Source organism: Mesorhizobium sp. M1322, assembly GCF_040318085.1.
Lineage (GTDB): Bacteria > Pseudomonadota > Alphaproteobacteria > Rhizobiales > Rhizobiaceae > Mesorhizobium.
The window spans coordinates 53,426-135,965 of sequence record NZ_JAMYLP010000004.1 but is presented as its reverse complement, the minus strand read 5'-3'; the positions used below and the strand labels follow the sequence as shown (position 1 = coordinate 135,965).

Below are 82,540 nucleotides of genomic sequence, written 5' to 3'. Positions count from 1 at the left end.
TGTCCTCGAATGGCATCTCGAACCCCCAGCGCAAAGCGCGCCAAACTGTTCGCGATGTCCTCGCACACCTGTTCGCGATGTCCCCGGTCCAAACACCCCCAAGTGGGAGGGTTAAGAGCCGCATCTCAAACCGCAGCGGTAACGATGATCTCGACCAGATATTCCGGCCCGGCAAGCTTGGCCTCGCCGGTGGCGCGGGCCGGGGTATGGCCCTGCGGCACCCACTTGTCCCACTCCGCGTTCATCTCTGCAAAGGTGCTCATGTCGGCCAGCCAAATGATCGCCTGCAGGATCTTGGTCTTGTCCGTTCCGGCCTTGGCCAGCAATTCGTCGATAGCCGCCAGAATGTCCCTGGTCTGGGCGCCGACGTTTCCGCCCGGCTCGCCCACCTGACCGGCCAGATAGACGGTGTTGCCGTGGATGACGATCTGGCTCATGCGCGGGCCAACATCGATGCGACGAATGCTCATGGGATGTTTCCTTCTATTGTCGGTTGCGCCTCTTTAGAGTCGCCGTCTGCCGGGGGCAAGGTCGACTGAGTGAATCCTCTTGAGCCAGCAGGGCATAGGCGAAAATAGGCACACGGCAAATTGCTCCGATCGCCGCAATTCCGCCCGATTGGCTTGTTGACTAATGTAATAACATCACATACCAATCTGCCGCCGCCGTACCAGTCGTGCCCCCACGGATCGTCACATGACCAAAACCTGCCTGACCTTCCGCGATCTGACGCTGGGCTACAATAGCCATCCGGCGATCCATCATCTTGACGGCACGATCCGCCGGGGGTCACTGACCGCCGTCGTCGGCGCCAATGGCTCGGGCAAGTCGACCCTGATGAAGGGTATCGTCGGCGTGTTGAAGCCGATGGCCGGCACGGTTGTCCGGGCGCCCTGCGTGCGCGCCGCATATCTGCCGCAGCAATCGGAGCTCGACCGCTCCTTTCCCGCCCGGGTCGTCGATCTGGTTTCGCTCGGACTGTGGCCACGGCGGGGGCTGCTCGGCCGCTACACCAGGGAGGATCGCGATTCGGTCAGCCAGGCGCTGATGGCCGTCGGCCTCGGCGGCTTCGAGAAGCGCCCGATCGACACGCTGTCGGGCGGCCAGCTGCAGCGCACGCTGTTTGCCCGCGTTCTGCTGCAGGATGCCGACCTCATCCTGCTGGACGAGCCATTCAATGCCGTCGATACCAAGACGGTCGGCGATCTGATCGCGATGATCAAGCGCTGGCATGGCGAGGAGCGAACCATCATGGTCGTCGTCCACGATCTGGAGCTGGTACGGCAGAATTTCCCCGAAACGCTGTTGCTGGCGCGCCAGCCGATCGCCTGGGGCGAGACCAAGGAAACGCTGCGGCCGGAAAACCTGTTGCGCGCGCGCCGCTTCCACGAAGCCTGGGAGGAGAACGCGCCCTGGTGCGAGCCCGACAACCATAAGCACGGCGATCCTGCGCACGATCATGGGCACGACCATCATCACGGCTCCGGGCCGAGGGCGGCGTGATGGACACGCTCTACGGTCTTTTCATCGCTCCGTTCGCCGATTTCGCCTTCATGCAGCGGGCGCTTGCCGGGTCGCTGATGCTGTCGCTCGGCGCCTGCCCCGTCGGCGTCTTCCTGATGCTGCGGCGCATGAGCCTTTCCGGTGACGCCATGGCCCACGCCATCCTGCCGGGTGCTGCCGCCGGTTTCCTGTTCTATGGGCTGGAGATCCTGCCGATGACCATCGGCGGGTTGATTGCCGGCATTATCGTCGCACTTGGCGCCGGCGCCGTCTCGCGTTTCACCATCCAGCGCGAGGACGCCTCGATGGCGGCCTTCTACCTGATTTCGCTGGCCATCGGCGTGCTGATGGTGTCGATCCGCGGCTCCAGCGTCGATCTCATGCATGTGCTGTTCGGCACCGTGCTGGCGCTCAACAATGAGGCGCTGACGCTGATCGGCGGCATCGTGCTGGTTACGCTGGTCAGCCTCGCCATTTTCTGGCGAGCGCTGGTCGCCGAATGTCTCGACCCGCTGTTCCTGCGTTCGGTCAGCCGGCTGGGCAGCCCGGTGCATTTCATCTTCCTCGGCCTCGTCGTGCTCAACCTCGTCGGCGGCTTCCAGGCGCTCGGCACGCTGCTTTCCGTGGGGCTGATGATGCTGCCTGCCGCCGCCGCCCGCTTCTGGACCATGCGCGTCGAGCCGATGTGCGTGCTGGCGGTGCTGATTGGCTTTGCCTCTTGCGTCGCGGGGCTGCTCTTGTCCTACCACGTGTCGCTGCCTTCCGGTCCGGCCATCATCCTGTCCGCCGGCGTCGTCTATTTTGCCTCGATCCTGTTCGGCACGCGCGGCGTCCTGCGCGCCCGTATCGTCCATCACCGCCACAGAACCGCCTGATCCCAAAAAGGAGACCTTTCCATGCTGAAGTCGATCCGCGCCGCCTTGGCGATGAGCGTTATAACATTAACTGCCTTTGGCGCATCTTCGGCCTTCGCAGCGCCATTGAAAGTGGCCGCCAGCTTCACCATCATCGCCGATTTCGCCAAAAATGTCGGCGGCGACCGCATCAATCTGGTCACCATCGTCGGGCCGGATGGCGATGCCCATGTCTACGAGCCGAGCCCGGCGGACGCGGTGGCAATGGCGGGTGCGGATGTGGTGCTGGTCAACGGCCTGCATTTCGAAGGCTTTCTGCAGCGCCTGGTCGACGCCAGCGCCACCAAGGCGACAATCGCCGTTCTGACCAAGGGCGTCACGCCGATCAACTTCAAAGCCGAATTCGCCGATGCCGACGCCGCTGAAGGCGAAGACACCGATCCGCATGCCTTCCAGTCGATCGCCAATGCGAAAATCTATGTTAAGAACATCGCCGACGCCTTCTGCACCGCCGACGCTGAGGGTTGCGACAGCTACAAGGCCAATGCCGCCGCATACACCGCGAAGCTCGATGCGGTCGAAGGCGAAGTGAAAGCGGCAATCCAGTCCATCCCGGAAGAGAAGCGTGTGGTCATCACCTCCCATGACGCCTTCGGCTATTTCGAGAAGGCCTATGGCCTCACCTTCCTGGCCCCCGAAGGGGTCTCGACGGAGTCGGAGCCGTCCGCTGCCGACGTCGCCAAGCTGGTCAGCCAGGTGAAGCAGGACAAGGCGGCGGCGGTTTTCATCGAAAACATCACCAACGCCCGGCTGATCGAGCAGATCGCCAGCGAGACGGGCATCGCGGTGGGCGGCACGCTCTATTCGGATGCGCTGTCGCAATTCGACGGTCCGGCCTCGACCTATATCGACTTGATGCACAACAACATCGCCCAGATCAAAGGCGCGATCCTCGGAAGCTGAGCGGTCGACGCCGTCCGCTCAGTCGGGCTTGCGCACGTGGGGCAACAAAATGCTACAGCGTCCTTTGTGGATCCAAGGACGCGGGGTGCTGTAGGTAGCCCGGCTGGATTTCCCGCATGAGAATGTCTATCTGCGCAGCGGGATTTCTTTTTGCACGGATTGCCGCCCAGGCCTGGGAGTGGCAAGACTCCGCCCCTGGCCAGCAGGTATCGAACATTGCGAGGACGCCATCATGGAATATCGTCAGATCACCGAGGACTACTCGGTCGCGGGTCAGATCCAGCCCGATGAGGTCGCCGCCATCAAGGCCGCCGGCTTCAAGAGCGTCATCTGCAACCGGCCGGATGACGAGCAGCCCGGCCAGCCATCAGCGGACAGTGTCAAGGCAGCGGTCGAAGCTGCCGGACTCGCTTTCCGCTACATCCCGGTCATCAGCGGCCAGATCACGGCCGAGAATGTCGAGGACCAGGCCGAGGCGCTCGATGAACTCGAAGGCCCGGTCTTCGCCTATTGCCGTTCCGGCGCCCGCTGCACCAACCTTTACGGGCTGATCCAGCAATCGAAGGGCTAAATCGGTAGCGCGCCGGTTTCCTTCAGCGTTTCCAGCACGATCGCCGTCTTCACATGCTGCACGGATTCGTGCGGCAGCAGCACGCCGTTGACGAACTCCGACAATGACTTCAGGTCCGGCGTCACCACCTTCAGGATGTAGTCCATTTCGCCGGTCAGCGCGTGCGCTTCCTGTACTTGCGGCAGTCGCGCCACCAATTCGCCGAAGCGCTGTGCATTGTCGCGGTTGTGGGTGGCGAGCGTCACCGAGATGACATTGACCAGCGAGAAGCCGAGCTTATCGCGGTCGAGCACAGCCCGATAGCCCCTGATGTAACCGTCCTCTTCCAGCCTCTGGCGCCGGCGCGAACATTGCGACGCCGACAGGTTCACCCGTTCCGAAAGATCGTTGTTGGTCAGCCGTGCGTCGCCCTGCAACAGAGCCATTATCTTGCGGTCAAACTGATCAACGCGCGCATCATCCATGGATTCCTCTCCATACGTGCACAGTTCGCGCATCACTCGAGCATTTAAAGCGTGTGAATGCAAGCACCATGCGCCCGTTCCGCGCTATGATTACCCGGAAATGGCCTTTTCCGGCCACAGAGCTTTTTGGAGGACAACACCATGGGCCCCTTCCCACACGACGCACCGCCCGCAAAGATCAGCAAGGCCAATCCCGCCGGCACCGACGGCTTCGAGTTCGTCGAGTTCGCGCATCCCGAACCGGAAAAGCTCGCCGAGCTTTTTACCCGCATGGGCTATGTGCCGGTAGCCAAGCACCGCACCAAGGACATCACCGTCTGGCGGCAGGGTGACATCAACTATGTCGTCAATGCCGAGCCCGGCTCGCATGCGATGAAGTTCGTCGACAGGCACGGCCCCTGCGCGGCCTCGATGGCCTGGCGGGTGGTCGACGCCAAGCACGCGTTCGACCATGCCGTCGCCAAGGGTGCCACATCCTATGAGGGCGTCGACAAGGCGCTCGACGTACCGGCGATATCAGGCATTGGCGGCTCGCTGCTTTATTTCATCGAAACCTACGGCGAGAAGGGCTCGGCCTACGATGCCGAGTTCGACTGGCTGGGCGCGCGCGACCCGAAGCCGGAAGGCGTCGGCTTCTATTATCTCGACCACCTCACCCATAATGTCTATCGCGGCAACATGGACAAATGGTGGGATTTCTATCGCGATCTGTTCGGCTTCAAGCAGATCCATTTCTTCGACATCGACGGCAAGATCACCGGCCTGGTCAGCCGCGCCATCACTTCGCCCTGCGGCAAGATCCGTATCCCGCTCAACGAGTCCAAGGACGAGACCAGCCAGATCGCCGAATATCTGAAAAAGTATAATGGCGAAGGCATCCAGCACATCGCCGTTGGCACGGATGAGATCTACGGCGCCACCGACAGGCTGGCCGCCAACGGGCTGAAGTTCATGCCCGGCCCGCCCGAAACCTATTATGAGATGTCTCATGCCCGCGTGCACGGCCATGACGAGCCGATCGAGCGGATGAAAAAGCACGGCATATTGATTGATGGCGAAGGCGTGGTCGACGGCGGCACGACCAAGATCCTGCTGCAGATCTTTTCAAAAACCGTGATCGGCCCGATCTTCTTCGAATTTATCCAGAGGAAGGGCGACGAAGGTTTTGGCGAGGGCAATTTCCGCGCGCTGTTCGAATCGATCGAGCAGGACCAGATCAAGCGCGGCGTGCTGAAGGTGCAGGCGGCGGAGTAAGGCGGCAGGACTTCTTGCGATTCGGTCAGTAGTAGCTCAGACTCTGGCCATGAACATACCGATCGCAGAGGCCAAGGCAAGACTGTCGGAACTCGTCAGGCGCGCGGAAGCCGGCGAAGAGATTGTGATTATCCGTCGTGGCAAAGTCGCGGCGCGGCTCGTGCCGCCGGCCATGTCGGAGTTCCTGCCTCGCACCGGCGCCATGAAGGGCGCAATCCAGATCGCCGACGATTTTGACGAACTCGGCCCCGAATGGGACGAGTATGCGAAATGACGGCCGTCACAGGCAACGTTTATTTGGCTAGGCCGGCGGCTTTGCGCAGAATGTCGTTGATGCGGCTCTGCCAACCGGGACCGCCCGCACGAAAGCGGGCGACTACGTCACTATCGAGCCGGAGTGTCACCTGCTTCTTCGGATTGTCGAGCGCCGGCCGCCCGCGCGAGCGGCGAATGCTTTCGGCGAGGTCCGGAAAAACTTCAGCAAAGGGACGAGCGTTTTTGAAATCCTCCTCAGTCCATTCGGGGTTGTCCGAAACGGCGTCCCAATCTTCCTTGGTAAAACCCTTGCCTGGCTGAAATTCGCTGTCAGGCTTCGTAGTATTCAGCTTAGGTTTTGCCATCGAACAATCTCCTTTCCGCCTGGTTGGCCGGCCGCATCGAAATTATAGAAATGCCCTCGGTGCCCAGCCGGGCAAAAACCACAGCGACAACGCCACCGACTACGGCACCAATCGCCATGACGCGGCCGGCTCTGGCCGTCCGGATCGTCGAGGCAAGGAAGAACTCTTCATCCAGCGCTGCGAAATCCAATCCGTGTTTCTCTATGTTGGCCAACCGCTTCGGTTCGTCCCAAACGATCCTCATCAGAATTTATGTATCTACAATAATTATTTCAATAATTTTCGTAACTACAATAATTATTTACCACCATCCAGATTCAGCCGCTCGACCTCCGCCTGCCTGAGCCTCAGATCATAGTCGAGAAAGAACTCGTCGAGCTGCGGCGGCTTCACCGACGTGCCGGACAGCATGGCGTGCACCTGGCCGCGATGATGGATGTCGTGGATGAAGAGGTGGGCGAGCAGATCGCCGATGCGCTCCGGTATTTTTCCGTCCTCGCGCCGGTCGGTGATGACGCGGCGGTCGAGATCATCCACCGACAAATGATCGCAAAAGGCGATCAGCCGCCGGTCGGCCGCAACCTGGGCGGGAAACAGCGCTTGTGGTTCATCGAACGGCACGAAATCGTCATGGGCCGCGGCGCCAACGCCGCCCTGTTCTAGAAAATCGAGATAGAGATAGTCGACCGCCAGGATGTGGTTGAGCGTTGCCTTGATCGACGGGAAGAAGCTGGTGCGCTCGGCTTCGAATTCACCGGGCTTAAGCTGCAACACGGCGCGATAGAGCCGGTCGTTCGACCAGAGATTGTTGGCTGCCATGCGGCGGAAATGGTTCAGCAAGTCCATGGACTTCACTCCGCTGACTGGACCAAAGACACGCCCGCCCACAGAAGCGCAAATCCGGCGAGAACGATCAGCAGAAGCCGATTCATGCGCCGCCGGATGGCTTGCGTTTCCTGATCCCGCGCGACGTTGATGTTGGTGACCGTGTGGAACATCATTGCGTTGCGCGGAAAGCCGCTGCGGTTGGTAAGGCCGGGCGAACGCGCCTCGATGCGATAGCTCAGCCGGAACGCCTGGATGAAGATCGCCAGCATGAGAAGAGCCCAGACAACGCAAAGAAGATAGACCGTCCCGCCTGTCATTCTCTTATGCCCCGTATTTCTCGACCTTCTGCTCGATCGCACCAAAAATCGAATGTCCGGTCCGGTCCTTCATCTCGATGCGCACCGTATCGCCAAAGCGCAGGAACGGAGTTGCGGGTTCGCCGGTTTCGATGGTCTCGATCATACGCAACTCGGCAATGCAGGAATAGCCGGCGCCGCCTGCCGAGACAGGCTTGCCAGGGCCGCCGTCGAGCTTGTTGGAGACCGTGCCCGAACCGAAGATGCTGCCGGCGGCCAGCGGCCGGGTTTTCGCGGCATGTGCAATCAGCGCCGGAAAATCGAAGGTCATGTCGATGCCGGCGTTTGCCCGGCCAAACGGCTTGCCGTTGAGATCGACCAGCAGGGGCAGTTTGACCTTGCCGCCATCCCAGGCTTCGCCGAGACCGTCCGGCGTCACCGAGACGGGCGAAAAAGCCGAGGACGGCTTTGATTGGAAGAAGCCGAAGCCCTTGGCAAGCTCTGGCGCGGTAAGGGAGCGCAGCGTGACGTCATTGACCAGCATGACCAGCCGGATCGCGGCTCTTGCCTCATCGAGGCTTGCCCCCATCGGGACATCGTCGACAATGACGGCGACCTCCGCTTCTATGTCGATACCGAAAGCCTCGTCGGTCGCCCGGATCGGATCACGCGGCGCGATGAAACTGTCCGAACCACCCTGATAGATCAGCGGATCGGTCCAGAAGCTTGCCGGCATTTCGGCGCCGCGCGCCTTCCGCACCAGTTCGACATGGTTCACATAGGCCGAGCCATCGGCCCATTGGTAGGCGCGCGGCAGCGGCGAATGGGCGTCATGCTCGTGAAAACGCGCTGACGGCACCGCATTGTTCTCCAGCGATTCCGCCATGGCGGCCAGATGCGGCGCGATCCGGCTCCAGCCGTCGAGCGCCGCCTGCAGCGTTGGCACCAGAAACGAGGCATCGGTGAACCGCGTCAGGTCGCGCGAGACGACGACCAGCTTTCCGTCGCGCGTCCCGTCCTTCAATGTGGCAAGCTTCATGCGGTTTCCTCTCCTGATGCGGCTTTGGTGCCGCTTAATCCCACAACAAGGCCGTCGTGGGCGATCGTCAAGTCGCCGGCCCATGTTTTCCTGACGGCGGCAATCCAGTCGGCCTCGCCGATCTCGGGATCGTCGGCCGGAATGAGGTGGTTGAGCACCAGTCGCCTGACCCCGGCGTCGGTGGCGATGCGCCCCGCCTGCCCGGCAAAACTGTGGCTGGCGAGCAGATGTTCCCTCAGCCGCGCGCCATTGCCGGTTTTCGCAACCAGCCGCTCGATGCCTTCTTCCAGCATGGCTTCATGGACGAGGATGTCGGCACCTTTGGCAAAATCGGCCAATGGCGGAAAGAATGCCGTATCGGCCGAGAACACGACCCTTTGTCCGGCATGCTCGAAGCGCAGCGCAAAGCAGTCGGTCACCGGCGGATGGTCGACTCGCAGCGCCGCAACCTTAAGGCCACGTTCCTTCATCACCCCGCCTTCGCCGAACTCGATGATCGAAACCATATCTTCGATATCAGGCCGGCCTTCGTCGGCGATGCGGACCTCGATGTCGAATTCCATCGCCTGACAAAAGCGCTGCCAGTAATGGCCGGTGCCGGGCGGGCCGAACACGGTGACCGGTGTCGCCAGACCCGCCGTCCAGGCGGTGTGGATCAGCGGTCCCAACTCCAGCACATGGTCGGAATGCAGATGCGTGATGAAGATCAGGTCGAGTTCCTTCAGGCTGAAGCCAGCATCGGCCAGCCCGCGCGTCACGCCTAGCCCGCAATCGACCACGACGGTGCGGCCGCCGATCTCCAACAGCGACGAACTCGGCCACGGCCCGCCGGGCCGGAGTGCCGGGCCGCCTTTGGAGCCCAGCAGCACCAGCCGATCCCGCGTTGGATCAGCGCTCAAGACCAGTCGCCCTCGGGCGTGCCGTTGAAGCGCTTTTTCAGATCGGCCCAGCAGTCGATGTAATTCTCTTGCCGGGTCTCAACCTCGGCGGCGTAGCGGGTCAGCATCTGCGGGAATCGCGTCTCGAACATGAAGGCCATGGTGTTGTCCAGCTTGACCGGTTTCAGCTCAGCGCGCGAGGCCTTTTCGAAGCCAGGGGCATCAGGCCCGTGGGCCAGCATCAGATTGTGCAGGCTGATGCCGCCCGGTACGAAGCCCTCCTCCTTGGCGTCGTACTGGCCGTGGATCAGGCCCATGAACTCGCTCATGATGTTGCGGTGGTACCAAGGCGGGCGGAACGTGTTTTCGGCCACCAGCCAGCGCGGCGGGAAGATGACGAAGTCGATGTTGGCGGTGCCCTCCTCGCCGCTCGGCGCGGTCAGCACCGTGAAGATCGACGGATCGGGATGGTCGAACAGGATCGCACCAACCGGCGAAAACGTGGCTAGATCATATTTGTAGGGCGAATAATTGCCGTGCCACGCCACCACGTCCAGCGGCGAATGATCGAGTTCAGTGACGTGCAACTGGCCGCACCATTTCACGATCAGCCGGCAAGGCGTCTCCTTCTCCTCGAACCAGGCGCAAGGCGTCTTGAAATCGCGCGGATTGGCCAGGCAATTGGCGCCGATCGGGCCACGATCCGGCAAGGTCAGCTTGGCGCCGTAATTCTCGCAGACATAGCCGCGCACTGTTTCATCGACCAGTTCGACCTTGAAAACGAGGCCGCGCGGCAGCACCGCGATCTCGCCGGGTCGCAATTCGATGACGCCCATTTCGGTGACGAAGCGCAGGCTGCCGACCTGCGGCACGACCAGCAGCTCGCCGTCGGCGTTGAAGAAATGGTCGTCGACCATCGAGCGGTTGGCGACATAGACATGCGCCGCCATGCCGGTCTGCCCGAGCACGTCGCCGGCGGTGGTGATCGAGCGCATGCCGGCAATGAAGTCGGTCGGCTCCTTCGGCATCGGCACCGGATTCCAGCGATACTGGCCGAGCGCCAGCTCGTGATCGCCGATATTCGGCGCGCTCTTCCACAGCGGATAGGTCGCTGGTTTGAAGCGGCCGGTGTGCCTGACGCTCGGCCTGATGCGATAGAGCCAGGAGCGCTCATTGGTGCCGCGTGGCGCGGTGAAGGGCGAGCCGGAGAGCTGCTCGGCATAGAGACCGTAGGCCGGCCGCTGTGGCGAATTCCGCCCTTGCGGCAGCGAGCCAGGCAAGGTTTCGGTTTCGAAGTCGTTGCCGAACCCCGGCATGTAGGAAAAAGCCATGGTTTCCTCCCGGATTCACACTGCCAGAGCGTCTTTTGTGCGCCCACGAGGACGCGCGGCGCTCTGGATTGACTAAACTGGTTTCATTTGTAACCATTGAAAATGTAACCATCAACTACTTAAAGATGCGGCGGCTACGAAAATGACGACCAAGCGCGAGACCTCAGAGGAACTGGAAATTCTCGAACTCGAAAGCTTCCTGCCCTACCGGCTCTACCGGCTCGCCGATGCCGTCAGCCGCGAATTCTCCAGGATTTACAAAGATCGCCACGGCCTGACGCGGCCCGAATGGCGCACGCTGGCCGGCCTCGGCCAGCACGGCAGCATGACCGCAACAGCGCTCGGTGAGCAGTCCGCCATGCACAAGACCAAGGTTTCGCGCGCCGTTGCCGAACTCGAACGGCGTCGCTGGCTCACGCGAAAACCGGATGAAAATGACCGCCGCATCGAGCACCTGACGCTGACTGGAGCGGGCCTCGCCGCCTATCGCGAGATGGTGCCGCTGGCAAAGGCGTTCGAGCGGGAATTGCTGGCAAAACTCAGCGCTGGCGAGCGCACTGCGATCACAAATGGATTGGGTGCACTCAAGGAGGCTCTGGGCAAGGATTAGGCGCTTACCAGTCCATCACCACCTTGCCCGAATTGCCGCTGCGCATCGCGTCGAACCCGGTCTGGAAGTCGTCGATGCCAATGCGGTGGGTGATCAGGCCGCTGACGTCGAGCGGGCCCTGCACCAGCGCGATCATCTTGTACCAGGTCTCGAACATCTCGCGGCCGTAGATGCCCTTGAGATGCAGCATCTTGAAGATGACCTTGTTCCAGTCGATCTCGAAGCCGGTCGGCGCGATGCCTAAAATGGCGATCTTGCCGCCGTTGTTCATGGCGTCGATCATGTCGCGGAAGGCGGGTGCGGCGCCCGACATTTCGAGGCCGACGTCAAAACCTTCGGTCATGCCGAGCGCCGGCATGATATCGCGCAGCTTTTCCTTCGACGCGTCGACCACATGCTGGACGCCGAGCTTTTTCGCCAGTGCCAGCCGCACCGGGTTGATGTCGGTGATGACCACTTTTCGCGCGCCGACGCACTGCGCCACCAGCGCACCCATGATACCGATCGGCCCGGCGCCGGTGACCAGCACGTCCTCGCCGACGAGATCGAAGGACAATGCGGTGTGGACGGCATTGCCTAAGGGATCGAAGATTGCGGCGATCTCGTCGGGCACGTCGTCGGGGATCGGCACGACATTGTGCTGCGGGATCGCCAGATATTCGCCGAAGGCGCCCGGCCGGTTGACGCCAACGCCGAGCGTGTTGCGGCACAGGTGCCCCCTGCCCGCCCGGCAGTTGCGGCAGTGGCCGCAGACGATGTGGCCTTCGCCCGAAACACGCTGGCCGATCTTGTACTCGGTCACCGCCGCGCCAAAGTCGGCGACCGTGCCGACGAATTCATGGCCGGTCACCATCGGCACCGGCACGGTTTTCTGCGCCCACTGGTCCCAATTGTAAATGTGGACGTCGGTACCGCAGATCGCGGTCTTCTTGATCTTGATCAGAACGTCGTTCGGGCCGATTTCCGGCACCGGCACCTCTTCCATCCAGATGCCCGGCTCGGCCTTGGCCTTGACCAGCGCCTTCATCATGTTCGACATTCTTTTGTCCCTTGAAACTCTTGATCCGGAATCGCTTTTCGGTTTCGGCCGTTCAGGAAATCACGCCGAGTTCGCGCCCGACCGCACCGAACGCCTCGACCGCACGGTCGATGTCGGCGCTGGAATGGGCGGCCGACATTTGCGTGCGGATGCGCGCCTGGCCTTTCGGCACCACCGGAAACGAGAAGCCGATGACATAGATGCCGCGCTTCAGCATGCGCGCCGCCATCTCCTGCGCCAGCGTCGCATCGCCCAGCATGACCGGGATGATCGGATGATCGGCGCCGGCAAGCGTAAAGCCGAGCTTACCCATTTCAGACCGGAAGTGCGCCGCATTGGCATAGAGACGCTGACGCAGCGAATCGCCATTGCCGATCAGTTCGAAAACCCGGATCGAGGCGCCGGCGATCGCCGGCATCAACGTGTTGGAAAACAGATAAGGACGCGAGCGCTGGCGCAACCACTCAACCACCTGGCTCTTGGCCGATGTGTAGCCGCCCGACGCGCCGCCCAATGCCTTGCCGAGCGTGCCGGTGATAATGTCCACCCTGCCCTCGACGCCACAATGCTCGGCCGAGCCGCGGCCGTTCCTGCCAACGAAGCCGACTGCATGGCTGTCATCTACCATCACCATTGCATCGTACTTCTCGGCGAGATCGCAGACGCCCTTCAGATTGGCGATGATGCCGTCCATGGAAAATACACCATCAGTAGCGATCAGCCGAAAACGGCAATCCCTTGCCTCCTTCAGCCGCGCCTCCAGGTCGGCCATATCGTTGTTGGCATAGCGGAAGCGCTTCGCCTTCGACAGCCGCACGCCGTCGATGATCGAAGCGTGGTTCAGCGCGTCGGAGATGACCGCATCCTCCTCGCCGAGCAGCGTCTCGAACAGGCCGCCATTGGCATCGAAGCAGGAGCCGTAGAGGATCGTATCCTCCATGCCGAGGAAGCCGGAAATCGTCGCCTCGAGCTGCTTGTGCTCTTCCTGTGTGCCGCAGATGAAACGCACCGACGCCATGCCGTACCCGTAGCGGTCAAGCGCCTGCTTGGCCGCATCGCGCAATTCGGCGCTGTCGGCGAGCCCGAGATAGTTGTTGGCACAGAAATTCAGCACCTTTTCGCCGCCCACCTCGATCTCGGCCGACTGCGTCGAGGTGATCACCCGCTCGGATTTGTAAAGGCCGGCCGATTTCAGCCCTTGAAGCTCGCTGTCGATATGGGAGAGGAATGCCGCGCTCATGATCAGGCCCTGTTGAGATTTGAATGGACTGTCGCCCCTCGCGGGCGAAAAATCCACCGCAAAAGCGACCGCTTCAGTGCCGCGACGGCCAGTGGCCAGAATGCCGCCCCAGAATGAGGCCAAATGGCGGATATTCAAATGCAGTTGCGGCACGAAAGAACGCGATAACCATTTCGCGAGCTTTCCACCGCTGCCGCTATCGCAGCTCTGTCGACTTCCGGAGCTGTTAACACTTTCAAGCCAATGGTTCTCACACCTAACAATCTGTCGGCGAGAGGGACCGCCCCAGAAAATGTCGCAGCAACCGGCGCAATCCATTTCGGGCAGGCTCATACTGTTGATCAAGGCCGGCTATTGGCTGGCGCTGCTGATCATTGCAGCCATGGTGATGGCCTCCTTCATCCTTCTCCAGCAGATGATGGCTGCCCAGCGGCACGACGGTACGCTGCTCGATATTGTCGGCATGCAAAAGACGCTGTCGCAACGCATTGTCTTCCTTGCAAACGCTGCAGGTGCTGCTTCGCGCAACCAACAACCGGCTCTGGTCACCGCATTCAAACAGGCCACGGCGGAGTTCGAGAGGAACTACGACCTTCTGCTCGAGCGGATCGTCGCCGACCCGGCGTCACCGGCAAGGTTCGATCCAAAGTCAGTCGAGAGCGTGCTTTTCGCCAAGCCGTTTCATCTCGATTACTTCTCGGTCGGGCTTATCGCCAACGGCCAACGTCTGATCTCGGCGTTTGAATCACGACTCGGTATGGCCGATAATGGCGGCTACAAGGGCGGCGGCGAACGCGTTAACCTCGACGCTTCCATCGCCAATGCGACCCTGTCGGGCTATGCGGCACTCGGCCAGCGCATCAGCGCCCATGCCGATGCGCGATCGGAAACACTTCTCGATCTCCATCGAACGCTGTTCTACACCACCATCGGCGTCATCGTGCTGGTGGCACTTTTCATCTTCAGGCCGATGTCGAACGTCATTCTGCGCAAGACGCATGAACTCATCGATGCCCGCAATTCCATGGCCTTCATCGCCGTGCATGACGGCCTTACCGGCCTGCACAACCGCACCTTCCTGACCGACCATTTCGATACGCTGATCAAGGGGGCACAGCGCCGGCGAGAGCGGCTTGCGGCGGTCCACCTCGACCTCGACCGGTTCAAGCAGATCAACGACACGCTTGGCCACGCCGCCGGCGACTATGTGCTGGTGGTGACGGCGCAGCGCATGCGCGATTCGTGCCGGGCGTCGGATCTCTGCGTGCGTCTCGGCAGCGATGAGTTCGTAATGATCCTCAATGGTGCCGGCGGCACCGAGGACATCAACATGGTCGCCAGGCGCGTCCTGACGCAGATCAATGAACCGATCGTCTTTCAGGGCACGACCATTCTTCCAGGCGCCAGCGCCGGTGTCGCCGTCTATCCGATCGACGCCGACAATGCGCAAGATCTGCTCGTCCATGCCGATCTCGCGCTCCACTCCGCCAAGAAGCAGAGTGGCGGCAGCATCTCATTCTTCTCCGAGGAGTTGCGGCATGAACTCGATCTCCGCAAGCAACTCGAGCATGACATTAGGATCGCGATCGCGGAGAAGGCGTTCCAGGTTTATTTCCAGCCACAGGTTTCGTTGTCGAACGGCACGATCGGCGGCATCGAGGCGCTGGTTCGCTGGGAACATGCCGAACGCGGCATGATCGCCCCGGGCGAGTTCATTCCGGTTGCCGAAAAATGCGGACTCATGCCTGCGATCGGCCGCATTGTCATCGCCAAGGCAATCAGCGAGGCGGCCGAGTGGAACCGCGCCCGTGTCGCCTTTGGACGGCTCGCCGTCAACGTGTCCGGCTCCGAATTGCGTGAGCCCGATTTCGACGCCTTCCTCTTCGGCGTGCTGGAAAAAACTGGCCTGCCGCCACAAAAACTGTCACTGGAAATCGTCGAATCCGTCATTCTCGACGACGAGAAGACCGGCATCGCGGCAAAGCTGCGGCACATTCGCGCCGCCGGTGTTCATCTCGAACTCGATGATTTCGGCACCGGCTACGCGTCGCTCAGCCACGTCAACCCGAACGAGATCGACCGGCTTAAGATCGATCGCCGCTTCGTCCAGAATATCAATGAGAACGACGACAACACCAAGATCGTGCGGGCCATCACCGAACTCGCCCGCGGCCTCGGCATCTCGATCGTCGCCGAGGGCGCCGAAACCGAGGCCGAGCTCGATTCGCTGATGGCGATCGGCTGTGACCAGGTGCAGGGCTATTCCATCGCCTTCCCGATGCCGCAGGACACGGCACGCGAATGGCTGGTCGCGCGGGCGCCGAAGAAAGCCAGGCTAACGCTGCTGCGGGGAAGCCGGGCGTAAGGCGCCAGCCTTGACACGCCTCTTCGGAAATGGCGGGCTGACGGGTGAGTCCGGCTAAGGCCGATCTGCCGCTGACTGCCGCAATGGCGGCAAGTTCTTCAGCGGGTTGAGCATCGGCACCCCGAGCGGTGCAAAATGACGCTCGTTGTCGGTCAGTATCGTCAAACCGTGGACCTCGGCCGTCGCGGCGATCGCTATGTCTTCGAACCCTGGCCGATGCGCCCTTGCCCGATCAAGGATGGACCCGGCGGCATGTGCGGCGCGCAAATCGAAGGGAAGAACTCTTTGTCCATAAAGGTGCTCGACCGCTTGCCACCAATTGCGTAGCAAAGCCGCCTTTGTCGTCGCACCCTCGCGCTCGGCCTTGGCTATCCCTGCAGCGATTTCGGATACAGTGACAACGGACAGGAACAGGTGTCCGCTGGCTTTGTCGAGCCATGTTGCCAGCGCTGCCCGATCCGCCTTCTTGGCCGGAGCGATTGCCGAGATGATGTTGGTATCCAGCAGAAACATCAGGACCAATCGACTGCGTTACAACGCAACCTTGCGAACCTGTTTGCGAAAACGGGGAGGAATATCGCCTTTGTCACCGGGAAAAGCCGCTAGTAATTGTCCGAAGCTAGGCACTCGCGACAGCCGTTCGTAGTCTTCGAACGACAGGATCACGGCCTGCTTGCGCCCGCGACGCGTGATGACGGCAGGTTCTCCCGCGACGGCCTGATCGACCACCGCCGAAAGCGTAGCCTTGGCATCCTTCAACTGAATTTCGCGCATGCTGTTACCCCAGTTTATGACCACTGTGGTCATAAATAGCATCGCGAGCCCACTGAAACAATACGTCCGACAGTTGGGATCAATCAGGCAGCTTGCCGGCACTGACGCGGCGACGGAAACCCAGCTGCGCGCGAAGATGACACGAGGCGAACGCATCGCTGCTGGTCATCACCGTACTTTGTATGGCTACCGCCAGGCTTTTCTGAGCGGGGCCCGCCGCAATTGACAAGATCGTACGATTTCCGGCCGCAAGCCGGCGGCGTGCGCGGCGCGCAGATCGGACCAACGTGCCTGGTGGCTCTCCGTGCGGAGGCTGGGCTGCGCGCCACCAATCAACAGTCCTCAGATCCGCAATCCGAACCGGATGCCGTCATAGATTGCGGCGTGGATGTTGCGCGAGGCGACCGCATCGCCGATGCGGAAGAGCACGAAACCACCTTGCGGATTGCGCGCCGGAAAAATGTCGCCACCACCGACCAGCCGCTCGTAATCGACCGCGCCGCCGTTCTTCGACAGCGGTTTCAGTGCGAGATAGAGATCATCGAGCGGCAGCGTGCCGTGCTCGACCACCACCTGATCGACCCGCCGCTCGCCGCGCCAGCCGTCGGCGAAGTCTGAGCCGAGCTCCGCAACCAGTTGATTGCCCTCGCGCCGCACCGAACGCAGCCGCGTGTTGATGGTTATGGTGACGCCCTTCTCCTGAAAGGCGCGCATATAGGGCACGTGGTTCATGCCGCCCATTTCCGGGGCGAAGAAGCGTTCGGGCGAAACCAGCTCCAGCTTTGCACTGCTATTGGCGATCAGCTCGGCGGCACCCATGCCCTGATGGCCGCCATTGTCGTCGTAGAGCAGCACGTTCTCGGCCGGCTTGATGCTGCCGGCCATGATATCCCAGCTCGAAGTGACGAGATTGTCGCCCGCCGCCAACGGCGGGTTCTGCGGCAGGCCGCCGGTGGCGACCACCACCACGTCGGGCGACAGCGCCAGAACATCGTCCTTCTCCGCCCAAGTGTCGTAGCGGATCTCGACGCCGAGCCGGTCGAGTTCGGCCAGCCGCCAGTCGATGATGCCGATCAGCTCCTTGCGGCGTGGGTTTTGCGTCGCCAGCCGCACCTGGCCGCCGGCTTGGCTCGATGCTTCCAGCACCGTCACCTGGTGCCCGCGCTCGGCAGCGACACGCGCCGCCTCCAGCCCGCCGGCACCGGCGCCGATGACGACCACCTTCCGCTTTGGTCCCTCGGTTCTCGGGATGATGTGCGGGATATCAGCCTCCCGGCCGGTTGCCGCGTTGTGGATGCACAGCGCCTCGCCGCCCTCATAGATGCGGTCGAGGCAGTAAGTGGCGCCGACGCAAGGGCGGATTTCGTGCTCGCGGCCCTCCATCACCTTCCGAATAATGTGCGGATCGGCGATGTGGGCGCGGGTCATGCCGACCATGTCGAGTTTGCCGGTGGCGATGGCGTGACGCGCGGTGGCAACGTCGGAAATACGCGCCGCATGGAAGGTCGGGAATTTCGTCGCCGCCCTCACCTCGCCGGCGAAGTCGAGATGCGGCGACGACCGCATGCCGGTCACCGGGATGACCTTGGTCAGTGCGGCATCGGTTTCGATCGAGCCGCGGATGATGTTGAGGAAGTCGACCTTGCCGGAGCCGGCCAGTCGCCTGGCGATCTCGACACCTTCCTGTTTCGAAAGGCCCTTCTCAAAATCCTCGTCGGCGACCATGCGGACGCCGACGACAAACTTTTCGCCAACCGCCGCCCGCACGGCGTCGAGCACCATACCGGTGAAGCGCAAGCGGTTGTCGAGCGAGCCGCCGAAATCGTCGTCGCGCTGGTTGGTGGCCGGCGACCAGAAGCCGTCCATCAGGTGGCCATAGGCCTCGAACTCGATCCCATCGAGGCAGGCGGCCTGGCAGCGCTGCGCGGCGGCGGCGTAGTCGGCGACGATGCGCTCGATATCCCAGTCCTCGATGGTCTTGGGGAAGGCGCGGTGCGCCGGCTCGCGCACCGGCGAGGCGGATAGCACCGGCAGCCAGTCGGCCTTGTTCCAGCCGGTGCGGCGGCCGAGATGGGTGATCTGGATCATCACCTTGCAGTCATGCTCGTGGCAGGCATCGGCGAGCTCGGTGAGCCAGGGCACGATGTGGTCGTCATAGACATGCAGATTGCCAAAGGCGGCAGGGCTGTCGCGCGAGACGATCGCCGAGCCGGCGGTCATGGTCAGCGCCATGCCGCCCTTGGCTTTTTCGGCGTGGTAGAGCCGGTAGCGCTCTTTCGGCATGCCGTCCTCGGAATAGGCCGGCTCATGGCTGGTCGACATGACCCGGTTCTTCAGCGTCAAATGTTTGAGCTGATAGGGCTGGAGAAGCGGATCGTTGGTGGTCATCGTCTTCCTGCTGTTTCAAATTGTGCTAAAGAGCGGCAAATTTTTGTTTTCGCGCATGTCGTATCCCAAAACCGCTGCGCACCCTCGGGTCAGGCCCGTGGACAGGCTTTTGGGCGACATGCAGTAAGGAACCCGCCCATGACCGATACGAAAAACCTTACCCAGCTCGGCACCAACGTCGAGGCGCCACAGAGCCCTGAAGCGGCAGTCCTGGAAACCGTGCCGTTTTCGCGCGGCGACGGGCCGCCGGCCATCGTTCGCTTCACCTGCCCGGAGTTCACCTCGCTCTGCCCGGTAACCGGCCAGCCGGATTTCGCCCATATCGTCATCGACTATGCACCCGATACGCTGCTGGTGGAATCGAAGTCGCTCAAGCTGTTCATGACCTCGTTTCGCAACCATGGCGCCTTTCATGAAGAGTGCACCGTCATGATCGGCCGCCGCATCATCGCCGCGACCAAACCACTGTGGTTGCGCATTGGCGGCTATTGGTATCCGCGCGGCGGCATTCCGATCGACGTGTTCTGGCAGACCGGCGCGCCGCCTGAAGGCGCGTGGCTGCCCGACACCGGCGTCGCACCCTATCGCGGGCGCGGCTGAGCCTGAGTTTCTACGGAACGTATGTTGCATCAGTTGAGCGGCAGCCGGCGGTAGCGGCCGGGATTGTTCGGGTCGCTGAAATGGCCCATCGGCCCGTGTTCAGCGAAGTGCCCGGCCCAGCGCTTCATTGCAGTGGGGTCGAGTTCGACGCCCAGCCCGTTGCCCTCCGGCACACGCACCGTGTTGCCGGTCTGCCGGAACGGACCGTCCTTGATGACGTCTCCGATCTGCCAGCGAAACAGCGACTGCGATGCTTCGGTGATCCACGGCGTCGCAGCGACGACATGCAGATAGGCCGATGTCATGATGCCGAGATCGTTCGAATAGCACCAGAACCCCTTGCCCATCGCCTCGCAGGCGGCAATGAACTTCAGGGTTTTCGACAATCCGCCAAGTGCTGCGAAATTGCAGACGAAGTAATCCGGCGCACCGAGCGCGACCGCTCGTCTGAGATCCGGGATGTGCGTGGAAAACGGAATGCGCGAATGCTGGCGCAGCGCCGCCATCTCCTCGAAGGTCGCGACCGGATCCTCGTAGTTGCGGATGTTGAACGGCTCGATCTCGCGCAGCACCCACCGCGCCGTGGTCAGCGACCACTGCATGTTGGAATCGAGTTTGATCTGCGCCTTATCACCAAGCGCCTCGCGCAGCATGCGCACGGTCCTGATCTCGAGCTCGGGATCGCCCATGATCAGCTTGCCTTCGAAGATGGTCGAGCCATGCTCCTCGCGCATCTTTAGGCAGTACTCGACGATCGCTTCGGACGTCATCTCGCCACCCGCTCCGCCCCGCGCGGCGCGAAACGAAAAATATTCCGAAAACGGAATGTCCTTGCGCACGGCGCCGCCAAGGATTTTGTAGAGCGGCATGCCGAAGACCTTGCCTCTGATGTCCCACAGCGCCAGTTCGACGGCGCCAAAGGCCACCGAAGCGGCATTCTCGCCGGTGTTGGCGGTGATCTGCCAAGGCGGCACGCAGCGCGCCTCGCAATCGGCGATGTCGAGCGGATCGGCGCCGATCAGCGCCGGCGCGATCTCGGCCTTGATCACCTCGCCGAAATGCCACCACGGCGCCTCGCCCAGTCCGACCACGCCTTCGTCCGTTTCGACCTCGATGATCGACTTCGAGGCGCCGCCGTAGAGACCAGCCGTCCACCAGAACGGGGCGTCTAGCGGAACGTTGACATGGGTGACGCGGATATTGGTGATCTTCATCGGTTCGCTTTCACTCGCACTGGTACTGACTGAGCGCCCATTCGCCGGTCACCGACAGAAGATCCGTGATCTTCCAATCGTCATCGATCTTCTTGAGTTTCCATTCCAGCCGGTGCGGATTGCCGGCAAGGACAAAGGCGACGACCACCTTGGCCTCGTCGCCCTTGACCGCTTCGATAGTCTTTAGGCTCTTGTCGATCTCGGCCCTATCGTACGCCGCATTGTCCAGCGCCATGTTGGGATCGAGACACTCGCCCTGCCCCGATTTCCGCAGCGCATCGCTTTTGTCGAGCACCGACTTCGCCGGATCGGCGAAGTGGCTGCGCTGGGCCGGATCGAGCTCGAGCCCTGCATGCTCGTAGAACGGTTTCACCACCGCCGTCGGCGAGCCCGGCTGCGCCGGCGCTGCCGGGGCCCCATCAGTCGGCAGGGACGCGGCCGGCGCATTTGCGGGCGGCGCGCCGATCAGGTCCTGAGCAGCGGTGCTGCTCAAACCCGCCGCCAGCAGGCACACAGTCGCCAGGGCCAGGGGCGCGGGCCATGGCATCACTCCGGAGTCTGGCCGGCGAGGCATTCGAGCGCACTCAGCGTCCAGCCGCTGGTCTTCGAGGTGATGTCGGCGACCTTCCATTTGCCGTCAACTTTCTTCAGCGACCAGACCATTTCGCGTTTGGAACCATCGCCTTCCGGGAAAAGGTTGAACGTCACTGTCACACTGGCACTGTCGCCATCCACCGCTTCAGACAGCTTCAGCGTCTTGGCGACGGTCTTCTCGTCATAGTCCTGCGCGTCGAGACCCGGGGCGAAGTCGATGCAAGGCACTTCGTCCGGCTTGTTCTTCTGTGCCTGGTCGTTGAGGTCGAACAGCTTGGTCACCGGCTCGGTGAAACGGTCGCGGTATTTCGCGTCGGCCTCGAACTTGACCTCGGGCATGTAGAAGAACTTCACCGCATTGGATGCCGGCCCGGCCAAGGCGGCCGCAGGCGCTGCGATCGAGAGAACGGCGGCCAGCACAGTCAGTCTCATCCGATAATCTCCAGGCTTTCGTGGTGGGAACCGTCATACCACGAATCCTGCATTCCGGCTTTTTTGCAGCCCATGAAATCCGCCCCATGAAATCCCACTTGGGCGTTAACTCAGGCGCCCTTGGGCGCTAGCTCAAGCGTCCAGCCAGACATTCTGGAGGTCCATCTCGAAAGTCTGGTGGACGGCGTAATTCTTCACCTTTTTGTTCATGTGGCTATACAGCTTCTGCCAGAACGGCTGCACGATGACGCCCGAATCCTGCAAGATCTGCTCGACATCCTTCATCACCTCGCGGCGCTTCTCCACGTCGATGAGCGACAGAGCCTGCTTGAGCTTGGCATCGAAATCGGGATTCGAATACGCCGTTTCATTCCAGGCCTCGCCGGTGCGATAGCCGAGCGCCAACACCTGAACGCCGAGCGGGCGCATGTACCAGATGGTCATGGAATAGGGGTATTTCGTCCAGTCGTTCCAGAAGGTCGATCCCGGCAGCACCGTGCGCTTCACCTTGATCCCGGCATCGCGCAGCTGGCCGGCAATCGCATCGCCGGTGTTCTTTTGCCAGTCGTCCTCAACGGTGATCAGTTCATGCTCGAAATCGGCCTGTCCGGCCTCGGCCATCAGCGTCTTGGCGCCCGCCGCGTCGCGTGTCTTCTTTGGCAGCGGGTAGTATTCCGGATGAATCGGGCTGACGTGGTGGTTTTCACCTGGGGTGCCGCGCCCGGCGTAGCCAAGTTCGAGCACCGCATTGTTGTCGACGGCCATTTGCAGCGCGTTGCGCACTCGCTGGTCATCATAAGGCTTGTGCGTGATGTTGGTCCGGGCAACGAGCGTGGTCGCTGTCGCGACCTCCGATTTCACCAGATCCATCTGGTCGAGGATGTCGATGAAGTCGGCGGGTGTCTCGAAATTGACGTCGATCTCGCCGGATTCGAAGGCATTCACCGAGGCGTTGAAGTCAGTGCCGTAGTCGATGAATTCGACGCTGTCGAGCGGCGCTTCACCGCCCCACCACTTGCCATTCTCGCGTCGCTTGACGATTGCGTTCTGGCCGACCGAATAAGACACAAGTTCGAAAGGCCCAGTGCCGATCGGCTTGGCGATCGGATCGGCGCCGTCGGCATCGAATTTGCGGTGGACGACGAGCGCCGGATAGTCAGTGAAATTCGGGATCAGCGAGATGTCAGGTTCGTTCAGCTTCAGCTTGACCGTGTTGTCGTCGACCTTGGTGATCGCGCCCTCCTTGGCCTTGCCGGTTTTTGCGTCGATCAGCGCACCGACGCGCGCGGCCATCGAATTGCCGGAGGCTTCCTTCTCGCACCAACGCGTCAGATTGTAGACGACATCATCGGCGTTGAAAGCATCGCCGTTGTTCCAGGTGACGCCCTTTCGCAGATGCAGCACATATTCGGTGGCGTCATCGTTGACGTCCCAGCTTTCGAGCAGGACCGGCTCGAATGTGAACTGGCGGGTGTAACGGACAAGCGGCTCGAGCCAGCAGCGCGAAATATTCGCAAGTTCCACCCAGTCGTAAGTGCGCGGATCCTTCTGCGCCTTCACCGACATCGATACGCGCAGCGTTCCGCCTTTCTTCGGCTCTTCGGCGAAAGCCTGTTCCGGCATCGCAAGACCGATCATACCGTAGGCAAGGGCAGTCGATGCCCCGAACGTGCTTGCCAGCGCCAGAAATTCGCGCCGGTCCATCCGGCCTGAGCGGGCCTCCTTAGCCATCGCCTCGATCGCATTCGGCACGCGATCACCGTTGCTTCTGAAGAGTGCCATTTTTTCCTCCCTTATGGTTTCGTCGGGTCTTCGCCCTTCGCATCAACTAACGCTGTCAGGCAGCTTCCCCTCGCGGCGCGCGATGAAGTCTGTCAGGCCGTCGGCGATGCCCTCATCGAGCTTCGGCTCCTCATAATCCGCGAGCATGTTGCGCGCTTTCTCGCGGCCGCGCGTGTCGTGGTCCTTTGCCCCTTCAGCCTTCCACTGTTCATACGAATTGAAGTCCATGATGCTGGGCATGAAGAAGGCGGACTCGAAATGTTCAAGCGTGTGCTGGGTGCCGAGGAAGTGTCCCTGCGGCCCCACCTCGCGGATCGCCGCCATCGCTTCCTTGAAATCGTCGAACGGGAGGCCGCCAGCATATTTGTACCAGCCAACAAGCTGTTCGCAGTCCGTAGCAAATTTTGAATAGCCGCAGGTCAGGCCGGCCTCGAGCCATCCGGCGGAGTGCCAGATGTAGTTGGCGCCGGCAAGGATGGCGGCATGCATCAGCATGTTCGCCTCGTAGCCCGCCTGGGCATCGTTCAGCTTCGACCCGACATGGAAGCCCGACGTGCGCCATGGCAGCCGGTATTTCCGCGCCAGTGCCCCCATCAGATACATCATCTGGGCGGCCTCTGGCGTGCCGCCCATGGGTGCTCCGGTCTTCATGTCGACCGTGACCATGAACTGTCCGTAGATCTGCGGCGAACCCGGACGCAGCAACTGCGTGAACGCGACGCCGGCCAGCGCTTCCGCATTGACCTGCGCGACCGCGCCGACGGCAGAGGCCGAAGTCGAGGCGCCGCACAGCGCGAACGGCGCCAGGATCAGTGGCTGGTTGTGGCGCGCATAGACCTTCATCGCGTCCAGCATGGTGGCGTCCCAGACGAGCGGCGAATTGCAGTTGGTGATCGCCACCAGCACCGAATTGTCGCGGACATAGTCCTCGCCGAAGACGATGCCCGCCATCGCCATCGTGTCTTCGGCGCGATCCTTTGATGTTACGATGCCCATGAAAGGCTTGTCGGAATGCTTCAGCGCCGAATGCATGATGTGGAGGTGACGCTTCGGCACCGCAATTTCCATCGGCTCGCAGATGATCGAGCTCGACGAGTGCAGCGCTGGCGCCATGTAGGCGAGCTTATGGAAATTTTGAAGGTCGCCGAGCGTGCCATAGCGCCTGACGTTGTCGAGGTCGCGCACATAAGGCGCGCCATACATCGGCACGAAGATGGAGTTGTTTCCGCCGACGCGCACCGAACGCTGCGGATTCCTCGCATTGAGCGTGAACTCCGACGGGACCTTCGATACGAGCTCCATCAGGAGGGCGCGGTCGATCCGGACTCTTGTGTCTGAGACGTCGGCTCCCGCGGCCTTCCACAATGCAATGGCCTCGTCGTCACGGAACTCGCATCCCACTTCTTCCAGGATGCTGAGCGACTCCTGATGGATCAGTTCCACCGCCTCGTCCGGGACCATCTGATACACCGGAATCTTACGGACCAGCGTCGGAAACGACGCCATGGGAGTTCCCCGCAGCGCCTTGCGGCCCAGGCGGCCGCCACCTCGGCGGCTGGCGTGTTCGGTGACTTCGGCGGCCGGTGCGTTCATGGCAATTCTATCCTCCCAATGACGACCAGCCTAGCGAGAGGAAATTCGGCTGTGACGCTGGAAAATCCTGATCACTTGTATAAGCTCAGCTTATGCGAAGCTTGCGCCATCTGCTACCGTCGGCCGGCAGCCTGATCGTTTTCGAGGCGGCCGGCCGGCTGTCGAGCTTTACCGCTGCGGGGCGAGAGCTCGGCATGACGCAGGCTGCCGTGTCCTATGCGATCCGCGGGCTTGAAGAGCAGCTCGGCGCGAAACTCTTCCAGCGCCGCCATCGGCAGGTCAGCCTTACCGAAGCCGGCGATCGCTTCCACGCCGACGTCTCGCTCGGCCTGTCGCACATCCGCAGGTCAGCGGAGAACCTGCGCCTGCAGGCGACTGGCGGCCATGTGACGCTCGCCGCGTCGACGGCCTTCGCCTCGTTCTGGATGATGCCGCGCCTGCAGCAGTTTCGCGACGAACTGCCGGGCATCGACCTGCGCATCCAGACCGCCGACCGCGATCTCGACATCATCGCCGAAGATATCCCGCTCGGCGTCCGCGGCGGCGAACCCAGGGAGTGGCCGGACTATCATTCGCTGCGGCTCGCCGACGAGGAAATATTCCCGGTCGCGGGCGCGAGCTATGTGGCGCGTTTCGGACTGCCGGAAACCGTCGAGGCTCTGCCATCACACCGGCTCATCCATCTCGAAGAGCCGTTTCGCGAGGCCGCGAGCTGGGACGAGTGGTTCCACTCGGCCGGGGTCAACATCACCGATGCCGGACGCGGCTTGCGCATCAATGACTATGCGCTGGTGATCCAGGCGGTCATGGAAGGGCAAGGCATTGCGCTCGGCTGGGGTCACCTCGCCGCGCGCCTGCTTGCCTCAGGACTGCTGGTGCGCGTCACCGACCACACGATGACGACCGGCAAGGGCTTTCATATCATCTGGTCGAGAAACCGGGAGCTCAGCGACAATGCTCGCAAGGTGCGGGACTGGCTGGCCGCGCAGGCGTGAGGTTGTTTGGCAGTTGCTCTCCCAATTGACGCCGGCGGGACAGCGCCCTGGACAGCGCCCCCTCTGGCCTGCCGGCCATCTCTCCACGAGGGGGGAGATCGGACGTCCCTTTGGGCATTCGCCAATCTCCAGCGGCGTATAAGTGATCGAGGCGCCGAAACCGCCAATCTCCCCACGTGGGGGAGATGCCAAGTTTTTGCCAAGAGGGCAGGACAGAGGGGGGCGCGAAGGATCGCTGCGATCGGTCTAACTGCCTTTCGGCCATCAATGCATTTCAGCCCCTCCCACCGCCCTCGAATCCACCTATAGTACCCCCATGCCCATTCGCCAGCTTTCCGAAACGATGATCAACCAGATCGCCGCCGGCGAAGTCATCGAGCGTCCGGCAAGCGTGGTCAAGGAACTGGTCGAGAACGCACTCGATGCCGGCGCTGCCAGGATAGAGATCGTCATCGCCGGCGGCGGGCTGAACCTGATACGCGTCACTGACGACGGCTGCGGCATCCCGGAGAATGAACTGGCGCTGGCGATCGCGCGCCACTGCACCTCGAAGCTCGCCGACAACATCCACGACATCCGCTCGCTCGGCTTTCGCGGCGAGGCGCTGCCGTCGATCGGCTCGGTGGCGCGGCTGTCGATCCGCTCGCGCACGGCCAACGGCGAGAGCGCCGCCGAGATCGGCATCGAGGGCGGCCGCGTGTCCGCCGTAAAGCCGGCGGCCGCCAATCGCGGCACCACGGTCGAGGTGCGCGACCTGTTCTTCGCCACGCCGGCGCGGCTCAAATTCATGAAGGGCGAGCGCGCCGAAAGCTCGGCGACCAGCGACGTGATCAAGCGCATCGCCATCGCTTCCCGGCCGTACGCTTCACGCTGGCCGGTTCCGACCGCTCGACGCTGGAACTGCCGGCGACCGACGACAGTCCGGAAGGCCGGCTGCGCCGCGTCGCGCAAGTGATGGGCGCGGACTTTCCGGAGAATGCCATTGCTATCGATGCCGTGCGCGACGGCGTGCATCTCGCCGGCCACGTCTCGATCCCGTCCTTCAGCCGCGCCAACGCGCTGCAGCAATACGCCTATGTCAACGGCCGGCCGGTGCGCGACAAGCTGATCGCCGGCGCTATCCGTGGCGCCTTCGCCGACGTGCTGCCGCGCGATCGCCATGCGGTGACAGTGCTGTTCCTGACGCTCGACCCGGCCATCGTCGACGTCAATGTCCATCCAGCCAAGGCCGATGTCCGCTTCCGCGATCCGGGACTGGTGCGCGGGCTGATCGTCGGCGCCATCCGCGAAGCGCTCGCCAATGCCGGCATCCGTGCCGCCACATCAGGGGCGGCCGGCATGATGGCGGCATTCCGGCCGGGCGCAGCGTCCTATGCGCATGCTGGGCCGGCCAACGGCCATCGCAGCTATGAAGCGGCTTACCGGGCCTCTGGCTTCGCCGGTTTCGATCCTTCCCGCTCGCCGCAGAGGCCGCTGGACATGGGCTTGGAAGGCGGGGGATTTGAACACCCTAAACCAGGAAACGGCGGCTTCGGCGAAAACGATCAGGCGGTGTTCGACGCCGGACCGCTTCACAGCGCCGACGCGCGTGCCGGACAGACTGAGACGGCGGAGACGCTGCTTGGCATGGTGCTGGGTGCCGCACGCGCGCAAGTACACGAGAACTACATCGTCGCGCAGACCAGGGATTCGCTTGTCATCGTCGACCAGCATGCGGCGCATGAGCGGCTGGTCTACGAGGCCCTGAAGAACGCGCTGCATGCGCGCGCCGTGCCGTCGCAGATGCTGCTGTTGCCCGAGATCGTCGACCTGCCGGAAGAGGATGCCGAGCGGCTCGCCCTTCATTCCGAAACACTGGCCCGCTTCGGCCTAGCCATCGAGCGTTTCGGCCCGGGTGCGGTCGCGGTACGCGAGACGCCGTCGATGCTGGGCGAAACCAATGTCCAGCAATTGGTGCGCGACCTTGCCGACGAGATCGCCGACAACGACACGGTCGACACGCTGAAAGGGCGGCTGGACAGAATAGCCGCGACCATGGCCTGCCACGGCTCGGTGCGTTCCGGCCGCCTGCTCAAGCCAGAGGAGATGAACGCGCTGCTGCGCCAGATGGAAGCAACGCCGGGCTCCGGCACCTGCAACCACGGCCGCCCGACCTATATCGAGCTCAAACTCGCCGACATCGAAAGACTGTTCGGCAGGCGTTAGCTTGGGATGCAAAAAGAGCCGCTCTTCAGCGGCTCTTCTGAGTCAAGGGACCGCTGAGTCAAGAGACCGCCCCAAAGCTTTGATTCACCTCTTCAAATTCACCACGATCACGCCGCCAAGCGCCAACGCGCCGCCGAGAACACCGAGCAGCGTCGGCACCTCGCCCAGCCAGAAGAAGCCGATCAGCGTCGCCACCGGCGAAACCAGATAGAGGAAGTTCGAGGCACGGGCTGCAGGCAGACGGGAAAGTGCTGTTGCCCAAGCGGCGTAGGCGATGAGGCTGGGCACGATACCGAGAAAGATCACGGCGCCGAGGCCGGCGCTATCGGCAACCGCCGCCTGCGCCAGGCCGCTCGGCAGGAAAGGCAGCAGGCAGAGCGCGCCGAGCACCATGTTCGAAGCCGAAATGGTCAGCGGATGATGGCGGGCAAACAGCGGCTTTTGCACGATGGTGTTGACGGCCGAGCACAGCGCCGAGCCAAGGACCAACAGCGCGCCATTGTTGAAATGCAACCCTTGCCCCTCGCCCATGGCGATGATGCCGATACCGGCGAAGGACAGGAGTGTGCCGACCCAGGCCAGGCCAGAGAAGCGTTCGCCGAGCAGCGCCATCGCCATGATCGCGGTGAAGATCGGGCTGACGTTGATGATGAAGCCGGCGGCACCAGCCGAAACGGTTAGTTCGCCGAAATTGAGCATTGCCGTGTACAGCGCAACGAAGACGGCGCCGCCGAAGGCAAAGCGCCAGAATTCATCGAGCCGGGGCAGCGCCGGCCGCTTGACTGCGAGGAAGATCGCCGCCGGCACCGCCGCGATGGCGAAGCGCAGCGCGCCGAGTTCCAGCGGTCCGAAAGCCACGAGGCCGGCGCGGATCGCCGGGAAGGCCGAAGCCCAACCGACCACCGTCAGCGCCACCGCTATGATTGCAGTGGTGTCGATCCGCTGTGTCGTATTCAACGTGCCGGTACAGGCGCTCATTTCATTGTTCTCGCGTTTCATGTCCTCAAACAAACAAAACGCCTTTCCTGGCCGATTGACAAACGCCCAAATCGAGGATCACCTGTGACTATGGATCACAGCTCTGATGCGATGCTGCCGCTTGAAACCCTGCGCGCCTTCGACGCCGCGGCGCGGACGGGCAGTTTTTCGGCCGCTGCCGAAAAGCTCAACATCACCCATGGCGCCGTCAGCCGGCAGATTGCCAAGCTCGAGGACTGGCTCGGGCTAAAAGTGTTCGATCGCGGCGCGCGTGGGGTGTCGCTGACGATCGAAGGCAACCGCCTGCATCTGCGCACCACTGAGGCCTTCGCGCTGATATCCAGCAATTCGGACCGCTGGATCGAGCCGCGCGGCACCGCCGTGGTGCGGCTGACCTCGATCCCCTCAGTCAGCGGGCTGTGGCTGATGCCGCGCATGGCGGCGCTGGAAAACAATCCGTCCAAGCTGCGCATCGTGCTCGATGTCGATATCCGCCAGGCGGACCTTGCCGATGAGGGCATCGATCTGTCGATCCGCTGCGGCCGCGGTCACATTCCCGGCCGCGTCTCGGTTCAGCTGTTCGAGGAACATGTGTTTCCGGTCGCCTCGCCGGACCTCGCCCGCGAGATCGACCGTGGCGACCCTGCCCGGCTGCTCAAATTTCCGCTGATCAATGATTCGGATGCTTCGGCCTGGCGCGCCTGGTTTGCCGGGCACGACATAGACTATCGCCCGCGTCCGCAGGACCGCCGCTTCGAGGACTACAATCTGGTGCTCGACGCCGCAGCCCATAGCCTCGGCATCGCGCTGGCGCGGCCGCCGATGATCGAGCATCAACTGAAGTCAGGCCGCATTGTCGCGGTGGACGACCGGAGCGTCCTCAGCCCGATATCCTATTGGCTCGACCGGCCTCTAGGGCGACCGCGCGCCGCCGCCGCCGAGCTTGCCCGGCGCATCGCTGCCCAGGCCGGGCTGGCGGCGGAAAAGATCGAGGAGTTCATCGAAGCCGAGCAGTAGGATGACGGACATCCACTTTGCCGGCTTGCTCGGCTGGTTGTCATCCGAAACGAAGCCGACTGAACCGAATCTTGTCTCGCTCCAAGCTTGACCTTGCCGGCAATTTGTGGCGATGACATCGTCATGAACCTTGGCTCCATGTCATGATGAACCGTTTCGAAGGCCCCGGCGGCAAGGAAGCCCGTATCCGCTACCTGGACGGCGACTTCCAGGTGACCAGCCCTGGCGCCTTCGTGCGCTGCGCGGTCACCGGCGAAAGCATCCCGCTCGATGAGCTCAAATATTGGAGCGTCGCCAGGCAGGAACCCTATGTGAGTGCCGCGGCCTCGCTGCGCCGCGAGATCGAGGCACATCCCGAACTGCGCAGTCGGCGCTAGCTTCCGCATCGGCTGCAAAGTCAGCCCTGCAGCTTGCGCTGCCGCCAGGCATCCAGCGTCTCGTCGATGATGCGTTCGGGCACGTGGCCGGGATCGAACACGGTGTCGATCTCCAGCACATCGAGCTGTCCGAGGAAATCGGCGGACGCGGCATCGTGGCGCAGCCGGGCGGCGTCCTTGGCGGTGGTGATGAGGCCAAGTCCGGCACCTCGCGCTGTCGTTGCCAGTTCGGCAAGCTCGTCCTCGCCGTAGAAATGATGGTCCGGAAACGACCGGGTCAGCGCAACCTCGCCGCCGGCCTCGCGGACCGTGTCGAAGAATTTGTCGGGATGGCCGATGCCGGCAAAGGCGAGAAATCGCTTGCCGGCCAGCCCCGCCTTGCTGCTTGGCCGTGTACGCGCCTCGAAGATCGGCCGGCCGGCACGCGCCGCCTGGCGGACGACCGCATCGGCAGCAAGGCCCTCGCCCATCTTCAGCAGCGCGCTGGTGAAAACCAGTTGGTCAACGATATCAGCCCTGAGCGGACCGCCAGGAATGACGTGGCCGTTGCCGACGCCGTAGCGTGCATCGACGACGACCAGCGCATAGTCGATATGGATGCGCGCGCTCTGGAAACCGTCATCCATGATCAGGAAATCGCAGCCATGCTTTTTCAGCAGAAGGCGCGCGCCGGCGGCACGGTCCGGCGTCACTGCGACCGGCGCGTGCTCGGCCAAAAGCAGCGGCTCGTCGCCGACATGCTTGGCGGCGTCGTGATGCGGATCGACGACATGCGGCTGCGCGAAGGAGCCGCCATGGCCGCGCGACAGGAAACCGGGATTGAGCTGCATGCGCCTGGCGTGCGGGGCGAGGGCGAGCGCCACCGGCGTCTTGGCTGTGCCGCCGACAGTGTAGTTGCCGACGCACAGCACCGGCGCCTCGACACTTTCGCGCGCTGCTGACCGCATGCGGCGGCCGGCAATGAGCGCATAGATCGCGGACAGCGGCGCCAGCGCCAGCGCCCGCCAGTCCGGTTCTTCCCACCAGAAGGGGGGCGCTTCGCTGGCCATTTTAGCGGCCGTTGGCGCCCTTGAGGCGCGACTTGACGACCAACGGCTGAATGTAGGGTTCGAGCGACTTCAACGTGAGCGCCAGCGCGCCGCGCATCTCGTCGACGGTCGCCGCGCCGGCCGCCATCATCTCATGGCGAGCCACCTCGTTGCTCAACAGGAAATTGACGGCGCCGGCCAGCATGTCGCGGTCGCGCACCAGCTTGGCGCCGCCGCTGTCGAGCAGGCGCTGATAGGTCTCGCGAAAATTCTGGACATTGCGGCCGGCCAGCACCGCCGTGTCGAGCATGGCCGGCTCCAGCGGGTTCTGGCCGCCCTCGGAGGTAAGCGAACGACCAACGAAGGCGATCTCTGTCAGCCTGAGATAAAGCCCCATCTCGCCCATCGTGTCGCCGAGCAGAATGTCGGTATCGGCGGTGGTCCGGTCGCCCTTGCTGCGGCGAGCGACTTTCAGGCCCATGCCAGAAATCTGCGCGGCAAGCGCGTCGGCGCGATCGGGATGGCGCGGGACGACGATCGTCAAAAGACCGTGGTGACGCTTGTGCAGCATCGCGTGAACCTCGGCAGCGACCACTTCCTCGCCGTCATGGGTCGAGATCGCCGCCCAGGTCGGGCGGGCGCCGATCTGGCGCTTCAGCGTGTACAGCGCCCTTTCATCGGCCGGCGGCGGCGTGGTGTCGACCTTGAGATTGCCGGATACGGTGACCGGCCGGGCGCCGAGCGAGAGGAAGCGCTCGCCGTCGACATCCGACTGGGCGACGACATGGGCGAGATTCTCGAACAGCGCCTCGGCGATGTTGGCGCGCTTCTTCCAGGATTTGTACGAACGGTCCGACAGCCTGCCATTGACCAGCACCTGCGGCACACGGCGTGCGCCGAGCTCCAGGATGGTCATCGGCCAGATCTCCGATTCGGCGATGATCGCCAGATCCGGCCGCCAATGGTCGAGGAAGCGGCTGACCGCCGGCTTGAGGTCGAGCGGCACATATTGGTGGATGATGCGGTCACCGAGCCGCTCGTCGGCAACCTGAGCGGAGGTGACAGTCCCCGTCGTCAGCACAATGTTGACGCCGTAGTCGAGGATGCTCTCGACCAACGGCACGACCGCGATTGTCTCGCCGACGCTCGCCGCATGGATCCAGATCACCGGCCCTTCGGGCCGCTCGCGCCCGGCGATGCCATAGCGCTCGCGCCGGCGAATTCGGTCCTCCTTGCCCCTGGAGGTGCGCCAGGCGACATAGGGCCCGATCAGCGGGTAGGCGGCTGCGCCTGCGAAACGATACGCCGTCAGGAAAGTGCGCGCCCAGCGCTCGCTCATTTTGAGCCATCCACGAGGCGGTAAGCCTCGGCGGTCGCGGCGTTGAGCGCGGCCGTGACCTCCTGGCGCTTGCGTCCCATTTCGGTCTCATCCGCATTGGCCGGAACGAACACCGGCGCTCCGACGATGATCGAGGAGCGGCCGAACGGCAGATTGATCGTGGTCTTGTCCCAGCTGCGCTCCAGCACCTTACGGCGGCTGGTGGCGATCGCGACAGGCAGGATCGGTCGGCCCGAAAGCCGTGCCAGGAGAACGATGCCAAGCCCCGCGTCGCGCGGCGTTCCATGGGGAATGTCAGCGATCATGGCAACGTTCTTGCCGGTGGCGAGTGACTTTTTCAGGGCAATCAATGCTTTGGCACCGCCCTTATCGCGACGCTTCGAGCTTTCGCGTCCGCCCGAGCCGCGCACCGCCTCGATGCCGAATTTTTCGAGCATCAGTGCGTTGAGCTCGGCATCGGCACTACGCGACACCATGGCGACCAGCGGCCGTCCGCTGGGATAGTAGGCCGGTGTCAGAAGATGCTGGCCGTGCCACAGCGCGATTATGATGGGTTCGAACTGCGAGTAGGCGCCGCCCGACATCTGCGCCGATCCGTCGACGACACAATTTGTCAGGCGGACAAGGCGAACGAACTGCGCAAACACGCTGGCGATGGCGTTCTTGGCGAATCGCGATTGCGCCAGCGGTTCGCGTATTTTGCGCCAGATTGTCTTCGAGCTGCCACCGCGGCGCCCTCTTACCGCGGACCTCGTGGCCGGCCCTTTCACGGCGTCATGATCCATCAATCTCAACCGGCAGGCTTGTTGTCGGGGTCGAGCAACCGGTGCAGGTGAACGACGAAATAACGCATGTGGGCATTGTCCACGCTGGCTTGGGCCTTGGCTTTCCACGCCGTTTGCGCGGATTGATAATCGGGATAGATGCCGACTATGTCGAGCGCGTCGAGATCACGGAATTCTGTCCCGCCCAGCGTCTTCAGTTCGCCGCCGAACACCAGGTGCAAAAGCTGCTTCTTTCCGTCTTCCGCGGTCATGTCGGTCCTTCACATATCGTGAGTTTATGACAGGTCTAGACCAAAGCCGCCGACTTTGGAACCATTGATGATATGTTCAGCCGTCCAGCCCTGCCACGACGCCGGAGAGCACGGCGAGCAGTTCGCCGCTGCCGGCAACCAGCGCGCCGTGGTGGATCACTTCGCCGGCATAGCGCGGCGCGCGGCCCTTCTGGTCGAGCAATGCGCCGCCGGCTTCGCGCAGGATGAGATCCGCCGCGGCGATGTCCCAGTCATGTGCGTTGGGTTTGACGAAGGTCGCGTCGAGCCTGCCATTGGCGACCATCGCCAGCCGGTAGGCGAGCGAGGGAATATAGGGCACGCGGCTCAGCCGGCCCTGCCATTCCGCCGGCATCAGGGCGATCAACGGCTTCGGGCCGCCAATTTCGACCATTGCTGCCGGGCGGCGCACGGCGATGCGACGGCCATTCAGGAACGCCCCCTCACCCGGCAGCGCCCAATAGGTCTGCTCCGTGGCTGGACATTCGAGCACGCCGGCAAGCGTGCGGCCGTCCTCGACCACCGCGACGCTGACGCACCAGGAGCGAAGGCCTTCGAGGAAGCCGCGCGTGCCGTCGATCGGATCGACGACGAAGGTGCGGCGGGCGGCAAGCCTTGCCGGATCGTCGGCCGTCTCCTCCGACAGCCAGCCATAGTCCGGCCGCGCTGCAAGCAAGGTTTCGCGCAGATAGGCGTCGGCGGCGTGATCGGCCTCGCTTACCGGCGAGGTGCCGCCCTTCATCCACACTTGCGGATTGTTGCCGAAATAGCGCATGGCGATGGCGCCCGCCTCGCGGGCGGCGTCGCGCAGCAGCGGCAGATCCTCGCGAGCCCGGGCGGAGGTGACCTGGTCAAGCTCCGGCAAGGGTCATGCCTTCGATCAGAAGCGTTGGTGCGGCGGTGCCGAAATTGCGATCGAGATCGCTCGCCGGAACCATGTTGAGGAACATGGTCTTCAGGTTCGAGGCGATGGTCACTTCCGCAACCGGATAGGCGAGCTCGCCATTCTCGATCCAGAAGCCGGAAGCGCCGCGGCTGTACTCGCCAGTCACCATATCGACGCCCTGGCCGAACACTTCGGTGACGTAAAAGCCTGATTTGAGCGACTTGATGAGGTCTTCGGGCGTCCGCTCGCCCGGCTCGATAGCGAGGTTGGTTGATGACGGCGAGACGGAGGAGCCGTTGCGCGAGCCGCGCCCGTTGGTGGTCAGCCCCAATTCCCGCGCGACCGAGGTCGACAGGAACCAGTGGTTCAAAACGCCCTTCTCAACCATGAGCAGCTTTTCGCCCTCGATGCCTTCGCCGTCGAACGGGCGCGATGCCTGGCCACGGAGCCGGAGCGGCTCGTCGGTGACGGTGATCGCCGCGGCCGCTACCTGCTTGCCCATCATATCGCGCAGAAAGCTGGTCTTGCGCGCGACGGACGCGCCGTTGATGGCGCCGGCGAGATGGCCGGCGATGCCGCGGGCGACGCGCGGATCGAACACCACGTCGACCGGCCCGGTCGCAGCCTTGCGCGCGCCGATGCGCCGCGCGGCGCGTTCGCCGGCCTTGCGGCCGATGTCTTCGGGTGCGGCCAGGTCGGAGAAATGCTGGCGCGAGGAGAATTCATAATCGCGCTCCATGCCGGTGCCCTCGCCGGCAATGACGCTGGTCGAGCGCGAAAAGCGGGACGCGACGTAGTGGCCGACAAAGCCGTGCGAGGTGGCGAGCACCAGCCCGCCAAGCCCGGCGCTGGCGCCGCTGCCGGCCGAATTGGTAACGCCCTTGACGGCAAGGGCCGCCGCTTCCGCGGCCAGCGCTGCTTCCTTCAACTGGTCGGCCGAAACTTCCGTCGCGTCGAACAGATCGAGGTCGCGCGGCTTCCTGACCAGCAGGGCCGGATCGGCGAGTCCCTGATAGGGATCTTCCGGCGAGACTTTCGCCATCGCCACGGCGCGCTCGGCTAGCGCTTTCGGGTCCGACGCCGCCGTCGCCGAGACGCTCGCCACCCGTTTACCGACGAAGACGCGCAGCGAGACATCCTCGCTCTCGGACGCCTCGGTGCCCTCGACCTTGCCAAGCCGCACCGACACGCCGGTCGAACGGCCGCGCACCGCAACCGCGTCGGCGGCGTCTGCGCCGGCCCGTTTGGCAGCCTCGACCAAGGCCGCAACCCGGTCGGTCAATTTCGCTGAGTCGAGCGTATCGGTCATGCGCATAGTCCTGTTTTCCCGCCTGACATAAGGGGCGGCCGCTGCGCACCATCTATTGTTCCGATGTGGCTTGTGCAATGGCAGAAGTGGCAAGCAGGATAGATCGGCCAGCAGACATCGGCTTAGGCAGCACGATCGAAGCGGTGCCTCAAAGGGCTGCTTCGCGCCAGGTTCGGACCTGGCCGATAGCCGTGCTCCGATCACATACCGACGTTCGATTGCGGTAACGCCTATGTCCTTTTCCACTCATGATCGGCACCTGCCCGAAACCATTAAATTTAGCAATTTCTTGTGTTTCCTTGGAACTTTGTAGCTTGCGTTCCATTTTCAACGGCATGCGAGACTCTGTGATCCAAAGCATCAGGACTGCGGTGAACGTGTCGCCGCCGCGGTACTCGCTGGTCCTTCCCATATTCAATGAAGAGCAGGTGCTGCCTCGACTGATCGAGCGGATCAGCTCCCTGATCTGCCGGTTGGATGGAGAGGCTGAGGCGATCTTCGTCGATGACGGAAGCCTTGATGGAAGCGTCGAATACCTTCGGAACGTGGTCGCCGTCGAGCCGCGCTTCCGACTGATCGAGCTTTCCCGCAATTTCGGCCACCAGGTCGCGATCACGGCCGGCATGGACGCTGCTGCGGGTGATGCCGTCATCGTCATGGATGCCGACCTGCAAGACCCGCCGGAGGTGGTTCTCGATCTGGTGGCGAAGTGGAAGGAAGGCTTCGAGATCGTCTATGCCCGCCGTGTCAAGCGTGAGGGCGAATCCTGGTTCAAGCGCTTGACGGCGAGCCTCTTCTACCGCCTGCTGGAGAAGATGACATCGGTCGACATCCCGCGCGACGTCGGCGATTTTCGCCTGGTCGGGCGCAAGGCTCTGGACACCTTCAAGCAAATGCCCGAACACGACCGCTTCGTCAGGGGCATGTTCGCCTGGATGGGGTTCAAGCAGACAGCGGTGCCTTTCGAACGTCCCGCGCGGGCCCTCGGCCAGACCAAATACCCATTCTGGAAGATGATGCACCTTGCCGTTCACGGCATCGTCAGCTTCTCCGAGAAGCCGCTGCGCATGGCGTTGTGGGGCGGATTGGCTATCTCCGCGCTTGCGGTGGTGTTCGGTGCTTACGCCATCTTCGCCTGGATTTTTGAAACCGGCGTCATTGCCGGCTGGACATCCACCGTGGTGATCGTGTCGCTTCTTTGCGGCATCAATCTTTTCATGACCGGCGTGGTCGGGCTCTATGTCGGCGGTATCCACGCCGAGGTGAAACGCCGTCCGCTTTACGTGATCGATCGGGTCGCCGGCTTCGACAGGGCCATGCGTGCCGCCACTACCGGTGAGAGCCGTCGACCGTTTCGAAAACCCAGGAACGGAGCGTCGGCTGATGGCCGAACTCTTCGACAGCTATAAATCAAATTATGGCGAGGCGGTCGCAGGATCCATCCGGTTTTCCGGACTCAGGCACGACTTCTTTCTGATCGCCAAGGCCGACCTGCTGCGGCGTCTCGTCGTTGAGCGAGGGCTTCGACAGGGCGGGGCTAATGTGCGGGCGCTGGATGTCGGCTGCGGTGTCGGATCGCTCCACCCGTATCTCGAAAACGTCTTCGAGAGCCTGGATGGCTGCGACGTCTCGGAGGAATCGATCCTGCGCGCCGGCCAGGACAATCCACGTGTGAGCTACAGAGCCTGCACCACGCCGAGCCTGCCTTATGAGGACGAGGCGTTCGATCTGGCATTCGCCAGTTGCGTCGTCCATCACGTTCCGCCCGCCTCCTGGTGCGATTTCTTCCGGGAAATGCGGCGCGTCGTGCGGCCGGGCGGCGTCGCCTGCATCATCGAGCACAATCCCTATAATCCGCTGACGCGTCTTGCGGTGTTCCGGTGTCCGTTCGATCAGGATGCGGTCTTGCTCAACGCTGCCAAAGCAAGGTCTCTTTTTCAGGAGACGGGCTTCAGGGATATCCGATCCGAGCACTTCCTGCTGCTGCCGTCGGCCAGGCCCTTTGCCAGAAGGCTCGAGCGCCTGCTCGCGCGCCTACCGCTCGGAGCCCAGTATGCGTGCAGTGCGCATGTCTGAGGACCGTTCGACCGCCGGCGCCGGGCTGAAGCTGCTGGCGCGCTTCGGGTTGGTCGGCATCGCCGCGACGATCCTGTACGCCGTCTTGGCTATCGCTTTGGTCAAATCGGAATGGATCGGCTTCTCGCCTGTCCAAGCGTCGCTTGCGGCTTACGCCGCGGCCGCCGTGTTTTCGTATCTCGCCCACAAATCAATAACCTTCATGTCGAACGGATCGCATCGATCGGAAGCTGCGCGTTTTCTCCTGCTGACGTCGATAGGTTTCGCCGTGGCTTACGCGGCGCCGGCGCTTTTGACGGCGAAACTCGGCCTGCCGCCCATCATTGCCACTCTGGTTACATGCCTGCTTATTCCGGCGGTCAATCTGCTCATGCTCGACCGATGGGTTTTTGCGCAGCGTAGACTCGGCCAGCAAGGCGACCGCTCTACCTAAGCGCGTCGCGTTTGAATGGATTCAGGCGACGCGCCTAAGTTCTTGTTTTTATGCATGTCGTTATCGCAAAACCGCTGCGCACTTTTGCGCGACATGCATTAATCCATCTCAATGGCATCCAGCCGGAACGACACCAGCTTGATGGAGCGCTTATAGATGTTGCTGGCGGCCGGAGTTGGCGGAATGCCGTCGAGATAGTCGAAGGCAATTTCGAGTGTATCGGCCTTGCCGAGCGCCGCCGGTGGAATGACGAACGAGACCATTCGTGGTTCTTTGCCGGACAGCGTCACCGCATGCGCCCGAACACCGTTCACCGAGATCACCACCCTCTGCGTGATCTGTGGAGGACGAATGACGGCGGCCATTTGCAGCGTGGCTGTCAGTTCGTTGCGCATCGGCGGTATCTTCACGCGAAGCCGCGAGGTCTCGCCTAGGGAATGGGTGCCGTCGGCAACGGGTCCCGACCAGCCGCAGACCTTTATACTGGCTGCCTGTTTGGCGCCGTCGTTCCGGAACGATACCGTCTGGCCAAATGTGTAGCTGCCAACGGCATCGCGATTGAGGCAGGTCGTCGTCCGATCGATGTAATAGGCGCGATAGTCGGCGTTGACGTTTGGATTGAGAGCAAGCGCAAGGATGAGGATCTCGGACCCGGCCAGAACCGCCGCGAGCGCGTAGCCGCCGAGTGAGGCGGCGCGTCTGTAAGGCCCCAGAGTGTCAGACCAGGGCAAGGTAGCCTCCGATCCACGCCACCGTCGTGAAATAACAGGCGCCGAGGAAGACAACCAAAGCTGTGAGCCAAATAAGCCTTGACGCCGACAACAGGACGGCGAGCATCATTGTCAGAGGCGCAAGCCCAATGACGTATCTGACCATCGAGGCCAGGTTGGTGATCAGTGGCAGGATGATGCAGAGCGCGCAGAAGAGTGCCGCGCCATATTGCTTGCGAGCAGCCAGAACGGCCGACAGCGCCAATCCGCTGATCGCGGCCAGCGCGCTCCATTGCGGCGCCGTGGGCAGCCATCCAGTGATCGGAACGGCGGAGAGCCCGTCCCATAAAAAGACGAGTGGGTTGCCGGCCACCCGTCCAAACGCGCGCTGGATGTGCAAGAACGCAAAGCCGTCTCCGACGGTGAGGTACAGGAACAGGATGTAAGCGAACAAACCGGCGGGCGAGATGAAGATAGCGACCAGCAGGTCCGGTCGGCCAAGTACCCAGCGCGGGAAAGACAGCGTCGATCCACCCTGCTCGCGGTGCTCCCTGAACATTTGAATGACGGTCGCAAATACGACGAAAACCCCGACCAGCCGCGTCGCCGACAGGAGCGCGGATGAAACGCCCGCGGCGAGATAGCTGGAGCGTTTGAGCGCCAGAAAAACGCAGGAGGTCAGGAGCACGAAAAGCGGTTCACTCAGGAAGGTCGTGAAGTGAAACGAGAATGGGCCGCTGAGCAGAAACGCGCAATACAGCACATAGGCGCGCATGTTCTTCTCGAGCAGCGGCCACGCCACCAGACAGGCGGCGTAGCTGCAAACAATGGAGGTGATGGTGGCGACCAGTATCGTCTGGAAAGGGAAAACAGACCGGGTCGCCGCCACCAGAATCGGGTAGAGTGGGAAGAAGCCCCAGCGACCGACATTGCTGTGGTGTGGAATGGGAAAGCGCTCATAACCCTGTTCGCTGATGTCAATATACCAGGCGCAATCCCAGCGGCAGAGCGCGCGGGCATAAGCGGCGAAACCTGGTTCCTCGGATACAGAAGCGAATGCTGCATAGCGAATGGCCAGTCCGCTGATCACGAACAGCAATGGCACCGCCACGACGGTCAGGACCATGGCGCGAGCGTCAACGCTCGCACGCGCGACATTTTCGAGCGCCAAACTCTGCCTCCACCCATTCGAGTGGCTGGCGCCACTCTCCCCTCTAAACTAGCGCCGCCGGGGCAAATTCAAGACATCCCTCTCGGCGGCGGCATCATGTCGTCCCCCGGATCACGAGTCTCTCAGCCAGACAAGCATCTCGCCGGGATCGCGGTTGTCCCAGGCAAAATAGGGCACGGCGGTGACTTTTGCTTCCTCAACCGCCGGCGGTTGGGTGTGGTACAGTCCGTCTTCCCAGTTTTCAAAGGCCTCTTTTTTGGCGACGGCCGAGAGCGTGACGACGCCGCCCAAAAGGTTGGGCTCCTCACGCGCCTCGATGTCTGCCGTGCGTGGCAAGGCGATGCGGTGCAACTGGCCGGCATTGTCGGTCTCCTCGACGCAATAGATCAGCGGACCGCGGGCAAGCGCGACGCGGCCGATGTCCTGCCGCACCTCCGGGTTGGCGTAGAGGCGGTCGACAGCCATTTCGAGATCGAGCTCGACCTGGTCGCTCTTGCGCCATTCGCGGCGGATCGCGGCATAGCCGTCGCTGGTTACATCATCCAGATCGACCGCCTCCCCGTTCACCTTGAGCGCCGCGTTGCGGCACCAGGCCGGCAGGCGCAGGTGCAAGGTGAACTCGGTCGGCGCCTCCGGTTCGACGCCGATCGAGACTGCCCCGTCCCACGGATAGTTGCTGGCCTGGGTCAGTTCTATGTGCCGGCCCGCGATATCGAAACGAGCCGTGCTGTTTCCATAGAGATGGACGGCCAGTGCATCGTCGGACAGACTGTAAAAATAGCTGCCGATCGAGGCGACCATGCGGCCGATGTTGGGTGGGCAGCACGGGCAGCGATGCCATTTCCAGCGATTGTGCTTCCCCCGGCTTTCCAGCGGATTTTCGTAGAAGAACAGCGAGCCGTCGAGCGACAGGCCCGAAATGGAGCCGTTGTAGAGCGCCCGCTCCATCATGTCGGCATAGCGCGCATTGGGGCCCATGCCGAGCATGCGGCTTGCCCAGAACACCAGGCCGACCGACGCGCAGGTCTCGGCATAGGCGGTTTCATTGGGCAGATCGTAGTCTGATGTAAAACCCTCATTGTGCGACGACGGCCCGATGCCGCCGGTAACGTAGAGGTTCTTGGTCGTGAGATCGTCCCACAGCCGGTCGAGCGCCACCCGCAGCGTGTCGTCGCCATATTCGGTCGCGACGTCGGCCATGCCGGAAAAGAGATACATCGCACGCACGGCATGGCCGACGACCTTGTCCTGTTCGCGCACCGGCTTGTGCGACTGGCTGTATTCGTAGGTCTTGAAATGATAGGCCTTAGGATCCGCACCGCGGGCACGCGCCTCCTCGTCGAAATAATGCGGCTCAAGGCCGCGCTGGTCGATGAAGTATTTGGCGAGGTCCATATACTTTTGCTCGCCGGTGACCCGCGCGAGCTTGACCAGTGCCAGCTCGATCTCCTCGTGGCCGCAATAGCCCTTCCTCTTGCCGGGCTCGGGACCGAACGTCTCGGCGATGTGGTCGGCATAGCGGCACATGATGTCGAGCAGCTTGCGTTTTCCCGTGGCCTGGTAATAGGCGACCGCGCCTTCGATCAGATGGCCGGCGCAATATAGCTCATGGCAATCGCGCAGATTGGTCCAGCGTAGGCCGGGCTGGATGCGCTGGTACCAGCTCGACAGATAGCCGTCGGGCTGCTGCAGCTTGCCGTACATGTCGATGACGGCGTCGATCTTCTTCTCCAGCGCGTCATTGCGGCGGCGATACAGCGAATAGGCGGCGGTCTCGATGGTCTTGCCCCAATCGCTGTCCCAGAACATCTGGGTGGTCACCGTCGATCCGGTGAACTCGTTGCCGGCGGCGGCTGCCTCGTCCGGCGAGGGTGAGTGGAACGGAATGACGACGCCGGGCGATGGCCGGTCCGGATCGATCTGCTCGAGCATGCGCGCCTCGACGCAGCGGTCATAGAGGATGTCGGCGGTCCTGGTGGCGACGGCATCGACACGGTCGCCCCAGAAGCCTCTGATATCGACCTGCGGCACCGGCAGCGGACGGAAGGCGAGTTTTGGCTTGCCCGACTTACCGGTTTGGCCCGGCGTGGTGCCCTGACTGGCGGATTGCGATGCGGTCATCAATTTACTCCGGTTCGATTCGATTGGTCACTTCACGGCCCCTGCCATGAGGCCGCGGATGTAGAAGCGCTGCAGCAGCAGGAAGAGCACCAGGCATGGCACCATCATCACGGTGACGCCGGCCTGCACCGCGCCCCAGTCGATGGCGCCGAAGCGGCCCGACTGCAGCGCCGTCATCATGATCGGCAGCGTGAATTTGGACTGGTCCGTCATCAGCACCAGCGCCGCCAGAAATTCGTTCCATGCGCCGAGGAACGCGAACAGCGCGATGGTGACGATGCCCGGCCAGACCAGCGGCAGCATCACCTGCAGCAGCATGGTGACGTTGTTGGCGCCGTCCATGCGGGCGGCTTCCTCGATCTCGCGCGGAACCGCGTCGAAGGCGTTGCGCATCATGAAGATCGAGAACGGCAGCTGCAGCGTGACATAGACGCAGACCAGCCCGGTCAGCGTGTTGTGCAGGCCGATCTTGGTCAGCACCAGGAAGATCGGCGTCAGGATCGACTGGAACGGGATCATGATCGTCGACAGGATGAGGACGAAGAGCAGGTTCTTCAGCGGAAAGCGGAAGCGCGAGAAGCCGTAGCCGGCCAGCACGCTGACGATCACCGACAGCACCACCGTCATCACCGAAACGTAGATGCTGTTTTGCGCCGGCAGCCACAGGCCGTCGCCGAACGTATTGAGCGTGGCATAGTTCTCGACCGAAAAGCCCGTCGTCGGCCATGGCGGCAGCGGCGGCTGGCGCGATTCCTGCGCCGGCTTGAAGGCCGAAAGCACGGTCCAGACGATCGGCGCCAGGAACAGCAGCGAGGCGATGATGCCCGTCGAGTGCTCGGCAATCTGCATGCCGATGCGGCGTTTGCGGCTCCTTGCCTGCGCCATCAGTCAACGCCCTCCGGTTGGCGCAGCAGCCGCAGCTGGATCAGGCTGAGCGCGACGAGGATGACCAGCAGGATCATCGACAGGGCGGCGCCGTAGCCGAGCTTGAACGAAACGAATGACTGGTTGAAAATCCAGTAGACGGCGGTCAGCGTCTGGTTGCGCGGCCCGCCGCGCAGGATGATGTAGAACTGGTCGAAGGCGAGCACCGAGCCGGCAACCGACAGGATCAGCGCCAGCGCCAGCGTGCGGCGCATCAGCGGCAGGGTGATGGCGCGAAACCGCGCCAGCGGCCCTGCCCCGTCGATCATCGCCGCCTCCTGCAGATCCGGCGGGATCGATTGCAGGCCGGTCATCAGGATGATCATGGTGAAGCCCGCCACCTTCCAGACGACCATCGCGATGATCGACCAGAACGCCGGCTGGAACGTCGCCAGCAGATTGACCTTCTTCTCGGTCAGGCCGAGCTCGAAGGCGGCCGGGCTGAACAGGCCGGAATCGACATTGAGCAGCCACGACCAGAGCAGGCTGGCCGAGGCGAAACCGATGACCGCCGGCATGAAGAAGGATGTCCGGTAGAAGCCGGTCAGCGGCCGCGGCCTTTCGATGAACAGCGCCAGCGGAAAGGCGACGGCGAAGATCGCGATCGTCACCACCACCGTGTAATAGCCGGTGAAGCGCAGCGCATTCCAGAACCTGGTATCGCGCAAGATCGCCCAGTAATTATCGAGGCCGATGAAGGAGTGCGCGCCCATCAGCGGCCAGTTGTGCAGCGACATCCACGCCGTCATGCAAAGCGGGATGATGAAGAAGACGACGACAAGTGCGACGGCCGGCGCGACATAGAGCAGGCCGATCCACTGCCGGCGGCCGGCGCCGACCAGTTTGCGGCGACGCGCTGGGGTGGAAATTGCTGCGATGGAGGTCATGCGCGGTTCTTGCGGTTGAATGGTTGCAAATGTCCGGCCACCCGCTCCAAGGCAATCGTTTGGGGTTTGCGCTGCCCCTCATCGCCCTGCCGGGCACTTCTCCCCGTATAGTGACGGGGAGAAGGATGCCTTCGCAAAGGATTTCGCCAGCATCCAGCGTTGCAGAAAGGGTACCGAGGTCGCGGCCAGCCCCTTCTCCCCGTCACTATACGGGGAGAAGGTGCCGGCAGGCGGATGAGGGGCAGCGCCGACATTGACAATTGGTCTTCCAACATGAGTTAGAGGCGGTCTTTTGCCAGATGCAAATGTCCGACCGCCTGCCCAGGGAGACAGGCTGACGGCCGGACCGGCGCCAGTTACTGCTGCGGCGCCGAATCTATGATCGACTGCATAGTTTCCTGCGCGTTGGCGATGGCGCCATCGACGTCTTCGCCGAAGAAAACCTCGTTGACCATCTGGTTCCACGGACCGTTGGCGGAGTTGATCAGGTCATTGAACACCACCGAATAGGGCGTGCGGCCCTTGGCCATGGCCTCTGCGGCGACCTTGTAGCGCGGGTCGAGGTCTTTCAGCGCCTCGTTGGCGATGTCGCCGCGCACGGGAAGGCTGCCGTATTTCGCCAGGATGGTCTGGCCCTCCAGCGAGTAGGCGAAATCGAGGAACTCCTTCACCACCGCGACCTTCGTGGTGCCCTTGGTGACGACGAAATTGTCACCGCCGGCAAAGGACGACCAGCCGCCATCCTTGCCCGGCAGGAAGGTGACGCCATAGTCGATGTCGGGATACTGGGTGTTCAGCGCGCCGATGGCGAAGGCGCCGGACGGCGAGATGCCGATATTGCCGGCGGCAAACGCAGCAAAGAAGTTGGAGCCGGTGTCGGTCTGCGCGCCTGCCGGCACCAGATCCTTCTTGACCATCGAGCGGTAGAGATCGATGGCGCCGCGCAACTGCGGGCTGTCGAGCGTCGCCTTCGAGCCGTCCTCGGTGAGGATGTCGCCGCCCGAGGCCCAGATCAGCGGCGTGAAGGTGAAGATGTTGCAGCCGCCGCAATTGCCGGAGAAATAGAACCCCTTGGTGTCGCCGCCGAGCGCGTTGACCTTCTCGGCATAGGCTTCGATCTCGGCCCAGTTGGTCGGGCCTTTTTCAGGGTCGAGGCCGGCCTGCTTGAACAGTTTTTTGTTCCAGATCAGCACCGAGCTATCGGCGGAGAACGGCAGCCCGTAGATGCGGTCCTTATAGGTGCCGGTCTTGACGTGCGCCGGCGACAGGCTGTTGAAATAGGGCAGCGATTTCGCCCAGTCGGTGATGTCTTCCAGCTGGCCGGCGGCAGCGAAGGACGGCGTGTAGATCAGGTCGAGCGACAGCGCATCGGGCGCTGTGCCGCCGGCGGCGGCAGCGCCATATTTCGGGATGATCTCGGCATTGGGGATGATGTCCAGCTTGATCTGGTTCTCATGTCCCTTGTTGAAGGCATCGACGATGCGCGGCATGAAGTTCGAGCCGTCGGCGCGAACCCAGATGTTGGCGGTCTCGGCGGCGGCCGGCCCGACTGTTGCCAGCGTGGAAAAAATGCTCGCGGCAAGGGCGAGCCCGGTAATGATGGTCCTCATGTTCTCCTCCTCATGGTTCTGTTTCCTGCGGCCGCGCTCCCAAGCGGTGACGATCAGTACGGCCCGTTTCGTTTAGCCATCCGGCGGACGGCCGCATGACTGACGCACCACCAGCCGGCACGGCAGTTTTCGGATGCCCGGCTCGGCGGGCTCACCGCCGACGAGCGAAAGCAAAGTGAGGCCGGCCTCGCGCCCGAGTGCCGCCAGGTTCATGTCGACGGAGGTCAGCGGCGGGCGGGTTGCCTCGGCCACGATCTGCCAATTGTCGAAACCGATGACGCCGACATCGTCTGGCACATCAAGCCCGCGCTCGCGCAGCGCGTCGATGACGCCGCGCGCGATCTGGTCGTTACCGCAGAAGACAGCATCGGGCTTTTCGCCCTCGCCGTCGCCGTCGAAGAGCTTGTTCACCGCCTCGTGACCCCACGCTTCCGACCACGATCCGAGCAATGGTTCCATGACCGGCAAGCCTTTCTCGGTCAGCACGTCACGATAGGCCTGGGCCCGCGCGTGCACCACCGCAAAACTCGCCGGCCCGGTGACATGGGCGATGCGGCGCCGCCCGAGCCGCCAAAAGTGCTCGACCGCCAGGCGCGCGCCGCCGGCATCATCAGACACGAAAGCGATGGCTCCGGGATCGGGCTGGGTGAAGGCGTAAATCGTGGGGATGCCGAGATTGGACAGGTCGACCGGCAGATGGCGATCGATGCGCTTGCCGGTGGCGATGATGCCGTCGACGCGCTTGTCGAGCATGGCATCGACATGGAGCTGGCCGAGGCGCTGGTCATCCTCGACATTGCACAAAAACACCGAGACGCCCTTGTCGACCAGCGCATCCGAAATGCCCGACATGACCGGCAGCGAAAAGCGGCCATAGGTGTCGTTGGTCAAGAGCCCGACGGTGAAGCTGCGCCGACGCAACAGGCTCTGCGCCAGGCTGTTCGGGCGAAAGCCAAGACGCTGCGCCGTCTCGCGAATACGCTCGCGCGTCTCGGCCGTCATCCGCCCCTGCCCGTTCAGCGCTTTTGAGGCCGTGGCGACGCTGACGCCGGCAAGGGCTGCCACCTCACGGAGGGTGACTGGCTGCCTGGCGGGCGCTGGCGCGGCGTCGGAGGACATGTTTCGGGTATCGGCCTTCAATTTTGGGAAAAGCTTTTCTGTTATGGGCCTGTGGCGTGTCGAATAGGTGGGTCGGCGGAACGCTGTGGGCTTGGGAAAAGGTTTTCTCAAAGGGAGATTAGGACAAAGATGCGGGTAAGGCAAGTGGGATGGTGCGGCCGCCCGTGCTGGCTCGCGTGGAGTGTGCGAAGGGCTACAGCCTCTCCGGCGTTGCAAGTTGCGGACAACATCAGGCGTTGGAACGCTCAAACAAGCCACGCTGGCAGTCGATGAAAGCGTTTCGAACTATAGGCACCCCGCCCAATCGCGCGGCAGCCTCCATGACATTGGCATAGCGCAGTTCAAGCAGGCGCGGCAGCTTCTCCTGATCCAGCTCGTCGACGCCCTGTTTCACATACTGACCCAGGACGAAATCCAGAAAGACCGCCAGTTCACCGTTATAGTCGCTTAGCAAGACGGGCTTCCGGTCGGCGACCCGATCGGCCCGGCTTACAGGCGGTAGGGCAAAAGCCACATAGGCCAGCACATCGAAGATATCGCTGTCTGGCGCGTCGATAACTCTCGCCATCTCCTTCAGTGTCTCTATCCCGAACCCGCGTTCAGCTAATCCTTGGAGCAGCGCCTTGCGCGTCTGTGGTGCCCCCCAAAGTCGCCGCAGTTCGTCCTCATCCCTGAACAGTTCCGGCGCCTTGCCGAAGAGACTTTCGATGAATTCGGCAGCCGACAACGGCCGCCCATCCGGACCCCAGAAGCTGGTGGCGCTGATGTGCTGGATCGACCGCGCCTTGCCGTCGGCCAGCATGATAACCACCTTCGCCGGTCGCTCTTCAGGCTCCTCGCGCTCCTTCGGCGGTTTGGATGGATCAGGCTCGGGCGGTGGCCCTTTGGGTTCCACAGCAACGGGCTCTAACGGTTCACCATCCCATTCGGGGTCGAGGAAATGCTGGTAGGCTTCCTCGAAATCATGGATGGTGAAATACTCCTTGCCGTCGAACAGCCGCGTACCCCGTCCAACGATCTGCTTGAACTCGATCATGCTGTTCACGGGCCGCAAGAGCACGATATTGCGCACATTGCGCGCGTCCACGCCCGTCGACAGCTTCTGCGACGTGGTCAGTACGGTTGGAATGGTCTTTTCGTTGTCCTGGAACTGACGTAGCCAGTGCTCTCCCATCGCTCCGTCGTCGGCTGTCACCCGCTCGCAATAGTGCGGATCCGCGCTGTCCTTAATCTGGTTGATCAGATTTCGCACAGCCGCCGCGTGATCCTGGGTAGCGCAGAACACCAGCGTCTTCTGCCGCTGATCGATCTCTTTCATGAAGACTTCGACCCGATATTTTTCGCGGGCTTCGATCTCAATGATCCGGTTGAAGTCCTTGGAAGTGTAGCGCCGATCCTCTTCAGCGAAACCGCTCACGACGGTATCATCCGAAGTCCAGACATAGTTATCCAGCGTCGTCTTGTGCTGGCGCACCTTGAACGGTGTCAGGAAACCGTCCTCGATCCCTTCGCGCAACGAGTAGGTATAAACCGGCTTGCCAAAATAGGCATAGGTGTCGCGGTTCTCATCCCGCCGCAGCGGCGTCGCCGTCAGGCCCAACTGAACCGCCGGCGCGAAGTACTCCAGAATCGCCCGCCACTCGCCCTCGGCGTTCGCGCCGCCACGATGGCATTCATCGATGATGATGAAGTCGAAGAAGTCGGGTGGATAATCGCCGAAATACGCCTCCTCCCGACCCAGAGCGTCGGTCTTCCCGCTGGTAAAGGTCTGGAAGATAGTAAAGAAGACACTGCCATTCTTGGGCACGCGGCCCTTCTTGCGGATAGCGTCCGGCTTGATGCGCACCAGGGCGTCGTCAGGAAATGCCGAGAAGGCGTTGTAGGCCTGATCCGCCAGGATGTTGCGATCAGCGAGGAACAGGATGCGCGGCCGCCGCGTCGGCTCACCCGCGAGGCTCCATCGCGCATGAAACAATTTCCAAGCCAGTTGAAAGGAAATGAAGGTCTTGCCCGTCCCGGTCGCCAGTGTCAGCAGAACCCGTTTCCGCCCTTCAGCCAGCACGTCCAGCACCGCCTGCACGGCGTTCACCTGATAGTATCGAGCCGGCTGGCTGCCACCCCTCTCCTCGAATGGCACAGCTGCGAAGGCGTCGCGCCACGCATTCTCTTCGGCGAAGGTCATGGCCCAGAGGGCATCGGGCGTGGGCCAGTTCGCGACTGGACCTTCCTTTCCCGTCTCCATATCTACTCGATAGACGCCGTTCCCGTCGCTTGAATAGGCCCACCGGGTCTTCAGCTTGTCGGCATAGACCTTGGCCTGCCCTAGTCCGGCGGTAACACCCTTGCCCTTCGCCTTGGCCTCAACCGCCGCCAGCTTGCGCCCGCGATAGGTCAGCACATAATCGGCCGTAGTCGCCTCGCCTCGCTGGCCGGCACCCAGAATGCGCCCCGGGCAGATCATCTCCCGCCGCACCCGGCTGCCCTCAACCACGCCCCAACCGGCCGCCTTGAGGGCAGGATCGATCAGTTCGGCGCGGGTCTCGGATTCGTTCACAGCAGTTTCGGTTGAAGATGCGCGACCCGCTTCGCGCTGCCGTCGGGAACAATGCCCAGTTTGCGGATCAACCGGATAGCATCCCGGAATTTCGCTTCAGGAATTTTCAACTTATCTGGGTGCCAGTCTTCGCGGGCCTCCCGCAGAATCGCGTTATCGGTAACGTTACGACCGTCCAGAATGAGGTTGTTCCACGCCGCGTGCACGGTGGCCAGCACTTCGGCCTGTTCGGAATCAAGTGGCAGGATGAGGTCGGCTATCCGTTGGACTTTGCCTTCTATTGGCTTGAGGGCGGACCTCGCTGCCGCCAACATCTTGTTGTGGTTCGCGAGCTTTTTGAAATCATAGCCGCCGCCAGGTCGTTCGACGAACTCGAAGAAGCCATGGCGTCTAGCCCAAGTTTCTGCCTTCAGCATATGGGCGAAGTCGTTTGGGCCTGCCGTATCCTTTCGGGGTGCCCGGCCGAGTTCAACGCCGCAAACGCTCTCGATCAGATGCAAGGCCTTCTGCGCTTTCACATGTCCGAACGTCTTTTCTCGCCTTGCTGCTTCATGACGCTGGTGCAAAAACGCAAGCACATTCGCCACCTGCTCGGAGGTCGCAAAGACGTTGTCGTTGGCTGGCTTCGCGGAGACCTTTGCGGTCGTCGTCAACTCGCCAGAAAAAGCCCGTGCGAGCAGGGATTGCTTGAATTCGGCGAGGGTGGCGAGTTTGCGATCGGAGATGCTCACCAATTCAGCGAGCTCAGCCATAACGCGACCTACACGCTCCACCACAAGCCGTTGGTGCGAGAGGGGGAGAACCGGAACTGGCAAATTGCGGAGATCTGCTATGTTAATCCCGACGTAGGCAGCTCCAGTCCTCATACCCGTAACCCATGCTTGACTCGTGTCGGTACCGATCCAATAGGCCAGATATTTAGGATCAATGATCGCAGGATCGGCCGGCACCACGGCCACTTCCCGGGAAACGTTCCAGCCGACCATATCCTGTGGAACAACCGCAACGCCTCCTAGCGTACCTCGGACATTTACTAATACTTCGCCGCCACGCAGCACCGTTCGCTTGTATTCGTTGGAAAGCGACGCATCTATCAGTTTAACGCCTCTGGTATCGATGTTAAGCCACCGCACATTGCTTGTTCGAAGACACGGAACTCCGTCAGTTTTCGGATCGCCAAGCTTAACGACACCGTAAGTAATTACCCTGTCGGGCACGCAAAGGTCCTCAAGCAGCATTCTAGGATAGGTGGCGGCCGAAGACGCCAACTGATGCTCAAGGCAGGTTCGCTGAAGTGCTAACGCGTTTGCCACGTTTTTCTCAGCATTCGCCGTCGCAGCGTCGATCCCCTCGAACGCCTCATCCAAAATGGCGACGATGCGCTCTTGCTCCGGCAACGGCGGTTGGGGCAAAGCTAGGGAAGCGACAAACGGCAGCTTCACACCTTGGACCGTGGCGCCAGTGCCTTTGGCCTCGATCAAGTGAGCGACGCTCTTCAACCACCAGAATAGATATCGGGACGAAAGCTTGTCCGGATCGCGCGGGATCACTCCACGAAGATCCTGATTTATCGCGGTCGGCCGCCTGACTATACACACCTTTCCGAGCCCGACGCGCGTAGCGATTACGACAGCCCCAGCCGGCAGTATGTTAGTCGTACTGGCGCGAACGGCGTCCGACGTGATTGAGAACTCTGTTACAGAGATTACATCTGATCTCATATCCCGAACGGTCGCCCACGGTATGTCGCCCGTATAGAACAGAGCATTATCTTTGGAAGGCGTTCCGCCGCCAATGAGGTCGCATACGGATCCCAGCGGGACTGTCGGCACGCTCACAGCAGCGCCCTTACACGATTAAGTATCTGAGAGCTTTCTGCATCCAGCGCAGCGATCTCGGCCAGAATAGTCTCCGGGGAACGCAACTCGGCTGCCCCTGGCGCATTAGGGTTGTTGGGCGATAGATCCAAACTCTGCTGATTTACGTCGGCAGTTTCGACTACCCAACTCCTTGCTCCCGTCTCGAAACCCGCCTGCATCGCCACAAACTCGGCCATATCGGTGTCGTTCAGGGCGTTTGTCTTCCCAAGGTTTCGCCCGGGATCGAGCTGGTAGAACCACGTCCGCCGGGTCGGCCGTCCCTTTTCGAAGAACAATACAACCGTCTTCACACCCGCGCCCTGGAAGGTACCGCCGGGCATGTCCAGCACCGTGTGTAGGTCGCATGTCTCCAGCAACTCGCGCCGCAGCGCCGTCGCTGCTCCGTCTAAGTTAGACAGAAAGGTGTTCTTGATGACGATCGCGGCGCGCCCACCAGCGCGCAGGCTGCGCATGAAGTGCTGCAGGAAGAGATAAGCCGTCTCGCTAGAGCGGATGAGGAAATTCTGTTGCACCTCCGCCCGCTCGCCGCCGCCGAACGGCGGGTTGGCGAGCACCACATCGAATTTGTCCCGCTCCTGCAGATCCATGACATTTTCAGCCAAGGTGTTGGTGTGCAACACGTTCGGCGCATCGATCCCGTGCAGGATCATGTTCATGATGGCTATGACGTAGGCGAGGCTCTTCTTCTCCTTGCCGTAGAAGGTGCGTCGCTGCAATATCTCCCGATCTGCGGTGCTGCTCTGCGCCATCGGCAGCTGAGGCAGAGCCAAGTAGAATGCTGGGGGCCCGATTAATGGTCAACCATCCACCCGATTGCTGCGTTTGGCCTTGGCCGCATCGCCCTGCGCCTCGATCGCCTTCTCGATCGCGCGCTTCTACAGCACCCGCCCCTCCCCGCTTCAACCCATCCGCTGCCCAGCCGCAACCAGCATCTCGACAAACCTAGTCACCTTGGGCGGCCGGAAGCGCGCGGCGGGGTAGACGGTGTAGATGCCTCCGGAGGGCAGCTGCCATTCGGGCAGGATCTGGACGAGCCGCCCTGCGGCCAGCTCGTCCCGCAACAAGAAATCCGGCAGCACCGACAGGCCGGCGCCGGCGCGGACGGCGGCCAGCACGGCCGGTGTCGCGTCGATGGCGATCGTTGCCTGCATGCGCACGGTTTGCTCGGCGTCGCCGTGCGAAAATTGCCATAGCAGCGGTTCGCGCAGCGCCATGTTGGCGACGAAGGGCAGTCCGGCAAGGTCTTGCGGTTCGCCAGCCGTGAACCGGCCGGCAAACTCGGCGCCGCACACCATGAACTGCCTGAACGTGCCGACCCGCCGCGCCTGCAGGCTGGAATCGGCCAGCCAACCGACGCGGATCGCCACGTCCATTCCACCGGAAGCCAGGTCGATGGTCTCGTCGCCCAGCGTCAGTTCCACCCGGCAGGCGGGATAGCGCGCGCTGAAGGCGGTAACCACCGGCACCACTGCCGACGTGCCGTAGTCGTTGGGCGCCGCGATGCGCAGCGTGCCGGTCGGCTCGGCGGCGGCTTGCGCGAGCTCGTCAAAGGCGTCCTCGGCCTGCTGCAGGACTTGTAGGCAGCGGGCATGGAATGTCCGGCCGGCCTCGGTCGGATGGACGCGCCGCGTCGTGCGGATCAGCAGCGTCGTTTCGACGTCGCGCTCCAGCCGCGCCACCTGCTGGCTGACCACCGCCTTGGTGATGCCCAGCCGCTCGGCAGCCCGCGTGAAGGAGCCGGCGTCGACCACCGCAGCGAAATAGGCCAGCCGGTTCAGGTTCATGCGTGGCTCATGGCAGGTACGACCTCATTGTCAGGCAATGGCATACATTACGTCTATTTTGTTGGCCTTCAATACGCATTCCACCTTTGCCATCTTCCGGATCAAGGCTGCGCGGGAGATGCGCCGCCGGAATTCCGCATTCGAGCCCCAGGAGACATCCATGTTCACACGGAGAGCCATCATGAAAACCACCCTCGCCGCCGGCGCCGCTGCCGTCTTTGCTCCCGCTGGGCTTGGCCATGCAGCCGCAGGGCTTTCCTGGAAACATTTTCCTGCCGGGGAAAACGGCTTCTTTCGCGCCCCCGTGCTGATCACCGGCGCCTCCGAGGCGCTGCTAATCGACGGCGGTTTCACCTACTCCGACGGCCGCGCCGTGGCCGAGGCGGTCAAGGCGACGGGCAAGACGCTCACCACCATCTATGTCAGCCAGTCCGACCCGGACTATTATTTCGGCCTCAAGCCGATCAAGGACGCGTTCCCGCAGGCACGGGTGATCGCCGCAGCCGAGACGGTGGCCGCCATCAACGGCAGCGTCGACAAGAAAATCGCCGTCTGGGGGCCGCAGCTCAAAGGGAATGGCCCGCAGGCGCTCGCCGATGTCGTCATCCCCGAAGTGTTCGACGGCAAGACGCTCACCGTCGATGGCGAGACCATCGAGATCGTCGATGCGGAAGGCCTCGCCAACCGGCGCTATCTCTCAGTTCCGTCGCTGAATGCGGTGTTCGGCGGGGTGATGATCTTTTCGGGCGTGCATGTCTGGACCGCCGACACGTCGAGCAAGGAACAGCGCGCCGCCTGGCTCGCCAATCTCGACAAGATCGCGGCCGCCAAGCCTGAAATCGTCGTGCCCGGCCACATGACGCCGCAGGCCGCCACCGACCTGTCGGGCGTCGAGCACACCAAAACCTATCTCATTGCCTTCGAGGAAGAACTGGCAAAGGCCAAGGACGCGGCCGCGCTCAAGGGCGCCATGGAGGCCCGCTTCCCCAACCTCGGCATGGGCGTTGCGCTCGACATCGGCTCCAAGGTCGCCACCGGCGAGATGAAGTGGGGCTGATCTGATCCGGGCCACCTACGAAGGATCGGAGGAGGAGGAGGAGGAGGAGGAGGAGAATGGCGGGAAATTGTCGACGCCGCGCCGCCCCTCATCCGCCTGCCGGCACCTTCTCCCCGTATAGGGACGGGGAGAAGAACGCCTTCACGAACGATTTCGCCAATCTCCAGCGTTTCGGAAAGGATGCCGAGGTTGCCGCAGTGCCCCTTCTCCCCGTCTCTATACGGGGAGAAGTGCCCGGCAGGGCGATGAGGGGCGGCGCAAACCTGGAGTGATTGCGCTTCGCAATCGTCGGAAACGCCCCTGACCCAACATTCTGGATCCGCCCCAGGTGCTCTTGGTTCCAGATGCCGGAGCGCAGCGCCTCGAGCTGCACGATGGCTGTGGTCTCCGACTATGAGGGTACGTCAGCAGCCAGCGATACTCTACCGTTCAAGCCTCTCGGGCCGACCGCGGCCAAGCGCACCGTCGGCACGGGCCTGCAGGTAGGCGTAGATGTCGTCGATGTAAGGAGCGACGTTGGGGTCGTCGGCGAAGCCCTTCATCACCGAAGGGCCGCTGCGCACGCCGTCGCGAACGTTGCGCCGAAAGACCTCGATGCCGGGCAGCCGGTCGACAAGGGCCGAGGCGAACGTCGAGCCCATGCCGTCGGGACCATGGCAGTGATTGCAGCTGCCATGGTAGCGACGGAAGCCGTTGTAGGTTCGCGCATCGACCTTGCCGCCGACAATTTCGTAGAACCTGCCCGTGGCCAGGTCATCTTGCGAAGACGCACTGAGCCCGGCGGCGAGGCTAAAGACGACGACAGACGGGACGAGCCATGGCGACATCGTCTGTGGCCAATGTTGCAGACTCATCCCGCGCCGCCGCAACGCGCACGCCCCTGGATCACTCGACCCTGGATCACTCGACCTTGGGATCACTCGACCTTTGATCACTCGACGGCGGTCATCAGTCAACGGCGAGCTTCGGAGAAGAAACCACGATCCCGTCTATCGGCTGCGGGCTGACAACGAGCTTGCCGCCGACACGCGCTATCTCGATGATCTGGTCCGACTCTCCCAGCTTGCCTGGCACGGAGACCGCGACTATCTGGTTCTCGGTCAGTGTCGCGACGAAACGCACGGGCAAGCCAGCCTCGCCCTGCGCGATTGTGGTGACCACCCGATAGCCGTCCTCCTGCGGCGTATAATAGACGACACCAAGGAAGCCGGCGAGATCGATGCTTTCGGCCTTCATGGCTCCAAGCTCGCCGGCATGCGCGGGCATCGCCGCCATGCAAAGTGCTGCAAAAGCAATGTACCTGTACATAATGCTGCTCCATCCCGAATTGTCCGGGTCGAGCCCGGCTCAAAGTTTCAGCAATAGGCGGTGGCGCGCCGAGACAGTCGGCGCACATAGGAAGAATTCATGATAAGCCCCCCGGCTTCATCGCATTCGCGAAGGCCCGCGAGCCGGGAACGGCGCTGAACCCCACTGGTTGTCACAATCAAGTGTGACTTTCTTCTGGGGCGCAAGCATTTCACCGCACGGTTGCTTGCACATCCCCTGTTTGGGGGAGATAATTGAATTTAAGCGATCGCTAAAGTTTGGAGGAGCGAGAGCACCTGTGAGAGGGCGCGGCTTTCCGCATCGGACGCGCTGTCGACATGCGGGGGGCCGTCTATGGCCAAGGCATTGTCGCATCATGAGCTGTCGAAGCTGATCGGCTCGATCTACGATTGCGCACTCAACCCGGAGCGATGGGAGGACGCGCTTGCCGGGATCAGGGATGCGCTCAACGCCCAGACTGCGGTCTTGCACCTTAACGACCTCAGTAACGACCGGCTGCTGATCTACAGGACCGTTGGAATCGAGCCATACTGGCTGGAGCAGCAGGCGAAACATATCCCCGAGATCCACGCCCGGCTGATCGAGGATCTCTCGACATGGCCTTCGCTCGAAGTGCCGCATGTGGTCTCACGCCATGTCCCTCGAACCTACCTGGGGACCTCCCGATATTTTCAGGAGTACCTGAAGCCGCAAGGCCTGATCGACGTCATGTCGTTTTTCCTGATCCACACCCCTACCCGCCTTGCCGGCTTCGCTGTTGCCCGACATGAGCGGCAAGGCATTATCACCGAGCGCGAAATCAAGCTTGGCGGACTGTTGCTGCCGCATGTGCGCCGTTCGGTGATGATCAGCAACATGCTCGACATCAGCACGATCGAGCGCGCAGGGATGGCCGAGGCGCTCGATGCGCTCGCATGCGCCGTGGTCCTTACAAATGAGCGTGGCGCCATCCTGCACGCCAACCGCTCGGCCAAGCACATGCTGCGGAGCGGCGGCCCGATCCAGGATGTCCATGGCATTCTGCAAGCGAAGATCCCGTCGGCTTCCAAGGAGCTTCACAGCGCCATCATGCTTGCGGCTCAGGATGAGGCAAGCATCGGCAAGACCGGGTTTGCCGTCGGCCTCACCGAACCCGACCTGCCGCCCGTCTTCGCCCGCGTGCTGCCGATGGCCGGCGGCGATCTGCGCGCCGGCATGGAACCCGCGGCGGTAGCCGCGGTGTTCATCGGCAATGCACCGGACGAGCATGACGCCGCCGACATGCTGGCGACAGCTTTTGGGCTTACGCTCGCCGAAACCCGCGTGCTCGCCAGCCTTCTCGCCGGGCACACGCTTGCCGAGACCGGCGCCAGCCTTCACATTGCCAACGCGACCACGAAGACGCATCTCGACAATATCTTCCAGAAGACCGGCGTCTCCCGCCAGGCCGATCTGATGCGCCTTGTCATGCAGATCGTTCCGCCCGCAAGTTCAACCGCTCGCAACACCAAGGATACGGTCACCGCTTCGGATACAGGTATCCCACACCGCGGATCGTCTTGATCAGTTCCGGCTTGGCCGGATCCTTTTCGAGCCGGCGGCGCAGCCTGGTGATGCGGCTGTCGATGCTGCGGTCAAAGGGCTCGTCGCCCCTGGGCGGCGCAAGATCGAGCAATTCGTCGCGGCCAATGACCTGGCCGGCCCGGGTGGCGAAGGCCGCCACCAGATCGAGCTCCATCGGCGTCAGCGCAAAGGCCACGCCGTCGGTGTCGATGAGGTTTCTCGCGCGGGCGTCGAACACATAGGTTCCGAAGGCGAAATGCCCGGCCGGCAAAGCGTCGGCATTATCCGGGCCCTTCGGCCTGCGCCTGCGCAACACCGCGGCGATCCGCGCTTCCAGCTCGACCGGTGCAAAGGGCTTTGCCAGATAGTCGTCCGCGCCGACCTCGAGGCCCGCCACCTTGTCGAAGACCGAATCGGCGCCCGTCAGCATCAGGATGCCGGTGTCGTGATGCTCGCGTAGCCAGCGGGCCAGGCTGAAGCCGTTCTCGCCCGGCATGTTGAGGTCGAGAACGACAAGATCCGCCTTCGCCGCCGCGATCGCCTCGCGCAGTTCGGCGCCGCCGGATGCCATGCGTATGCGGTAGCCTTTCGCCTGCAAATAGTCGGCGATCATGAACGCCACGTCGGTCTCGTCGTCCACGACAATGATGTCGGCCATGCGTTTCCCCCGCGGCGAGCGACGCTCCAAACCTACAGGGCGCATTAACCCCCGGTCAATCGCACGAGCAGGCTCGTCTGCTGCCGATTTCGGGCTGGTTCGACACAATTGAAACAATAGAAGCCGGGAAACCCGGCTCACGGCATCATCGCGAAACATCCAGCGGTTATTTGTCGAACAACGTCGGGCGGATGGCCGGGCAGGCCGGCTTGACAGGCCGGGAGCCGTTCAGTCCACTGGCCCCACGGGAACAGCAACCGTCGTGACGGCGCATCCGTCTGTGGAGACCTCGCCGTGACGACCTCCTCGAAGCTGTCCAGGCATTACGCGTCGTTGATGGCGGCCTGCGTTTTGCCGCTTCTCGTGCTTGTCGCCGGCATTGGCCTCTACCAGTCCTACGCCCTGCAACAGTCGTTTTTTCCCTATGCGCTCATTTTGGTCGGGCTGCTTGTCTCGATATACGCTTTGCACAGAGTGTTTCTGAGGGAGATCGTCGGCCCGGCGATCTCTCTTGTCGATCATGTGCGCTCCGGCGCCGCTGGCGAAACCACCGACAACCCCGGGGCCGCCATCAAAACCTCGGCGCTTTGGCAGCCCTGGATCGATATGGCTTCGAGCATCTTCGCCGAAAACCGCACGGCCCTGCGCGAACTGGCCGACAGCGAACAGCGCTACCGAAATGTTGTCGAGGCACAGACGGAATATATCATCCGGGTCGCGCCGGATGGGCGCATGAGCTTCGCCAATGACGCCTATTGCCGCCTCGTCGGCAAGACACGCGAAGAGTTGCTCAGCCCGGACTGGCACTATTTCAACTCGTTTTCCGCCGATTTTGGCAGCTTCGACGAGATCATCGGCCGAGTGACCCCCGAACGGCCCGTTTTCGAGGTGGAAGAGGCCGGCGCCCTAAGCGATGGTCGCGAGATCCATATCCATTGGACCGATCGCGGCATCTTCGACGACAGCGGCAAGCTCATCGAAATACAGTCCATCGGACGCGATATAGCCGAGCAGAAACTCGCCCGTCAGGCACTCGAGGCCAGCGAGCAGCGCTACCGCAGCGTGGTCGAGCTGCAGACAGAATTCGTCGTCCGGATGTCGCCGGAGGGTCATTTGAGCTTCGTCAACGACGCCTATTGCCGGGCATGCCGGATGACCCGCGAACAGCTTCTCGACCCGTCCTGGTGCGAACTCGATGTGCTGCCGCCCGACGAACGGCGCAGGTTCCTGGACCACCTTGCCCGCCTCACCCCGCAAGCGCCGGATGCCAGCATGGAACTTGTCAATGCGATGCCGGATGGCGCGCGCCGATGGCTCGCCTGGAACGATCATGGCATTTTCGACAGCGACGGGCACCTTGTCGAAGTGCAGTCCGTCGGCCGCGACATCTCCGACCGCGTCCTGGCCGAGCAAGCCAGAATTGAAGCCGAGAAACTGTTGGCCGAACGGGAGGCGCAGTTTCGCGCCATCGCTGAAGGCGTGCCGCTGCCGATCACCATCTCGGCAATAGAAGGCCCCGAAATCCTGTTCGTCAACGAACCGGCGCGCAAGACGCTCGGCATCGAGGTCGGCCAGATCGGAGCCGAAGCGACGGCGACCTGGGAAGATCTCTCGCAGCGAGACCATCTCCTGCGGCTTTTGCAGAGAGACGGCATCGTCGATGCATTCGAAGCCGGCATGACCAATATGCAAGGCTCAAGAATGGATACGCTGGTTTCGGCGCGGCTGATCACGCAGGCCGGCCGTTCGGCAATGCTTGCCGCCGTCACCGACATTACCCGCCAGCGCGAAGCCGAGGCGGAGATCGCCCGCCAGCGTGAAACGCTGTACCAGTCGGAAAAACTCGCCGCTCTCGGTTCGCTGCTGGCTGGCGTGGCGCATGAACTCAACAATCCGCTGTCGGTCGTCATCGGCTACAGTTCGATGCTGAAGGAATTCTCGACGGACGAGGCGACCGTGGGGCGCGCCGACAAGATCCACGCGGCTGCCGAGCGATGCTCGCGCATCGTCCGGACCTTTTTAGCGATGGCGCGCAAGAAACCGCCGACACGGGGCGCCGTCGACATCAATGAAGTCGTCCTCGCTTCGCTGGAACTTGCCGCCTACAGCCTGCGCTCGACCGGGATCGAGATCCGCACCGAACTAGCGGAACCGCTTCCCAATATCTGGGGCGACAGGGACCAGCTTCATCAGGTGGTCACCAACCTGGTGGTGAACGCGCAGCAGGCTTTGCTGCAGGTCCCGCACCCGCGGCGGCTGACCATTGTCACCACCGGAGAAGACGATGTCGTCGAGATCGTTGTCGCCGACAATGGCCCAGGCATGCCGGAGACGGTCCGCTCGCGTGCTTTTGAGCCTTTCTACACGACCAAAATGGCCGGTGAAGGCACCGGGGTCGGGCTATCTGTCTGCCAGGGCATCGTGACTGCCCACGACGGCAGCATAGAACTGGATTCGACGGAAGGCGGCGGTGCACGGTTTACAATCCGGCTTCCAAGCGGCCGAGCCGAGACGCTGGCTCCGCCCGAAGCTGCCGGCAGGATGCCGCCTGCGCCCTCGGCCGCACGAATTCTGGTGGTCGACGACGATGCCGACATTGCCTCGATGATCGCCGAGATGCTGCGCCGCGATGGCCACGACGTCACCATCGCCGACGACGCGAATGCTGCCCTCAAAGCTGTGCGCGAGGGAGGAATCGATCTTTTGATCAGCGACATACGCATGCCTGGCCTCGACGGCCCCGGCCTCTATCGTGCGCTGGAACAATTGCGCCCCGGGCTCACCCGCCGCCTGCTGTTCGTGACCGGCGACACGCTGGCACCCGAAATCGATCGCTTCATCGGCGAGACGGGCGCGCCGGTGATCGAGAAACCGCTCGATCCGCAGACCTTTCGCAGGCTCGTGATGGAACGCCTAAGGGCGATGGAGACCAGCGCAATGGAAGAGGCCGAAGCGTGACAAAACAGAAATTGCTCATCGTCGACGACGAAGCGCCGTTGCGCGAGATGCTGTCGGATTACCTGCTCATGCACGGCTTCGATGTCCGATCCGTTCCGGATGGAGCGGGAATGCTGACCGAACTCGACCGCTTTAGCCCCAACCTGGTCATTCTCGACGTCAATCTCATCGGCGAAAGCGGCTATGACCTCGCCCGCGAAATTGCCAAGCAGAGCCGCGCCGGCATCCTCATGCTGACCGCCGTCGGTGACCTGCCGCATCGGCTCGAAGGTCTTGCCGCCGGCGCCGACGACTATATGGCCAAGCCGTTTGAGCCACGCGAACTTCTGGCGCGTGTCAGGAGCGTCATCCGGCGCCTGGGCGAGGACGAGCGGACGCCTGAGAACCGCATCCGTTTCGGGGGCTGCGTCCTCGATATGGACGGCCGCACGATGGTCGACGCAGACGGCGCCGACGTGCAGTTGACGTCCATGGAATTCGACCTGCTATGCGTCTTCGCGCGCCATCCCAGGCAGATATTGTCGCGCGACCAGCTGTGCAGGCTGGCCCACAACCGCGACCTCGAGCCGGGCGACCGGAGCATCGACATCCGGATTACGCGACTGCGCAAGAAGTTCGAGACCGAACCCGAGGCTCCGGCAGTCCTGGTGACGGTTCGTGGCGAAGGCTATGTCTACGAGCCTGCTTAGGATGAGGCGCGGCGCCGCTAAAAGAAGATGCTCACGAAGAACGGTGAGGGCCAAAAAGGCCAAGTGAGGTGAGCCCCTACTGTTCAACGCAGCAGCGCCCGAATGTTACGGCATGGATCCTAGGGTCTCCGCTACGTCGCTTCGCTCCTGCGCTCCGCCCTAGGATGACGAAGTGAGGATCGGTTCAGCCAATCTCGAAGGTTTGCGATTTGGCATCCGCCGCGACCCGCTATGCGCAACGCAACTGCCAATCTCCGACATCTGCGATTAGCTTTACACCACTATGCTTTCGTCATCCTAGGGCGGAGCAGGAGCGAAGCGACGTCGCGGAGACCCTGGGATCCATGCCGTTACAGTGGCCGAAGAGTGCAGCGATCCGGCGACTGGCTGCGCGCCTCTCCTTGGCTCGACCTGAATCTCAACAGACAGAAGAGGCTAAGGCCTCCAGCCAGGACGGATCAGAGCCGTTCATCGCCTCGCCTTACACGATCGGCTTGCGCGCTCGGCGAAATTCCCGTCGCAGGCTTCGAACGGTGTCCCGCACGACAGGAATGGTCCAGCGCGCTGTCATCGTCGCAATCAGCAGCCCGGCAACCGGGTCGATGAAGCGGGCCATCAACGTGCCTTGCCAAATCATGGCTGTTGCGAGCGACGCGGCGATGAGCAGGTTCGACGAGAGCTTGTCCGAGAAGAGGCAGATTTGTGCGCGTGCCAGCGCAGAGGCGGCAAGCCTGTTGCGGGCCTTCCATCGGCGCAGTATCCACAGGTTGATCACAGCGTAGGCCAGGTTCAAGTTCATGGCGAGAACGACGCCTTGGCCTTGGGGTTCGACACCGCCGGCCGCGATCCGCTGGACCGCGATGCTGGCGACGATAGCCATTGAAAGGCACATGCCCAGCGCAGCGAACGCGTTGGCGAGCGTCTCGGCCAAGGCCGCCTGACGCTTGCGGCCGGCGCCCCCGTTCCTGCGGCCGCCAGCCACGATCGCGACGGTGACGAGCACCAGCATGTCCATCAGCGTCAGCGCGAGGTCGGCGCGGATGGTCAGCGACGTGGACGTCGCCGCTGCGTATGCCGTCAGCAGCAGGCCTGGGGTGCCCGCCAGAACCGCCAGACGTGCCGTTTGGGCCGCCGTCACCTCGCCGCTCGATCGGGTTTTTCGCAAGGGTTGCATCGCCAGAAATCTCCTCGTTTCTGGCGCCACTGATGACGCAGGGATGTTGCGCGGATTTGCCGATTTTCCGGCTGAAGGTTTCCTTTGTGTCGCCGCGCCGTGCGCGCACAGCGATTGTCGTCATTGGGCATGCGGACGCGAGCCGTCATGCCTGTTGGCATCGCGACGTTCGCTGATCAGGCGTGCTGCCCGGATCGCAACAACTGAAACAAAACGGCTGAATTCGGCATTCGTCCGAAACAGCCGGGAGCGAAAAACGCCCCATGGAGCGAACCCGATGGGATGGCTCCGCTGAAAACGAAAAGGAAATCAAGATGAATCGCTTCAAGACTTACATGGCCGCCGTCTTGGCAATGGCCTGCCTCGTCGCACCGGCCAGCGCTGAAGGCCCGATGGGCATGAACGGCAAATCGCTGAACGGGCTGCGGTACAACTCGCTGACCAGCAATTCACTGACCAGCAATTCTCTGACCAGCAACGGCCTCGGTGTCTATGCGCTCAACGGCGTGCATGCCGACGGCATCGTTCTCGCGAAAAGCCTCGCTGCGACCGGCAAATCCATCGTCGACCCGAACGTCCGCTCCGTCATCGACCCGAACGAGCGTTCAATCATTGACCCCAACATCCGCGGTTTGCCGGCTGTCCAGAAGAACAATGCCAGGTCATCGAGCGCCAGCAAGAAAGGCAACGGCCTTCCGTCTGGCCAGCACGGCACCGGCAGCGGCGCCGGGATTAACCACGACCGGCCGACTCCTTCGCCGAAGCGTTAAGGTCCGGCGTTCGTCGTCAATGGAACGGATGGCGTTGTGCTGTCCGTTCTCTTTGGCCGTCAGGAGCCCACAATGTCAGGCTACAGGAACCGCCTCGCCCATATCGGCCGCCACACCTTAGTCGCCGTCGCCGCAGCCATTTCCAGCATGGCCGCGGTGCCCCATGCGGAGGCCGGGACCGAGCCAGCGATCAGTTCGATCTCCGTTGTCGGCACAAGGTTCGAGGTGACGACGGAAGATGGTCGCATTGTCGTTCAAGAGGATCTCGTCGGCGCCGTTCTGACGATTGGTGGTGACGGACAGGACTGGATGCCGCTGCGCATCGATGCGGTCGAGACCGATCCGAGAAATCCGGATGGCGAGGTCATGCTCTACGCCATGTCGACCCGCGACCCGGCTAGCGGTGCATGGCGCAACATCTGCGAACCGGACATCGAGGGTCGGCGCATGGGCTTCCCGCTTGCCGGCACCTGGACGCAGGACGGTCGCCATTTGCCGTCCGATATGGCGTTCAGCATTACCTGCACCGGCGGCGCGCAGGCGAAATGCGTGCGCTTCGGATATCGGCCCTGGAAGACGTCTCTGGACGGCACACCGCTCTGGGATCATCATCAGGCATGCACCCGCATGATCCGCGCCGATTATTGCGGCGATGGCGTTGGCCACACCCGCAACGGGACGCCGATCGTCATCTACGATCGCAAGGGCATTCAACAGGACGAGGCCGCGCCTGATATGTCGTTCGAAGCGGCGTGGGGTGCCGACGGTGCGCTTTGCGTCAGCCACACGAGAATACCCGACGTGCTGACGATGGAGGGACTGGCGGCGATCTGCCCGGGCGTGCGGCAACAGCCGCGAACAGCGGCGTGCGAAAACCATGCCGGGGCGCTGATTCTCAACCGTTCGATCGACCCGCGAACGGTACAAGCCCCGGCGGAATAGTCATATCGCGAAAGGTCTGCTGAATTTATCGGAGTGAGGATGTTCCAAATGTTCAAACGCTTGCGCTCGTTCGATTGACGCCACCAGGCATCAGACTTTCCGCGCCACGCCCAACCTGCCCACCTGCTTGGTGCGCTTGCCCGTGTCGACCTTGGCCCGCGCCTCCACCGCCTTCTCGATCTCCCGCTTCAGCTCGTCTTTGATATCGGCCGTTTCGGCCATCAAGGCGTCGATCTTCATGAAATCGAGCACGCGGTATTTCGAAACCGCCGGCCGGACCAGTATGTCCGGGTGGCACTGCCTCAGCTTGGCGGCGATGATCGACTGCATCATCAATTGGGTGGCGCCGAACATCAGGTCGACGGAGGTCGGGTATTTGCGCCCGCCTTTGGTCGGCGCGCCAACGACGTCGACGGCGATGATGATGTCGGCGTCGTGCTCGATCAGGTCGAACGGCACCGGATTGTAGATGCCGCCGTCGATCAGCAGCCTCCCGTCGCGCATCACCGGGCGGAATACCGCGGGAATAGCCGCAGAGGCGGCAAGCGCTGAATGCAGGTCGCCGTCGCTAAGCACCGCGAGCTTATGGCCGAAGAAATCCGTGGCCGTCACCTTCAGCGGTATTTTCAACTCGGCAAAGCTTTCGGGTATGGCATCGGGCATGAATGCCTTGAGGATGCGCTCGACATTGAACTGGGTGACACGCAGCCCGCCCTGCAGCGCCTCGGCAAACGTGCCGGGCCGCGCCCGCCACATGCGCGCCGCCACCTCGGCGCGGCGGCCGAGGATCGAGCGCATGTAGTCGTGAATGTCGCTGCCGGCCATGCCCGAAGCCATGCCGGCGCCCATGATGGCGCCGATCGATGAGCCTGATATGGCGACCGGCTTTATACCCAATTCGTCCAGCGCCTCGATGACATGGATATGCGCCAGCCCGCGGGCGCCGCCGCCGCCGAAGGCGATGCCGAAGCTCGGGCTCATTCCTTGCCCCCCATTGGGCTCATTCCTTCTCGGCTTCGCCGACCTTCGGCCCGACGATCATGATGGCCGGCTCGGCGGAGAGCAGCTTTTTCGCTGCCGCCTTGACCTGATCCAGCGTCACCGCGTTGATGAGGGCGGCGCGGCGCTGCATGTAGTCGATGCCGAGCTTGTCGAGCTGCAGTTCGAGCAGCGTCGCGGCGATGGCGCCGGAGGAGTTCAGATTGTTGATGGCATAGGCGCCGATCAGGTATTTCTTGGTCGCCGCCAGTTCCGCTTCGGTCGACCCCTCCTCGGCCATGCGCTTCACCACCTCGCGCACGACAGCCAACGTCTCTGCCGCCCGGTCCGCGCGGGTCGCTGTGGTGATGGCCAGGGCGTTGGCGTGCTGGTGGTCGACCAGGTCGGAGCTGGCGCTGTAGGCCAGGCCGCGTTTTTCGCGCACCTCGTTGAACAGCCGCGAGGTGAAGGCGCTGCCGCCGAGGATCTCGTTCATCAGCACCGCGGCGAAGAATTCCGGCGCACTGCGCTTGACGCCGGGATAGGCGAGTTGCAGCGACGTCTGGGGCTGGTCGTAATTGACCTCGAGCTGCTGGTTGAGTTTCGGATCGACATCGGCGACGGGCGCGAGCGCCTGGTGTTCCGGCAGGCCGCTGAAGACAATATCGAGCTTTTTCTTCAACGTCTCGGCATCGATGGCGCCGACCACCGCCACATGCAGGCCATCACGGGCGAAGTTCGCCTTGTGAAAGGCGATGAGATCGGCCGGCTTAATCGTGGCGATGCTTTGCCTGGTGCCCTGGTCGGGTCGCGCATAGGGGTGGGTGCCGTATAGTGCCTCCAGCCATTTGCGCTGGGCGAGCGTATCGGGGTCAAGCTCGTTGGCGATGATGCCGGACAGCACTTGCGCGCGGATGCGGTCGATTGGCGCCTGGTCGAAACGCGGCTCTGTAATCGCCAGTCGCAACAGGTCGAACGCCGCGTCGCGCTGCTCGGCCAGCATGCGCATCGAGCCGTAGGTGCCGTCGCGCGCCGCTTCGAAGCTCATCTCGGCGCCGACGTCGTCCAGCTTTATCTGGAAGGCCTCGCTGTCGAGATCGCCGGCGCCCTCGTCGAACAGGCCGCTCATCAGATTGGCAAGCCCTTCCTTCCCAGCGGGATCCTGCGTTGTGCCGCCATCGAAGACGAAGCGGATGGCGACCAGCGGCACGGAATAATCCTCCACCAGCCAGGCGGTAATGCCCTTTGACGAGGTCACCTCCTGGATGCTCATGGCCGCATGAGCGGAAAGCGCCGGCAGGACGAGGAAGAGCAGGGAGAGGAAAAGGGTAACCAGTGGGGTGGCAACGCGCTTCAGGGCAATCGCTTCGGATAAATGGTGGCTTCCAACTGACGTTCGAGACGAATAGCTGTCGGAGTCAGCGCCGCCCCTCATCGCCCTGCCGGGCACTTCTCCCCGTATAGTGACGGGGAGAAGGGGCTGGCCGCAATGCCGGCGCCCTTCTTCCGAACGCTCGTGATTGGCGAAACCGTCGATGACAGCGCCCCTCTCCCCGTCGCTATACGGGGGGAGGATGCCGGCAGGCAGGTGAGGGGCAGCGCAAACGCTCAAGCTCGTCATCGATCAATTCCCTGCCTGTGTCTGCGGCAAGAGATAGCCTGATGTCGAATGGTTGAGATTGAGATAGCGCGCGGCAACGTCCCTGACTTCGTCGGCGGTGACCTTGCGGATCCGGCCCGGCCATTCCTCGACATCCCTGACGCTGCCGCCGGTGGCGAGCGTCGCGCCGTAGATGTTGGCCATCGAATCCTGCTTGTCGCGGGCGAAGATCATCGAGCGGACGAAACGATCCTTGGCCTTCTCCAGCTCGCCTGGTGTGACGCCGTCCTTGGCGATGCGGGCGACCTCGGCCTCGACCGCCGCCTGGACATCGGCCAGCTTGGCGTCGCCGCGCGGCGCGCCATAGACGGTGAAGTTGGTGGCATCGAGCATGGTGCCCTGGAAGAAGGCGCCGGCCTCGGCGGCGATGCCTTGCTTGACGACAAGCTGCTGGTAGAGCCGGCTGCGGCTACCGCCGCCGAGGATCTCCGCCAGCAGGTCCAGCGCTTCCGCTTCGCCCGGCTTTGCAGTGTGATAGGAGGGAACCACCCATTGCGTCGAAAAGTTCGGCACGCTGACACGCGCGTCAGTGAGCGTCACCGTGCGCCTGGTGTTCTGCTCGGGTTCGGCCGGACGGATGCGCGGCGGCAGGTCTGGACCACGCGCGATCTTGCCATAGGTCTTTTCGGCCAGCGCCTTGACCACCTCCGGGTCGACATCGCCGGCGACCACCAGCACGGCGTTGTTGGGCGTGTAATATTTGTCGTAGAAGGCCGTGGCGTCGGCGCGGTTCAGCTTCTCCATCTCCTGCATCCAGCCGATCACCGGAATGCGATAGGGCTGATTCTGCCAGAGCGTGGCGTCGATCTCCTCGCCGAGCACTGCCTGCGGATTGCTGTCGATGCGCGAGCGGCGTTCCTCGAGGATCACGTCGCGCTCGGTGGCGATGACATTGTCGTTAAGGATGAGGTTGCGCATGCGATCGGCCTCGAAATCCATCATCTGCTCGAGCGCCTGCGGCACCACCGTTTCATAAAAGGCGGTATAGTCATAGGAGGTGAAAGCGTTGTTCGAACCGCCGATGGCGGAGACGGCGCGGTCGAACGCGCCGGCCGCGTGATTGGTCGTCGCCTTGAACATCAGATGCTCGAAGAAATGGGCGATGCCGGACTTGCCGGGCGGCTCATCCGCGCTGCCGATCTTGTACCACACCATGTGAGTGACGATCGGCGCGCGGTGATCGGGAATGACGACGACCTCCATGCCGTTGTCGAGCAGGAAATTCGTCACCTTGCCGTCATCCGGCTTGTTGTCGGCCAGAACCGGGCCGGTCATCACGAGCGCCAGCGCCAAGAGCGTTCCGCGCAGCCATTCAGCCTGAGGTGTCATCAATGGCTCCGGTTGTCGTGGGGTGGGACGATAGGCGGGGATGGCGATACAGGCAAAGTGATTTGTTCGTCATTTTCGCGCGCAAAGGCGGCCGAACTCAGGCGGCTTCGATGAAGCGGATAACCGTCTCGCCGTAGTTGCGCTCGTCGACAACCGAAAAGCCCGGCCCTGCCTCGAACGGCGCCGCTGCCGCCTCCTCGACGACGCAGAGCGCGCCGGGGGCGAGCCAGCCGCCGGCCTTGGCCGAGCGCAAGGCACGTTCGCCCAGGCCCTTGCCATAGGGCGGATCGGCGAACACCAGGCCGAACGCGGCCATCGTGCCCGCCTCGCCCAGAGCCGTAGCGTCGCGACGGAATATCTTGGTACGCCCGGTGAGGCCGAAGGCCTCGACATTGGTGCGGATCAGGCCGCGCCCTTCGGCCGATTCTTCGATGAAGACGCCATAAGATGCGCCGCGTGACAGCGCCTCGAGGCCGAGCGCGCCGGTGCCGGCGAACAGGTCGAGCACGCGCGTGCCGACCAGCCTATCGGGGAAGCGATGCGCCAGCACGTTGAAGACAGCCTCGCGGGTGCGGTCGGTGGTCGGGCGAATGGCGCTTGAGCGGGGCGTCGCCAGCGGACGCCCGCGAAACTCACCGCCGACGATCCGCATTGCCTCCCCTTGATCCCTTAGGGCCGCTGCGCGGCCGGTCGCTGCCCTTGCCGCTATCAGTACTGCCGGAATTGGGGCGTTCGCCACGCGGCTTGCCGAAAGGCTTTGCGCCTCCGGGTTTGGTGGGCTTGCCATAAGACGGCTTGAACGAGGCCTTGCGTTCCTTGGCTTCGGCCACCTTGGCGGCATCGGCGTCCGCCCTGCCCTTGCCGATCGGCCGCGCACCCGGCGCCATCCAGACATTGGCCTTGCGCTGGCCCGGCGGCTCGATCGGACGCTGCTCGCGTTCGGACTTTTTCCCTCCGCCCGGTTTGCCGCCGAATCCACCGGGCTTCGGGCCGCGATCGCCAAAGCCGCCGCGTGGCGCGCTACGCTCAGATTTGGGGCCACGCTCACCAAAGCTCTTTTCCGGCCCAAAGCTTCTGCCGGGACTTGTCGACAGCTTGCCCAGCGCCTCGTCGCGGCTGCCTTCGCGGCGCTTGCGGTTCTTGATCAGCCCGCCTTCGCCGATCGGGCGGCGTTCGCCGTCGCGGGTGAATTTCGGCCGCTCAGGTTCCTCTTCCCGCTCGCGCCGCACCGGCCTGTTGGAAAACGGCTTGGTGATGTCGGCGTCGAAATTGGCGCCGGATTCCTCGACCAGGCGTTCGCCGAGCTGGTCGCGCAGCACGCGGCCCTTGATCTCCAGCACATGGCCCTCCGGCAGGTCGTCGAGCTGGAACGGTCCGTAGGAAATGCGGATCAGTCGCGTCACGTCGAGGCCAAGCGAGCCCAGTATGTTCCTGACTTCGCGGTTCTTGCCTTCGCGCAGGCCGAGCGTCAGCCAGGCGTTGGTGCCTTGCTCGCGGTCGAGCGTCGCCTCGATGGCGCCATAGAAGACGCCGTCGACGGCGATGCCTTCGCGCAGGCCGGCGAGCGCACTTTCCTCGACCTTGCCGTGGACGCGCACGCGGTAGCGCCGGAGCCAGCCGGTTGCCGGCAGCTCCAGCACGCGCGCCAGCCCGCCATCATTGGTGAGCAGCAGCAGGCCTTCGGTGTTGATGTCGAGCCGGCCGATGGTCATCAGCCGCGGCAGGTCGGCCGGCAGCACGTCGAAGACGGTCTTGCGGCCCTCGGGATCACGGTTGGTGGTGACGACGCCGGCCGGCTTGTGGAACAGGAACAGCCGGGTGCGCTCGATCGGCGGGATCTCCATGCCGTCGAGATGGATGATGTCGCCAGGCATCACATTGAAGGCGGGTGAGGACAGCACCCTTCCATTGACCTTGACGCGGCCGGCCGCGATAAGCTCCTCGGCATCGCGGCGCGAGGCAAGGCCGGCGCGGGCCAGCCGCTTGGCGATTCGCTCACCAGCCTCTTCCGTCGCTTCGGCGGGACGCGGGCGCGGCTTGAAGCCGCCGGCCGATGCCCCTTGGTGCCGATCACCGGCAAAATCGCGCTTGGGACGATCATTGAAGTCGCGTTTGGGGCGATCACTGAACTCTCCCTTGGGACGGACGAAGCGCCTTTCGCCGCGCTCGCCTTCGGCACCTGCCGGCCGGTCACCGCGCGGTGCGGAGGGCTTGCGCGGACCTTCGCGCTTCTCATAAGGCTTGCCTTCCGGGCGCGGCCCTTTGCTGAACGGCCTGTCGCCGGCTTTGAAGTCGCGCTTCGGCCGCTCGCTGTCGGCCGCCATCGGGCGGTCACCACGCGGCGCGTATGATTTGCGCGGCCCCTCACGCTTTTCATAGGGCTTGCCTTCAGGGCGCGGCCCCTTGCTGAACGGCCGGTCGCCACTCTTGAAGTCGCGCTTCGGCCCCTCGCTGTCAGCCGCCATCGGGCGGTCGCCACGTGGCGCGTATGGCTTGCGCGGCCCCTCGCGCTTTTCATAGGGCTTGCCTTCAGGGCGCGGCCCTTTGCTGAACGGCCTGTCGCCGGCTTTGAAGTCGCGCTTCGGCCGCTCGCTGTCGGCCGCCATCGGGCGGTCGCCACGCGGCGCGTACGGTTTTTTCGTGCCGAAGGACGGCTTACCGCCTTTGCCGGCAGCGGCATCACGACCACGCGGGCCCGACGATTTCGGGCCACTCTTGCGCGGGAATTTCTTGTTTTTGTCGTCCATGTGGCCTTTGCTCGTTTGGGCGGGTAGATAACAGGATCACGCCTCAGTAGCGAGGAGATAATAGGAATGGAAACCGCTTGAAGCGGCCGGATTTCATGGCGCTGGCGCTGAAGGAGGCCGAAGCCGCCGCCTTGCGCGGCGAAGTGCCGGTCGGCGCGGTCATCGCCAGCGGCGATACGGTCGTTGCCAGTGCCGGCAACCGCACTCGCGAGCTTTCCGACCCCACCGCCCATGCCGAGATGCTGGCGATCCGCGAGGCCTGCCGCAGGTTGTCGAGCGAGCGGCTCACCGGCCACGATCTCTATGTGACGCTGGAGCCCTGCGCCATGTGCGCCGGCGCCATTTCCTTCGCCAGGTTGCGCCGGCTCTATTTCGGCGCCGCCGACGAGAAGGGCGGCGCTGTGGTCAACGGCGTGCGCTTCTTCGCCTCACCGACCTGCCACCATGCGCCAGACGTCTATCCAGGCATGGCCGAAAGCGATGCGGCGCTGCTTCTGAAGGATTTTTTCAGGGAGCGACGCGAACCGTAGCGTCGCCAGATTTCCTTAAAGCGCGTCGCGTTTGACCGGCCTCATGCGACGCGCTTTAAGTTGCTGTTTTATGCATGTCGTTATCGCAAAACCGCTTCACAGTTTTGCGCGACATGCATTAGCGCTGACAGCTTACCACGGCAGCCAATCGAACATGCCGCTCTTGTTCTTGGCGGCCGCTTCCTTCTTGAGGCGGCGTTCTTTCTTGTATTCGTCCTCGCCGATGTCGTCCACCGGCGCGGTCGCGGCAGCGGCGCGGTATTGCACCGGCGGCTCGCTCAGATATTTGCGGGTGTTCGGGTCACCCTGCTTGGCTTCGGCGAGGCGGCGCTTGACCTCGGCGGCGCGGCCTTTGTCCGAATCCGCCGGCGTCCAGGCCGGCGGATGACTGGAAGCCGACTGCGCTATCGCAGCCTTGACCGCCGACGGATCCGTCTGGACGTCATCGACGATCTGCGCCTGGTAGTCCGGATCGTCCTGATGGAGCGTCGCCTCGGCACGCAGGCGAGCCCGGCGTTGCTCGGGCGATTCCGGCCAATCGGCGCTTGCTGTCGCGATGCTGTCCTGCGGCGGCGGCAGTTCCTTCTGACCCGGCGCCGGCTTCACCAGTTCGGGACGCGGCTTGTAGTCGATCTTTTCCTTGTTCTTCGGCATGACTGAAAAAGCGCTGGTGAGATCGCCGGCAAGCTGGGCCGAGGCGGTCTTGTCGGTCCCGTAGGTCGGCGAGCCCATGCAGCCGGACAGGGCCAAGCCGGATACGACAAGCGGCGCCAGCAGCGCAACGCGCGCGCAAGTTCTTTCGGTCATGCCAAAAAATCCCACTCTAGACAGCCTCTCGATCGCCACCGGCCAAAGGTCCGGTCCCCATCGCCTATGCTCTTCCGACGGAAATCCGGCGACAATTTGTCGTCCGGAGTTTCGCGTGTTTACCTCAACCACTCGTTAAGGGCAACGAGCGGGGGCCGATGAGCCGCCCGCCGTGGCATTTGTGCACCGAAATAGTGGCCGGGCTGTGCATGTCGTTGTCCCAAAACCGCTACACACTTTTGGGCGACATGCAATCTGGCCGTGCACGTCGTTATCCCAAAACCGCTACGCACTTTTGGGCGACATGCATTAAAGCCGGCCAAGCGCCTTCAATTCATGCAGGACCGCCGCGTCCCGCGCCGAAACGTCGGGGAATTCCTCGTCCTGCCCGACATCGGCCGTGTAGCGCCATGAGCGCGCGCATTTGACCAGGCCTCGGTCCTCGGCCTTCTCGACCACCACGGCGACGCCCTTGACGTCGTCCAGCGTGAAGGCACCAGAAGGCGCGTCGCCATGCGCAATGGCCAGATCGCTGGTGATCGCCATTTCGGCCATGTCGACATCTGATATCGCCGCTTCGAGCGCCGCATCATCGAGCGTGACGACCGGCACCGCTTCCAGCGACGAGCCGATGACCTTCTGGGCGCGTGCGATCTCCAGCGCGCCAGTGACGACACGGCGGACCTGCCGCACCTTGCGCCATTTTTCCGCCAGCGCCTCGTTCCTCCAGTCGGCCGGGATTTGCGGGAACTGGTCGAGATGCACCGAGACGGCGTCTGGGTGACGGTCGAGCCAGGCTTCCTCCATGGTGAAAGGCAGCATCGGCGCCAGCCATTTCACCAGGCAATCGAACAGATGGCGCACCACCTGCACGGACGCCTTGCGCTTCACGCTGGACGGCGCCTCACAGTAGACCGCGTCCTTGCGGATGTCGAAATAGAAGGCCGACAGCTCGACCACCATGAAGTCGAGCAGCATGCGGGTGATGCGCTTGAATTCGAAGGCGTCGTAGCCCGCGCGCACGATTTCATCGAGTTCGGAAAGCCGATGCAGCATCAGCCGCTCCAGCTCCGGCATCTTGTCCAGCGGCACGTCCTCGCCATCGTCATGAGCAAGCGTGCCCAGCATCCAGCGGATGGTGTTGCGCAGCTTGCGGTAGGCGTCGATGTTGGTCTGCAGCACGTTCTTGCCGAGCCGCTGATCCTCCCAGTAATCGGTCGTCACCACCCATAGTCGCAGGATATCGGCGCCCGACTGCTTGATGACGTCCTGCGGCACGACTGTATTGCCGAGCGACTTCGACATTTTCCGCCCCTCCTCGTCCATGGTGAAACCATGGGTGACGACGGTGTCGTAGGGTGCCCTGCCCCTGGTGCCGCAGCTTTCGAGCAGCGAGGAGTGGAACCAGCCGCGATGCTGGTCGGAGCCTTCGAGATAGACGTCGGCCGGCCATTTCAGGTCCGGACGATCCTCCAAGGTGAAGGCATGGGTCGAGCCGGAATCGAACCAGACGTCGAGGATGTCCATCACCTGCTGCCATTTCGAGGCATCGTGATTGCCGAGGAAACGCTCCTTGGCGCCGGCCGCAAACCAGGCGTCGGCGCCCTCCTCCTCGAAGGCGTCCATGATGCGCCGGTTGACCGCCTCATCGCGCAGAACGTTGCCGTCGGCATCGGCGAAGACCGCGATCGGCACGCCCCAGGCGCGCTGGCGCGACAGCACCCAATCGGGGCGCTCCTCGATCATGGCGCGGATGCGGTTCTGGCCGGCGGCCGGCACGAAACGGGTGTCGTCGATCGCCTTCAAGGCACGGCTGCGCAGCGTGGTGCCGTCGCCCAGCTCCTTGTCCATATAGACGAACCATTGCGGCGTGTTGCGGAAGATGATCGGCTTCTTCGACCGCCAAGAATGCGGATAGGAATGCTTCAACCGGCCGCGCGCGAACAGCGCGTTGCGCTTGATCAGCTCGTCGATGACCGCCTGGTTGGCGTTGCCCTTCTTGCCGTTGTCGTCGATGACGCGCGCCGCTCCCCCCTCGCGGTCCGAGCCAAAGCCCGGCGCATCCTTGGTGAAGAAGCCGGCATCGTCGACGGTGAACGGGATCGCGGTGTCGATGCCGCGCTGGCGAAGGTCCGAAGCCGCATCCATCCAGGCGTCGAAGTCCTCGCGGCCGTGGCCCGGCGCGGTGTGGACGAAACCGGTGCCGGCTTCATCGGTGACATGCTCGCCGGCGAGCATTGGCACGGGGAATTCGTAGCCGCCATTCAAACCTTTGAAGGGATGAGAAAGCGTAAGGCTTCCAAGCTCTTCGGCCGAAACGCTGCGGAGACGATTCATCGTCACTTTGGCTTTGATCGCAGACTCTTCCGCCAGCGCGTCGGCAAAGATCAGCCTTTCGCCAGGCTGCGGGCCGAAAGCGTTCTCTGCCGCTGTGACCTCGTAGAGGCCATAGTTGATGCGTGGCGAATAGTTCACGGCACGGTTGCCGGGGATGGTCCACGGCGTCGTCGTCCAGATGACGACATGGGCCTCCAGCAAGTCCAGTGACGTCTGCGTCAGCTTTGGATCCAAGGCTGGCTGCCCATCTTCGACGTTGGTGACCTGACGAGCGAGGCTGACGACCGGAAACTTCGCCCAGATCGTATCGCTCTCGTAGTCCTGGTACTCGACCTCGGCCTCGGCCAGCGCGGTGCGCTCGACAACGCTCCACATCACCGGCTTGGAGCCGCGATAGAGCTGGCCGGACATGGCGAATTTCAACAGTTCGCCGGCGATGCGCGCCTCGGCGTGGGACGCCATCGTCGTATAGGGATTGTCGAAGTCGCCGACGACGCCCAGCCGCTGGAATTCCGCGCCCTGCACCTTGATCCAGTGCGCGGCGAACTCGCGGCATTCCTTGCGGAACTCGTTGACCGGGACCTCGTCCTTGTTCTTGCCCTTGGCGCGGTATTGCTCCTCGATTTTCCATTCGATCGGCAGGCCGTGGCAATCCCAGCCGGGCACGTAATTCGAATCGTAGCCGCGCATCTGGAACGAGCGGGTGATGACGTCCTTGAGGATCTTGTTCAGCGCGTGGCCGGTATGGATGTTGCCGTTGGCGTAGGGCGGGCCGTCATGCAGCACGTATTTTTCGCGGCCGGCAGCGTTTTCGCGCAGCTTGCGGTAAAGGTCCATGTCCTGCCAGCGCTTGACCAGCAGCGGCTCCTTCTCGGGCAAGCCGGCGCGCATCGGAAAATCCGTCTGCGGCAGATAAAGCGTTTTGGAATAGTCGATCGTTTCAACAGTATCGGTCATTGGGGTATCGGTCATTGATCTGCCATATGCGTTGCCCGGCGGCAAAGGAGCCCGGGCGTTGAACTATCATGATCTGGAAAAAGCGCGAGAGGCCGCGCGCAAAATTCCCGGCGGCTCCGGCGGCGCTCAAGCCGCCCGGAACACCGGGCTCGTAATTCGTATCGCAATCGCGAGAGGGCGCGAAACGCTCGTCATGGCTGGGCTTTTAACCGAGACAGGCGATATTGAAAAGCCCGAACTCTCGGTGCCTTCATTGCAGCTAATGACGTCATAATGCATCCGGCCGATACGCGATTGCCGGGCCAAATCACTCACATCGAGAAATCGAAGCGATAGGTCGTCGATACGCCGATCATGAACTGATCTCTGGAGCCGCGCTCCTTGACCAGGCTGGAATCGGCCGCCGGGCCCATCAGACGTGAATATTCGCCGAACAGGCTGGCCGTCATCGGCTCGGTCACTTTCCAGGTCAGCGCGCCGCCGAGGCCCGCCGACTTCACGCCGCCGCCCGGGCGGTATTGGCTGAGGCCCGACGCTACGGCTTCCTCGGCGTTGACGCCGTAGTAGGCGTCGAAATAGTCCGATGAGGCGAACGAAACCCGCGGCCCGCCCGAAATCCTGACGTCTGGTGTCACATCATAGAATGCGTCGGCGGCAATGTCGGCGACAAAGCCGCTATGGGCGCGAATGCCGTGCCGCAATTCGGCGCGAGCGCGCAACCAGTCCAAAGGGTAGAATTCGAAGAAGCCGCCGGCCTCGCCGCCCCAGCGCACCGGGTCGAGACCTTTCAGCTCGTCGGCGTCGTCGCCATCGCGCGAAAACAGCAATTTTCCGGTCAGGCCGGCGCGAATGCCGCCGTCGTCGATCAAACCCAGCGAGATGTTGTCGTTGCGCGAGGTGAAGCGGGCCGCAGTACCGGCCCTGCCGAGCGAGATGATCGGCTGGGCGCTGAGTATATAGCTCTTGCTGCCTTCGAAATCGGGGGCGACCAGGCCCGTAGCACCGACTGTCAGGTACCAATCGCCGGACATCCAGCCGAAAGCGCCCTCGCCGGCTTCGGCGAGACCGGGGGCCCCAAGTATGAAGGCGGCCAGAACCACCGGAATCGCTCGGACAGAACGCATCGTTACTCCATACATCGAACACGTTGGCCGACACAACCAGCCTTCACCAGCCATGGCGCCAGTCCGGTAAAATTTGACTTAATATTCGTAACATCGGCGGCGAACGCACGCAACGATAGGTCGCCCGTAACCGGCTCGTCATGCTTTAGCACTGCCCCCCCGCACATGGTCGAATGTTCCATCTGAGATCTGGCCGCTTCGGGTCAAAAAGCCACGTCCGGCCAAGCGGATCGCTCAGGGTTTGCCGCTCGCAGGCTGCTCGCTTTACGGGCAAGCCCATCAGCGTTACCCTCCAAGCCGGCAAGGTAACCTTGAGGGAGAAGGGCGATGACACTGCACGGCGATATCTTGAAAGATGCAATCGGTCAGACGCGGGCGAAATGGGGATGGTTCGTCGGGCTCGGCGTTCTGCTGCTGATCCTCGGCGGCATCGCCTTCGGCAATCTGTTCATCGCCACGGTCGCCTCGGTCTATGTCGTCGGCTGGCTGATGCTGATGGCCGGAATCATCGAGATCATGCATGCCTTCGGTGTGAAGACTTGGAGCCGGTTCTTCTACTGGCTGCTCAGCGGTCTTCTCTATGCAGTCGCCGGGTTCTTCGCCTTCTACAATCCGCTGCTGGCCTCGGCGGTGCTGACCTTCCTGCTGGCGGTCGCCCTTCTCGCATCAGGAGGGCTCAGGGCCTGGGTCGGGTACAAGCACAGACCGGAAAAAGGCTGGGGCTGGCTGGTTGCGGCCGGCGTCATCAGCGCGCTGGCAGGCCTGGTCATCGCCATGGGCTGGCCAGTCAACAGCGTATGGGTGTTGGGGCTGTTTCTCGCTATCGACCTGATCTTCCAGGGCTGGGCCTTCATTGCCGTCGGCCTGGCGCTGAAGAAGTAGGTCCTTGTTTTAGCATGATCTTGTCCGAAAACCGGTTTCCACTTTTTGCTTCGCTGACCTTCGGTTCGGGATCATGCTTTGTTTTGGCATGATCTTGCCGGAAAACCGGTTCCCACATTTCGGGATCATGCTTAAAAAGCAATGGCCGCGTCGAGCTCGGAAAGCGGGCTGACGCCGGCAAGCAGCGCCCTCGCCTCGGCCTCGTCACGTTTCATCTGCGCGACCAGCGCGTCGAGCCCGTCGAACTTCACCTCGGCGCGCAGGAAACCGAAGAAGGACACCGCGCATATCTCGCCGTAGAGTTCACCGGAGAAGTCGAAGACGAAGGTTTCCAGAAGCGGCGCGCCGTTGTCATTGACGGTCGGGCGGCGGCCGAAGCTGGCAACCCCATCATGAAGCGTGCCGTCGGCGCGACGGAAGCGGACGGCATAAATCCCTTCCTTCAGAGTGGCTTCCGGCGAAAGCCTCATATTGGCGGTTGGAAAACCGAGCGTCCGGCCAAGCTGCTGGCCGCCGATCACCTCGCTTTCGACCGTGAAGCGGTAGCCGAGCAGGCCGGCGGCCTCGGCCACCGCGCCTTCGCAGAGCAGCGCGCGGATCCGGCTCGACGACACCACCTCGGCGCCCTCGTCGCGAAACGCGTCAACCAGGGTGACGCCGAAGCCGTGGCGTTCGCCGGCCGCCATCAGATAGGCCGGACCGCCTTGCCTGTCCTTGCCGAAGTGGAAGTCGAAGCCGGTCACGGCGTGAATGATGCCGAGATTCCTGTCCAGCACGTCGGTCACGAACGCTTCCGCCGACAGTGCGGCAAAGTCGCGCGTGAACGGCTGTTCGACGAGTGCGGCAAAGCCCAGATACGACAACAGCCGTGCCTTCATCGGCGACGGCGTCAGCACGAACAGCGGTATCTCAGGCCGGAACACCTTTCTCGGATGCGGCTCGAAGGTCAGCACCAGAGCCGGCACGCCGCGCCGGCGGGCTTCGGCAAGCGCGCGCTCGAGCACCGCCTGGTGGCCGCGGTGCACACCGTCGAAATTGCCGATCGCCACCACGCCACCCCGCAAATGGGCCGGCAGCGGCGAGATTGCAGAAACGCGTTCGAAGGCGTCCGTCATTTCGGGGCTTCCGTCATCGAGCGACCCTACTGCAGTCTCGGAATGACCGCGACCGGCCAGTAGCCGTGCCTTTCCAGAAAGGCAATTAGCCTGGCCGGATCCGGTTGTAGCGGATCGCCGTAGTCGCGGGCATGGAGGCCGCCCGACACGTAGAGCACGTCGAAGCCGTTGTCGGCAGCACCCTTGATGTCGGTCATCATGCCGTCGCCGATGGCCAGCACGTCCGAGCGCTCCACTGGGTGGCCGAACAGGTCGGCGATCTCCTTCATCGCGACGTCATAGACCGGGGCATAAGGTTTTCCGGCGATCAGCGTCCGCCCGCCGAGCTGGGCATAGTCGCGGGCCAAGGCCCCGGCGCACCAGATCATCCGCTCGCCGCGCTCGACCACGATGTCGGGATTGGCGCAGATGAAAGGCAGGTTCCTGGCGCGTAGCCGTCGCAGAAGATCGGCGTAGTCCTCCGGCTTCTCGACCTCGTCGTCGAACAGCCCGGTGCAGACCACGCCGGATGCCTCGAACTCCTCGACCAGCTCGACATCAAGCCCGTCATAGAGGGTGAAGTCGCGGTCGGCGCCGATATGAAAGATCTTTCGCGGCCCCTCGATGATCAGGTCGCGGGTCACATCGCCGGAGGTGACGACGCGGTCGTAGGCCGCCGAGGGAACGCCGATCGCATTCATCTGCGCCACCACATCGGCGCTGCGGCGTGGCGAATTGGTGATCAGCACCACAGGTATTTTCGCTTCGCGTGCGGTGGCCAGCGCCAGAGCCGCGGCCGGAAAATGTCGTTCGCCATTGTGGACCACACCCCACACGTCGCAAAGAATGGCAGAATAGGCTGCCGACAAATCCGCGAGCGAGCCGATGATATCGGGCGAATCCGCCATATCGTTTCCCAAGTCATGATGGTTGCGAGCGCCGCCGCCGACGATCCGCAGCGACCGGACCGCATTAACCGAAGCTCTTCACCCTGTCACCAGCTTTCGCCGCGTTTCAGCATCGCCGCCCAGCAATGAAGGCATAGTTGCAAAGGACAAAAATTTTCGTTTCCAGAGCTTTAGCCGATTCCGGAGACTCCGCGGCGGTCCCGATCGCGGGCGGCGTTGGCCCCAGCGGCGGCGTGGTTAACGAGCTTTGAAAAAGTGTGTCGATCTTGGACATATTTTAGCAATCTGAAATTTAAGGATTGGTGGCATCGTTCGCCGACAAAGGGGTTCTGGCGGGTGCTGAAGGCAATGATCCGAAAATTCGGTAGGGACCGGCGTGGCAACTATACGCTGATGACGGCCATTACGATGGTGCCGCTTATGGGCGGCTTGGCGCTCAGCGTCGATTTCTCAGAACTGCTTCGCCAGAAGCACGATACGTTGAACGCTTTGGACGCCGCCGGCCTCGCCACCGCTCAGCAGATCGTCTCTGGCGCAACCGACGATGCCGCCAAGGCTTATGCCAAGACTTTCTTCGAAGCCAATCTCGGCCCCGTCGATCCGGCCAATACGCTGCTTACCGTCACCCTGCCCAACAGCAATGCGGGTGGCGGCACGTTGAAGCTCTGCAGCACCCTGACGTATAAGCCCTATTTTCTGCCGGCTGCCGCCATGCTGACGAGCGGTACAACCTTCACGGCGTGCTCGGAAATCCGCCTCAAGAACACGCTGGAAGTAGCTCTTGTGCTCGACAATTCCGGCTCGATGAACGAGCTCGGTTCCGGCACCGGCGCGAAGCGAATAGATCTGCTGAAGACTGCCGCCAAGCAGCTTGTCGATACACTGGCGCTGCAGGCACAGCAGATGAAGCAGGTCAGCAAGCCGGTGCAGTTCTCCCTCGTGCCGTTCGCGGCTTCGGTCAATGTCGGTCCCACCCATGACCAGGATAGCTGGATGGACCAGGACGGCATCTCCCCGATCCAGCACGAGGATTTCGACTGGACGAAGATGACCCCCGCCAACGATCCGGACAAATACGCCGAGAAGTTCAACGGCGTCTGGTACAAGCGGGGCACCGGCTGGGGCGAAACTCAGGATCAACCACTGACCCGCTTCAGCCTTTACGCCGACATCACGGTCGAGTCCGGCCGCGAAGAAGTGCCAAACACGAAACAGTATATCTGCGACACCTATAACAAAAAAGGCAACTGCAGCAGAGGCCACTGGACCACTCCGGAATATATTTACACCACCAGCCGTTATGCGAGCTGGCAGGGTTGCGTCGAGGCGAGGTCGCACCCGTATAACAACGACGATACGACGCCGAACAGCGCCACGCCTGCCACGCTGTTCGTGCCGATGTTTGCGCCGGACGAGGCTGGCACCCTCTGGCTCGATTTCAACCGCGACGGCGCTAACGACGTGACCTATCTGTCCTATAGTTACGGCAACAACTGGTGGGCCGACTGGCCCTACACCGCAAATCCGACCGCATCCGAGCGGCAGTCGGACATGCGCAAATATTTTCTGGTCAAACCTTACGGCTCGAACTCGGCCGCCTCGGGCGACGGCCCGAATGCATCCTGCACGACCAACCCGATAACGACGCTCAAGGACGTGAGCCAGATTGCCGAGAAAGAGGAGATCAACAACGCCATCGACGCTATGGCGCCGAACGGCAACACCAACGTGCCGGAAGGGCTTGCCTGGGGCTGGCGGACGGTGTCGAGCAATGAACCTTTCACCGAGGGCCGGCCGAATACCGAAAGGGGCAACGACAAAGTGGTGATCGTGCTGACTGACGGCGCCAATACCTACAGTGCTGTCAGCGACAGCGGCTATGCCAACAACAGGTCGACCTATGCCGCTTACGGCTACACCGGCCTGACATATCCGGGCTCTGGAAGCGTGACGCGCCTGTTCATGAACACGAGCACTGACATCGGCAAGACCACCTATACCGGCGCCAACTACACCGCCGCTCTGGACGAGCAGATGCAGACCCTTTGCGCCAATGCAAAGAATTCGAACATTCTCGTCATGACAGTCGCGCTGGACCTGTCGACCACCGATGCCGGCGACAAGAAAGCACTCGACGCGCTGAAGGCCTGCTCCTCGGACTCGCGCTTCCGCAAGGATCCCACCGATCCGACCAAGCCGGCCAAGCTGTTCTGGAACGCGACCGGGGCGACGCTGTCGGACAATTTCAAGGAAATCGCCAACGAATTGTCGAACCTGCGCATCGTCGGCTGACATGTAAGCAGCGATGCGACGGGCTGGCGCAATGGCTTGCGCTGTCATGCTCTTGCGCGTGCGGACTGGCGAGGGCACTTTGGGGGC

General features: G+C 62.8%; 76 protein-coding genes and 1 pseudogene. 26 read left to right on the top strand and 51 right to left on the bottom strand.

Features of this window, described 5'->3' with window-relative positions:
* Window positions 1-125: 125 nt before the first annotated feature.
* Window positions 126-470 carry a RidA family protein gene (locus NKH12_RS03010; protein ID WP_352951827.1) on the bottom strand — a complete coding sequence of 115 codons (345 nt, stop codon included), beginning with the start codon at window positions 468-470 and terminating at the stop codon, window positions 126-128.
* Window positions 471-696: 226 nt separating this feature from the next.
* Here NKH12_RS03010 and aztA point away from each other — a divergent pair, with 226 nt between their 5' ends.
* The 4 genes from aztA (at window position 697) to NKH12_RS02990 (ending at window position 3,891) form a co-directional block, all read left to right on the top strand.
* A complete protein-coding gene (gene aztA / locus NKH12_RS03005; RefSeq protein ID WP_352951826.1) occupies window positions 697-1,503 on the top strand; it encodes a zinc ABC transporter ATP-binding protein AztA in 807 nt (268 codons plus the stop codon).
* Window positions 1,503-2,378 carry a zinc ABC transporter permease AztB gene (aztB, locus tag NKH12_RS03000; protein ID WP_352951825.1) on the top strand — a complete coding sequence of 292 codons (876 nt, stop codon included), beginning with the start codon at window positions 1,503-1,505 and terminating at the stop codon, window positions 2,376-2,378. The genes aztA and aztB overlap by 1 nt, the downstream gene beginning before the upstream one ends.
* Before the next feature lie 21 nt (window positions 2,379-2,399).
* Window positions 2,400-3,320, top strand: coding sequence for a metal ABC transporter substrate-binding protein (locus NKH12_RS02995; protein WP_352951824.1), 921 nt, complete (start codon window positions 2,400-2,402; stop codon window positions 3,318-3,320).
* Window positions 3,321-3,552: 232 nt separating this feature from the next.
* Window positions 3,553-3,891, top strand: a complete 339-nt coding sequence (locus NKH12_RS02990) for a protein tyrosine phosphatase family protein (protein ID WP_352951823.1) — start codon at window positions 3,553-3,555, stop codon at window positions 3,889-3,891.
* Here the strand turns inward: NKH12_RS02990 and NKH12_RS02985 are convergent.
* On the bottom strand, window positions 3,888-4,355 hold the full coding sequence (locus tag NKH12_RS02985) for an Lrp/AsnC family transcriptional regulator (protein ID WP_292310674.1): 468 nt from the start codon (window positions 4,353-4,355) through the stop codon (window positions 3,888-3,890). The two genes, NKH12_RS02990 and NKH12_RS02985, sit on opposite strands and share 4 nt — an antisense overlap.
* Before the next feature lie 141 nt (window positions 4,356-4,496).
* Between NKH12_RS02985 and hppD the strand changes: the two genes are divergently transcribed.
* Entirely contained in the window at window positions 4,497-5,609 is a 1,113-nt protein-coding gene (hppD, locus tag NKH12_RS02980; RefSeq protein ID WP_352951822.1) for a 4-hydroxyphenylpyruvate dioxygenase, read from the top strand.
* Between the two features lie 49 nt (window positions 5,610-5,658).
* Window positions 5,659-5,883: a type II toxin-antitoxin system Phd/YefM family antitoxin gene (locus NKH12_RS02975; protein ID WP_352951821.1), complete on the top strand. Its 225-nt coding sequence runs from the start codon at window positions 5,659-5,661 to the stop codon at window positions 5,881-5,883.
* A 19-nt stretch (window positions 5,884-5,902) separates the two neighbouring features.
* On the opposite strand, the gene NKH12_RS02970 is transcribed toward NKH12_RS02975, so the two are convergent.
* The 7 genes from NKH12_RS02970 to hmgA are packed head-to-tail and all read right to left on the bottom strand — an operon-like array spanning window position 5,903 to window position 10,601.
* Window positions 5,903-6,229, bottom strand: coding sequence for a BrnA antitoxin family protein (locus tag NKH12_RS02970; RefSeq protein WP_352951820.1), 327 nt, complete (start codon window positions 6,227-6,229; stop codon window positions 5,903-5,905).
* Complete coding sequence (locus NKH12_RS02965) at window positions 6,216-6,473, bottom strand: BrnT family toxin (protein ID WP_352951819.1); 258 nt, start codon at window positions 6,471-6,473, stop codon at window positions 6,216-6,218. Before NKH12_RS02965 ends, NKH12_RS02970 begins: the two co-directional genes overlap by 14 nt.
* Before the next feature lie 53 nt (window positions 6,474-6,526).
* Window positions 6,527-7,075: a DinB family protein gene (locus NKH12_RS02960; RefSeq protein ID WP_352951818.1), complete on the bottom strand. Its 549-nt coding sequence runs from the start codon at window positions 7,073-7,075 to the stop codon at window positions 6,527-6,529.
* 5 nt (window positions 7,076-7,080) lie between these two features.
* Window positions 7,081-7,374, bottom strand: coding sequence for a hypothetical protein (locus NKH12_RS02955; RefSeq protein WP_352951817.1), 294 nt, complete (start codon window positions 7,372-7,374; stop codon window positions 7,081-7,083).
* Between the two features lie 4 nt (window positions 7,375-7,378).
* Window positions 7,379-8,392 carry a fumarylacetoacetate hydrolase family protein gene (locus NKH12_RS02950; RefSeq protein ID WP_352951816.1) on the bottom strand — a complete coding sequence of 338 codons (1,014 nt, stop codon included), beginning with the start codon at window positions 8,390-8,392 and terminating at the stop codon, window positions 7,379-7,381.
* Window positions 8,389-9,291 carry an MBL fold metallo-hydrolase gene (locus NKH12_RS02945; RefSeq protein ID WP_352951815.1) on the bottom strand — a complete coding sequence of 301 codons (903 nt, stop codon included), beginning with the start codon at window positions 9,289-9,291 and terminating at the stop codon, window positions 8,389-8,391. The genes NKH12_RS02950 and NKH12_RS02945 overlap by 4 nt, the downstream gene beginning before the upstream one ends.
* Window positions 9,288-10,601: a homogentisate 1,2-dioxygenase gene (gene hmgA, locus NKH12_RS02940; RefSeq protein WP_352951814.1), complete on the bottom strand. Its 1,314-nt coding sequence runs from the start codon at window positions 10,599-10,601 to the stop codon at window positions 9,288-9,290. Before hmgA ends, NKH12_RS02945 begins: the two co-directional genes overlap by 4 nt.
* Window positions 10,602-10,773: 172 nt before the next feature.
* Here hmgA and NKH12_RS02935 point away from each other — a divergent pair, with 172 nt between their 5' ends.
* On the top strand, window positions 10,774-11,211 hold the full coding sequence (locus NKH12_RS02935) for a MarR family winged helix-turn-helix transcriptional regulator (RefSeq protein WP_352951832.1): 438 nt from the start codon (window positions 10,774-10,776) through the stop codon (window positions 11,209-11,211).
* Window positions 11,212-11,215: 4 nt separating this feature from the next.
* Here the strand turns inward: NKH12_RS02935 and tdh are convergent, their stop codons facing one another.
* On the bottom strand, window positions 11,216-12,250 hold the full coding sequence (gene tdh, locus NKH12_RS02930; protein WP_254025083.1) for an L-threonine 3-dehydrogenase: 1,035 nt from the start codon (window positions 12,248-12,250) through the stop codon (window positions 11,216-11,218).
* A gap of 52 nt (window positions 12,251-12,302) precedes the next feature.
* A complete protein-coding gene (locus tag NKH12_RS02925; RefSeq protein ID WP_352951813.1) occupies window positions 12,303-13,490 on the bottom strand; it encodes a glycine C-acetyltransferase in 1,188 nt (395 codons plus the stop codon).
* Between the two features lie 292 nt (window positions 13,491-13,782).
* On the opposite strand from NKH12_RS02925, the gene NKH12_RS02920 reads away from it, so the two are divergent.
* Window positions 13,783-15,855 carry a putative bifunctional diguanylate cyclase/phosphodiesterase gene (locus NKH12_RS02920; RefSeq protein WP_352951812.1) on the top strand — a complete coding sequence of 691 codons (2,073 nt, stop codon included), beginning with the start codon at window positions 13,783-13,785 and terminating at the stop codon, window positions 15,853-15,855.
* Window positions 15,856-15,909: 54 nt separating this feature from the next.
* Here the strand turns inward: NKH12_RS02920 and NKH12_RS02915 are convergent, their stop codons facing one another.
* From NKH12_RS02915 to NKH12_RS02905, 3 genes are all read right to left on the bottom strand, one after another.
* On the bottom strand, window positions 15,910-16,368 hold the full coding sequence (locus tag NKH12_RS02915; protein WP_352951811.1) for a type II toxin-antitoxin system VapC family toxin: 459 nt from the start codon (window positions 16,366-16,368) through the stop codon (window positions 15,910-15,912).
* A gap of 18 nt (window positions 16,369-16,386) precedes the next feature.
* Window positions 16,387-16,629 carry a type II toxin-antitoxin system Phd/YefM family antitoxin gene (locus NKH12_RS02910; RefSeq protein ID WP_352951810.1) on the bottom strand — a complete coding sequence of 81 codons (243 nt, stop codon included), beginning with the start codon at window positions 16,627-16,629 and terminating at the stop codon, window positions 16,387-16,389.
* A gap of 342 nt (window positions 16,630-16,971) precedes the next feature.
* A complete protein-coding gene (locus tag NKH12_RS02905) occupies window positions 16,972-19,017 on the bottom strand; it encodes an oxidoreductase (RefSeq protein ID WP_352951809.1) in 2,046 nt (681 codons plus the stop codon).
* 138 nt (window positions 19,018-19,155) lie between these two features.
* On the opposite strand from NKH12_RS02905, the gene queF reads away from it, so the two are divergent.
* A complete protein-coding gene (gene queF, locus NKH12_RS02900) occupies window positions 19,156-19,617 on the top strand; it encodes a preQ(1) synthase (RefSeq protein ID WP_123151602.1) in 462 nt (153 codons plus the stop codon).
* A gap of 29 nt (window positions 19,618-19,646) precedes the next feature.
* Here the strand turns inward: queF and NKH12_RS02895 are convergent, their stop codons facing one another.
* From NKH12_RS02895 to NKH12_RS02875, 5 genes are all read right to left on the bottom strand, one after another.
* On the bottom strand, window positions 19,647-20,831 hold the full coding sequence (locus NKH12_RS02895) for a mandelate racemase/muconate lactonizing enzyme family protein (RefSeq protein WP_352951808.1): 1,185 nt from the start codon (window positions 20,829-20,831) through the stop codon (window positions 19,647-19,649).
* 10 nt (window positions 20,832-20,841) lie between these two features.
* On the bottom strand, window positions 20,842-21,378 hold the full coding sequence (locus NKH12_RS02890) for a YqhG/Tai3 family protein (protein WP_352951807.1): 537 nt from the start codon (window positions 21,376-21,378) through the stop codon (window positions 20,842-20,844).
* Entirely contained in the window at window positions 21,378-21,857 is a 480-nt protein-coding gene (locus NKH12_RS02885; RefSeq protein ID WP_352951806.1) for a DUF3828 domain-containing protein, read from the bottom strand. The genes NKH12_RS02890 and NKH12_RS02885 overlap by 1 nt, the downstream gene beginning before the upstream one ends.
* A 132-nt stretch (window positions 21,858-21,989) precedes the next feature.
* Window positions 21,990-23,639, bottom strand: coding sequence for an ABC transporter substrate-binding protein (locus NKH12_RS02880; protein WP_352951805.1), 1,650 nt, complete (start codon window positions 23,637-23,639; stop codon window positions 21,990-21,992).
* Between the two features lie 42 nt (window positions 23,640-23,681).
* Window positions 23,682-25,232 carry a trimethylamine methyltransferase family protein gene (locus NKH12_RS02875; protein WP_352951804.1) on the bottom strand — a complete coding sequence of 517 codons (1,551 nt, stop codon included), beginning with the start codon at window positions 25,230-25,232 and terminating at the stop codon, window positions 23,682-23,684.
* Between the two features lie 92 nt (window positions 25,233-25,324).
* Here NKH12_RS02875 and NKH12_RS02870 point away from each other — a divergent pair, with 92 nt between their 5' ends.
* Both NKH12_RS02870 and mutL read left to right on the top strand, forming a co-directional pair.
* The gene (locus tag NKH12_RS02870; protein ID WP_352951803.1) at window positions 25,325-26,227 is read left to right on the top strand and encodes a LysR substrate-binding domain-containing protein; all 903 of its coding nucleotides are present in this window, start codon (window positions 25,325-25,327) and stop codon (window positions 26,225-26,227) included.
* 316 nt (window positions 26,228-26,543) lie between these two features.
* Window positions 26,544-28,432: pseudogene (gene mutL, locus NKH12_RS02865) on the top strand (DNA mismatch repair endonuclease MutL).
* A gap of 84 nt (window positions 28,433-28,516) precedes the next feature.
* Here the strand turns inward: mutL and NKH12_RS02860 are convergent.
* Complete coding sequence (locus tag NKH12_RS02860; RefSeq protein WP_352951802.1) at window positions 28,517-29,410, bottom strand: DMT family transporter; 894 nt, start codon at window positions 29,408-29,410, stop codon at window positions 28,517-28,519.
* A gap of 90 nt (window positions 29,411-29,500) precedes the next feature.
* Here NKH12_RS02860 and NKH12_RS02855 point away from each other — a divergent pair, with 90 nt between their 5' ends.
* Window positions 29,501-30,427, top strand: coding sequence for a LysR substrate-binding domain-containing protein (locus NKH12_RS02855; protein ID WP_352951801.1), 927 nt, complete (start codon window positions 29,501-29,503; stop codon window positions 30,425-30,427).
* Between the two features lie 143 nt (window positions 30,428-30,570).
* Window positions 30,571-30,804, top strand: a complete 234-nt coding sequence (locus tag NKH12_RS02850; RefSeq protein ID WP_027153867.1) for a DUF2093 domain-containing protein — start codon at window positions 30,571-30,573, stop codon at window positions 30,802-30,804.
* A gap of 20 nt (window positions 30,805-30,824) precedes the next feature.
* On the opposite strand, the gene lpxK is transcribed toward NKH12_RS02850, so the two are convergent.
* The 6 genes from lpxK to NKH12_RS02820 form a co-directional block, all read right to left on the bottom strand.
* Complete coding sequence (lpxK, locus tag NKH12_RS02845) at window positions 30,825-31,853, bottom strand: tetraacyldisaccharide 4'-kinase (RefSeq protein ID WP_352951800.1); 1,029 nt, start codon at window positions 31,851-31,853, stop codon at window positions 30,825-30,827.
* A 1-nt stretch (window position 31,854) separates the two neighbouring features.
* Window positions 31,855-33,171, bottom strand: a complete 1,317-nt coding sequence (gene waaA / locus NKH12_RS02840) for a lipid IV(A) 3-deoxy-D-manno-octulosonic acid transferase (protein ID WP_352951799.1) — start codon at window positions 33,169-33,171, stop codon at window positions 31,855-31,857.
* Window positions 33,168-33,956 carry a lysophospholipid acyltransferase family protein gene (locus tag NKH12_RS02835; protein WP_352951798.1) on the bottom strand — a complete coding sequence of 263 codons (789 nt, stop codon included), beginning with the start codon at window positions 33,954-33,956 and terminating at the stop codon, window positions 33,168-33,170. Before NKH12_RS02835 ends, waaA begins: the two co-directional genes overlap by 4 nt.
* Window positions 33,957-33,961: 5 nt before the next feature.
* Entirely contained in the window at window positions 33,962-34,207 is a 246-nt protein-coding gene (locus NKH12_RS02830) for a DUF4170 domain-containing protein (protein ID WP_027153864.1), read from the bottom strand.
* Window positions 34,208-34,283: 76 nt separating this feature from the next.
* The gene (locus NKH12_RS02825; protein ID WP_352951797.1) at window positions 34,284-35,090 is read right to left on the bottom strand and encodes a 3'(2'),5'-bisphosphate nucleotidase CysQ; all 807 of its coding nucleotides are present in this window, start codon (window positions 35,088-35,090) and stop codon (window positions 34,284-34,286) included.
* Window positions 35,077-36,420 (bottom strand): TldD/PmbA family protein, encoded by a 1,344-nt coding sequence (locus NKH12_RS02820; protein WP_352951796.1) that lies wholly within the window; start codon window positions 36,418-36,420, stop codon window positions 35,077-35,079. The genes NKH12_RS02825 and NKH12_RS02820 overlap by 14 nt, the downstream gene beginning before the upstream one ends.
* Window positions 36,421-36,668: 248 nt before the next feature.
* Here NKH12_RS02820 and NKH12_RS02815 point away from each other — a divergent pair, with 248 nt between their 5' ends.
* The 3 genes from NKH12_RS02815 to NKH12_RS02805 are packed head-to-tail and all read left to right on the top strand — an operon-like array spanning window position 36,669 to window position 38,929.
* Entirely contained in the window at window positions 36,669-37,829 is a 1,161-nt protein-coding gene (locus NKH12_RS02815; protein WP_502910742.1) for a glycosyltransferase family 2 protein, read from the top strand.
* Complete coding sequence (locus tag NKH12_RS02810; protein ID WP_352951795.1) at window positions 37,804-38,496, top strand: class I SAM-dependent methyltransferase; 693 nt, start codon at window positions 37,804-37,806, stop codon at window positions 38,494-38,496. The genes NKH12_RS02815 and NKH12_RS02810 overlap by 26 nt, the downstream gene beginning before the upstream one ends.
* Complete coding sequence (locus tag NKH12_RS02805; protein ID WP_352951794.1) at window positions 38,474-38,929, top strand: GtrA family protein; 456 nt, start codon at window positions 38,474-38,476, stop codon at window positions 38,927-38,929. The genes NKH12_RS02810 and NKH12_RS02805 overlap by 23 nt, the downstream gene beginning before the upstream one ends.
* 98 nt (window positions 38,930-39,027) lie before the next feature.
* Here NKH12_RS02805 and NKH12_RS02800 read toward each other — a convergent pair whose 3' ends face one another.
* The 11 genes from NKH12_RS02800 to NKH12_RS02750 all read right to left on the bottom strand — a co-directional run bounded on the left by NKH12_RS02800 (window position 39,028) and on the right by NKH12_RS02750 (window position 53,689).
* The gene (locus NKH12_RS02800; RefSeq protein WP_352951793.1) at window positions 39,028-39,660 is read right to left on the bottom strand and encodes a hypothetical protein; all 633 of its coding nucleotides are present in this window, start codon (window positions 39,658-39,660) and stop codon (window positions 39,028-39,030) included.
* Window positions 39,647-40,810 (bottom strand): putative hexosyltransferase, encoded by a 1,164-nt coding sequence (locus tag NKH12_RS02795; protein ID WP_352951792.1) that lies wholly within the window; start codon window positions 40,808-40,810, stop codon window positions 39,647-39,649. The genes NKH12_RS02800 and NKH12_RS02795 overlap by 14 nt, the downstream gene beginning before the upstream one ends.
* 111 nt (window positions 40,811-40,921) lie before the next feature.
* The gene (locus tag NKH12_RS02790; RefSeq protein WP_352951791.1) at window positions 40,922-42,931 is read right to left on the bottom strand and encodes a glycoside hydrolase family 127 protein; all 2,010 of its coding nucleotides are present in this window, start codon (window positions 42,929-42,931) and stop codon (window positions 40,922-40,924) included.
* Between the two features lie 27 nt (window positions 42,932-42,958).
* Window positions 42,959-43,816 carry a carbohydrate ABC transporter permease gene (locus NKH12_RS02785; RefSeq protein ID WP_352951790.1) on the bottom strand — a complete coding sequence of 286 codons (858 nt, stop codon included), beginning with the start codon at window positions 43,814-43,816 and terminating at the stop codon, window positions 42,959-42,961.
* Complete coding sequence (locus tag NKH12_RS02780; protein ID WP_352951789.1) at window positions 43,816-44,742, bottom strand: carbohydrate ABC transporter permease; 927 nt, start codon at window positions 44,740-44,742, stop codon at window positions 43,816-43,818. Before NKH12_RS02780 ends, NKH12_RS02785 begins: the two co-directional genes overlap by 1 nt.
* A gap of 356 nt (window positions 44,743-45,098) precedes the next feature.
* The gene (locus tag NKH12_RS02775; RefSeq protein WP_352951788.1) at window positions 45,099-46,352 is read right to left on the bottom strand and encodes an ABC transporter substrate-binding protein; all 1,254 of its coding nucleotides are present in this window, start codon (window positions 46,350-46,352) and stop codon (window positions 45,099-45,101) included.
* 72 nt (window positions 46,353-46,424) lie between these two features.
* The gene (locus NKH12_RS02770; protein ID WP_352951787.1) at window positions 46,425-47,471 is read right to left on the bottom strand and encodes a LacI family DNA-binding transcriptional regulator; all 1,047 of its coding nucleotides are present in this window, start codon (window positions 47,469-47,471) and stop codon (window positions 46,425-46,427) included.
* 229 nt (window positions 47,472-47,700) lie between these two features.
* The gene (hsdR, locus tag NKH12_RS02765) at window positions 47,701-50,025 is read right to left on the bottom strand and encodes an EcoAI/FtnUII family type I restriction enzme subunit R (protein ID WP_352951786.1); all 2,325 of its coding nucleotides are present in this window, start codon (window positions 50,023-50,025) and stop codon (window positions 47,701-47,703) included.
* Window positions 50,022-51,857, bottom strand: coding sequence for a restriction endonuclease subunit S (locus NKH12_RS02760; protein ID WP_352951830.1), 1,836 nt, complete (start codon window positions 51,855-51,857; stop codon window positions 50,022-50,024). The genes hsdR and NKH12_RS02760 overlap by 4 nt, the downstream gene beginning before the upstream one ends.
* Before the next feature lie 2 nt (window positions 51,858-51,859).
* Complete coding sequence (locus NKH12_RS02755; protein ID WP_352951785.1) at window positions 51,860-52,654, bottom strand: HsdM family class I SAM-dependent methyltransferase; 795 nt, start codon at window positions 52,652-52,654, stop codon at window positions 51,860-51,862.
* 150 nt (window positions 52,655-52,804) lie between these two features.
* Window positions 52,805-53,689 carry a LysR family transcriptional regulator gene (locus tag NKH12_RS02750; RefSeq protein WP_352951784.1) on the bottom strand — a complete coding sequence of 295 codons (885 nt, stop codon included), beginning with the start codon at window positions 53,687-53,689 and terminating at the stop codon, window positions 52,805-52,807.
* A 160-nt stretch (window positions 53,690-53,849) separates the two neighbouring features.
* On the opposite strand from NKH12_RS02750, the gene NKH12_RS02745 reads away from it, so the two are divergent.
* A complete protein-coding gene (locus tag NKH12_RS02745; RefSeq protein ID WP_352951783.1) occupies window positions 53,850-54,746 on the top strand; it encodes an MBL fold metallo-hydrolase in 897 nt (298 codons plus the stop codon).
* 422 nt (window positions 54,747-55,168) lie between these two features.
* Here NKH12_RS02745 and NKH12_RS02740 read toward each other — a convergent pair whose 3' ends face one another.
* Both NKH12_RS02740 and NKH12_RS02735 read right to left on the bottom strand, forming a co-directional pair.
* Window positions 55,169-55,600, bottom strand: a complete 432-nt coding sequence (locus NKH12_RS02740; protein WP_352951782.1) for a cytochrome c family protein — start codon at window positions 55,598-55,600, stop codon at window positions 55,169-55,171.
* 94 nt (window positions 55,601-55,694) lie between these two features.
* Window positions 55,695-56,054: a hypothetical protein gene (locus NKH12_RS02735; protein WP_352951781.1), complete on the bottom strand. Its 360-nt coding sequence runs from the start codon at window positions 56,052-56,054 to the stop codon at window positions 55,695-55,697.
* A gap of 354 nt (window positions 56,055-56,408) precedes the next feature.
* Here NKH12_RS02735 and NKH12_RS02730 point away from each other — a divergent pair, with 354 nt between their 5' ends.
* On the top strand, window positions 56,409-57,617 hold the full coding sequence (locus NKH12_RS02730) for a helix-turn-helix transcriptional regulator (RefSeq protein WP_352951780.1): 1,209 nt from the start codon (window positions 56,409-56,411) through the stop codon (window positions 57,615-57,617).
* Here NKH12_RS02730 and NKH12_RS02725 read toward each other — a convergent pair.
* Window positions 57,574-58,275 carry a response regulator gene (locus tag NKH12_RS02725; protein WP_352951779.1) on the bottom strand — a complete coding sequence of 234 codons (702 nt, stop codon included), beginning with the start codon at window positions 58,273-58,275 and terminating at the stop codon, window positions 57,574-57,576. The genes NKH12_RS02730 and NKH12_RS02725 overlap by 44 nt on opposite strands.
* Window positions 58,276-58,569: 294 nt before the next feature.
* Here NKH12_RS02725 and NKH12_RS02720 point away from each other — a divergent pair, with 294 nt between their 5' ends.
* Window positions 58,570-61,233, top strand: a complete 2,664-nt coding sequence (locus NKH12_RS02720; RefSeq protein ID WP_352951778.1) for a hybrid sensor histidine kinase/response regulator — start codon at window positions 58,570-58,572, stop codon at window positions 61,231-61,233.
* Complete coding sequence (locus NKH12_RS02715) at window positions 61,230-61,922, top strand: response regulator (RefSeq protein WP_352951777.1); 693 nt, start codon at window positions 61,230-61,232, stop codon at window positions 61,920-61,922. Before NKH12_RS02720 ends, NKH12_RS02715 begins: the two co-directional genes overlap by 4 nt.
* A gap of 481 nt (window positions 61,923-62,403) precedes the next feature.
* Here the strand turns inward: NKH12_RS02715 and NKH12_RS02710 are convergent, their stop codons facing one another.
* A complete protein-coding gene (locus tag NKH12_RS02710; RefSeq protein ID WP_352951776.1) occupies window positions 62,404-63,096 on the bottom strand; it encodes a cation diffusion facilitator family transporter in 693 nt (230 codons plus the stop codon).
* Between the two features lie 314 nt (window positions 63,097-63,410).
* Here NKH12_RS02710 and NKH12_RS02705 point away from each other — a divergent pair, with 314 nt between their 5' ends.
* Together NKH12_RS02705 and NKH12_RS02700 are read left to right on the top strand one after the other, a co-directional pair.
* The gene (locus NKH12_RS02705; RefSeq protein ID WP_352951775.1) at window positions 63,411-63,866 is read left to right on the top strand and encodes a hypothetical protein; all 456 of its coding nucleotides are present in this window, start codon (window positions 63,411-63,413) and stop codon (window positions 63,864-63,866) included.
* 72 nt (window positions 63,867-63,938) lie between these two features.
* Window positions 63,939-64,808 (top strand): ADYC domain-containing protein, encoded by an 870-nt coding sequence (locus NKH12_RS02700; RefSeq protein WP_352951774.1) that lies wholly within the window; start codon window positions 63,939-63,941, stop codon window positions 64,806-64,808.
* Window positions 64,809-64,898: 90 nt separating this feature from the next.
* Here NKH12_RS02700 and NKH12_RS02695 read toward each other — a convergent pair whose 3' ends face one another.
* The 5 genes from NKH12_RS02695 to NKH12_RS02675 all read right to left on the bottom strand — a co-directional run bounded on the left by NKH12_RS02695 (window position 64,899) and on the right by NKH12_RS02675 (window position 71,522).
* Window positions 64,899-65,789, bottom strand: a complete 891-nt coding sequence (locus tag NKH12_RS02695) for a patatin-like phospholipase family protein (RefSeq protein WP_352951773.1) — start codon at window positions 65,787-65,789, stop codon at window positions 64,899-64,901.
* A gap of 19 nt (window positions 65,790-65,808) precedes the next feature.
* Window positions 65,809-67,407, bottom strand: a complete 1,599-nt coding sequence (locus tag NKH12_RS02690) for a M16 family metallopeptidase (protein WP_352951772.1) — start codon at window positions 67,405-67,407, stop codon at window positions 65,809-65,811.
* A gap of 3 nt (window positions 67,408-67,410) precedes the next feature.
* On the bottom strand, window positions 67,411-68,775 hold the full coding sequence (locus NKH12_RS02685; RefSeq protein ID WP_352951771.1) for a M16 family metallopeptidase: 1,365 nt from the start codon (window positions 68,773-68,775) through the stop codon (window positions 67,411-67,413).
* 97 nt (window positions 68,776-68,872) lie between these two features.
* The gene (gene rsmD, locus NKH12_RS02680; protein WP_352951770.1) at window positions 68,873-69,427 is read right to left on the bottom strand and encodes a 16S rRNA (guanine(966)-N(2))-methyltransferase RsmD; all 555 of its coding nucleotides are present in this window, start codon (window positions 69,425-69,427) and stop codon (window positions 68,873-68,875) included.
* The gene (locus NKH12_RS02675) at window positions 69,408-71,522 is read right to left on the bottom strand and encodes a pseudouridine synthase (protein WP_352951769.1); all 2,115 of its coding nucleotides are present in this window, start codon (window positions 71,520-71,522) and stop codon (window positions 69,408-69,410) included. Before NKH12_RS02675 ends, rsmD begins: the two co-directional genes overlap by 20 nt.
* Window positions 71,523-71,599: 77 nt before the next feature.
* Between NKH12_RS02675 and NKH12_RS02670 the strand changes: the two genes are divergently transcribed.
* Window positions 71,600-72,052: a nucleoside deaminase gene (locus NKH12_RS02670; RefSeq protein ID WP_352951768.1), complete on the top strand. Its 453-nt coding sequence runs from the start codon at window positions 71,600-71,602 to the stop codon at window positions 72,050-72,052.
* A 132-nt stretch (window positions 72,053-72,184) separates the two neighbouring features.
* On the opposite strand, the gene NKH12_RS02665 is transcribed toward NKH12_RS02670, so the two are convergent.
* Window positions 72,185-72,859: a hypothetical protein gene (locus tag NKH12_RS02665; RefSeq protein ID WP_352951767.1), complete on the bottom strand. Its 675-nt coding sequence runs from the start codon at window positions 72,857-72,859 to the stop codon at window positions 72,185-72,187.
* A 309-nt stretch (window positions 72,860-73,168) separates the two neighbouring features.
* Entirely contained in the window at window positions 73,169-76,153 is a 2,985-nt protein-coding gene (ileS, locus tag NKH12_RS02660) for an isoleucine--tRNA ligase (protein ID WP_352951766.1), read from the bottom strand.
* A 58-nt stretch (window positions 76,154-76,211) separates the two neighbouring features.
* On the opposite strand from ileS, the gene NKH12_RS02655 reads away from it, so the two are divergent.
* Window positions 76,212-76,427, top strand: coding sequence for a hypothetical protein (locus NKH12_RS02655; RefSeq protein WP_352951765.1), 216 nt, complete (start codon window positions 76,212-76,214; stop codon window positions 76,425-76,427).
* Window positions 76,428-76,464: 37 nt separating this feature from the next.
* On the opposite strand, the gene NKH12_RS02650 is transcribed toward NKH12_RS02655, so the two are convergent.
* The gene (locus NKH12_RS02650) at window positions 76,465-77,277 is read right to left on the bottom strand and encodes a MipA/OmpV family protein (RefSeq protein WP_352951764.1); all 813 of its coding nucleotides are present in this window, start codon (window positions 77,275-77,277) and stop codon (window positions 76,465-76,467) included.
* Window positions 77,278-77,604: 327 nt separating this feature from the next.
* Here NKH12_RS02650 and NKH12_RS02645 point away from each other — a divergent pair, with 327 nt between their 5' ends.
* Window positions 77,605-78,159, top strand: a complete 555-nt coding sequence (locus tag NKH12_RS02645; RefSeq protein WP_352951763.1) for an HdeD family acid-resistance protein — start codon at window positions 77,605-77,607, stop codon at window positions 78,157-78,159.
* A gap of 131 nt (window positions 78,160-78,290) precedes the next feature.
* On the opposite strand, the gene NKH12_RS02640 is transcribed toward NKH12_RS02645, so the two are convergent.
* On the bottom strand, window positions 78,291-79,274 hold the full coding sequence (locus tag NKH12_RS02640) for a bifunctional riboflavin kinase/FAD synthetase (RefSeq protein ID WP_352951762.1): 984 nt from the start codon (window positions 79,272-79,274) through the stop codon (window positions 78,291-78,293).
* 26 nt (window positions 79,275-79,300) lie between these two features.
* On the bottom strand, window positions 79,301-80,161 hold the full coding sequence (locus NKH12_RS02635) for a TIGR01459 family HAD-type hydrolase (RefSeq protein WP_352951761.1): 861 nt from the start codon (window positions 80,159-80,161) through the stop codon (window positions 79,301-79,303).
* Between the two features lie 348 nt (window positions 80,162-80,509).
* Between NKH12_RS02635 and NKH12_RS02630 the strand changes: the two genes are divergently transcribed.
* Complete coding sequence (locus tag NKH12_RS02630) at window positions 80,510-82,453, top strand: pilus assembly protein TadG-related protein (RefSeq protein ID WP_352951760.1); 1,944 nt, start codon at window positions 80,510-80,512, stop codon at window positions 82,451-82,453.
* Window positions 82,454-82,540: the final 87 nt, after the last annotated feature.

What these genes read in the sequence shown, in the direction of transcription:
- NKH12_RS03010 (WP_352951827.1), bottom strand. Translation starts at nt 470, where the DNA reads ATGAGCATTCGTCGCATCGATGTTGGCCCGCGCATGAGCCAGATCGTC.
- aztA (WP_352951826.1), top strand. Translation starts at nt 697, where the DNA reads ATGACCAAAACCTGCCTGACCTTCCGCGATCTGACGCTGGGCTACAAT.
- aztB (WP_352951825.1), top strand. Translation starts at nt 1,503, where the DNA reads ATGGACACGCTCTACGGTCTTTTCATCGCTCCGTTCGCCGATTTCGCC.
- NKH12_RS02995 (WP_352951824.1), top strand. Translation starts at nt 2,400, where the DNA reads ATGCTGAAGTCGATCCGCGCCGCCTTGGCGATGAGCGTTATAACATTA.
- NKH12_RS02990 (WP_352951823.1), top strand. Translation starts at nt 3,553, where the DNA reads ATGGAATATCGTCAGATCACCGAGGACTACTCGGTCGCGGGTCAGATC.
- NKH12_RS02985 (WP_292310674.1), bottom strand. Translation starts at nt 4,355, where the DNA reads ATGGATGATGCGCGCGTTGATCAGTTTGACCGCAAGATAATGGCTCTG.
- hppD (WP_352951822.1), top strand. Translation starts at nt 4,497, where the DNA reads ATGGGCCCCTTCCCACACGACGCACCGCCCGCAAAGATCAGCAAGGCC.
- NKH12_RS02975 (WP_352951821.1), top strand. Translation starts at nt 5,659, where the DNA reads ATGAACATACCGATCGCAGAGGCCAAGGCAAGACTGTCGGAACTCGTC.
- NKH12_RS02970 (WP_352951820.1), bottom strand. Translation starts at nt 6,229, where the DNA reads ATGGCAAAACCTAAGCTGAATACTACGAAGCCTGACAGCGAATTTCAG.
- NKH12_RS02965 (WP_352951819.1), bottom strand. Translation starts at nt 6,473, where the DNA reads ATGAGGATCGTTTGGGACGAACCGAAGCGGTTGGCCAACATAGAGAAA.
- NKH12_RS02960 (WP_352951818.1), bottom strand. Translation starts at nt 7,075, where the DNA reads ATGGACTTGCTGAACCATTTCCGCCGCATGGCAGCCAACAATCTCTGG.
- NKH12_RS02955 (WP_352951817.1), bottom strand. Translation starts at nt 7,374, where the DNA reads ATGACAGGCGGGACGGTCTATCTTCTTTGCGTTGTCTGGGCTCTTCTC.
- NKH12_RS02950 (WP_352951816.1), bottom strand. Translation starts at nt 8,392, where the DNA reads ATGAAGCTTGCCACATTGAAGGACGGGACGCGCGACGGAAAGCTGGTC.
- hmgA (WP_352951814.1), bottom strand. Translation starts at nt 10,601, where the DNA reads ATGGCTTTTTCCTACATGCCGGGGTTCGGCAACGACTTCGAAACCGAA.
- tdh (WP_254025083.1), bottom strand. Translation starts at nt 12,250, where the DNA reads ATGTCGAACATGATGAAGGCGCTGGTCAAGGCCAAGGCCGAGCCGGGC.
- NKH12_RS02925 (WP_352951813.1), bottom strand. Translation starts at nt 13,490, where the DNA reads ATGAGCGCGGCATTCCTCTCCCATATCGACAGCGAGCTTCAAGGGCTG.
- NKH12_RS02920 (WP_352951812.1), top strand. Translation starts at nt 13,783, where the DNA reads ATGTCGCAGCAACCGGCGCAATCCATTTCGGGCAGGCTCATACTGTTG.
- NKH12_RS02915 (WP_352951811.1), bottom strand. Translation starts at nt 16,368, where the DNA reads ATGTTTCTGCTGGATACCAACATCATCTCGGCAATCGCTCCGGCCAAG.
- NKH12_RS02910 (WP_352951810.1), bottom strand. Translation starts at nt 16,629, where the DNA reads ATGCGCGAAATTCAGTTGAAGGATGCCAAGGCTACGCTTTCGGCGGTG.
- NKH12_RS02905 (WP_352951809.1), bottom strand. Translation starts at nt 19,017, where the DNA reads ATGACCACCAACGATCCGCTTCTCCAGCCCTATCAGCTCAAACATTTG.
- queF (WP_123151602.1), top strand. Translation starts at nt 19,156, where the DNA reads ATGACCGATACGAAAAACCTTACCCAGCTCGGCACCAACGTCGAGGCG.
- NKH12_RS02895 (WP_352951808.1), bottom strand. Translation starts at nt 20,831, where the DNA reads ATGAAGATCACCAATATCCGCGTCACCCATGTCAACGTTCCGCTAGAC.
- NKH12_RS02890 (WP_352951807.1), bottom strand. Translation starts at nt 21,378, where the DNA reads ATGCCATGGCCCGCGCCCCTGGCCCTGGCGACTGTGTGCCTGCTGGCG.
- NKH12_RS02885 (WP_352951806.1), bottom strand. Translation starts at nt 21,857, where the DNA reads ATGAGACTGACTGTGCTGGCCGCCGTTCTCTCGATCGCAGCGCCTGCG.
- NKH12_RS02880 (WP_352951805.1), bottom strand. Translation starts at nt 23,639, where the DNA reads ATGGCACTCTTCAGAAGCAACGGTGATCGCGTGCCGAATGCGATCGAG.
- NKH12_RS02875 (WP_352951804.1), bottom strand. Translation starts at nt 25,232, where the DNA reads ATGAACGCACCGGCCGCCGAAGTCACCGAACACGCCAGCCGCCGAGGT.
- NKH12_RS02870 (WP_352951803.1), top strand. Translation starts at nt 25,325, where the DNA reads ATGCGAAGCTTGCGCCATCTGCTACCGTCGGCCGGCAGCCTGATCGTT.
- NKH12_RS02860 (WP_352951802.1), bottom strand. Translation starts at nt 29,410, where the DNA reads ATGAGCGCCTGTACCGGCACGTTGAATACGACACAGCGGATCGACACC.
- NKH12_RS02855 (WP_352951801.1), top strand. Translation starts at nt 29,501, where the DNA reads ATGGATCACAGCTCTGATGCGATGCTGCCGCTTGAAACCCTGCGCGCC.
- NKH12_RS02850 (WP_027153867.1), top strand. Translation starts at nt 30,571, where the DNA reads ATGATGAACCGTTTCGAAGGCCCCGGCGGCAAGGAAGCCCGTATCCGC.
- lpxK (WP_352951800.1), bottom strand. Translation starts at nt 31,853, where the DNA reads ATGGCCAGCGAAGCGCCCCCCTTCTGGTGGGAAGAACCGGACTGGCGG.
- waaA (WP_352951799.1), bottom strand. Translation starts at nt 33,171, where the DNA reads ATGAGCGAGCGCTGGGCGCGCACTTTCCTGACGGCGTATCGTTTCGCA.
- NKH12_RS02835 (WP_352951798.1), bottom strand. Translation starts at nt 33,956, where the DNA reads ATGGATCATGACGCCGTGAAAGGGCCGGCCACGAGGTCCGCGGTAAGA.
- NKH12_RS02830 (WP_027153864.1), bottom strand. Translation starts at nt 34,207, where the DNA reads ATGACCGCGGAAGACGGAAAGAAGCAGCTTTTGCACCTGGTGTTCGGC.
- NKH12_RS02820 (WP_352951796.1), bottom strand. Translation starts at nt 36,420, where the DNA reads ATGACCGATACGCTCGACTCAGCGAAATTGACCGACCGGGTTGCGGCC.
- NKH12_RS02815 (WP_502910742.1), top strand. Translation starts at nt 36,669, where the DNA reads ATGATCGGCACCTGCCCGAAACCATTAAATTTAGCAATTTCTTGTGTT.
- NKH12_RS02810 (WP_352951795.1), top strand. Translation starts at nt 37,804, where the DNA reads ATGGCCGAACTCTTCGACAGCTATAAATCAAATTATGGCGAGGCGGTC.
- NKH12_RS02805 (WP_352951794.1), top strand. Translation starts at nt 38,474, where the DNA reads ATGCGTGCAGTGCGCATGTCTGAGGACCGTTCGACCGCCGGCGCCGGG.
- NKH12_RS02790 (WP_352951791.1), bottom strand. Translation starts at nt 42,931, where the DNA reads ATGACCGCATCGCAATCCGCCAGTCAGGGCACCACGCCGGGCCAAACC.
- NKH12_RS02785 (WP_352951790.1), bottom strand. Translation starts at nt 43,816, where the DNA reads ATGGCGCAGGCAAGGAGCCGCAAACGCCGCATCGGCATGCAGATTGCC.
- NKH12_RS02780 (WP_352951789.1), bottom strand. Translation starts at nt 44,742, where the DNA reads ATGACCTCCATCGCAGCAATTTCCACCCCAGCGCGTCGCCGCAAACTG.
- NKH12_RS02775 (WP_352951788.1), bottom strand. Translation starts at nt 46,352, where the DNA reads ATGAGGACCATCATTACCGGGCTCGCCCTTGCCGCGAGCATTTTTTCC.
- NKH12_RS02770 (WP_352951787.1), bottom strand. Translation starts at nt 47,471, where the DNA reads ATGTCCTCCGACGCCGCGCCAGCGCCCGCCAGGCAGCCAGTCACCCTC.
- NKH12_RS02755 (WP_352951785.1), bottom strand. Translation starts at nt 52,654, where the DNA reads ATGGCGCAGAGCAGCACCGCAGATCGGGAGATATTGCAGCGACGCACC.
- NKH12_RS02750 (WP_352951784.1), bottom strand. Translation starts at nt 53,689, where the DNA reads ATGAACCTGAACCGGCTGGCCTATTTCGCTGCGGTGGTCGACGCCGGC.
- NKH12_RS02745 (WP_352951783.1), top strand. Translation starts at nt 53,850, where the DNA reads ATGTTCACACGGAGAGCCATCATGAAAACCACCCTCGCCGCCGGCGCC.
- NKH12_RS02740 (WP_352951782.1), bottom strand. Translation starts at nt 55,600, where the DNA reads ATGAGTCTGCAACATTGGCCACAGACGATGTCGCCATGGCTCGTCCCG.
- NKH12_RS02735 (WP_352951781.1), bottom strand. Translation starts at nt 56,054, where the DNA reads ATGTACAGGTACATTGCTTTTGCAGCACTTTGCATGGCGGCGATGCCC.
- NKH12_RS02730 (WP_352951780.1), top strand. Translation starts at nt 56,409, where the DNA reads ATGGCCAAGGCATTGTCGCATCATGAGCTGTCGAAGCTGATCGGCTCG.
- NKH12_RS02725 (WP_352951779.1), bottom strand. Translation starts at nt 58,275, where the DNA reads ATGGCCGACATCATTGTCGTGGACGACGAGACCGACGTGGCGTTCATG.
- NKH12_RS02710 (WP_352951776.1), bottom strand. Translation starts at nt 63,096, where the DNA reads ATGCAACCCTTGCGAAAAACCCGATCGAGCGGCGAGGTGACGGCGGCC.
- NKH12_RS02705 (WP_352951775.1), top strand. Translation starts at nt 63,411, where the DNA reads ATGAATCGCTTCAAGACTTACATGGCCGCCGTCTTGGCAATGGCCTGC.
- NKH12_RS02700 (WP_352951774.1), top strand. Translation starts at nt 63,939, where the DNA reads ATGTCAGGCTACAGGAACCGCCTCGCCCATATCGGCCGCCACACCTTA.
- NKH12_RS02695 (WP_352951773.1), bottom strand. Translation starts at nt 65,789, where the DNA reads ATGAGCCCGAGCTTCGGCATCGCCTTCGGCGGCGGCGGCGCCCGCGGG.
- NKH12_RS02690 (WP_352951772.1), bottom strand. Translation starts at nt 67,407, where the DNA reads ATGACGAGCTTGAGCGTTTGCGCTGCCCCTCACCTGCCTGCCGGCATC.
- NKH12_RS02685 (WP_352951771.1), bottom strand. Translation starts at nt 68,775, where the DNA reads ATGACACCTCAGGCTGAATGGCTGCGCGGAACGCTCTTGGCGCTGGCG.
- rsmD (WP_352951770.1), bottom strand. Translation starts at nt 69,427, where the DNA reads ATGCGGATCGTCGGCGGTGAGTTTCGCGGGCGTCCGCTGGCGACGCCC.
- NKH12_RS02675 (WP_352951769.1), bottom strand. Translation starts at nt 71,522, where the DNA reads ATGGACGACAAAAACAAGAAATTCCCGCGCAAGAGTGGCCCGAAATCG.
- NKH12_RS02665 (WP_352951767.1), bottom strand. Translation starts at nt 72,859, where the DNA reads ATGACCGAAAGAACTTGCGCGCGCGTTGCGCTGCTGGCGCCGCTTGTC.
- ileS (WP_352951766.1), bottom strand. Translation starts at nt 76,153, where the DNA reads ATGACCGATACTGTTGAAACGATCGACTATTCCAAAACGCTTTATCTG.
- NKH12_RS02650 (WP_352951764.1), bottom strand. Translation starts at nt 77,277, where the DNA reads ATGCGTTCTGTCCGAGCGATTCCGGTGGTTCTGGCCGCCTTCATACTT.
- NKH12_RS02645 (WP_352951763.1), top strand. Translation starts at nt 77,605, where the DNA reads ATGACACTGCACGGCGATATCTTGAAAGATGCAATCGGTCAGACGCGG.
- NKH12_RS02640 (WP_352951762.1), bottom strand. Translation starts at nt 79,274, where the DNA reads ATGACGGACGCCTTCGAACGCGTTTCTGCAATCTCGCCGCTGCCGGCC.
- NKH12_RS02635 (WP_352951761.1), bottom strand. Translation starts at nt 80,161, where the DNA reads ATGGCGGATTCGCCCGATATCATCGGCTCGCTCGCGGATTTGTCGGCA.
- NKH12_RS02630 (WP_352951760.1), top strand. Translation starts at nt 80,510, where the DNA reads ATGATCCGAAAATTCGGTAGGGACCGGCGTGGCAACTATACGCTGATG.